We start from the raw sequence: 114,470 nt of genomic DNA on the forward strand, positions 1-114,470 counted from the left end.
GGCTCGATAATCGCGCGGGCGACGGCGAGCATCTGCTTTTGCCCGCCCGACAGGCTCCAAGCCTGTTTGGTCCAGAATTTCTCCAGTGCCGGAAACAAAGCATAGATGTTTTTCAGCCGCGCAGGATCAAACTTGCCCTTGGCGGTGGCGAGCACGAGGTTTTCCTCAACGGTCAGTCTGCCAAATATCCCCATATTCTCGGGCACATAGGCGATGCCACGCCGCGCAATATCTGCCGTGTGAAGCCCCGTAATATCCTCCCCCTGAAACCGAACCGAGCCTGGTGTCGGCTGCCACAGTTTCATGATGGAGCGCAGCGTCGTGGTCTTGCCGGCACCGTTGCGGCCAAGCAGGACAAAGACGCCGCCCTCGGGCACTTCGAACGTAATGTCATGCAACACCGCATATTTGCCGATGTCGGTTTTCATCGCCGTGACGGTCAACACGCTCATGCGGTTTCCTCCGTCGCGCCGCCAAGATAGACATCGCGCACCACGTCGCTGGCCATCACCGTACCCGGCGCGCCATCGGCAAGCAGTTCGCCGTTATGCAGCACGATGATCCGGTCGGCCAGGGCGCGGACGACCTCCATCTTGTGCTCGACCAGCAGCACGGTTTTGCTGCGGTCCGCCTTGATGCCGGCGATTAACTCCAGCACATCGGGCGCGTGGTCCAGCGACATGCCTGCGGTAGGTTCATCGAACATATAGATGTCAGGCTCCATCGCCATCAGCAGCGCCACCTCCAGCTTGCGTTGGTCGCCGTGCGGCAGGGCCGAGGCGAGTTGGTGCGCCAGCTTGGTGAGGCGGGTTTTCTCCAGATAATATTCGGCTTTCGCCGTCAGCGCGGTGAAGGAAGCAGCGGGGCGGAAGATCCGCCAGCTATCAGCCGAGCGGGCCTGCACGGCGAGCCGGATATTCTCCAGCACTGTGAGTTGCGGGAAGAGGTTGGTCAGCTGAAACGCCCGCCCTACCCCGTGATGCACACGGGTCGAGGGCGACATGCGGGTGATGTCGGTGGCACCCTTAGAGACGCTGCCGGAGGTCGGCATCAACTGGCCGGAAATCAGATTGAAGTAAGTCGTCTTGCCTGCCCCGTTCGGGCCAACGATCACCGTCAACTCTCCGGGATGAAAGGCGCAAGACACCTGATTGACGGCGACATGACCCCCGAAGCGGATGGTCAGGTCCCGCGTGACGAGCGAGGGTTCAGACATGGGAAATACGGGTCCTGAAAGGTCGGGCCAGCGCAACGATGCGCGCTGGCCGTCTGCCGGAGGGCGGCTTACTTGCTGTTGTCACGACCGATAGGGATATCCATCTCGTCGGCTTCGATGATGCGCACCAGTTCAGGGATCGCCCAGTCGACATTGTCATCGACCTTGATCTTGAAGTGTACCATGGATTGCAGCGCCTGATGGTCCTCGGGGCGGAAGGTCATCGTGCCTTTGGGGGTCTCCCAGGACATGCCTTCCATCGCGGTGATCAGCGATTCAGTATCAAGGGTTTCGGCTGTTTCCAACGCCTTGACCACGGCCAATGCGGCAGACATGCCACCAGCCGTGAAGAAGTCAGGCGGGCCGTCGAAACGCTCCTGATGGGTCTTCACCAGCCAGTCGTTCACCGGATTGTCGTAGGCCTCATAGTAGTAATACATAGCACCTTCCATTCCGGGGAAACGCTTGTAGGTGGGCAGCACCGGCAGGATATGCCCGCCCATCGAGATTTCGATACCAAAGCGGCTGGGGTCCAGTGCTTGGATTTTGCCCGGCGCATCGCCGCCACCCGCGATATAGACCAGGATAACCTTGCGGCCTTCTTTGTCCTTGAGTGCGTTGAACATCCGTTCGGCGGCAGCGGTGAAATCTGCGGTGCCTTGGGGGACGTATTCTTCGGTCACGACGGTCGCACCGGTGCCGTCCAGCGCGGATTTGAACGCGGCGATACCGTCTTTGCCAAAGGCGTAATCTTCGGCAATCGTGGCGACGAAGAGGTTCTCGTCAGGTTGCAAGGCAATGGCCTGCGCCTGCATGTCCATCGACGAGTTGCGCGAGGTTTTAAACACATAGCGGTTGCTGTCCGGCCCGGTCAGGCTGTCGGCCACCGCGGGTTCGATCATCAGAATTTTCTCATATTCCTCAGCAATCGGCAGCATGCTCAGCGCCACACCCGAAGACGTTGGCCCCACGGCCAGAAGCACATCATCGTCGCCATAGGCTTCGGCCAATACCGCGCGGGCCACGTCGGGCTTGAACTGCGTATCCTTGATGATCAGCTCGATCTGGCGGCCCTTGACGGTGTTGCTGCCACCCGTCGCATATTCGATGCCAAGCTCGAAACCGGTCTGCGCCTGTTTTGAGAAGGCTTCAAAGCTGCTGCCGGACAGGCCGTGCACCAGCGCGATCTTGATGGGGTCTTCGGCAAACGCGGCGGAAGCGAGTGTCATAGCACCGGCTATCGCGCCCGCGAGGCGGATCAATGTCTTCATGGTGTCCTCCCAGACCGGGGTTCCACTGCGAGTTGCACAGCACGTCCCCTACGTTTAATCAGTAGCTCAATGATCGCGAATTCGAGGATTCAAACAAGATCGTGGAAATACGTACTCAAGACAGCTTTCGCGACGGCGCTTTTGCAGAGCTTGCCTTTATGCATGCGCCGGTCGGGCTGGTGGTCACTGAAAGCCGCTTGATCCGCGAATGCAATAACGCCTTTGCGCGGATGTTCGGCTATACCCCTGACGCCCTTCGGAGCCAAATGTTTTCAGTGCTTTACCCCTCGGACGAGGAGTTTGTGAACATCCGCGATCGGGGCGTCAAACAGTTGCGCGAAACCAATACCTATTGGGACGAGCGCATCATGGCGCGCAAGGATGGCAAGCTGTTCTGGTGCCGTGTGCGGGGTCACTCCTTCACCCCGGAGAGTCCGCTGGACCGCGCGGTCTGGAGCTTTGCCGACTTGTCGGACACCCGCCCCTACCTGCCGCTGACCCGCCGCGAGCGCGAAATCCTCAGCCATCTGTCAGACGGGCTGACCAGCAAGGAAATCGCGCTGCAGCTTGATCTGTCGCATCGCACGGTCGAGGTGTACCGCGCCAAGCTTTTGAAGAAATTCAACGTCGCCAATACCAGCGGGTTGTTTCACGCCCTGGGCGGCATAGACAGCAGCCATGTCGCCTCTAACAGTAGCAACAAAAGTTAGCGACATCGCCAAAGGGCGGAACGGACCTACCGCCGCCGCGCGACCCGCGCTTGAGGCTCTACCTCGAGCGGCGTTGCAACCTTTGCCGCGTCGCCGCCCAAAGTATCAAGGATTGGACAATCTGGGCGCGCGTCACCCGAACAGTCATGCATCAGCCGCGAAAGCGTGTCGCGCATCGCCTCAAGGTCAGCAATCTTGGCCTCGATCTTGACCAGTTGTTCCCCCGCCACCGCACGGACATCGGCGCTGGCACGTTCCTGATCGCCCCAAAGTTCAAGCAGGCTGCGGCACTGTTTTATGGTGAACCCCAAGGCCCGCGCCCGCGCCACAAACGACAGCCGGTGCATATCGCTTTCGCCAAATACGCGGTAGCCATTAGTGTCACGGGCGGGCGTCACCAACCCTATGTCTTCGTAATAGCGGATGGTCTTGGCTGGCAGGCCGGACCGGTCGGCAACATCTCCGATTTGCATATCAGTTCTCCTATTCTGCTGGTGTCGGCTGTGGGGCCGGCATCGCGCCGGTGCGGGGGGCCGCACCGGATTTTGGCGTTACGGGGGCCGCGACACGGCGCAGCCGCAGCGCGTTGGTCAGCACGAATACGCTCGAAAGCGCCATCGCGCCTGCCGCCAGCATCGGCGACAGCATCACCCCAAAGAACGGATAGAGCGCGCCCGCCGCGACGGGGATCAGCAGCACGTTATAGCCAAAGGCCCATACGAGGTTCTGGCGGATGTTCCCCATGGTGCGGCGGCTGATTTCAAAGGCGGCAACCACGCCGCTGGTCGCACCCGACATCAGCACCACATCGGCCGCCTCAATTGCCACGTCAGTGCCGGTGCCAATCGCGATCCCGACATCGGCAGTCGCCAAAGCGGGCGCGTCATTGATGCCGTCACCGACAAAGGCCAGCATCTTGCCGCCTGCTTTGAGACTGTTGACCGCAGCGACTTTGCCCTCGGGCAATACTTCGGCAACCACATGGTCGATGCCCAGCTCGGCGGCGATGGTTTCGGCGGTGGCTTTGGTATCGCCGGTAATCATCGCGACCTTTACGCCCATCTTGTGCAATGCCGCGACCGCCTCTGCGGCCTCGGCACGCACCGGATCAGCGACCGACATCACCCCGGCCATCTGGCCATCAACGGCAATGAACAGCGGCGTTTGCCCCGCCTTGCCAAAGCTGGTGTGGCGTTCGGCAAAGGCACCCATATCGATACCATCGCGGGTCATTAGCCGCGCTGCACCGATCAGTACCTCGCGCCCGTCGACCTTTGCGCGCAGCCCGTAGCCGGTGATCGTGTCAAAGTCAGTTACCTCTGCCAAGGTCAGCCCGTCCCGCTCCGCACGGTTCAGCACTGCTTGGGCAATAGGATGCTCTGATTGCGCCTCGACCGATGCTGCCAGCCGCAGCAACTCAGCCGCGTCAAAGCCACTGGCGACTTCGATCTGGTTGAGCACGGGGCGACCTTCGGTCAGGGTGCCGGTCTTGTCGAAGGCAACCACATCAACGCCCTGCAACGACTGCAAAGCATCACCTTGGCGGAACAGAACGCCCAGCTCGGCGGCCCGCCCCGTACCCACCATGATCGAGGTCGGTGTGGCCAACCCCATCGCACAGGGGCAGGCGATGATCAGCACGGCAACACCGGCCACCAATGCATTGCCCAAGGCCGGATCAGGCCCGAAAATCAGCCAGACCACCACGGCCATGACCGCCACTGCAATCACTGCAGGGACAAACCACAGGGTCACGCGGTTCACCACGTCCGAGATTGGCAGCTTGGTGCCTTGCGCGGTTTCAACCATGCGGATGATCTGCGCCAGCATTGTGTCCTCGCCGACATGGGTGGCGCGGTATTGCAACGCGCCAGTACCATTGACCGTGCTGCCCACAACGCGGTCGCCGGCCTGCTTTTGCACAGGCATCGGCTCGCCAGTGATCATGCTTTCGTCGATCCATGTATCGCCAGTCACGACCTCGCCATCGACCGCGACCTTTTCACCGGGACGCAAGTGGATGACATCGCCTGCGACGATTTCCTCCACCGGAAGTTCCACGATCTCCCCCCCACGCACGACACGCGCAGTTTTGGCCCGCAGGCCCACCAAACGGGCGATGGCCTGACCGGTGCGGCCTTTTGCCCGCGCCTCCAACCAGCGGCCCAGCAAGATCAGCGTGACGATCACCGCTGCGGCCTCAAAATACACATCCGCCGCGCCTGCGGGGAGCAGACTTGGCGCAAATAGCGCCACCACGGAAAATAGCCATGCCGCCGAGGTGCCGATTGCCACTAACGCGTTCATATCCGGCGCGCCTTTCAGCAGCGCCGGGACGCCAAGCATGAAAAACTGTCGGCCCGGCCCCGCAAGCACCACGGTGGTCAGCACAAACTGGATCATCCAGTTGGCCTGCATCCCGATGGTCTGGCTGATCCAGTGATGGAAGGCGGGGATCAGGTGACCGCCCATTGCCAGAACGACCACAGGCGCGGTCAGCACCGCCGCAAGCAAGGTCGCACGGCGCAGGCGCTGGCGCTCTTCTTCCTTGCGGTCGGCGCGGGTGTCTGTGGCTGTGGCCGAACTTTCTTGCACAGTCAGCGGATATCCTGCGGCCTCAGCAGCACGGGTCACATCGGCGACCGATGCAACACCAGACAGCACCTCCACCATGACAGATTCGCTGGGCAGGTTCACGTTGACATCGACCACACCCGGTACGGCGCGCAGAGCTTTCTCGACCCGCCCGACACAGGAGCCGCAGCTCATGTTCGCCACTGTAAAACGCAGCTCGCGGGTCACAACGTGATACCCTGTCTGCGTGATCGCCGCCACCGCCGCGCCAAGCTGGGCAGGGTCATCAAGCGCGACCTGCGCGGTTTCATTGGCGAGGTTCACACTAGCCTCGCGCACACCATCAACGGCCGTGAGCGCACGCTCGACCCGTCCGACGCACGACGCGCAGCTCATGCCTTCGACATCTAATTGATAGCTTGATTGATCGCTCATGATACCACCTCCGGTCATGTCATTGGTTACAACATGGGGTGTCCAGTCACTGGAAGGTCAAGAGGTTAGTTGAAAAATCTTTCTGCGCCTCCGGAAGGCGCTTTGAAAGCAGACGAAATAAAGTGCTGGAAGCAAAGGGCCGCGCGTTTTAGGCGCGTTCCCGTTCCGTGCCAGCATGGGGTTGGACAGGCCCGCTTCTGCAAAACGGTGCTTCAAAACACCTACAGGTCCTCCAGAAAGCTCAACATCCGCCCCTCGGTGGCCAGCAGCCCAGATGGTGCGGTATTGTCGATGTCCAGCTCCTCGGTGCCTGCGAGCCCGATCACCTCAGGGTGAATATAGCTGTTACGCGCAATGGTAGGCGTATTGCCCAGACGTTCGGCAGCGGCCTCGGACATCGCCTTGATCGTCGATGCACCCTTCTCCGCGACCCCAAAGGCAGCCAGCGTACCGGTCCATGTCCTGAAGGTCTTGGCGGTGATGCCCTCCTGTCCCGCCGCATCGACGATATAGGCGTTAAGCGCGTTGGAACTTAGCGTGCAGGGGGTGCCGTCCTCGCCGGTCCAACTCAAGACCTCGGCGCCGGGAAGGTCTGCAATGCGGTGCAAAATGCGCGCCAGTGTCTTGTCGTTCATCTGTCGCCGCACCATCTTTCCGGCCTTGGCTTTGTATTTCAGGCGGATCGTATCCCCCTCCAGCCGCACATGTCGGTTCCGCAGGGTCAGGGCACCATAGCTGCAATTCTCACGCGCGTAGCCGACATTGCCAACGCGCATCGCGGTCCGGTCAATCAAAGCCACGGCGCTGGCCAGCGCAAAGTCACGCTCGCCGACCTCGCCCTTGAGATCGCGCTGCACCCGTCGCCGGATGCGCGGCAGGGCATGGCCGAAATCAACCAGTCCGGCAAACTTGGTTTCCGCCTGCGCAGCGGCCCATTCGGGGTGATAGCGGTATTGCTTACGCGCCCGCGCATCGCGACCCGTGGCTTGCAGATGGCCGTTATCGACCGGACACATCCAGACATCTTCATAGGCCGGTGGGACTGCCAGCGCCTCCAACCGCGCACGTTCAGCACCGCGTGCGATGGTGGTACCGTCGGGCGCTATATAGCTGAACCCGCGCCCGCGGCGTTGGCGCAGGATGCCCGGACGGTCATCGGTAAAATAGATCAGATCGGCGGGCATCATCGCGGCTCAAGCCTCGCGCACTTCAGAGGACAGCTTGAGCACACCGGCCCCGTCCTCCTGTTCGATATAAAGCGCCGGATTGTCGGCCGATCCGTTGCGGGTGATCTCGCTGCCTTTCAGGGTGCGGGTTACCTTGTGGTCATAGGTATTTTGCACCCTGCCGGTTCCGGTGCCCTTGCCCCAGTCCCATTCGACCCTGTCGCCTTCGGAATATGCCATCGCGCCGGACCTTGCGTTGTTCAATCAATCGAACAACCCGACAAGGGGCGCGACGGTTCCATTTACGGTTACGGCGTGCTCGTCCCTACGCGGCTTAAACCCGCCAGCGCAGCACCCGACGCTCGACCGCCGCAATCGCGGCAGAGACGAGGACGCCCATCACCGACAGGATCACCACACCCGCGAACAACCGCTCTAGGTCATAAAGGCTGCCCGCCTGCAAAATATACGCCCCAATGCCATATTCCGCGCCCAACATCTCGGCGGCGACTAGCAGGATAATCGCGATGGTCAACGAAATCCGCAGCCCCGACAGGATGCCCGGCATCGCGCCGGGCAAGACGATCTTCCACACGATCGAGCGCCATTTCAGACCAAAGCTTTGCCCCATGCGGATCAGCGTCCGGTCCACATTATCCACCGCCGCATAGGTCGCCACCACGGTCGGGGTAAAAGTACCAAAAGCGATCAGGGCATATTTGCTCATCTCGTCGATGCCAAACCAGATCACGAACAGCGGCAGTAGCGCGATCTTTGGGATCGGGAACAGCGCCGCGACCAAGGGTACAAGCCCCGCCCGCGCGAGGCTGAAAAGCCCGATCAGCAGGCCCACCGCGATGCCCGCGAGCGCGCCCATCGTCGCACCGACAGCCAGCCGCGAGAGCGAAGGCAGCAAATGCTTGAACAACAACCCCGACTCGTAAAGCTCCTTGAAGGTCAGCGCCACATCACTGGGCCGTGGCAGGGTCAGCGCCGAGATGACCCCCGTGCGCGTGCCCCATTCGGCCAGCAACACCAGCACAATAAACACCGTGATGCCGACACCGCGCTTGCGCCGTGCCACGAAACCACCGCCGCGAAAGCGGACTTCCAGTGCTGGCTCAGACATTCAAAAGCTCCGCATCTGCTGCTGCCGCCTCGTCGCGCATCAAGGCCCAGAGGTGTTGCTGCTGGGCTTCAAGCTCCGCATCACCATAAGCCCGCTCGGCCAGCGGGGTATTCAGCGTCACGATATCACGCACTTGTCCGGGACGGCGTGACAGCACCACGATCTTATGACCCAGCCGCACCGCTTCGGCGAGGTTGTGGGTCACGTAAACTGCCGTAAAGGGCTGGCGCGTCCATAGCCCGATCAGATCATCCATCAGCAACTCGCGTGTCTGGCTGTCGAGCGCGGAGAGCGGCTCGTCCATCAGCATTACAGCAGGGTTTACCGCCAAGGCGCGCGCGATCGCCACGCGCTGTTTCATCCCGCCAGAAAGCTGTTTGGGCAAGGCATCGGCAAATTCGCTCAGCTTGGTGCGGGCTAAAACGTCGGTGATGATCGCGTCGCGCGCAGCAGCACTCAGCCCGTGATCCTCCAGCACCAGCGCCAGATTGCCGCGCACCGTGCGCCATGGCAGCAAGGCGAAATCCTGAAAGATATAGGTCAGCGGGTTCAGGCAATCAGCGGGCGGCGTACCGATCTGCAAGACCTTGCCCGCAGTAGGTTGCTCCAACCCGCCCAGCATCCGCAGCAAGGTGGATTTGCCGCAGCCCGACGGCCCGACGATGCAGACAATCTGCCCCGAGGGGAAATCGAGCGTGATGTCGCGCAGCACTTCGGTAGCACCGTAGTGATGGCTGACGTGGTCAAGTTTCAGGTCCATGGCTGGCCTTTTGTCACGAGGTTTGGCGAGAAGCCAAAGTGCAAAACGCCCCCCTGATCAAAGGAGGGCGCCCGCCCAGCCCAAGCTGAGCTAGACATTCGAAAAACGAAAGTTGGTCAGACGCCCATGGTTTTGACGTAGGAGGTATCGACCAGCGTTTCCATTGTGATATCCGCGTCGACCAAACCTTCGGACTGGAACCAGCTCAGTTGATCGGCGACCGAGGCCACGTTCAACGCGGCCCCTTCGTTCAAACGCATGGTGCCGTTGATAATCGACTTGGCCGCCTTCTCGCGCGGCTGGTCGGCATAGACGTATTTGTGGATCAGATCGACCATCTCGGCTTCGGCCTCATCGCCGCCGGTCCGCTCGATCATCGCGGCATTATAATCCGCCACACCTTTGGAGAAACCGGCGATGAAATTCTGGGTCATCTCCTTTTCATCACTGGCGTTCTTGGCCGAGGTAAACACTGTCGTGACCTGATAGTCCGGCAGATATGTCGCCACGTCGCCAATGATGTGCACCGCACCCGACCCCGCCAGCGGTTTGGCGATATGCGGCACGATGGCCCAAGCGTCGATCTGTCCCGACTTCAGCGCGCCGATCACGGCACCAACCTTCTGCAACGGCTTGAAGCTCATCTCGATGCCTTCTGCCTGCGCCATTTTCGACCCCATGTAATGGAACGAAGAGCCCGCCTGCGTCATGCCAAAGCTTTTGCCGTCCAGCATCGACGGCGCGGTGACGCCTGCCTGAAATGCCGCATCGGAGACGAGAATTTTCTGCCCGTCGATGCCCGGTTCTTCCTGCAATCCGCCGCCGATTACCTTGACTGCGCCCTTTTGTGCCAAGGACACCAAGCCTCCCGAAATCGAAGTCACGGCATAGTCCACGTCGCCGCTAGCCACGGCGACGGCCATCGGCTGGGCGGCCTCGAAAAAGCGCAACTCGACGTCCAGCCCGGCATCGGCGAAATAGCCGCGTTCAACGGCGACAAAGCTGGCTGAGTGGCTGGTGAAGCGCAGTGCGCCAACGGTGATTTTGCGGTTCTGCGCCAGCGCGGGCGTGGCAAGGCCGACAGCCGTGGCTGCGCCGAGGGTCGCAATCGCCTGACGGCGGTTAAAAGTGGTCATTGGTTCTCTCCCCTGAAGTCGCGGCAAGAATGGTCGCCGCGCTGCCGCAAAGTCAAGCCGTTGAGCGCGGTGAAAGGGCCGGAGCCGAATCCCGCCAACACGGCAAACGATCTCGCAGCGCTGCTTGTCAGTCGGGGAAATCCGCCCGTGCGATCAGACCGGTGTCTTGCCAGTCGAACTCTATCGTGCCGCCCATTGCCGTCGCCAATTCGCTGATCATCCGCGAGCCACTGCGCCGCGACGAGCGTACCACCCGTGGCCCGCCCGCCTCTTCCCAGCGAAACGAGAAACCCGCCCCGCCGGTCGCTGTCCGGTTCTCCCAGTTCAAGGCGACGCGGCCCGTCGCACTGCTGAGCGCGCCGTGTTTCACCGAATTTGTCGCCAGCTCGTGCAGCCCCAAGGCCACAAAGGAGTTCAGCTTTCGCGGAATCATCGCTTCAGGGCCGGTCAAAGTAAATTGGTCCTGCCCTAGTGGCGCATAGGCCAGCAAAGTGGTTCGCGCCAACTCCCTCAGCCCCATTGCCTGACCTTCAGGCCGGTTGATGGTCTGCAAATGCGCATCACTCAAGGCCCGCAGACGACCTGCGACCTTAGTGCCAAAAGTGTAGGTGTCTTCCTCCTCGCGGGCGGTCAGCCGGATGATCACGGTCATCACATTGACAACATTACCAAGCCGGTGGATCAACTCGTCACTGGCCAGCTTGTGCGCCCGGTCTTCGGCATCGCGCGTTTCGGTCACATCAAGCTGCGAGCCAAAGCAATAGGTCATCTCTCCGGCGTCATCCAGAATGGGCCCGATCTGCAACGCGTTCACAAAGCGCGAGCCGTCCTTGCGGTAGTTGATGATTTCGACGGTTTCGACGCGCTGATCCTCGATCGCCTTACGCACCCGAAAGATGCTTTTTGGCGTCGTATCTGGCCCTTGCAGAAAGCGGCAGTTTTTACCGATCACCTCGGCTTCGCTATAGCCGGTCAGGTCGAGGAAAGCCGTATTTGCAAAGATAATCGGGTTGTCGGGCTGGTTGGGGTCGGTGATGCACAGCGGAATCCGCGCCATCCGGACCGCTTGCGCCATCGATCTGTCGCTCGTCAGGTCCCACCGTGCGGCACTGCTCTCTTCGTACAACGAGATCTCCTAGATCGCTCGACAATCCGCGGCTTGGGCCGCATGGGCCTTCGCCAGACGCTTCAACCTACAGCCCCCGTTCACGATTTGCAAAGCCCGCGGATTGTGGGCGCTGATCCGCATAGACGCGGGCGCTTGCCGCTACTGAAACACAGGCGTTTCTTTCTGGAACACCCCGCATAGTTGTGCCACCAATCGCCTATGAAAATATTCTCCGCCCGCACCCGCCCGGTCCACCTCGGCTCCTACCCGCTAGAGCGGCTCCGCCGTTTGGAAACCGCCGGTGCAACGGCCGATCTGTCGACCCTGCCCCTGCCGGAAATCAGCTTTGCCCGCCCCGAAGATCCGCAGAGCATCGTCAATGCGATGGGACCGTTTCAGGCGATGATGGATGTGTTGCGCGGTGGTAAATGCAACGCCGCTGGCGCCGATATTCCCGACGACCTTTCGGCCCGCGCCGATCACCTTAAGGCGTTCGGCTATTACAACGACGCCTCAATGATGGGAGTCTGTGCCCTGCCTGATGCGGCGCGTCTTGCCAGCCCACGGCGCAACCCCGATACCGACGCCCTGGCCCGCGATCTGCGCGAACGCCAGACCAAGACGCTGGCCGCTGGCGTTGACGTGATCATGGCCAACCTGCGCGAAGCGGCTAGCACGCCCGATGCCCCGCTTGGCGCCCATAGCCACGCCGTCGTGATCCTCACGGCCTACCCCCGCGACCCGCGCCGCGACGAGGCTGGAACCGATTGGATCAAGGACGCACAGGCCCAACGCGCCTGCCTGCGCGGTACAGAAAACGCGACTGTGCTGGCTGAATATATCCGTCAGCTTGGCTTTGATGCCCGCGCCCACAGCCTCACCACCACGGATATGCATCTGGGCCATCTGGCGGTGGCCGCAGGGCTGGCGGTTTGGGAAGACGGCGGATTGACGTCGCCTTGGATTGGCACGCGATTTGGCCTTGCCGTGGTCACCACGGATCTGCCGCTGGCCTCCGACCTGCCGCTGGCGCCCATGGCAGAGCAACCGTGGTCGGTGTTGAAAGGCCCGCATTGGCAGCTTGGCACCCACGGCGGTGTTTCGGCCCGGACCCACGACCCCTATGCCAACCGCGATTTTGCCGATGGCCCGCACCCGTTCGAGACCCTCAAGCGGGTCGACAATCCAACCACATATATCGATGCGCCCAATGTCCCCCGCGTGCCGAAACGCGCGGATATGTTCGCGCGTGCACAGTTCGGCGACATGGGCCCCAAGGTTCAGGACGCGATGAAAGGCGGACACCACATCATCAAATCCGCCCCCTCCGCCGCGCAACGCCGCCTGCTCGGCGCGCTGATCCTGCTGCAAGACGGCGAGATCGCCGAAGAAAAGCGCGAAAACCTCCCCGAAGCGAACGCTGCCAACCTCAAAGGGGCCTCCTACTTTCTCGGCTCGGATGCCTCCGGTATCTCGGCCTGCCCCGACTGGACGTGGTACAGCCACGACCCGACCGGCACCCCGATCACGCCACCGCACAACCAAGCGCTGAGCCTGATCATCGACCAAGGCTTTGACACGATGGAGGGGGCCTCGGGCGATGACTGGATCAGCGTCGCTCAATCGATGCGCGCCTATCTGCGCTTTGCCATCATCGGCGGGGTTCTGGCGCAGCATCTGCGCAACCTCGGCTACAGCGCTAAAGCCCACACAGTGATGGACGGCGACGTGCTGCAACCGCCACTTCTGCTGCTCAGCGGTTTGGGCGAGGTCAGCCGCATCGGCGAGGTGATCCTGAACCCTTTCCTCGGCCCGCGCCTCAAATCCGGCGTCGTGACGACGACCCTGCCCGTATTCCACGACAAGCCCATCGACTTCGGTCTGCAAAAATTCTGCGAAAGCTGCAACAAATGCGCGCGTGAATGCCCGTCCGGCGCAATCACCGCTGGCCCGAAAACCATGTTCAACGGCTATGAGATCTGGAAATCCGACAGCCAGAAATGCGCCACCTACCGGATCACCAACCAAGGCGGTGCCATGTGTGGCCGCTGCATGAAGACCTGCCCGTGGAACCTTGAAGGTCTGTTCGCCGAAGCGCCGTTCCGTTGGGCCGCGACTCATATCCCCGCTGCCGCACCGCTGCTGGCCAAGCTCGACGACAAACTCGGCAAGGGCGGCCTCAATCCGGTTAAGAAATGGTGGTGGGACCTTGAGATGAAGCGCGAGACCGGGCGGTTCACCCTGCCCGCCGCCCCCGTCAACGCGCGGGACCTGCAGCCCGAGCTTGACCTGCAATTCAAAGATCAGACCCTCGCGGTTTACCCCGCGCCGCTGGCACCGCACCCTTGGCCCTACCCCGACCCGATGAACCGCGAAGCAGGGATCAAGGCCCACGCCGCCCTGCTCAGCGCCGATGAGCACCGCCGCCGCACTGCCGCGGGCGAAACCGCACATTTGCACCTTTATGCCACGGGCGATGATACCCCCGTGCTCGACCTGCGCATTACCGGTGCGGAGAAGCTAAGCGATGGCGTCACCTCATATGATTTCGCCCATCCACAAGGCCATGACCTGCCCGCATGGACCGCAGGCGCGCACCTTGATCTGGTGGTGGCGCCGGAATACCTGCGCCCCTATTCGCTGCTTGGTGACCCCGCCGACCGCAGCCGCTACCGTATTGCTGTGCTGCGCGAGGACACAGGGCGCGGCGGCTCCGCCATGCTGCACCGTATTTTCACCACGGGCCGCCGCGTGTTTGTCTCCAAACCCGTCAACCATTTCGAGCTGGTCGAGGATGCAGCCCATACCCTGCTGATGGGTGGCGGCATCGGCATCACCCCGATGATCGCCTTCGCCCACCGCCTGCACCACTTGGGCAAACGCTTCGACCTGCACTATTCCGCGCCGCGCCGCGACACCGCCGCCTTTGCCGATATTCTTGGCCAAATGACATGGGCATCCCGAGTCCACCTACATATCTCCGCCGAGGACACCCGCATCGATCTGCCCCGCGTCATGGCAAATGCCCCCGAAGGCGCCCACGTCTATACCTGCGGACCAGACGCCTATATGCAAGCCGCGATCACCACCGCGACCGAGGCTGGCATCCCCGAAGATCGACGGCATCTGGAGTATTTCTCCACCCCCGAGGTACCGGATTACATCAACCACCGCTTCACCCTGCGCCTCGCCTCTGGCCGCGAGATCGCGGTGCCCGCAGATCAGTCAGCCGCCGACGCCTTGATCGCGGCGGGTATCGCGGTCGACCTCAAATGTAGCGATGGTATCTGTGGCGTCTGTAAATGCGGGCTGCGCAGCGGCGAAGTCGAACACCGCGACTTCGTCCTCTCCGCCAAACAACGCGAAACCGCGCTGATCCTGTGCCAGTCCCGCGCCGCCGCTCCGGGTGGCCTGTTGGAGATCGACCTTTAGGCCACTCCGCCGAGGCTTTGTTTGGCCGTAAAAAATTCCCGCGGCGCGTCCCGCTCTTTCAACCCGCGTCGCGGCTCGCTATATCGCGCTCAAACAACCCATGAGGCCCGCCATGCCATTTGACCGCTCCATCAAAATCGCCCCGTCGATACTCGCCGCCGATTTTGCCAACTTCGGTGCCGAATGCGCCGCTATTGAGGCCCAAGGCGCCGATTGGGTGCATGTAGATGTGATGGACGGCCACTTCGTCCCGAACCTCAGCTTTGGCCCTGCCACCTGTGCCGCGATCCGCCCGCACATCAAAGGTGTGATGGACGTGCACCTGATGATCTCGCCAGTAGATCCCTATATCGATGCCTTCGCGGCTGCCGGTGCGGATATCCTGACCGCCCATGTCGAGGCTGGCCCTCACATCCACCGCACCTTGCAAGCGATCCGCGCGGCGGGCTGCAAGGCCGGTGTCGCGCTGAACCCCGGCACGCCAGCCGAGGCAGTGGCCCATCTGCTCGATCTGACAGACCTGATCTGTGTGATGACCGTGAACCCCGGCTTCGGCGGCCAGAAGTTCATCGACATGTCCGACAAAATCAAAGCCCTGCGCGCGATGATCGGCGACCGTCCAGTGCATATCGAAATTGACGGCGGCGTTGATGCAAACACCGCGCCCTCGGTTGCTGCCGCAGGCGCCGATGTGCTGGTCGCAGGCTCTGCCGTATTCAAAGGCGGCTCGGTCAGCGACCCCGCACCTTACGGCGAAAACATCCGCGCGATTCGCGCTGCTGCCGAAGGCACATGGACCTAACATAAACCCGCCCCGTTTTCACAACGGGGCGGGTTTTTTCTTCGCGATGCCGAAGGCGCGGTGAGCCGCTAGTCCAGTTGATCGGCAAAAGCCGAAAGTAACCGGTGCTTTAAAATCTTCCCGGTCGGCGCGGCGGGCAATTCGGTCGCCAGAACGATCCGCGCGGGCCGCTTATATCCCGCAAGCCGCTCCGCCACAAAAGCCCGCAACTCCTCAACAGAAACAGTATCACCTTTGGCGATCTGCACAAAAGCCAGCACCTGTTCGTCGCCGCCATGCATCCGGCCAATTACCGCGGACTGGATCACCTGCGGATGATCGTTCAACGCCGCCTCGACTTCGGGCGGATAGACGTTGAAACCGCCGTGGATAATCAACTCCTTCGAGCGGCCCAGAATGTGCAGATTGCCCTGCGCATCAATCCGGCCCAGATCGCCGGTGCGCAGCCAGCCGTCGGCGTCCACAGCACGGGCGGTTTCTTCGGGGTTGCGATAATAGCCGCGCATGATGTGGCCGCCACGGGTCAGTACCTCGCCTGACCCCTCGCTGCCCCCCGGCACGCTGTCGTCAATCTTGATCTCCACACCCGGCAAGGCCGGGCCGGTCGAGGTATCCTCGGTGCCCAAAGGATTGCGCGTCGCACAGACACCGGCGGTGGTTTCGGTCATGCCATACCCGTTTTGCAATCCGACCCCGTAAAAAGCCTCAGCCTTGCGTTTCCACGCGGGGTCCAGCGGCGCCGCCCCCGAAGAAACATAGCGCAGCCTTGCGGAGCCCAGCGAGACCAGCCCCTGCTCTTTGGTATATTGCATTAGCAGTGCGTGCATCTGCGGCACCGCTGAAAGCAGCGTCACCCCGTCCTGCAAGGCGGTGAAAAGCCCCGCCGCCGAGAAGCGCGCCTCCAGCCGCACGGCCGCACCCGCATAGCAAGCTGCCGTCACCACCGAGGCCAATCCGAAGACATGGGTAATCGGCAACACGCCATAGATCAGGTCATCCGGCGTCATGCTGCGCAGATTGGCCGAGGCCATACCGCCAAAGCGCACGTTGTCGTGGGTCAGCATCACACCTTTGGGATCGCCTGTGGTGCCTGTTGTGTAAAGCAGCACCGCCACACCGGCGAGGTCCGGGTCTGGCGCGCTTTCGAACTGTGCGACATGTACCGCACCAAACGCGCCCGAAACCACCTCGGCGCCCATCCGGCCGGCGTGATTTGCCGCATCACTGCTGACAGCAGTGGTAAAGATCATCACCGCAGGTTTCGCGTGATCGACGATCCGTTGTACCTCACTCGCGGTCTGGCGCGCGTTGACCGGCAAGACCACCGCGTCCATCTTCCAGCAGGCAAACAGCATCGCCACCGCGCTTGCGCAATTCTCCGACAGCATCATCACCCGATCGCCGCGCCGCACGCCTGCCTCGGTGAGCATCCTTGCTGCATCTTCGGCAGCGAGGTTCAACTCGGCATAGCTCCACGCTGTGCCGATGCTGTCGCTAAGGGCGGGCGCATAGGGGCGTGTGGCCACCTGCGTGTTCAGAAATTCTTCGACCCGTGCCACTATTCCGCTGCCTCCCGCATTTGCGTCATATTCCCCAATCGGCCCTGCGCCGTTGCGGCCTTCAATTCAATCCGCGCGGCCGCATTGGCCCGATCATTCGGCACCAGCCCTGGTCGCGTCAGGACGTGAGCCCCGAAAGGCAGCCCGCCCCACATCTGCTGCGCCTTGCCGATCCCGGTGCCCGAATGCATCAGCGGTACTCGGCCTTGCGCTTTTCAAGGAAGGCAGCGATGCCTTCGGCGGCCTCGTCCGCGCCTGCGGCATGAGCCATCGCGTCCCGCTCGGCGTCAAGCTGTTCAAGCTCGGTCGCCTCATAGGCATTTGCCACCAGCGTCCGGATGGCGCCTTGTGCGGCTCGCGGACCAGACGCCAAAGTATCGGCCAGAACCAGTGCTTCCTCCAGCGCCTTGCCCACGCGGGTGACACGGTTGATCGCGCCCAGTTCGGCGAAGCGTTTCGCCATGACCGGACGGCCCAGCAGGCACATCTCCATCGACAAGGGGCGTGGCAACAGCCGTGACAGCGCCGAGGTCAGCCCCGCGTCAGGCACCAGCCCCGCCTTGACGTAGGCGGCGGTAAACTGTGCTTCTTCGGACGCCACAACCATGTCACAGGCCAAGGCCAGCGACAGCCCTGCGCCAGCCGCTCCGCCTTCGACGGCAGCAATTACCGGCACCGGGCAGGCGCGGATCGACCGCACCAGATCATGCAGGCCATCAACCTTGGCACGGCGCTCCGGCTCGCTCAGATTGCGCCGTTCGATCAGCACGTTCAAGTCTCCACCGGCGCAGAAAAACTTGCCTTCGGAGGTGATGATCACCGCCCGAATGCGGGTCTCGCTGGCTTTTGCCATCGCCTCGGAAATTGCCTCATAAAGCTCGGGCGTCAACGCGCCGCGCTTTTCGGCATTGCCGTTCCAGATGATCAGCCGATCTCCGCAATCTTCAACCCGTGCGCTCATGTCGCGTTCCTTTTGAAAACGCCCTGCGCGGTGGATAGGATGCGGCCCTCTGCATCCACCATCTGCGCCTCGGCATAGACAATCTTGTAACCGCCGCCCGTCACGCGACCCGTGACCGTCACGCGGCCCTCCGAAGCCGAGGCGACAAAATTAGTGGCCAGAGAAAGCGTCATAACCTGCACGATTTCCCCTTCTCCCGCCAGTTTGCGGGAGGCCGCGAAACCGCCAGCGGCGTCCAGCATCATCGCATGGATGCCGCCGTGCAAAGTGCCGTTGCGGTTCAAATGCTTCGGAGCGATCTCGAGCGATACGGCAGAGGTGCCTGCCGGATCGCTCAGATCGATACTATAACCTACAAGCTTTTCCGCCCCGCTCTGGGGGGCTTCATGCGGCGGATAGGGCAATGAAACGCTCCAGATGGTGGTCGGTATCGCCAAAGCGGTGGTCGGCCATGACAATACGTTTGGCGATATGGGCCAGTTCGTATTCCTGCGTCATGGCAATGCCGCCGTGCATCTGGATCGCGTCTTCGGCAACCATACGGCCCGCACGGCCCAGCAGGTTTTTCGCCGCCGCAACATGCAGATCGCGCTGTCTGTCGTCGCCTTCCAGATGCCCCGCCGCGTTGATCACGGCAGAGCGTGCCTGCTCCAGCTCGATCAGCAGGTCGGACATGCGGTGCGCCAGCGCCTGAAAGGTGCCGATGGGACGCCCGAACTGCTTGCGCGTCATCAGGTATTCCTTGGTCAGCGCCGTGGCGGTTTCCATGGCACCCAAAGTCTCGGCGCACAGAGCGACATTGGCGATGGCGACCCGCGCTTCGATGGCGCTGGCCGCTTTGCCTGCAGCGCCCAATCGGGCAGAGGCCAGAATGCTGACGTCATCAAGCGTGACCTCAGCCGCACGACCACCCGCCAGCAGCGCATAGCCCTGAATGGTCAGGCCCTTGGCATCGGCAGGCACGAGGAACAGCGAAATCCCCTCCGCATCACCTGCGTCACCGCTTTCGCGGGCCGAGACGACGAGCATATCGGCGGCTTCGGCATTGACGACGACAGCCTTGCGCCCGTTGAGCACGATATTGTCGCCATCGGCTTTGGCCGAGGTTTGAACGCGGTTCAGGTCATAGCGACTGGTGGGTTCGCCATGGGCGAAAGCCATTTGCAGGGTGCCAGCGATGATCTCTTCGACATGCGCCTGCTGTGCCTCGGTGCCCAGGTCAGCGATCAAGCCGCCTGCTAGAACGGCGGTATCGAGGAAGGGTTCGACCACGCCAGCGCGGCCTAACTCTTCGAACACGGTGGTGAGGTCGAAACCTGCGCCACCAAAGCCACCCTGATCTTCGGTGAACAGCGCGCCGATCACCCCAAGCTCTGCCAGACCCTGCCAGATTTCGGTGGAAAGACCGGAATCGCTTTCAAGGATCTTGTTGCGAGTCGCGGTGTCGTATTTGTCGCGCAGAAAGCGCCGCAGGCTGTCCTGCAACATCTGGCGTTCTTCTGTCAGGTCAAAATTCATTTGCCACCTCCCATCGTCACTTTGGCGATGATGCCGCGCTGGATTTCATTGGACCCGCCAAAGATCGACAGCTTGCGATTGTTAAAATACTGCGCCGCCACTGGACCGGCAGAATGCGGATCAGGCAGGGCTTCGTTGCTACCCTCGACCGCCTCGGAGGCGAAGGGCATCGCGTAGACACCTGCCGCACGCCGCGCCAGATCGTTGATTTCCTGACGGATAATCGTGCCTTTGACCTTGATCATCGAGGACTCGACCCCCGGTGCAGCACCGGCCGCCGCCTTGGAGATGATCCGCAGGTTGGTGGTCGACATTGCCATCAAGTCAATCTCGGCCTTGGCCACCCGTGCCGCGAAATGCGGGTTCTCGATCAACGGACGACCGCCCGACATTTCGGCCCGCGCAATGCGCTTCACCGCAGTCAGACCAGCCCGCGAGAAACCGACGCCCGCGATATTGGTGCGCTCGTGGGTCAGCAGATATTTGGCGTAGGTCCAGCCTTTGTTCTCTTCGCCCACAAGGTTCTCGACCGGCACTTTGACGTCCGTGAACCAGACCTCGTTGACCTCGGCTCCGCCATCGAGCAGCACGATCGGGCGTACTTCGATGCCCGGTGTGTCCATGTCGATCAGCAGGAAAGAGATGCCTTCTTGTTGCTTCACGTCCTTGTCTGTCCGCACGAGGCAGAAAATCATATTGGCGTGTTGGCCCAGTGTCGTCCATGTCTTCTGACCGTTGACGATGTAGTGGTCGCCCTCGCGCACAGCCATGGTTTTGAGCGAGGCAAGATCGGATCCGGCCCCCGGCTCGGAGTAGCCCTGACACCACCAGTCCTCACCCGACAGGATGCGCGGCAACCAGTAATCCTGCTGCGATTTCGAGCCGAATTTCTGCAACACTGGTGCCAGCATCGACAGGCCAAACGGCACGGTACGCGGCGCGTAATGGGCGGCGGCCTCTTCTTCAAAGATATGGCGCTGAACGGCATTCCACTCGGCACCGCCAAACTGCTTGGGCCAGTTCGGCGCCAACCAGCCTTGGGCGTTCAGGATCGCATGCCAGCGTTCCTGACCTTCTTTGCCCAGCTCTTCGCCCTTGCGGATGGTCTCGGCCATCTCCTTGGGCAGTTTCTCATCCAGAAAAGCGCGGACTTCCTCGCGGAAGGCCTTTTCTTCGTCACTATAGCTCAGGTCCATCAGATGATCCCCTTTAGTAAATTTCAAACAGGCCAGCAGCACCCATGCCGCCGCCGATGCACATGCTGACCACGCCCAGCTTCGCGCCGCGCCGCTTGCCTTCAAGCAGCAGGTGGCCGGTCATCCGTGCGCCGGTCATACCGAACGGGTGACCAATGGCGATGGAGCCGCCGTTGACGTTGTATTTCTCGGGATCGATGCCCAGCGTATCGCGCGAATAGAGGCACTGTGAGGCAAAGGCTTCGTTCAATTCCCACAGGTCGATGTCATCGACCGTCAGCCCGTGGCGTTTAAGCAAACGTGGCACCGCATAGATCGGGCCGATGCCCATCTCGTCTGGCTCGCAACCCGCGACGGCAAAGCCTTTGAAGGCGCCCAGCGGCGTCAGGCCTGCTTTCTCGGCTTCCTTACTGTCCATCACCACTACGGCTGCGGCGCCGTCCGACAACTGGCTGGCATTACCTGCGGTGACAAAGTTGCCCTCGCCGCGCACCGGCTGCAGGCCCGCGAGCCCCTCCATTGTGGTGGTCGGGCGGTTGCATTCATCGCGGGTGACGGTGACCTCATGGGTGGAGATTTCCTTGGTCTCCTTGTCCTGCACGCCCATTACCGTTTGCATCGGCACGATTTCATTGTCGAACTTGCCGCTTTCTTGGGCGGCGGCGATCAGCTGCTGGCTGCGCAGGGAATATTCGTCCTGATACTCGCGGCTGAGGTTGTAGCGTTTGGCCACCACATCGGCGGTTTCGATCATCGACATATAGATGTCGGGCATATGCTCTTCGAGCCACGGATCACGGACCGCTTTAGCGTGGGGCTGCACCATCGAGATGCTCTCAACGCCACCTGCGACCATCGGGCCTGCGCCCTCCATGCAGATCGCGTTGGCGGCCATGGCGATGGTTTGCAGACCGGAGGAGCAGAAACGGTTGACGGTGACACCCGAGGCCGTGACCGGCAGGCCCGCACGCAGGGCGATCTGGCGCGCGATGTTCTGGCCGGTAGCGCCTTCGGGGGTGGCGCAACCCATGATCACGTCTTCGATCAGCGCGGGGTCAATGCCAGCGCGCTCAACAGCGTGTTTCACCGCATGGCCACCCATTGAGGCGCCATGGGTCATGTTGAAAGAGCCCCGAAAGCTTTTGGCCAGTCCGGTGCGGGCGGTGGAGACAATAACAGCTTGTTTCATTTCGCGGCTTCCTTGTTCAGATCATCAAAGGTGCGGCCTTCGGCCACCAGTTTCGTCAGCAGGGGGGCGGGTTGCCAGAACCATGCATCCTCCTGCGCGTAGGTTTCGATATCGGAGAGCACGGCACCAAGGCCCTGCAGATCGGCCCATTTCATCGGCCCGCCCCAATAGCGCGGAAAGCCGTAGCCAAAGACCAGCGTCATATCGACGTCGAGCGGGCGTTTGGCGATGCCCTCGCCCACCACTTTGGCGGCTTCGTTGACCATCGCAGACATATAGCGGCGCACGATTTCTGCGTCGGTGAAGGCACGCGGCGTAATGCCGAGCGCTGTCTGCTCCTCTTCGATCAGGCGGGTGATCGCGGGGTTTGGCACACCGCCGCGCTTGCCTTTTTCGTAAATGTAATAGCCCTGTCCGGTCTTCTGGCCGAAATGGCCCTGTTCGCACAGACGATCAATATAGGTCGGCACCCGCTCATCCGCGTGGCGTGTCGGCGCTTTGCGCTTGCGGGTCATCCAGCCGATGTCGAGACCGGCCAGATCGGCCACAGCAAAGGGGCCCATGGCAAAGCCGAATTTCTCCAGCGCGGCATCAATTTGATAGGGTGTCGCCCCGTCCAGCACCATGTGATCCGCCGCTGTACGATAGGTCGCGAGGATACGGTTGCCGATGAACCCGTCGCAAACACCCGCACGGACCGAGGTTTTGCCCAGAGCTTTGCCCAAGGCAAAACCGGTCGCGACCACATCAGCGGCGGTTTTATCGGCCACGACAACTTCGAGCAATTTCATCACATGCGCGGGCGAGAAGAAGTGCAGCCCGATCACATCCGCAGGGCGCGAGGTGCTGTCGGCGATTTCATTCACGTCGAGGTAGGAGGTATTGGTCGCCAACACACAGCCCGGTTTGCAGACTGCATCGAGCTTGCCAAAGACGTCTTTCTTAACGTCCATATCCTCGAACACCGCTTCGACGACCAGATCAACCGATGCAAGGCTGTCGTAGTTGGTCGACACGGTCAGCGCGACGGTGGTGAGCGCGTCGAACTTCTGCTGGGTGATCTTGCCACGCTTCACCGCGCCAGAGAGATTCCCCGCGATCCGCTCATGCGCAGCGGCAGCAGCCTCGTCCTTCATCTCGATCAACACGACTTCGAAGCCCGCCAGCACGGCGGCAGTGGCGATGCCCGCACCCATGGTGCCGCCACCAATGACGCCGATGGATTGCAAGGCGCGCGGCTCTACCCCCTTAAGCTCCGGCAAGTTGCCCACTGCGCGTTCGGAGAAGAACGCATGAATCATGCCTTCGCGCTGGTCGGTCTTCATCAGGTCCATGAACATCTGGCGCTCGGTCTTCATGCCCTCCTCGAAGGACTGTTCGACACTGGCCTGCACAGCGCGCACCGCTTGGGCGGGGCTGATCTGGCCACGGCCCTTTTTCAGCGTGGCGTCATAAGCCGCGTGCCAGTCAATTGCTTGCGGGCTTGGCATTTCGCTGACTGCACGGCGGCTGGCACCCTCGTCGAGCAAGCTGCGTGTATAGGCCAGACCGACGGCTTCGGGATCGCCCTCTTCAACCTTGTCGATAATGCCCATCTCAAGCGCTTCTGGCGCTTTGATATGGCGGCCCGTGGTGATTGCGTCGAGTGCTTTTTCCACCCCGATGAGGCGTGGCAGACGCTGGGTCGCCCCGGCACCGGGGATCAGGCCAAGGTGCACTTCGGGCAGGCCAACGCGCGACGACGGCTGGGCGATGCGGTAATGCGCCGCCAGCGCCACCTCAAGCCCGCCCCCGAGCGAGACACCATGCATGGAGCCAACAACGAGCAGTGGCGAGGCTTCAATGCGGTTACAAACGTCGGGCAACCACGGCGCTTGCGGGGTCTTGCCAAATTCGGTGATATCAGCGCCTGCGATAAAGGCGCGGCCTTCGCCGACGATCAGAACGGCCCGCACGCCGCTATCGGCTTCGGCCTGATCCATGCCCGCCATCAGCCCCTGACGTACCGCAAGGCTCAGCGCATTGACGGGCGGGTTCTGGATGGTCAGCACGGCGATATCGTCGTGACGGGAATAGGCTACGTTGCTCATATCGGTCTCCTCGACTGTCTTATCCTCGGCGGCTGAGCGAAGGTGCCCTGCCCAGCCGGTGTTCGATTGTATTCACCACAGTGCGCAGCGCCGGTCCAACCTCGGAGAGGATGCGGCTGTCTGGCAGGTCATCAGGCAATGCGCCGCAGGTAAAAGCAACGGCTTCGCCAAATTCCCCTGCGTAATAAGGCACGCTGACGGCGTTTATGGTCCGCGCATAGCGGGTTTTTGCCGGTGCAATGACAAAGCCCTGCCCCAGCAATTGATCATAGCCATCGCGGCGGTAGTTTCGCATCTCTGTGTCGGGCTGCAATGCATCGAACTTTTCGTCGTCAAAGCTCGCCATCACGGCCAGCCCCGAAGACGATCCCATCACCGGAATACGGTGCCCGGGCTCCAGCCAGATCGTCGAGGCATGGGCAGGCCGCCATGTGCGCACCAGCATCATCCGGTCGCCATCGCGCACTGCGATCAACGCCAAAGTTGCGGTTTCATCGGCCAGTTGCTGCATCGCCTCCGATGCCGCATCAACGAAGCTGACCGCGACCGAGGCAACCGACCCCAACGCAATCGCCGCAGGGCCAAGACGGAAGCGGTCATTGCGCCCGCCATGGCTGAGATAGCCCAGTTCGCAAAGAGTATAGGTCAGCCGCGAAACGGTGGGTTTTGGCAACCCCGTCCGCTCGGCGATCTGGGCATGGGTCAGCCCGTTGTCACTGGCCCGAAACGCCCGCAACACCCCCAAACCGCGTGCCAGCGTGCTGGCAAACTTGCGGTCTGTCGCCTCGCCGGAGGCAGGAGGGGTGTTGGCTTTTGTCATTGAGCGCCCATCGGGATCAGCAGCGATATCATCGGGAAGGACATGATGAGGATCAAAACGATAATGTCCACCGACAAGAACCGCGTGATGCCCGCGAAAATCTTGTCGATCGGCGCGTCGCGGCCCACCACATTGGCAATGACGAAAACGTTGAGCCCCACTGGCGGCGTAATCAGCCCGATCTCCAGCAGTTTGATCACGACAACGCCGAACCAGATCAGGTTCAGGTCATAGCTTTCAACCAGCGGGATCATCAGTGGCAAGGTCAACACCATGATACCAATCGGATCAAGGAACATGCCCAACAGCAGATAGATCGCCGCGATGCAGACCATTAGCAGCAGCAACGAAAGCTCGGCATCGGTCACCACGCCCACGATCACGCCAGCCACGCCGGTCAGCGCCACAAAGGCCACGAAAATCTTGGCCGCTGCGGCAATCAGGAAGATCGCAGAGGTCTGGATACAAGTCTCTTTCACCGCATCCCACAGCCCCTGCAGGGTCAACTTGCGCTGCGCAAAACCGATCAACGTCGCGGCCACCACGCAGACAGCAGCGGCTTCGGTGGCAGTAAAGATGCCGCCATAGATACCGCCGATGATGACCACGAACAGCAGAACCGCAGGCCAGCTGTCCAGAGCCGCGCGCATCCGCTCCGCCGTGCTATAGCGTTGGTCGGTCTTTGGCGCGATCTCGGGCGACCACCAGACCCAGACCGCGATCACGAGAATGAACCCTGCAAGCGTCAAAAGCCCTGGTAGGACACCTGCCAGAAACAGCGAGGAGATCGAGGTTTCGGTGAAAATACCGTAGATGATGAACAGAACCGACGGCGGGATCAGTGATCCCAGCGTGCCGCCTGCCGCCACACTGGCGGTGGCAAGGCGCGGGTCATAGCCCATGCGCAGCATCTCGGGTGTGCATATTTTGCCCATCGTCGAGGCGCAGGCGATCGACGATCCGGTGATCGCGGAGAACCCGCCGCAACCCATAACAGATGCCATCGCCACCCCGCCCGGCAGTCGCGTCAGCCAGACCTTGGCGGCATGATAGATTTTGGTGGTGATATCGGCGCGGTAGGCAATATGCCCCAGCGCGACAAACAGCGGGATCATCGACAGATCGTAGGAGTGGATCAGGTCGAAGGAATTGGAAAACACCATCGAGGTGGTGGCGCGGATCGCACGTTCCGGCATGAAGGTGCCCGTGCGGAACGCAAAGATGAAAAACGTGCCCACAGTCGCAATCGCCGCGAGGGTAAAGGCAATCGGCACGCGAAGCGCCAGCAGGATTAGAACGGCGGCAAATGCAATCATGCCGATTGTTGACGCATCCATTAGCGTACCTCGCCTTCGGTCAAAAGATCACCTGCGTGTTGTTGTTCGTCCGACACCGTGCCGCCAGCGCGGATCGTGCCAATATCGCGCCAGACCAGTTCGGCCAACCGCAAGAAAGTCGCCCCGATCCCGACCACGAAGATCGCTCGCCCGGGCCATTTCGGCAGGTTCAGATCACCATAGAAATAGCTGCCCTTTTCCCAAACGCTCAGGAAATCGCGCCCACCTGCATAGATCAGCGGCGCCAGTGCAATCAGACCGACGACCGATCCGGCCACGATCAGGCAAGACCGGAACCGCGATCCGAACCGATCAGAAATAAAGGCCACCGACACATGCGCCCGCGCCGCAGTCGCCGCAGCAATCGGCAGAGTAATCGCCGCCACCATCAACTCTCGCACCATGGTGACCGAGTCAGGCACCGCCGTGCTGAACACTGCGCGCGCCACCACATTGGAGGCAATCAGCACCCCCAAAAGGATGACCGCAAGCGCGCCCAACCCTAGCAAGATTTTCTCAAGATTGATCAGCATGTCGGCCCCCTCAAGCTGCGGCTGTCGTCCCGGTCAGCGACCGGAACGACGATAAGTCTTCAGATAGAAAGGCTCAGTTGGTCTTTGGCGCCCAAGGGTAACCTTTGGCATCACGCTCTTCGGTGTACTTGGCAATCAGGCCTTTGTACTCTTCGAGCAGATCGGCACCGGGCAGGCCTGCCGCATCGGCTGTTTGCACCCATTCATCAAGGAATTTGGCACCGGCATCGACCAGCTTGGTGCGCTCTTCGGTGGGCAGTTCGATGATCTCGACGCCGGCTTCTTTCATCGAAGCAATGGCGTCATCGTTGGCTTTGGTAATCATGCGACCAAACTCGTCAGCCATGTCCTTGCCGGTGGTCAGCACAACGTCCTGCTGTTCGGCAGAAAGCGTGTCGAAGGTGTCTTTGTTCATAAAGATACCAAGACCGCCGACCTGACCCCAATCCAGCATGGTATAGCTGGTCATGACTTCGGCCTGTTTCAGCGCGGCCACGGCATAGGAATAGCCTTGGCTGCAGTCGATCAACCCAGTGTCGAGGCCCTGATAGGCTTCATAGATGTCCATATTGACCATATTCGCGCCTTGGTCGCCAAAGACCTTGCCATAGGCACCAACGCCGCGCACCTTAAGGCCCGCAATATCGGCGACCGAGCGGATCGCGGCATCTTTACAGCCGATGTTGACCTGACTTGTGGTCCAAGTGCCGATGTAGACGAGGTTCTTGTCGGCAAGGCTGTCCTGAATGGGCTGGCTTGAGCGCATCAGCTCGTCAGTGGCGCGCATCCCGACCCAAGCGTCAGGGTTGTTCACCGGCAAATCGGCGATGCCGTAGCCCGGCATTTCCTGCGGGTAATAAACAGCAATAACCGACCCCATGTCGGCCACACCATCCGCGATGGACTGCATCGCCGCATTGGCTTTGAACAGCGCGCCGCCCCACTGGATATCAACCTTGATGTCGCCAGCCGAACGCTCGGTGAGCTGGTCGGCAAACCACTGCAACGCATCAGCGCGTGCGCCACGGTTGGGGCCTGCTTCGCCGTGGATCAGCGTGGTCTCTGCCGTAGCAGCGCCGCCCGCAACAGCCAGAGCCGCCGCCATGGTGAATGATTTGAGAAATGTCATGGTATCCCCTCCCAAGGGTAAAGTTTCACTATGCGAAACTGTGTTTCATTTATTTCAGATCGCACGCTAGTGTCGAGTCTCGCTTCGTGCAAGCGAAAGTTTAGGTCACGCTCCGGCACGGCCCCAACGCACCCCCGATAACGCAAAAAGGGCCGCGTGTTTCGACGCGGCCCCTCGGAAATTTATGAACACTCGTAATGGCTTGCGCCGCATCAAACCGCGTTGACCTGCTTAACCAGCTTGGTAAATAAAACACCTGCCCGACACGGCATCGGCAGGCAAAGAGACCTCTTTCAAGCCCTCGAAATACATCCGGTCGCTGGCAACCATCATCCCACCGGAGGCAAGCAAGGGCTCGACCAGCGGGGAGATCGCCCGCGCAAAGGCGTCGTTCTTATCCAGATTATGCCCGCCGAGATCGGCATGGATCAACGAAGCTGCCGGCCCGAACCGTGCCAACGCGGCAGGCAGGGTCTCATGCACATCCCCCAAAATCAGCCTGTCATCCGGCGGCGTGCTGTCAGGATGGGATGCAACCGCGCGTTCAAACACATAGATATCCCGCCGCGCTATTATTTCGCGCAGATGGTGATAGGTCCGCCCGTTGCCCAGACCCAGTTCAAACACCGGCCCCGCAATGCTGGCGGTGGCTTCGGCGGCAAAGTTCAAACAGGCACGCTGCGACACCATGCGGGCGATAAAAACATCCAGACGACTCATAGATCCACTCCTTTACACGACAGTTGCCCCTTACATGGGCCTAGGCCACCCCCTTGTGTACCCCCCATCGCCCCACCAGCCGCCGCATCTCCTTCATTTGGCAAAGTAAACTCCACGGAGGGCTGTGGGGGTGTGAAACCCCCGCCCTATCCCGACATACTCAGTCGGGCACCGCTTACAAACACCTACCGCCACTGGACGCTGGGGCGCAAATAGGCTTCACTCCGGCGACGCCCCTGAACCGCCGCCGACAGGACCCCGATGACCCCATTGCTTGAAATCGACACGCTGACCATCGGGTTTGGCGCTGCACCACCGGTGGTGGATGGCGTCAGCTTTTCGGTGATGCCCGGCAAGACGTTGGCCTTGGTCGGGGAAAGCGGGTCTGGCAAAACCCTGACCTGCCGATCGGTGCTGCGCATCCTGCCCGAAGCCGCGCAACTGCGCAGCGGTTCGGTGCACTTTGCCGGAACCGCCGCGCCGGTTAATCTTCTCGGCCTCAGCGAGCGCGAAATGCGCCGCATCCGTGGCGACCGGATTTCGATGATTTTTCAGGAGCCAATGCGCTCGCTCTCGCCGCTGCACCGTTTGGGCAATCAGGTCGCCGAAGTGCTGCGACTGCACCGCGACATGGGCCGCGCCGAAGCCAAGCGCACTGTACTGGAGAAATTCGAGCGGGTCGGTTTTGCTGATCCCGAGCGTGCGTGGCGCAGCTATCCGTTCGAGATGTCGGGCGGCATGCGGCAACGTGCGATGATCGCGATGGCCATGGTCGCCAAACCCGAACTGCTGATCGCGGATGAACCGACAACCGCGCTGGATGTCACGACCCAAGCGCAGGTTCTGGGGTTGATCAACACGCTAAGATCCGAAACCGGCATGGCAGTCATTCTGGTCACCCATGATCTGGGCGTGGTTGCGAATATGGCCGATGACGTGGTGGTGATGAACAAAGGCCGCGTGGTCGAAAGCGGCAGTGCCGCCGAAGTTCTGAGCGCACCCGCGCACGGCTACACCGCCAAACTTTTCGCCGCCGCTCCGATGATCCCCGAAGTCGCAAAGCCGTCCCGCGCCCTGCCCCACGACGATGTTATCCTTGATCTGAAAAACGTGACCAAGACCTTTACCATGCGAGCGGGCGGATGGCGCAAGCCAACGCTGGTGACCGCCTGCCGAGACGTGAACCTGCAAGTTTCGCGCGGCAAGACCCTCGCCGTGGTCGGGGAGAGCGGGTCGGGTAAAACCACCTGCGCACGGGTCGCCTTGGGGGCCGAACGCCCCGATCCCGGCGGCGAGGTGTTGTTTTACGCGGATACCGGCGATGCCCCCCTGCCCGTGCACGGGATGAGCGCGGCAGAGCGCAGCCGTTTCCAACGCCAGGCGCAGATGGTGTTTCAAGACCCCTATTCCTCGCTCTCGCCACGGATGCGGGTGCAGGACGCGCTGACCGAACCAATGGAAATTCACGGCATCGGTACCCGCGCCGACCGCCGCGACAAGGCCGCGGAAATGCTGCGCTGGGTCGGGCTTAACCCCGATATGATGGCGCGTTTTCCGCATGCCTTTTCCGGTGGCCAGCGCCAGCGCCTGTCGATTGCCCGCGCCCTAACGCTGGACCCGAAACTGCTGATCTGTGACGAACCGACAAGCGCGCTGGATGTTTCGGTGCAAGACCAGATCTTGAACCTGCTCGAAGAAATCCGCGACCGCGCGGCGCTAAGCTATCTGTTCATCAGCCACGATCTGGCGGTGGTGGCGCGGATTGCCGACGAGGTCGCAGTGATGCGGGCGGGGGTGATTGTAGAACAAGCACCTCCTAGAACCTTGTTCTACAACCCCCAGCATCCCTATACCAAGGCGCTAATTGCCGCCCAGCCCGAGCCGGACATCAACCGCCCCATAGATCTTGAACTGGTGGCGCGCGGTGCGGGTGCCCCGACAGGATGGCCCGAGATGTTCCGATTTGACGGCATCACCGCCCCGATGTTGCGAGAGATCGAGCCCGGCCATCTGGTGCGCTGTCATGCGTAACCTGCTTGTAGCCTTCGCGCTATTTTGCACTCCTGCCTTTGCGGCGCCGGTGCTGCAGGAAAGTCCCTATTGGGCCGCAGACGTCGAAGCCGGAAAGCTGCCCGCCATCGCAACGCGCATTCCGCAAGAGCCGCTTATCGTCGATCTTTCAACCAAGGGCCGCAGTTTTGGCACCCAAGGCGGCACTTTGCGCACCTTGGTGTCGCGCTCCAAGGACGTACGGCAAATGGCCGTTTACGGCTATGCGCGGCTGGTCGGATACGCGCCGGATTATTCGCTCTACCCCGATATCCTGCGCGCCGTTGACGTGGAGGATGATCGCAAGTTCACCCTGCATTTGCGGCGCGGGCATAAATGGTCAGATGGCGCGCCATTCACCTCGGCGGATGTGGAATACTGGTGGAAACATGTGGTCAACAACGCCGAGATCACCCCAAGCGGGCCGCCAGAGTTCATGTTCGTCAACGGCAAGTTGGGGGAAGTCAGCTTTCCCGACCCCTTGAGCGTGGTGTTTGAATGGGACGCTCCCAACGCCGGTTTCCTGCCCCTGCTGGCACAGGCCACGCCGCCTTTCATCTACCGCCCCGCGCATTACCTCAAAAACTTCCACGAGGAATTTGCCAGTACTGAAAGTCTGGCCATCGAGGTCCGCAAAGCGCGGGTCAAGGGCTGGGCCGCGCTCCACAACAAGCGCGACAGCATGAACAAGTTCGACAATCCAGACCTGCCGACCCTGCAACCTTGGGTCAATGTCACCGACAACAGCGCTTCGCGGCAATGGTTCATCCGCAACCCCTATTATCACCGGATCGATGCGCATGGTGTCCAGCTTCCCTATATCGACAAGGTCGAAATGACCGTGGTCGGCGGCGGGCTGGTGGCGGCAAAGGCCAACGCGGGCGAAGTTGATCTGCAGGCACGGGGCCTCGATTTCCCTGATATTTCGATCCTCAAGAAGGGCGAGATTGATGGCGGCAATTATCGCACCCTGCTCTGGGCCAATGGCGCGGCTAGCCAGATCGCGATCTATCCCAACCTCAACTTTGCCGATCCGGTCTGGCGCGCGGTGATCCGCGATGTGCGCTTCCGCCGTGCGCTGAGCCTCGGGATTGACCGCCGGATGATCAACCGCGCGCTCTATTTCGGATTGGCGAATGAGGGCGGAATGACCGCGCTTTCCTCCAGCCCCTTGTTCGACATGGGCAATCTGTATGCAACGTCGGTCTATTACCCCCCCAAGGCAAACCTGCTGCTGGACGATATGGGGCTGACCAAGCGCAATGCCTCTGGCATCCGGTTGCTGCCAGACGGGCGCCCGATGGAGTTTGTTGTGGAGACGGCCGGCGAGCGGCAAGAGGTCGAAAATGCGCTGGCGATCATCACCGACACATGGCGCGAAATCGGCATCAAAATGGTCATGCGCCCGCTTGACCGCGATATTCTGCGCAACCGTGTCTATGCGGGGCTGTCGATGTCTGCAGTCTGGTTCGGCTGGGACAACGGGCTGCCCACAGCCGACACCTCGCCGATGTATGTGGCACCCACCAATCAAGAGTTCTTTTCTTGGCCAATGTGGGGCCAGTATTACCAAACCTCCGGCGCTGCAGGCGAGGCGCCCGATATGCCTTCTGCCATCCGACTGATGGAACTGGCCGAGCGCTGGAACGAGATCAGGGATGCCAAATCCCGCCGTGAAATCTGGGCCGAGATGCTGCATATCCACGCCCACGAACAGTTTGCCATCGGCATTCTGTCTGAAGCACCGCAGCCGATTGTGGTGTCAAAGCGTTTGCGCAACGTGCCGGAAAAGGCGATCTGGGCCTATGACCCCGGCGCGCATTTCGGCATCCACCGCATCGACGAGTTCTACTATGGCGATCCGCCGAAAAAGGAAGCGCCATGAACTTTGTCAAATATGCGGTGTACCGTTTCGGGACCATGCTGCTGACGCTAGTGGTGGTCTCGGCCTTGGTGTTTTTCATTATCAACCTGCCGCCCGGCGATTACCTGAGCAACCAGATTGCCGAGTTGCGCGCCACCGGACAGGCCGAAGGCGTCGCCAAGGCCGAGTTCCTGCGGCAAGAATACGCGCTCGACCGTCCGTTGTGGGAGCAATATCTGATCTGGGTCGGCTTTGCCCCCGGCCCCAACGGGTTTTCAGGGATGATACAGGGCGATTTCGGCTGGTCGTTCGAGTTTGATCGCCCGGTCGCCGTCATCGTTGGCGATGCGCTTTGGCTCACGGTATTGGTCAACCTCGCGGCGGTTTTATTTGTATATGTGGTGGCCCTGCCGCTCGGCGTGCTGGCGGCAGCGAAATCCGAGACTTGGGTGGATTATACCGCCGGTTTTCTGGGTTATCTGGGTCTGGCCACGCCGAACTTCCTGCTGGCGCTGATCCTGTTTTACTACGGGCATAAATACTTCAACCTGCCGATTGGCGGGCTGATGGATCCGTCATTCGAGGGGCAGCCGATGTCAGCGGGCAAAGTGCAATCGATCCTGTTGCATCTGATTGTGCCGACTTTTGTAATCGGCACCTCGGGAGCGGCGGCTATGATGCAGCGTTTGCGGGCCAATATGCTCGACGAGCTAAGCAAACCCTACGTTGAGACCGCCAGGGCCAAGGGGCTGGCACCGGCGCGGTTGCTGGCGAAATACCCGCTGCGCATGGCTTTTAACCCCTTTGTTGCAGACATTGGCAACCTGCTGCCCGCGATGGTGTCTGGTTCGGTGTTGGTATCAGTGGTCTTGGGGCTGCAAACCATCGGGCCCTATCTGCTGGCCGCCTTGAAATCGCAAGACCAGTTTCTAGCCGGGTTTGTACTCATGTTCGTAGCACTGCTGACGCTCATCGGCACGATGGTGTCGGACATGCTGTTGGTGCTGCTTGATCCGCGCATCCGTTACGGGAACCGCGAGACATGAGCACGCAACCCTCCAACCGCTATGTCGATACGACCCCTTGGGTCGATGACGTGGACATCAGCGCGCTGGAACGCGCCGATATGGATGCGCCTGCGTGGCTGCTGACGTGGCGCAAGTTCCGGCGGCACCGGATCGCGCTGATTTCCGCGATTTTCCTTGGCATCTGCTATCTGATCCTGCCGGTTGCGGGGTTCATCGCTCCTTATACGCCGAATGAACGCAGCGCCGACTACCTTTATGCCCCGCCACAGGGGATGCACCTGTGGCACGAGGGCGAATTTGTTGGCCCGTTCGTCTATCCGATCACTGCCGAGGCGGATCTGAGCAGTTTTCAATGGACCTATACGACCGACACGACCACCCCCGCGCCGCTGGAATTCTTCTGCAAAGGCGAGGAATACCGCCTGTTCGGGTTGATCGCGAGCGACACCCATCTGTTCTGCGCACCGGCCTCGGCTTCGGTGTTTTTGTGGGGGTCCGACAGGCTGGGCCGCGATGTGTTCAGCCGCATCCTTTACGGCGCGCAACTGTCGCTGACCGTGGGGCTTATCGGGATAACTGTGTCGTTCGTGTTGGGCATCACCTTTGGCGCGATAGCGGGGTATTTCGGCGGCAAGACCGACTGGATCATAAATCGCGTCATCGAGATTTTGCGCAGCTTGCCCGAACTGCCGCTCTGGCTGGCACTATCCGCAGCGGTGCCGTCGAACTGGGGTCCGGTGGCGGTATTCTTCATCATCTCGATCATTCTGGGGCTGCTTGACTGGCCCGGCCTCGCCCGCGCAGTGCGCTCGAAATTCCTGTCCCTGCGCGAAGAGGAATACGTGAAGGCTGCCGAGATGATGGGCGCTAAACCCGCCCGCGTGATCCGGCGGCATCTGCTGCCAAACTTCATGTCGCATCTGATCGCCAGTGCCACATTGTCGATCCCTGCGATGATCTTGGGGGAAACCGCGCTCTCGTTTCTCGGCCTCGGCCTGCGCGCCCCTGCGGTCAGCTGGGGCGTCATGCTGAATGACGCGCAAAACCTCGCGAGCATCGAAATCTACTGGTGGACCGCCATTCCGATGCTGCCGATCATCGTGGTGGTACTGGCATTCAATTTTCTTGGAGACGGTTTGCGCGCCTCGCTGGACCCCTACAAGGGTTGAGGAGGCATGGAGCCGCGCCGCCCGAAGGGCGGCGCGGCCTGTCGGGTGCCAAAGGCACCCGATCCGAACTTAGCTGTACCAGTCGCCCATTTTGACTTCGGTATCGGTGCCGACCCGCATGGCAAAGGCCTCGGGATCTTGGGTGCCGCCGTCCTTGCCACGGTAGTGGTACGGATAGACATAGGTCGGCTTGAACTCGGCCACAGCTGAGGCGGCCGCATTGATGTCCATGGTGAACGGCAGGTTCATGCAGACGAACGCCAGATCGATATTCTGAAGCGCACGCATCTCAGGCGTGTCTTCGGTATCGCCCGAAATATAGACGCGGAAACCCTCGAAGTTCAGCACATAGCCGTTGTCACGGCCAAGTGGATGAAAATTCTTACGCTCTTCGGTGATGTTATAGGCCGGGATCGCCTCGATCGACAGATCGTTGAACGTGGCATTGGCACCATTGGCAACTTCGCTCGCCTTGGCTTTGACGTCCTCCGCCAGCATAGCGAAAACTGCGGGGTTGGTGATGATCTGGGTGCCGTCCTTGGTCAAGGCGGCCAGCGTCTCGGCATTATAATGATCGCCATGCTCATGGGTGATCAGGATAAGGTCGGCTGCGGGGAAGTCGTCGTAAAGGGACGGATCGCCAACCGGATCGACATAGATTGTGCCTGCAGGTGTCTCAAGCACGATCGAGGCATGCTCGACCGGATGCACAACGATATCGCCGCTGTTAGTCTCAAATGTATCCGAGCTATGCGCTGCGGCACGCGCAGCATAGGGCAGCAAGGTGACCGCACCCGCCGCCGCAGCGGAGGTCGCCAGAAAGTGTCGACGTGTCTGTCTCATGGTCTTGTCCTTTATATGCTATGGCAGGCGAGATAGCCCATAGGGCTGCGGTTTCAATATACCGCTATCTGTCATCCGCGCCTGTATCTTCTGCAAGATCGGGATCAATATCCGGTGAAGCCTGCGCCGCTGCCATAACGGCCTTGCGCTGTTCGTCGGTCAGATCTTCGACCTTGCCATCGGCCAGCCTGACCGTGACTTCGCGGTGGGCAAACTTGATGCCCTCACGCTCGAACAGGCTGCGGATTTCCTCATAGACCCGCTTGCGGACCAGCCATTGATCGCCCGGTTTGGTCATGAACTTGACGCGAATAATCATCGCGCTGTCCTGCATTTCAATAACGCCTTGGGACTTCAGCGGCTGTAGGAAGTTATCACCGATTACCGGATCATCAAGCAGGTCGACGCCGAGCTTTTTCACCAGTTTGCGGACTTGCTCCACATCGGTGTCATAGGTCACCCGCAGCGGCAGTTTCATCATCACCCAATCGCGCGAAAAGTTGGTCATCACCTGCAACTCGCCAAACGGGATGGTGTGCAGATAGCCAAGGTGGTGGCGCAGCTGGAACGACCGGACCGAGATTTTCTCGACCGTGCCCTTCACCCCGCCCACATCGAGGTATTCACCCTTGCGAAACGCGTCATCGAACAGAAAGAACGCCCCCGCAAAGATATCGCGCACCAAAGCCTGAGAGCCAAAGCCGATGGCCACGCCGACGATCCCCGCACCGGCAAAGAGCGGGCCCACGTTCACGCCGATCTCCATCAGCACGATCAGCAAAATAGTTACCACCACCACTATCAGCACCGCATTGCGAAACAGCGGCAACAGTGTCGCCAGACGGCTGGCAGACGATCCGCCGCCCTCGTCGCCAAGCTCGACTTCTACATCATCGGGGGTTTCATCAGCGATCTTGTTGTCGATCCAGATGCGAAAAGCGTGATAGGCGATATAGCCCAGAAACACGATTACCATGATGTCGAGCGTTTGGTCGGCATAGCTTTCGACCATCTGGGCGCCTTCATTGTCCCAGATATAGAAAAACGCATAGGCGCCAGCCACAAAGGCCAGAATGCCCGCAACCCGCTGGGCCAAGGCTTCAAAGGAATTCAGGGTCGGGCGCAGGTCCTGCATTGGCTCGACCTCTGCCCGCGCGGCGATAATTTCGTCCTGAACAGCGCTGATTTCTTGCGGCGACAGGGCGGCGGGCGCGGCCCTCTCGGTGAGCATCTCAACGGCGTCGAGGTCTTCGTCCGGTCCATCCTCCTGCTGCTGCCGTTTGACCATCGCTTCGGCCTCGGCGCGGGCCTCTTCCAGCATCTCGCGCTCCAGCCGTTGCTGCTTGAGCAGGCGGATCGTGCGGGCGCGGGCAAAGCTGCGTTCGATAACATAGTTGATTAACCCGTAGACCACGATGATCGACACCAGAATGCCGTAGGCTCCGGCAATTAGCGGGATCGAACTGGGATTGCCGAGCACCAGATCATAGGTCAGCTCGAACCACGCAAAGATCACATAGACAAATACCGCAGGCGCCCAGACGCGGCAGATAAACCGCGTCACGACGCTGCATTTTTCATAGGGTTTGCCGTGGCGCAGCGCGTGGTTGATGGCGCGACGGTTCACCACCACCAGCAGCATATTGGCCAGCACCAGCACCAGTGACAGGGTCGACGCGACCAGCGCGTAGATCTCGTAGTTCAGCCCCAGCTCGCCGATCCACAGCCCGAAGATAATCGCGCAGATGTCAAAGCAGCCCATCATCCACAGCCAGCGGTGCAGGCGCTTGGCGTCGCGGTCGCTCAGCGTCGGAATCCGGTACTGCGGCATGAATGGCGACAGGATCATCCGCCAGACGCCTGCCACGAAACGGCAACTGAAATAGCCGATGTTGATCAACGTCACAGTCAGCTGGACCGCCGTATCCTCAATGCCGCCAAACAGCGCAAAACCCAGAATATAGGCCACCGTCATCGACACCAGAATGCCGATAACCCCCATGAAGAAGCGGAACAGCAAGAACGGCATCTTCTCGGCATAGCCTTGCGGATTGTCCTGAACCCGCGCCACCACCCAGCGTCTTGCCACGCGTTTGCCGTAAATCTGGCGCTCCACCACCACCCCTGCCGCGAGCATCAAGAGACTGAGGAGCAGAATTTTGACGAAGGCCATGATGGTTCCGTCAGGGCTGGTGGCGCGCAGGATAAAGACCACCTCGTTAAAGGCTGAGGGCAAAAGGGAAATGCGGTCAACCAGCGCGTTACGAAACGCATCGGCGCGCTCCTGTGTGCGCATAAGGCTGGCGGGTTCTTTGCCTTCTGCCGGATCAAGCGCCTCTTGCTCGTCGGGCGCGGCACCCAGGTCCTCAACATTTGTGGCAAGCACCTTGCCTGCGCTGTCCACCACGATGACTTGAATACCGGCCTTTTCGGAGGCGCGCGCAGTCTCGGTCGCGTTGGTTTGCGGATCGGGTGCCACCTTCAAAGCACCGGGCAGCCTGTCGGCCAGCAGCGAGCTTATCGCCTGCGCACCCGATGGGCCTGCGCCCAACATGGCGACTAAAAAGAAGAGGACCAAGCCCGAGAGCAAACGCCGCATAATTCGATCCACTTTGAAAAATAACCTTTATTTGACGCTAAGCGGTCCGGCCTGCCATTGCAATTGGCACAGGGGTGACCATCTGGCCCTGATACCCGCCGCACGCGGCACCAAATTCGGGCCTGTCGGTCTGCTCTATGCCATCGCGGCAAACTTTGATAACACAGGCTCATACCTGAGGCGAAAGCCGCATCCGGAACGGAAAGAATTTATGGCACAGTCCGGATCACGGCATTACCGTGCAAGCACCGCCTCGCGGCGGATCATGTTTTACAGCCACGATACTTTTGGGCTGGGCCACCTGCGCCGCTCGCGGGCCTTGGCGACCGCGCTCACGGGGGGCGATGATCAGGCCAGCGCCATTATTCTCACCGGATCGCCGGTCGCGGGGCGCTTTACCTTCCCCGAACGGGTTGACCATATCCGCCTGCCGGGCGTCACCAAGCTCTATGATGGCAGCTATGTCAGCCAGACCTTGGGGCTTGATATCGATGATACCACCTCGTTGCGCGCCGGACTGATCCAGACCGCGATCGAGCAGTACGAACCTGATCTGTTGATCGTCGACAAAGAGCCGACCGGCTTTCGCGGGGAACTGCTGCCGACGCTGGAATGGCTGCGGTTGCGTGGCAAGACCCGCACCGTGCTGGGGCTGCGCGATGTGCTGGATGAACCTGCCGTGCTCGCCGCTGAATGGGCCCGCAAGGGTGCGGTGCAGGCGACCGAGAACCTGTATGATGATATCTGGGTCTACGGTGCGCGTGATGTCTATGATCCGACCGAGGGGCTGCCGCTGTCGGACGATGTGCGGTCGCGGATGCATTACACCGGCTATCTGCGCCGCGAGGTGACAGATGCCTCCGATGCACCCCAGGGGCCCTATATTCTGGTCACGCCGGGCGGTGGTGGCGACGGGGCGGCGATGGTGTCGCTGGTGCTTGACGCCTATGAGCAAGACCCTGACCTGTCGCCTCGTGCGGTGTTGATCTACGGGCCGTTCCTGTCAGGCGAGGTACGCGATGTGTTTGACGCACGGGTCGCCAAGCTGGGCGGGCGCGTGACGGCTGTGGGTTTTGAAAGCCGGATTGAAGCGCTTTATGCCGGAGCCGAAGGCGTGGTCTGCATGGGCGGATACAACACTTTTTGCGAAGTTCTGTCGTTTGACAAACGCGCCCTGATTGTGCCGCGCACTGTGCCACGGCTTGAGCAATGGATCAGGGCCAGCCGCGCCGAGCAATTGGGGCTCGTGCGGATGCTCGACGAAAACCGCGACGGCATGACCCCGCAAGCGATGATCAAGGCGATCCGCAATTTGCCACATCAGGGCAAACCCTCCGAAGCCGGTGCGGACGGGTTGCTCGACGGGCTGGATGTGGTCGTGGCCCGCGCCCGCGTCTTGATGGGACTGGAGTCCAAAGAATGAGCGCACCAAGGCTTGCCGTGGTGGTCAAAGGCTGGCCGCGCCTCTCCGAGACCTTCATCGCGCAGGAATTGGTCGCGCTGGAGGAGGCGGGCTTGGATTTCGACATCTGGTCGTTGCGCCATCCGACCGACACCAAGACCCATCCACTGCATGACCGCTTGCGGGCAGACGTCCGGTATCTGCCAGAGTACCTGCGGGACGAACCGCGCCGCGTGGCCCGCGCCATGGGCGCTGCCGCCGACCTGCCCGGATTTGACGCAGCCGCCGCCGCTTACGCCGCAGATCTGGCCCGCGACGACACTGCAAACCGCCGCCGCCGTTGGGGGCAGGCCTGTGTCATGGCCACCGAAATGGGCTCCGAGGTCGCGGGCATCTACGCGCATTTTCTGCATACGCCGTCTTCTGTCGCCCGCTATGCGGCGATCCTGCGCGGTCAGCCCTGGAGCTTTTCTGCCCATGCCAAGGACATTTGGACCTCCCAGGAATGGGAGTTGCGCGAAAAGCTGACGCCTGCCACTCACGGTGCGGCCTTTGGTGCGACCTGCACGGCGATCGGGGCCGACTTTCTGCGCGGTTTGGCAGATGACCCTGCCCGCGTTGATCTGGTCTATCACGGGCTTGATCTGGCGCGGTTTCCCGCTCCGCCAGAACGTGCACTGCGCACCCCCGAGGCACCGCTTCGGATGATGTCAGTAGGACGCCTGGTTGAGAAAAAGGGTTTTGACAGGTTGATCGAGGCACTGGCCCTGCTGCCGGCCGAGCTGAATTGGCACTGGACCCACATCGGCGGTGGGACCCTTGCCGTCGCACTTGCCGCCCGCGCGGACGAGCTTGGCGTCGCGGACCGGATCACATGGCGCGGCGCCTGCGACCAGCCCGAAGTGATCGCCGCGATGCGCGATGCTGACCTATTCGTACTGCCCTCCCGCGTGGCCGACGATGGCGACCGCGACGGTTTGCCCAATGTGTTGATGGAGGCTGCGAGCCAGACCCTGCCGATGCTCACAACGCCCATCTCCGCGATACCTGAATTCATCACCAATGGCGTGCATGGCATCCTCAGCGACGATGCGCCAAATGCGCTGGCCACGGCGATGACCCGTTTCGCCGCTGACCCCGCCCTTGGCCCCGCGATGGCCGCCCAAGCCCACAAGCGGCTGCACGCCGAGTTCACCATGGCCCCCGGCATTGCGCATCTGCAGGGGCGGTTAACGCAGATGCTGACGCGGCAAGGCTGATGCGGCTGGCCTTCTACGCCCCTTTAAAATCTCCGGCGCATCCGGTGCCATCAGGGGACCGCAACATCGCCCGCGCGTTGATTGCCGCGCTCGCAGGCTTGGGCGCAGAGATTGATTTGGCCAGCACCCTGAACAGCCGCGAGGGCACGGGCGACGCCGAAAAACAGCAGCAAATCCATGCCGCCGCGCAAGTGGAGATCGCGCGTCTGGTCAGAACAGGACGCCAGCAGGATTGGGCCGCCTGGATCACCTATCACAACTATTACAAAGCCCCTGATCTGCTCGGCCCTGCGGTCGCCCGCGCCCTGCGCATCCCCTATCTGCAAATCGAATCCACCCGCGCCCACAGCAGGCTTGAAGGCCAGTGGGCGGCGCACGCCGCCGCTGCCGAAGCTGCCAGCGATGCAGCGGATGTGATCTTTTATGTGACCGAGCGTGACGCCGAAACACTGCGCCGCGATGCCCCTGCACAACAACGATTAGTACATTTGCCACCCTTCCTTGACCGCGACACTTTGCCTGCAGCAAGCCCGCTGACAGCGCCAATGCTCTGTGTCGGTATGATGCGCGACGGTGACAAACTCGCCTCCTATGCCCTGCTTGCCCAGACGCTGGCGCTGCTGCCAGCCGACACTTGGACATTACAGATCGCAGGCGATGGCCCTGCCCGCGCGCGGGTGGCCGCGTTGATGGCGGGCCTGCGCGGCGAGGTGCAATTCTTGGGCGCATTGGACAGCAACACATTGGCAGACATTTATGCGCAGGCGTCGTTGCTCATCTGGCCCGGTGTGAACGAAGCCTTTGGCATGGTCTATCTGGAGGCGCAGGCCGCTGGCCTTCCGGTTGTCGCTCAAAACCGCCCCGGTGTACGTGAAGTCTTGGCCCCCGCGCCCTATCCATCTGTGGAGGACGGTCCGCAAGGACTTGCAGAAATGGCGCAGGGATTGCGCGCGTCCCCTGCCAAACGGGCAGAGGCCGGTGCAGCTGCGCGCGCGTGGATCCAGGCGCATCATCTGCGCCCGCAAGCCGCCCGCACTTTGCAAGCAGGTCTGGCTGCCGTGGGGGTAACGCTCTGATCCACCTCGCACTCATGCGGCACGGCCATACGGCTTGGAACCGCGATCACAAGATACAAGGCCGCACCGATATCCCGCTGGATGCCGAAGCCCGCAGCCAACTGGCCACGCTTTGCCTGCCGCCGCCGTGGGACAGAGCGGCGCTGTGGTCCAGCCCGCTGTCGCGTGCCGTCGAGACGGCGCATCTGGTTGCGGGCCGCGCGCCACATATCACTCCGGCGTTGATGGAGATGAACTGGGGCCGGTGGGAAGGCCAGCACGGCACGGCGCTGAAGGCTGATCCCGCCTCCGGCTTTCGTGATATTGAAGACTGGGGTTGGGGTTTCACCCCCCCTCAAGGCGAATGCCCCGCCGATCTGCGCGCCCGCTTGGTGCCTTGGGCGGAAGGCCTGACCGAAGACAGCGTGGCGATCTGCCATATCGGCGTGATGCGGGTGCTTTTGGCCCATGCAATGGGCTGGAATTTTGACGGCCCTGCGCCGTTCCGGATCAAGCGCAACCGGCTCTATGTGCTTCGTGTTGACGCCACAGGATGGCACAGCAGCGGCATCGGTGAGCCCCTGACGGAGCATCTGATATGAAGGTTCTGATTGCAGTCACGCATCTGCTTGGCTCGGGTCATCTGGCACGGGCGCTAACCCTCGCGCGGGCCTTCAAAGGCAGCGGGCACAGCGTTATCGTCGTCTCGGGTGGGATGCCGGTACCCCAACTCGACAGCGGAGATATCGCGCTGTGGCAATTGCCCCCCCTGCGCTCTGACGGTGTTGATTTTACCACCTTGCTGGACGCCGAAGGTCGCGTCGCTGATGCCACAGTGACGGCCGCGCGCCAAACCGCTTTGCTAGAGGCCTTGCACAGTACGCAGCCCGATGTGGTGATCACGGAGCTGTTCCCCTTTGGTCGCCGCATCTTGCAAGCCGAGTTCACTGCTTTGCTGGAAGCAGCCCAAGCCCTGCCGCGCCGCCCGATCATCGCCGCCTCGATCCGCGATATCCTTGCGCCTCCGTCAAAGCCTGCCAAAGCGGCCTTGGCCGACCGGCTTGTGGATCAATTCTATGATATGGTGTTGGTCCATGCCGACTGCGACGTAACCCCGCTCGAACTTAGCTGGCCAGTTTCACCAATGCTGGCGGACAAGCTGCGCTATACCGGATTTGTCGCCCCACCCGCGCCGGTGCCGCATCCTCAGGCGATAGGCACGGGCGAAGTGATCGTGAGTGCGGGCGGCGGCAACGTCGGGGAGAATCTCTTTGTCAGCGCCCTCGCCGCAGCCCGCGCTATGCCCGAGCAACCTTGGCGCATTCTGATCGGTGGGTCGGACGCCGCTGCGCGGTCAGCCGCACTCAGCAAAGATGCCCCCGCAAATGCCACCGTTGAACCTGCACGGCCCGATTTCCGGCAGATGCTGCACAACGCTGCCGCGTCGGTCTCGATGTGCGGTTACAACACGGCGCTGGATCTCTTGCAAACCGGATGCCCCGCCGTGCTGGTCCCCTTTGATGCCGGGCAGGAGGTTGAGCAAGGCCTACGCGCCGATGCTCTGGCAAAGCTCTACGGGATCACCGTGCTGCGCAATGCCGATCTGGGGACTCAAAGCCTGATTGCCGCCCTGCGTGATATCCGGCGAGCGCCTAGGCGCGCCGCGCTGCGCGACGGTTTTGACGGTGCAGCAAGGACCGTCGCGGTTGTGACTGAACTCAGCTTGGCCCGCCCATGAGATTTGACTTTACCCCTCTCACTGCCGAGTTGTCCCAATGGCGCAGTGAAAACTGCCCCCTGCCGATCTGGTGGCGCGATGATGACGCGACCGAGGACACCGCCGCGCTCCAACAGCTTTTGGCGCTCGCCGAGCGGACGGCCCTGCCTGTTCATCTTGCGGTGATTCCGCAAGGCGCGACCCAAGGATTGTCGAGGGTCTGTACCGAAAACCCCCATGTGGTGCCTGTGGTCCATGGCTGGGCCCATAAAAACAACGCGCCCGAGGGTGAAAAGAAGGCCGAGTTTGGCCATCTGCGCGAGGATGCAGAACTTGAAGCCCGCTCGGCGCTTACGCACCTAAAAAGCCTGTTTGGCCCAAGCCTGCTGGCGATGTTCGTGCCGCCGTGGAACCGCATTCATCCCAGCGTTACCGCAGATCTGGCCCCGCAAGGATACATCGCGGTTTCGACCTACACGCCCAGAAGCAGCCGGATGGCCGCGCCCGACCTTGTCCAGATCAACACCCATCTCGACCCGATTTTTTGGAAAGGCGGCGGCGGTTTGGTCGATCCAGACGCCCAGATTACCGCGCTAGTGACGCAATTGAAGGATCGCCGTGCAGGGCGCATTGACGCGACCGAACCACTGGGGCTTTTGACCCATCATCTGGTGCATGATGCTGCAATCTGGGCATTCAGCGAGGCGTTGGTCAAAACCCTGCTTGATGGAGGGGCTGTGCCATGCAACCTGCGCGATTTGGCGCCAAACCTGCCTTGAAGCGTTAGCCGCTGGCGATACCGAAGCTGCCGTAGGGGATGTACCGCACCAGATCACCGGGCGCGATCACAGTGGCCTCCTCCGGCAACTCGACCAAGCCTTCCGCCCAGCTGAGCCCGCTGATCCGACCCGACCCTTCGGAGGCGAAAACCTCGACCTGCCCCGCCCTGATCCGCGCGCGCAGATACTCCCTCCGGCCCGGTTTTTTGTTCTTCGAGAATCCGGCTGGCACATCAAAACCCTGCGACTCCGGCCACTGCGCGCCCGCAAGCTGCGCCAACGCGGGGCGCGCAAACACCAGCGTACAGACCAGCGCGGCCACCGGATTGCCCGGCAGGCCGAAGACCGGCACGCCCTGCCACATTCCCAAAGCTAGCGGCCTGCCCGGCTTGATCGCAATGCGCCACAATGTCATCGCGCCCGCTTCGCTGAGCAATGCCGACATGTGATCCTCATCGCCCGCAGAGGCGCCGCCGCTGGTAATGATTGCGTCAACTTGCGCGGCCCCTGTGTCGAGAAATCCGCGCAGGGCAGCGCGGTCATCGGGCGCACGGCCAAGGTCAACGGGGGTATGGCCGAACTGCCGGATCAGCCCCTGCAACATCGGGCGGTTGGCATCATAAATCTGTCCATCTTTTGCGGTCTGCCCGGCCTCAACAAGCTCGTTGCCCGTCGATAAAATCCCGACCTTAAGCGGCATATGCACCGAGACTTTTGCCGAGCCAGTGGCCGCCAGCAACGCAAGATCGGGCGCGGTGATCCGCCGCCCTTTGGCCAGAACCTGATCGCCCGCAGCCACATCTTCGCCCGCGCGGCGGGTGTTGGCACCTGCCTTTACCGGACCCGAAAAGCGGATTGCGCCCGCCTCGACGACCACGTCTTCTTGTAGGATCACCGTATCGACACCTTGCGGCAGCGCGGCACCGGTCAGCACCCGAATGGCATGACCCGCAGGCACCACGCCGGGGGCATCGCCCGCGGCGGCGCGGGCAGCGACCAACGGCATTTCATGCACGCCCGTCCCGCGCACGCCCGCAAATCCATAGCCGTCAACTGCCGTGTTGGGCAGTGGCGGGTTTGCCCGTTTGGCCATGACGTCATCTGCGGCAATGCATCCAAGTGCTTGATCCAGCGGCAGGGATTGCGTGGCAACGACGCAGATCAGACTGTCCCGCAGCAGCGCCAAGGCCTCCTGCACCGGCGTCCAATGCACACCTGCCGGCAGGGCAAAACAGTCATTGCGCAACGGCGGGGGAACTGTCCGCCCAAGGGCGGCATCGCGCAGCGCCTGTTCATCACCGACGCCTAAGATCCAGCCTTCAACCGGATCACCTTTTTCAAGCATCGCTTGCAGCACTGGCGGGGCAAGTTGTGCCAAGGCACCCGCGAGTATCCGCACCTGAGCGCGGTCGTTGATTTCCTCCGGCTCGGCAAGCTTCGCGATCAGATCGGCGATGAGCGAGGGGAAAAGTTCGACCAGAACCAGCGGCTTGCCCGATGCTTCAAAGGGTGCCACGGCCAGTTGATCGCCATAGCGCTCCCGCAGGGCCTGCAAACGCGGCAAACCCAGCAGCGCCTGCGAACCGACCGATCCGGATGTGTAGAGCTTCCAACACGGCTGCGCGCGACCAAGGCCGGGCTGTTTTTCGACGCCGCGGTGTTCGGGTAGCCCGTGACCGTGGCGCAGGGTGCCTTTAGCAGGTAAAACTGCATCGCTGACCGTTTCGGGGCAGCCCCAGAACGGGCCGATACCGCCGAATAGTCCGTTGAGGTGACGTGCAACCTCGAACCGGTTGTTCGCATTCTCGGCATCGTCCTCGACCATCTCGGCCAAAACCGGCCAAAGCGCCAATGGATCATCGGTACCGGTCACAGCGCGGGCAAATCCGGCGGGATAGGCGAAGGGAAAATCAAACCCCGCCACGACCCGCCGACCTGCTGCCAGTTCCGCGTCAAACAGAGCTTCCAAAGCGGCCATCGCGGCGGTGCGGGTGCGGTGATAGTGGCAGGTTACAGCGCCGCCGCGCGCAACCCCGATCCAGATTGCGTCCTTGCTTGGTTTGCGTGGCGAGGGGCTGGCGCGGGCCGACCAATCGACCACAACAAAGGTGTCAAATCCGCTCACAACCCAACCTCGGCCAAGATGAAGTCGGCAATCGCAACCGTGTCATCAAGGTCAAAAACCGGACGGTCCAGCGTCAACGGCGTCGCACTGGCCACCGCGCGGATGGTCGGATCATCGGGCGCAATTAGCGGGTTGCCGGTGACCGCACGGTGCGCCTCGACCTTGGGATGGGCATCGCGCTTGTAGCCTTCGATGAGCACCAGATCGACAGGGCTGAGCCGCCCCAATAGCGCAGAGAGCGGTGGCTCTTCCGCGCCGCGCAACTCCTGCATCAAGGCAATGCGGTTGCGCGAGGCGAGCAGTACCTCGGACGCGCCTGCATTTCGGTGGCGAAAGCTGTCTTTACCGGGGTGATCCACGTCAAAGCTGTGATGCGCATGCTTAACCGTCGAGACCGTGAAACCACGGCCCGTAATCTCGGTAACCAAGCGTTCCATCAGGCCGGTTTTGCCCGCATTCTTCCAGCCGACAACGCCATAAAGCCTCATTGCATTGCCTCCGCACGGGCCAAATCTTCGGGGGTGTTAACGTTGAAAAACGCCGCCTCGTCGGGGAACATCGCTGTGCGCCCGCCGTGCTGGTCGGTCCATAGCACAACCTTGCGCAGCCCGCCCGCCAGTGCTGCACGCAGATCATCGCGAAGCGCAACGGGCCAGATACCGAAAGTCGGGTGCCGTGCCTTGCCGCGCTCGGCGTCGGGGGTCGCGGCCAAGGCCAGCGGATGGTCCATGCCTTCGCTGGCCAGCAGGAGTTGCGGCACCAGATCACAGGGAAAAAACGGCGTGTCGGCGGCGGCGGTCACGATGGTATCAGCCCCCTGCGCGGCGGCCCAGTCGAGGCCCGCGAGCACACCGGCCAAGGGCCCGACAAAGCCTTCGATGCTATCAGGCAAAACCGGTAGATCCAGATGCGCAAAGCGTACTGGATCGCCATTTGCGTTCAGCGCAACAGTAGCAACCTGCGGCGCAAGCCGTGCGATGACCGAGGAAAGCAACGTGCCGCCTTTCAAGGGCAGCAACCCCTTGTCGCCGCCGCCCATGCGGGTGGCTTGCCCGCCGGCAAGGATCACGCCCAATGGTTGTTTCATGCGGCCCCCTGCGCGGTCTTGATACGGTCGGATATTCGGCTCATGCCTCGGCCCCTTTGCGACCCGATTTACGCGGCTCCTCGGCGACGCTGGCGGGATCGGCGTCGCGGATCAGCCGCTCCTCCCCGCTCAGGCAGACAAAGCGTTGCCCGCGCATCCGCCCGATCAGGGTCAAGCCGACCTGTTGGGCGATCTCGACCCCCCATGCGGTAAACCCGGAGCGCGAGGCCAGCACCGGAATGCCCATCATCGCGGTTTTGATCACCATCTCGGAGGTCAGCCGCCCCGTTGTGTAGAGCATCTTATCGCCCGCTTCGACCCGTTCTGACAGCATCCAGCCTGCGATTTTATCGACAGCGTTATGGCGGCCGACGTCCTCCATATAGACAAGCGGACGGTCCTGCTGGCACAGCACTGTGCCGTGGATCGCGCCTGCTTCAAGATAGAGGCTCGGCGTGCGGTTGATCTTGGCAGCCAAGGCATAAAGCCATGAGGTCCGCATAGGGGTGGCAGGCAGGCTCACGCCCTCCAGCCCCTCCATCATATCGCCGAAAACGGTGCCGACGGCGCAACCGCTGGTGCGGGTTTTGCGCTGCATCTTGTCTTCGTAATCAGTCGCCCGTGCGGTGCGCACAACGACGGTTTCAAGCTCCTCGTCGTAGTCCACACCGGTTATATCTTCGTCAGGGCGCAACATGCCCTGGTTGCGCAAAAACCCGAGGGCCAGATACTGCGGATAGTCCCCGATGGTCATCGCTGTCACGATTTCCTGACGGTTGAGGAATATCGTCAACGGGCGCTCTTCGACGACGTTCAGCTCGGTCTGTTCGCCGTTGTGGTCGACGCCGCGCACTGCGCGGGTCAGCCGCACCGCCGCCGGATCGGGCGCGATCAAATAGTCGGTGAGATCGGTGTCTCGGGCCAATTGTATCCTCCTCGCGATGACGCTAAGTCTGCCTGTGCAATCTAGGGAAAACCCATGGTCATCACCACAGTGAAATCCGCCTATTTGAAAGGCGTAGCCGACGGCGCGCCGTTTATCCTCGTGATTATCCCCTTTGCGTCGCTCTTCGGGCTGCTGGCCACCGAAGCCGGGTTGAACGTATTTGAATCGCTTGCTTTTTCGGTTGTGGTGATCGCAGGCGCCGCGCAGTTCACTGCGCTGCAACTGATGCAAGAGGAAGCCCCTACCCTCATCGTTTTAATCTCGGCGCTGGCGGTCAATCTGCGGATGGCGATGTATTCAGCCTCGCTTACCCCCTACATCGGGGCCGCACCTCTGTGGCAGCGGGCGCTGGCGGCCTATCTGACAGTGGACCAATCCTATGTCGTGTCGATTGCCCAATATGAGCGTGCACCGGAAATGACTGTGCCGCAGCGTATGGCGTATTTCTTTGGCACGGTGACGCCGATTGTGCCGTTTTGGTATCTCTTCACGCTGATCGGCGCGGTTCTGGGCGCGCAGGTGCCCGAAAGCTGGGCGCTCGATTTTGCGATTCCGATCACCTTTCTGGCGATGATCGCGCCGATGTTTCGTACGTTGGCCCATGTGGTTGCGGCCTTTGTTGCGGTGGTCGTCAGCCTGCTGGTGACGCAGGTGCCTTACTCGCTCGGGCTGATCGTGGCGGGGCTGGCTGGCATGATGGCCGGTGCACAGGCCGAGCTTTGGCTTGAGCGTAAAAAAGGAACCGCGCCATGATTGACAAATCATTCCTGTGGATCGTGATCATCGGGCTGGGGCTAGGCAGCTTTTTCTTGCGGTTTGTGTTCACCGGATTGGTGGGTAACCGCGCCATGCCGCCATGGCTGCTGCGGCATCTGCGCTATACGGCAGTAGCGATTTTGCCCGCGCTGGTAGCGCCGCAAGTGCTCTGGCCTGCCGCGACCGGCGGCGAGACCGATATCGCGCGTCTGGCAGCAGCAGCGGCAACGTTAGGGATCGGGTTGGTGACCAAGAATGTGATCGCCGCGATCCTTGGCGGCGGTGTCACACTTTACGGTCTGCTGTACCTGCTCTGAGCGCGATTACAGCGTTTTGGCAAGTTGTGCCGCGCGCAGGGCGTCGATCACATCGCCTTCGTCATTCTCGTAGTATCGCGTGGTGGTGACACCGGGCATTGCTTCAAGCTGTTCCATGAATTTGACCGGGTAGAAGGTGGTCTTGATACCCTCAAAGCCCGGCACTTGGCGCAGCAGATTGGTGGTCGAGTTGGCGCAGAAAGCACCCGCAACAGGGCCATTGGCACGGACCAGTTGCATGGCGCGTTCGGCCTGCGCTTGGGTCACGACAATTTCCTGACTGACCACATGAAACGAGGCACGGGCATGGGCAGACTTATAGGCCTGCAACCAGCCGGGCGTGACGCCGTAAAGCACATCGGCACGCTCGGCCATGCGCGGGTCGCGGAACGACCCGGCGGGGTCAAAGATTACCCGTTGCGAACCGTTAACCATCAGCGAGGTATGCCCTCCCGCACCTGTGCGGTTGTTCACCATGGTAAAGATGGTGAGCGTGTTCGGACCGGGGGCCTGATAGGCCGCTGCAGCCACCCGCTCGACCGAGGCATCATCGCCGGCATTGGGCGCACAGGCCGCAAGCAGCCCGACGACTGCCAAACTCGTGACGAAACGGATCACACGCAATACTCCGGAAAACACAGTCGCTGGTCCAAGAACAGCTCGATCAGCTGATGAAAATCGCCATCAACACCAGCAACACGATGATTGCGATTGATGTTTTGGTCACAAATGACATGAAACCGTCAAAAGTCTTTCGCTGCACGTCGTAGTTCATGCTGCCATGTTCATGTTCGGCCATAGTGGTGCCCTCGTTGGTTTGCGGTTGCGGCTGAGTATCCTATTGGCACAGCCCTGTCACGGCGTCAAAGCCCTGTTGGTGAAATGTCACGATGTCGCAGTGTCGGCGGCCTGCTCCAGATCCTCGACCAGACGGAAGCCGATGCGGTTTGGGGCGGCGTCAGGCTCCTGCTTTGGCAAGGCGCGCAGCAGCACGTTAAGCTGGCTGACATGCTGGATCAACTGCACCCGCACGCCTGAAGGGTCCGAGCCATAGAAGGTTACGATATCAGGATCGAAATAGCCCATGCCTTCGATGCGCAGCACGCCCGCCTCTGCACCGGTAAAGCCGATGGCGGCCTCGTGGTCGGCATCAAGTTGTTCCTCAAAATTCTTGAGGTACAGCACCACCCGCTCATAGGCCCATTGCGCCGGTGATTTCTGCGCCGCAGGCGTGTCCGTCATGCTGTGCGGCACATTTTGGGCGCTGGTCTTTTTGTGCTTGGGGTTGCGGTGGACCTCATAGACGCGCGGCAGGGCATCGGCCTCATAGGCTTCAGCTGCTGTTCTGATTGCCTCGTCCATATCGCTTACCCCTTGCGTTGATACACAAGCGCCCCGTCGCTTTCCCGCAAGGTGCGCGTTGCCAGACCCGTCTGATATAGATGGCTCAGGTGGGCGACCGCTTCAACCAGTGCCAGACCATATTCGCCCTCGCCGATGCTACGTTTGAACAGAGGCGGGAAACATTCACCTGCCGATTTGGGGGATTCGATATAGTCCAACAACCGCCGCAGAGCGCCGTGGTGGTTGTTGATCAATTGCTCCATCCGCTTGGGCAACCCGGTGAACGGCACCTTATGGCCGCCCAGTACCAGATGATCGGGTCGCGCCAGTGGGGCCAACCGCTCACAGGCTTCCAGCCACTCGCCAATCGGATCAGCCATCGGCTCGGTCGGATAGACACCGACGTTGGGGCTGATCGAGGGCAGGATTTGATCGCCGGCGATTACCAGATTGTCGTCACGGCTCCAGAACGTCGCATGCTCCGGCGCGTGGCCGTTGCCGATGTGGATATCCCAGACGCGGCCACCCATGGTGATTGGGTCACCCTGTCGAATCCGGCCATAGCCAAGCGGCAGCGGGGCCACGACATCGGAAAAGTTGAACGGCCTGTCACGGCGGCGCTTTTCAAATGTATAGGTGTCCATGCCGGACTGACGATAAAAGCTCAGCGTCTCGGCGGGGGCGACTTCCTGTTGGTCCAGCGTCAGCATCCGCGCGGTCAGCCAAGCCGTGCGGGTGGTGACCAGTTCGGCGCCGTGTTCAGTCTGGAACCAGCCTGCCAGCCCGATGTGATCGGGGTGATGGTGGGTAACAACAACGCGTTTGACCGGACGCCCGCCCAGCGGCCCGGCCATCGCCTCGGCCCAGATCGCCTTGGTTTTCTTGGAGGCAAAGCCGGTGTCGATGATTGTCCAGCCGTCGCCGTCATCCAGCGCATAGACGTTCACGTGGTCCAGCTTCATCGGCAGAGGAAAGCGCAGCCAAAGCACGCCGGGGGCAACTTCGATCGCACCGGAGCCATGCTCGGGCGGGGTTTCCCACGGGTAACGTAGCCCTTCGGGGGCCACGTTCTTAGGCGGTGCGTCTTTCACGGTATCGGTCATCAGGCAGCTAAATCCTCGGCACTCAGGGCAAACAAATCCGTATCGCCCGCCTGCGCATGGGTCAACAGCCCCGCATGTTCGGGCAAAAGCCGAAGGATATAGAACCGGGCCAACCGCTCGCGCGCGCCGCCCCGATCCGCCATCGCCGCCTTGAGGTGCAGATGTGCGCCCAACACGCGGGCAAAGCCACGCAGGAACGGCACCGCACCGGCAAAGCGTGCGTTCATATCAGTCTGGTGGGTCATCCATTCGGTGGCTTCGCGCAACGTCTCGGTCGCCTGCCAGACCGCATCGGCCATATTGGGGAAGGTCGCGCGGGCAGCTTCTGCATCGGTTTCAATTTCGTCGAGCAGGCGCATCGCGGCCTCGCCACCATCCATCATCTTGCGCCCGACAAGGTCCATCGCCTGAATGCCGTTGGTGCCTTCGTAGATCGCTGTCACGCGCACATCGCGGGTGAACTGGGCCGCACCGGTTTCCTCGATGAACCCCATACCGCCATGCACCTGCACGCCGGTCTCAGACACGGCAATGCCGGTGTCGGTGCCGAATGCCTTGGCAATCGGGGTCAGCAGTGCGGCGCGGGTGGACCAGCTTTTCTCGCCGGTGGCGCGGGCCATATCCGTGGCAAACGCACAGGACAGCGCAATGGCACGGGCCGCAAAGATATCGGCCTTCATCCCGGCCAGCATCCGGCGCACATCGGCGTGATCAACGATGGTGCCAGTGCCACTCTCTCCGGCGCGGCCCTGCTTACGCTCCATCGCGTAGCCGAGCGCGAGTTGATACGCGCCCTCGGCCGCGCCAACCCCCTGCCCGCCAACGCCAAGCCGCGCGTTATTCATCATCGTGAACATTGCCGCCATGCCGCCCTGTTCGGGACCAACCAGCCAGCCAATCGCGTTGTCATACTGCATCACGGCGGTGGGCGATCCGTGCAGGCCCATCTTATGCTCAAGGCTGACCACGTTCAGGCTGTTACGCTTGCCCGGTTCGCCGTTTTCATCGGGAATGAACTTCGGCACGAGAAACAGGCTGATGCCTTTGGTTCCCGCAGGCGCATCGGGCAGACGTGCCAGCACGAGGTGGCAGATATTGCCCGCAAAGTCATTATCGCCCCAAGAGATGTAAATCTTCTGCCCCGAGATGTTATAGGTGCCATCGCCGTTATGGGTCGCCTTGGAGGCCAGCGCCCCTACATCCGATCCGGCCTGCGGCTCAGTGAGGTTCATCGTGCCGGTCCACTCGCCCGAGATCAGCTTGGGCAGGTACAAATCCTTGATCGCATCGCTGGCGTGATGCTCCAGCGCCTCGATCTGGCCTTGGCTCATCAGCGGGGCAAGCTGCAAGGACAGGCAGGCGCCCGACATCATCTCGTTCACTGCACTGGTCAGGGTCATCGGCAGGCCCATGCCACCATATTCAGGGTCCGCTGACATGCCAATCCAGCCGCCCTCGGCGATGGCCTGAAATCCCTCGGCATAGCCCGGCGAGGTGCGCACAACACCGTTTTCGAGCTTGGCAGGGTGCAAATCACCATTCCGTTGCAACGGGGCGAGCTTTTCATCGCAGAGCTTGCCTGCTTCGGTCAGAATGGCCCGCGTCACATCATCTGTGGCTTCGGCAAACAATTCGGTGTCGCGCAGGGCGGCAAAATCGACCATGTGGTCGAACAGAAAAGTAAAATCATCCACGGCGGCGCGGTAAGGCATTGGGAAACTCCTGAAATGCTTGTCCTTGGCAAGCCCGCCATCGCCCTGCTAAGGGCTATGCGGCGCAGGCTTCAGCATGAAACGGCTGGCCCGCCCCCGCAAGCCGAAACGCGGCGTCACAAGGCAGCAATGATGCAAGAGACCCAAGTTCTGACCCCGACAGATGCAGGTATCGCGACAGCCGCCGCGCTTTTGCAGGCGGGTGCATTGGTCGCGATCCCGACCGAAACGGTATATGGTCTGGGCGCCGATGCCCGCAATGGCACCGCTGTGGCGCAGATCTATGCCGCCAAGGGCCGCCCCAGCTTTAACCCGCTGATCATTCATCTGGCCTCTGCCGAAGACGCGCGACGCTACGTGCAGTGGTCCGACACCGCCGAGGTACTGGCCAGCGCCTTCTGGCCCGGCCCGTTGACGTTGGTGCTGCCACTGGCGCAGGGGCACGGCCTGTCGTCACTGGTCACCGCAGGGCTTGATACTGTCGCGATCCGCATCCCCGCCCATCCTGCGGCACAGCGCGTGCTGGCGCGGTTTGGCGGTCCGGTTGCGGCCCCTTCGGCCAATCCATCGGGCCGCATCAGCCCGACCACGGCGGCGCATGTGCTGGCAGGGCTCGGCGGTAAGATTGCAGCGGTGCTGGATGATGGCCCCTGTAGCGTTGGCGTGGAAAGTACCATTGTCGGTCTTGCGGGGCCTGCGCCCGTGTTGCTGCGGGCTGGCGGGTTGCCACAAGAAGCGATCGAGGCGGCCTTGGGCGCGCCGCTGTCCGCAGACGACGGCACCGCTATCTCTGCCCCCGGTCAATTGGCCTCGCACTACGCGCCACAAGCGATGGTGCGTCTGAACGCCACTGCCGCGCAGGCGGGTGAGCTGTTGCTGGGCTTTGGCGCAATGGAATGTGACCTGAACCTGTCCGCGACTGCGGATTTGGTGGAAGCGGCGGCAAATCTGTTTGACCATCTGCACAAGCTCGATGCCACAGGCCAACCGATTGCGGTTGCGTCAATCCCCGATTACGGCCTTGGTCGCGCCATCAACGACCGTTTGCGACGCGCCGCTGCCCCGCGCTGATTTGCGCCGCTAGGCCCGCCCTGCTGCCGACGACAAGCCCAGAGGGTCAATCCCGATGGAATTTAGCGCCGCCCCCCATTTGCCCGCGTCATCCTTGCCATAGACCAGATCAGCCTGCGCGTCACAGGTGAGCCAGCCGTTGTGGCCAATCTCGGCCTCAAGCTGGCCCGGCCCCCACCCGGCGTAGCCCAAGGTCAACAGCGCCTTGCGCGGTCCACGCCCTGCTGCGATGTCTTCGAGAATGTCCAAGGTCGAGGTTAGCGAAAACTCTGGCGCAATTTTCAGGGTACCAATGTCGGAGACATAATCGCTGGAATGCAGTACAAAGCCGCGCCCCGTTTCGACCGGGCCGCCCATATGCACGCCCAAGGTCGCATCCGTTAGCCCTGCCCCCTCAAGAATGTGATCCAACACATCCGACAGGCGTAATTCCGGCGCGGGCTTGTTGACCATTAATCCCATCGCGCCTTTGTCGCTGTGGGAGGTCATATACACCACAGCATGGGCAAAGCGCGGATCGGCCATGCCCGGCATTGCCAGCAACAGCTTTCCCGTCAAATCCATCTGCTCGGTACCCATGTGCGGACTGCTCTTTCCTGGTGATGCCCACCCAAGCATGACCCCGCGCGACCAAGCTGGCAAGACCGCGAGGTAACAACAATGAAGCAAACGTGACTTGGCAGTTGGCATCGCTTGGCCCATCTATGACCTATGATACACCCAGCCAGCACCGCCATTGCGTTTATTATCGCCGCCGCTTTGCCCGTTTCCGCGCAGTCTCCTGTGCAAAAACCGGTGCTGGCAGAAATCCTGACCGGGTGGCAACAGGCCGACGGAACCCTTATTGCCGCGCTCAAACTGACGCTGGCGCCGGGCTGGAAGACCTATTGGCGCAGTCCGGGCGATGCCGGTATCCCGCCGCAGTTCGATTGGTCCGGCTCGACGAATATCAAAGACGTAAGCGTCACATGGCCCGCGCCCCAGGTTTACGACCAAAACGGCATGCGCAGCATCGTCTATTCGGATGTGGTGATCTTGCCGCTGACCATCACGCCGCAGACCGTTGGCACTGCAGTTTCGCTTTCGGCCGAATTGGACATTGGCGTTTGCCGCGATATCTGCATGCCCGAATTGCTCCGCCTGAACGCGACGTTGCACAGCGATGATACAGCCCCCACGCCCGCCATCGCGGCGGCGCTGGCCTCGCGGCCATACAGTGCTGCCGAGGCGGGTGTAACATCGGCAATCTGCGTGACGCAGCCAACCGAGAAGGGCGTGCAGCTTGAGACGCGACTGACCATGCCACCGTCGGGCGGGGAGGAGGTCGTCGTCATCGAAGCAGGCCAGCCCAACATCTGGAGCAGCGAAACCACCACCACCCGCACCGGCAAAGAGCTCGTTGCCGTGGGTGATCTGGTCAGCATGGATGGCAGCGCTTTGGCTATTGACCGCTCCGCGATCCGGATCACTGTGTTGGGTAAAAACCACGCCGTAGATGTGATCGGCTGCACGGCAGGTTAATCGTGTTACTGGGTATGTGCGCGTCGCGTCCCCAGCCCGTAGGTCAGTGCACCAAGCGCGTATCCGGCCAGCGCCAGTACCGTGACCCCCGCCAGAAACAGCAACAGCGCCGCCGCCATCGGCGCGCTTTGCGCCAGTGCCGGAGCCATACGCGCAAACAGCGGATGCAAGCCACCTTGCAGTGCCGCCCAGCCCAAGGTCGCGCCGCACCAGACCAGCACCAAACCCCAAAGCGCCAGCAGACCATAGCGCATGGATGGCACACGCGCCCGCAGACCGCGCCGCATCGCCGCGATCTGCCGCGCCACATCATGCTGAACTGCGATCAGCGCAGGCACAACGAGCAGCACCAGAATCATGCCAAACCCCAAGCCGTAGACGAGCGTCACCACCGTCGGTTTGAGAAATTGTGCCTGCTGGCTTTTCTCATAGAGCAGCGGCGACATGCCCAGCACAGTGGTCGCGGTGGTCAGAAACACGGGCCGCAAACGGTCCGCCGCTCCGTCGATGATCGATGGCACCAAGCCACGGGTTTGGGCGTATTCGTCGATCGTGGTGACCAAAACAATGGAGTCGTTGATGATAATTCCCGTCATCCCCAACAGCCCGACGACGGTGAACATACTCAGCGGAATTTCCCACAGGGCATGGCCATAGATGGTACCAACCAAGCCGAAGGGAATAATCGCCATCACCACGAGAGGTCGCGTCCACGAGCCAAAAATCCACGCCAGCACCAGAAAGATACCTGTCAGGCACAATATCAGCCCCGTGAGCGCGTCGCTTAGAAATTCGTTCTCCTGTTCGCTCAGCCCCGCAATTTTAAACTCGACCTGCCGCTCCGATGCGATGCGCGGCAGAATGTCGTCCTGCAAAAACTGACTGATCTCGCTGGCCCGCGCGGGATCATCCTCTGAGATATCGCCGGTGACCGAGATGAGACGGATGCCGTTTTCGCGCCGCACGGTGCCAAAGCCCGACTGCCGCGCGACGCTGACAATATCGCCAAGTGGCACATAGGCGCCCTCGGGCGTGCGCAACTGGGTGCGTTCGAGGAAATCTGCGGTTAGCTCGCCCTCGGGCAGCTCCACCCGGATGGTGGCCGAGCGCGGCCCGTCCGGATAGGTCGCGGCCTCGATCCCGCCCAGACGGTTGCGCAGATCGCGGCCCAGCGCGTCAATGGTAAAGCCCAGCGCCCGCCCTTGCGGCGTCAGATCGAGGATCAGCTCTTCCTTGTCATAGGCGAGGTTGTCCTGCACGGCGCTAACTTCGCTATATTGGGCCAGTGCCGCTTGCAAATCCTCCGATGCGGCCTTGAGCGTGGCAGTTTCCGCGCCGTAAAACTGTACATTCAGCGCGTCGCCCCCCGGACCGGACCGCCCGCCACGAAAGCTGACGGTTTCGGCCAGCGGATGGTTGATGACGCGGTCCTGTAGATCAGCGACAAAGGCAAAGCTGGAATAGGGCCGCAGATCGGCGTCGATCAATTCGATGGAGATACCGCCGAGCAGGTCCGCGTCTTTTGCATCTGATCCGGGCAAGCCGCGCCCTGCATTGCTGCCGATCTGTGCGACCACATAATCAAGCGGGTTAGTGCCGTATTTCTCGGCGTATTCGGCCCCGATCTCTTCGGTGGCGCGCTGCATCTCGCGCATCATCGCAAGGCTGTCGGCGCGGGTGGCACCTTCGGTCATGGCGAAATTGCCGCTGACCGATCCCTGTTCAGGCGCGTTAAAAAACCGCCACTGCACGTCGCCCCGAATGAACAAGGCGGCCTGACTGGCCAAGATCGCCATGGCACCGGCCAGCACCACATAGCGCGCGATGATCACCCCCGCCATGAACGGGCGGAACAAACGATCCCTGAGCCAGACAAACCCACGGTTCACCACGCGGCTGGGCAGATCATACCAATGCTCGCGCCGCGCGGCACGCATGGCATGGGCCATATGGTTGGGCAGGATCAGGAAACACTCGATCAACGACGCACAGAGTACGGCGATTACCGTCAGCGGAATATCCTTGATCAGATCGCCAAACCGCCCCCCTACGGCGACCAGCCCGAAAAACGCAATGACGGTGGTAAGCGTGGCGGCGAAGACCGGCATCGCCATGCGCTTGGCAGCATTTTCAGCGGCCTCAACCGCGCTTTCGCCAAGGTTTTTGAAGCGGTAATCGGCGTGTTCGCCCACCACAATGGCGTCATCGACCACGATACCCAAGGTGATGATCAGACCGAAAAGCGAGATCATGTTGATGGTGATGCCAGCCGCATACATGAAGGCCAGCGCCGCTGCCATTGACGCAGGGATACCTGCCGCCACCCAGAATGCCGTGCGCGCGTTGAGGAACAAAAACAGCAGCACCACGACCAGCACGAGCCCCATCAGACCGTTATCAATCAGCAGATCAAGCCGCCCCGTGATCGCCTCCGCACGGGTGCGGATGAGGTCGACCCTGACCGAGGCAGGCAGGCTCGCCTGTAGGTCCGCAGCAGCGGCCTCGACCTGTTTCTGAATGGCAATGGCATCGCCACGGTCTGACCGGTCGACCTGCACCGTCACCGCCGGATTGGGGCCGACGAAATAGCCCTCGTTGCGATCCAACCCCTCTTGGGTGACCACAGCAACATCGCCGATGGTCAGGCTCGACCCATCGGGGTTCGAGCGTAGGACAATCTGTGCGATCTCTTGCGCGGTGCGTTTCGCGGTGCCGGTTCGCACCCGCGCATTGGCGCCCGCCACATCCCCCGCGGGGGCGGCATCCGCCTCCGCGGCAATGGCGCTGGCGATTTCGGCCATGGAGATATCATAGGCGACCAGCTTGGCCGATGGCGCCTCGACCAAAGTTTGCGGCGCGGCGACCCCTTGAACGGAGGTGCGCGTCACCCCCAGCGCAAAGAGCCGGATCACTAACTCGTCGGCAAAACGCGCCAGTTGATCGGTGCCAACAGGTCCGGTGATCACCACATCGGTCACACGGTCACGCCATGCGCCGCGCCGCACGACCGGATCTTCGGCATCTTCAGGCAGTGTGGTGATCGCATCAACGGCGGTTTGCACATCCGCCGTTGCGCGAGCCATGTCCCATCCGGCTTCGAATTCGAGCACAACAGTGCCGCGCCCCTCGCGCGAGGTACTGCTCGCACTCTCCACCCCTTCGATGCCGAGCAGGGCAGGCTCCAGAACTTGGACAATTCCGGTATCTACGTCATCGGCCCCCGCGCCGGACCAGACGGTAGCAATTGTCACGTTATCCAGCACAACATCGGGGAAAAACTGCGCCCGCATCCGGGGGGCCGCAGCCGCACCAAGCACCAGTAGCAAAACCAGCAGCAAGTTCGCAGCAGTGCGGTGCCGCGTGAAATACGACAAGATACCCCGCCCCGGCGCCAGTTGTTTCGGTGCCATAGTCTAGCCCCCCATCCGGCTTTCCAGACGGTCAACCATCTGCGCCGGAACTTGGCGGTTCTCCAACACCGACAGCACCCGCGCCTTGGCGTCCTGCGGCATCTGGCGGTTCGCTTCGACAAAAGCGATCAAGCGGGCGCGGCGCTCATCGGTCAGTTCCACCATCTCGGGCTCTGCGGGCTTTTGCGCCGGCTCTTGTTGCGGACGCAGTGGCTTGACGGCAATGCCAGCCCCCAACAGCGGCGATAGTGCCTGAACCACCTCGCGCCCCGCCAGATCGCCCCGCACCAATACATCATCGCCCTGCCTGCGCAGTAATGTCACTTCGACCGCTTGCAGACGGTCCTCGGCGTCCAACACAAGCACGGTGCCATCGGTCCCATAGGCGCTCGTAGGCAGCCGCACCACATCTTCAAGTGTCGGCTCAACCACATGCACGGTAACGAAATCGCCGGGCTTAAAGCCAACGGGTGCGGTGAGCGTTGCAAAGATCAGGCGGCCGGACGCACCCTCGCCCGCCGCCGCGCTGGTACGGGTGATGACACCTGCAGCGCTCAGATCAATGCCCGCGACATCCAGCCGTGCAGTGACTTGCGCGGGGACAAGACGGCCTTCGGCGTCAAGCAACCGCGCATATTGTGCCGTGGAAATGCGAAAGGATACTTCGAGATTATCGGGATCGAGCAGCTCTGCCAGCCGCTCGTTGGCAGTGACCAAACGCCCGACCACGACGTTGGTTTCCGAGAGGGTGCCGTTAAAGGGGGCGGTCAACGTTCTGTCGGCCAAGGCGCGCTCGGCCTCGGTACGGGCAATCTGGGCGCGGGCCAGTGAGGTCGTCGCCTGATCGACCCGCGCTTCAGCCTGCGCCAAAGCCTGCCGCCGCGATACCACTGCCTGCCGCGAGGCGGAGGCGGCCAGTTCAGCGGTCTCGGTCGCCGCTGCTGTGCCAACACCGCGATCTGCAAGGTCGCGCTGCCGCTCGAAAGCCCGCGCGCGCACTTCGGCCTGATCTTGCGTTGCTGTCAACTCGTCGCGGGCCAGTTCCAGCCCCCGCGCGGCATTGTCGACCTCGGCCTTGGCGTCCGCCACATCGCTCAACGCACGGTCCACGGCGGCCTGCGCCTCAGCAGGATCAAGCTCGATCAGGACCTGACCGGCACGCACCGCGCCGCCATCTTCGAAATCGTCTGACAACAAAGTTACCCGCCCCGCCTGCGCGGCACGAAGCTCAAGCTTGCGGCGGCTTTGCACCTCCCCAAAGGTCTCCAACACCGGATCGATATTTTCGATTTCGGCCTGCACCACATTGACCGAAAACACCCGCTCGCGTGCGGGCGGCGCTTTGGGCGCGTCGGCCAACCGGTCGCGCACCGCGCCCTGCACAATGACCACAGCAAAGACCAGACACCCCAAGGTGGCAGCCGCCAAAAAAAGACCAATCATGCTTTGACGCAGAAACCGCATCGTCCCTCAATTCCTTGTCAAAACGCCGGATCGGGGACGCGTGCACGCACCGCCCTCAACTGGCCATATCAAGTCATACGCACCGCTCTGCCGGTTCCGTCGCATTTATCTAGCGCGGCCTGCACTTTTATCCTGCGCACTGCTCCGTCGCGGTCACTTGCGGCGCTGGTGTTCGTCCAGCCGTGGCATGATCTCGACAAAGTTGCAGGGCCTGTGGCGGTAGTCGAGTTGCTTCACAAGAATTTCGTCCCATGCGTCCTTACAGGCCCCCGGACTGCCCGGCAGAGCGAACAGATAGGTGCCATTGGCCACGCCCCCCGTAGCGCGACTTTGCACGGCCGAGGTGCCGATCTTGTTCATAGAGACAATGGTAAAAACTGTGCCGAAGGCGTCGATCTCTTTCTCGTAGACATCGCGGTGCGCCTCAACGGTGACATCGCGTCCGGTCAGCCCCGTGCCCCCGGTGCTGATGATCACGTCGATTTCGCCATCCGCACACCAGCTGCGCAACTGGTCCGCGATCAGCGCCCGCTCGTCGCGCAGGATATTGCGCTCAGCCAGTACATGCCCCGCTGCCGCGATCCGCGCGACCAGCACGTCGCCCGACCGGTCATCGGCCAGATCGCGGGTGTCCGACACGGTCAGAACCGCGATACGTACCGGAATAAACTCTTTCGTTTCGTCAATCGTGCTCATGTCCGCTCCAACAAAGCCAGCCGCGCGGCCAAGGCAAAAAATATCCCGCTGGTGATCCAGCCCAGCGCCCGCCCACCACGCACCAGCCGCCGCCCGATGCCACTGGCAAAAACGCCCACCGCGCCGTTGATGATAAAGCCGCCAAGGGCCAGCACCGCGCCAAAAACCAGAAACTGCGCCAAAACGCTGCCCGCTTCAGGCCGGACGAACTGCGGCACAAAGGCCAGCACGAACAGGATAACCTTCGGGTTGGTGAGGTTTACCACAAATCCGGTGGCAAAGGCGCGGCCCACGCTCAAGCCGGGTGCCCCGTCCCGCTGCGTCTGCGCTTGCCGCAATACCTGCACCGCCAAGAACAACAGATAGGCAACGCCGCCCCAGCGGATCACCTCGAAGGCCCACGGTACCGCCCCCACCAGCGCCCCGAGCCCAAGACCCGCCAGCGTCACATGCACCAAACCGCCTGCGGAAATCCCAGCACTGGCCGCTACCGCCGCCCGAGGGCCGGAACGCAGCCCTTGCCCGAGGCAAAACATCATATCCGCCCCCGGTGTCAGATTAAGCGCTAGTGCAGCCGGTGCGAACGCCAGAAGGGTCAGCGGATCAACCATTGCGCAGCCTTTGTTTGAGCGACAACAGATCAGCCCAAGTATCGCGCTTGGCTTCAGGATTGCGCAAAAGATAGCCGGGGTGAAACATCGGCAAGACCGGAACGCCAGAGACCTTGGCCCATTCGCCGCGCAACCGCGTGATGCCCCGCCGCCCCAGCACCATCTGGCAGGCACCATTGCCCATCACGACAATCGCCTGTGGCTTGACCAAGGCAATCTGGCGCAACAAAAACGGTCGCAGCATCGCGATTTCCTCGGGCGTCGGGTCGCGGTCCTGCGGCGGGCGCCACGGCAGACAATTGGTGACGTACACCGGCGTATCGGCATGGTTGCGGCCCATGTCGACGGCCGCCAGCATCCGGTCGAGCAGTTGCCCCGCAGCCCCGACAAAAGGTTTGCCCGCGCGGTCTTCGTCGCGGTTGGGGGCCTCGCCAATGACCATAACACGGGCATCAGGCCCGCCCTCGGCCGCCACGAAATTGCGCGCCCCTTTTTGCAATTCGCAATGCGGGAACGCCGTGATCGCCGCGCGCAGCGCCTCCAGTGAGGGGGCGGCAGCAGCGCTGCGGGTCGCCTCGCCCACCACATCGGCCTCTTGTAGGGCCACAGGGCCTTTGCCCACCGCCGCAGCAACGCCCACCGGTTTTTCGGGGGTGGCGGGCAAGTCATAGCGGTTGACCGGCGCGTCACAGATGGTTTCGGTCACGCCGAGTTCGATCTGCCAGTGCAGCAGGGCCAAGTCTTGATGATAGTGCGCTGATTCCATGCCCCAAGCTTACGCGCAGAGCCCGCCAAGCTAAATCCCCTTCGCGTGCTTGCCGCACGGGGCTCGACGCGCCTATAAGGGCCGGACTCTCAGAACAGGTATCGCCCATGTCTTTTCGCCACCGTCACCTGCTTGGCATCGAACAACTCTCGCCCGCCGATATCACCGCGATCCTTGAGCTGGCCGACACCTATGCCGATCTGAATCGCCAGCCCCACAAACACGGCGACGCGCTCAAAGGGCTGACCCAGATCAATATGTTCTTCGAAAACTCGACCCGCACGCAGGCGTCCTTCGAGATTGCTGGCAAACGGTTGGGCGCGGATGTGATGAACATGGCGATGCAGGCGTCCTCGATCAAAAAGGGCGAGACCCTGATTGATACAGCAATGACCCTGAACGCCATGCACCCCGATCTGCTGGTGGTGCGGCATCCGCAATCAGGGGCAGTCGATCTGCTGGCGCAAAAGGTCAATTGCGCGGTGCTTAACGCCGGTGATGGACGCCACGAACACCCAACCCAAGCCTTGCTTGATGCGCTGACAATCCGCCGCGCCAAGGGCCGCTTGCATCGTCTGTCCATCGCCATTTGCGGCGATATTGCGCACAGCCGCGTGGCACGCTCCAACATCATGCTGCTGGGCAAGATGGAAAATCGCATTCGCCTGATTGGCCCGCCAACCTTGATGCCCGCTGGCATTGCCGAGTTCGGCTGCGAGGTTTTTGATAATATGGAAGAAGGTTTGAAGGACGTTGATGTGGTGATGATGCTGCGCCTTCAAAAGGAGCGGATGGACGGCGGTTTTATCCCCAGCGAGCGCGAATATTACCACCGTTTCGGGCTGGATGCCGAAAAGCTCTCGCATGCCAAACCTGATGCCATCGTCATGCACCCCGGACCGATGAACCGCGGCGTCGAAATTGACGGCACGCTGGCGGATGACATCAACCGCAGTGTCATTCAGGATCAGGTCGAGATGGGCGTCGCTGTGCGAATGGCCGCGATGGACCTTCTGGCCCGCAATCTGCGCGAAACCCGCGCGGCCTGACAGCAAATGCGGGAACTCGTAGCGGGTTGATCGGTTGAGCCGCTGTGCACCCGCAGCAACCCCGAAAGGACCCGCAATGGCCGCCATCGACATCCCTGCCAACGAGCAGGGGAAAATCCGCGTATTTTCGCTTTCGCTAGACGAAAATGCTGCCAGAGCCCTGAGTGACAGCCGCAAGGCCGGATCGGAGGCCGAGGTTGCTGCGATGCTTGGCACCGACAGGATCGACCCGACATTTGTGGATGTGATCCGTACCGATGATCTGGATGAAATCGGGCTGGCCGGATACCTGACTGAAGGTAATGGTGCCGTACCCGCGCAGATCGAGCGGGATCGCGGCAAGCTGAGCGCTTTGGGTGGCTGGGCGCTGATTGTTTACTCAAGTGCGTTTCGAGGCAAAGCGCGGACCCTGCATCCCGCCAAAGAACTGACCTTGATTGGCACCTATGACGAGGAGCGGCTAGAGCGCAAGATCAGCCCGATCCCCAGCGAAGCAGCCAAGCCCTATACCGGCTCGCCGCAGATGAGCCCCGTCACCCCGCCACGGGGAAAGCCTGCCAATACAATGGTGATCGTGGGGCTTGCTGTTTTGCTCGGGCTGCTGCTGTTCTGGGCTTTTGCCTAAGGTTTGGGCTTTTGCGCAGGATATGCGCCACCACCCTGAAATACCATTTCATCCAGTGGACCGATTAGAGTAGCATCCCGTCATGCAAGAACCAAAACCCGATCCGAAAATGTCAGGCCGCATCGCGATGATCGCGCTGCTGGTCGCTTTTGCTGTCGTCGGCCTGATGCTCTGGGTCGGCTGAGATGGGCCCGGTTTTAAGCTGGGCCCCGAAACGCGATGTATTTCTGCGCCGCAGCTTGATGCTCGGGATGGCGACATTTGCCATTCTGGCAGGGGTCGGGCTGATCGCTTCCTCATTGCTGGAGTTACCGCTTGCTTGGGTTCTGCCTGTTGGTGCGCTACTGACGCTTGGGTTTCTCGTCGACGATATTCTACGCTGGCGCACCTATAAATTTGACCGCTGGCAGATTTCCGATGGCCATTTGCTGCATGAGGACCGGGACGGTTCGGTCAGCATCCCGCTTGGCGATATCCGCAAGGTCATGACGCGCATCGGCAATCGGGTGGTGGTGGAATTGGCATCGGGCCAGCGCATCACCCTGCGCTATCTGCCATTTCCCACCGAGACAGCCGAGCAAATCCGCGACAGGCTGCCGCGGCCCGTCTAAGCCCGCAAACGGGGTTGGCAGAAGCAACGGGGCGCAACATCCGCAATTCGCTCTTGGTTCAGCGGGCATTTTAGGGCAAGACACCGCGAACGGCACGCCCCTGCGATAAAGGCCCTGAATGACCCTTCATTTCACCAATGCCCGCCTCATTGACCCCGAAGCCGGCAGCGTCACCATCGGCTCTGTCCTTGTTGAGAGTGGCAAAATTACCCAAGTCGGCGCGAATATTACAGCGCCTGCGGAGGCCACGGTGATCGATTGTCGCGGCAAATACCTTGCCCCCGGCATTGTCGATCTGGGCGTTAAGGTCTGCGAACCGGGTGAGCGGCACAAGGAAAGCTATCGTTCCGCCGGATTGGCCGCCGCTGCAGGCGGGGTCACTACGATGATCACCCGCCCCGATACCGACCCTACCATCGACAGCCCCGAAGTGCTCGAATTCGTCACCCGCCGCGCCAATGAGGCAGCACCTGTCAATGTCGTCCCGATGGCGGCGCTGACCAAAGGCCGCGCCGGTCGCGAGATGACCGAGATCGGGTTTCTGATGGATGCGGGTGCGGCGGCCTTTACCGATTGCGACCGTGTGATCACCGATACCAAAGTATTTTCTCGCGCGCTGACCTACGCCCGCTCGCTGGGTGCGCTTGTCATTGCCCACCCGCAGGACCCGGGGCTCAGCAAGGGTGCTGCCGCAACCTCCGGCAAGTTCGCTTCGCTGCGCGGCTTGCCCGCCGTGTCGCCAATGGCCGAACGGATGGGGCTGGACCGTGACATTGCGCTGATCGAGATGACCGGCGCACGCTATCATGCCGACCAGATCACCACCGCCCGCGCCCTGCCCGCGCTGGAACGCGCCAAGCGCAACGGGCTCGACATCACCGCAGGTGTCGGCATTCATCACCTCACGCTCAACGCGCTGGACGTGGCCGACTACCGGACCTTCTTCAAGCTCAAGCCACCGCTGCGCGACGAAGAAGACCGCCTTGCCGTGGCCGAAGCCGTGGCCTCCGGTTTGATCGACATCATTTGCAGTATGCACACGCCGCAAGACGAGGAATCCAAACGCTTGCCGTTCGAGGAAGCGGCCTCCGGTGCTGTCGGGCTCGAGACATTGCTGCCCGCCGCGATGCGGTTGGTGCATGCTGAACTGATGGACATGGCGACCCTATGGCGGGCGCTGTCGTTGAACCCTGCCAAGCGGCTTGGCCTGCCCGGTGGGCGGTTGTCGGCGGGCGCACCTGCCGATCTGGTGCTTTTCGATGCCGATGCGCCCTTTGTGATGGACCGCGCCACCCTCCGCTCCAAATCCCGCAACACCCCGTTTGACGGCACGCGCATGCAGGGTAAGGTGCTGGCAACATACGTTGCCGGAACCTGTGTATATGAGGCCGCCTGATGCCGATAGTTGATAGCTCTGTCACGATTCTAACGCTTTGGGCGGTGGTCGGTTACCTCTTGGGGTCGATCCCCTTTGGCATGGTGCTGGCGAAGTTCATGGGGCTGGGCAACCTGCGCGAGATCGGGTCCGGCAACATCGGTGCCACCAATGTACTGCGCACCGGCAACAAGACGGCGGCTGCGCTGACACTGGTTCTGGACGCGGCCAAAGGGGCGGTGGCAGTGCTGATCGCGCGGATGTTCGCGGGCGAGGATGCCGCACAGATCGCGGCGCTGGCGGCGATGTTGGGCCATTGCTATCCGGTCTGGCTGGGCTTTCGCGGTGGCAAGGGCGTGGCGACGTTTCTGGGGATTATGCTGGCACTATCCTGGCAGGTTGGTCTGGCATGCTGTCTGGCTTGGGCGATTGCGGTTGCCGTGTCGCGCACATCCTCCATCGGAGCGATTGCCGCAGCGGCGGCATCGACCTTTCTGCTGATACTGTTGGGCTACGGTCAGGGGTTCGTCCTTGGCGTCGTGCTGACATTGCTGATCTTCTGGCGGCACCGGGCGAATATCTCCCGCATCCGCGCGGGCTCCGAGCCCAAGATCGGCCAGAAAACGTGACACCCCCTGCGGACCTGCCCGCCCTCTTGGCGGCGGTTCCGGCAGGCACCAGCACTGGCCGCGCTTGCGACAAACGCTATATCGTCACCCGCAACCAGTTTAACGCCGGACGGTCGACCAAACTGGTGGCAGAAGAACTGGGCGGCGGGGATTACATCAGCATGAACTTTTACAATCTGGCCAGCGGCCCAAGGCTCTATCCCTGCGAAATGCCCGCCGAGAAGGTGATCGCCTTTTTGCGCGCCTATGTTGCTGATCCCGTGCCAACCCCTTGCGCAGACTGAACCGGAGCGTTCTCATGTCCATTCTACCCGCCCTGAAATATCTGGCTTGTGCTGCATTTATGGGCGTCACTGCGCTGCCTGCCACGGGCGAGACTTTCGCGGTTAAACTTGGCGCCACCACGCTGGGCACTCTGGAGTATGCCAGCGATGGCGGCTCAGCGCGGCTGGTTTCGCAATTGAACAACACGCCGCTGGGGGTGTTTAACGGCAGCTTCACCGGCACCTCGAAGACCATTTCGGGTGCGCGTGAATTCGTCGGGGTCAGCAAATCGTCGCGCAAAGATCGCACGGTCACGGTCCAGATTGCAGATGGCCGCGCCATGATGACCAAGGTCATGCCCGAGGATGAACTCACGGCCCTGTCCAATCCCGCGAAAGTGCCTGCGGGTGTCGTCGATCCTGTGGTCGGTGTAGGGTTGCTCGCTTCTGCGCGGTCGGGCTGCCCTGATACCGTCACGATCTATGACGGGCGGCGCGTCATTGCGCTCTCGCCAGCGGGCAGCGCATTGGAGGGTCAGGTGCTGACGTGCGAGTTCGCCTACCGCGTGATTGCAGGCCCCGGCCACCTGTCGCCGCTCAAGATATCCTCGGCCAAGATGCAGCTTGTCTATGCCACGGGCGCGGGCCCGCAGGATCTGCGCCGGATCAGCCTGAAGTCGGGTATTTTTGCTGTGGTGCTGGACCGGACGGACTAAACCGCGCGACCCACCAGAGCGAACACCGCCACGGGTTCGCAGCGGTGCATCTTGCCCATCAGTAGGAATAATCGGCGTAGATCCGGCTCAGATCGCCGTTCCACTTGCCGTGGTAATCCTCAAGCATCTCGTCGGCGGGGACCTTGCCCGTCTCGAGGCTGTCTTTCAGCGCGTTCAGGAAATGCGTCTCGTCAGGCACCATGCCGCCCGCGCCCTCACGGGCCCGCGCTTTCAAGCCTGCCTCGGACAGAGCAACTGCCTCCCGCGCGATTTCGTGCATGTTAATGCCGGTGACCTTGGCCTGTAGCCCGTCGATGGAGGCTGCGACCCGCAGCGCGTCGCGCTGTGCCTCGGTCCAGCCCTTGACCAGATCCCAAGCGCCATCCAGTGCCGTCTGGTCATACATCAGGCCGACCCAGAAGGCGGGCAGCGCACAAAGGCGACGCCAAGGGCCGCCATCCGCGCCGCGCATTTCTATGTATTTTTTTATCCGCGCTTCGGGGAAGGCGGTGGTCAGGTGGTCGGCCCAATCGCTCAAGGTCGGTGTCTGGCCCGGAAGCGCAGGCAGCTTGCCTTCAAGAAACGCGCGGAAAGACTGGCCCAGAGCGTCGATATATTTGCCATCGCGGTAGACAAAATACATCGGCACATCGAGCGCATACTCGACCCAACGCTCGAAACCGAAGCCCTCTTCGAACACGAAAGGCAACATGCCGGTGCGCGAGGAATCAAGGTCGCGCCAGACACGGCTGCGCAGCGACTTGTATCCGTTAGGCTTGCCCTCAAAGAACGGCGAGTTGGCAAACAGCGCGGTGGCGACGGGCTGCAACGCCAGCGCGACGCGCATCTTCTGCACCATATCGGCCTCGGAGCCGAAATCGAGGTTTACCTGCACGGTGCAGGTGCGGCGCATCATCACGCGCCCCATGGTGCCGACGCGGCCCATGTATTCGTTCATTAGCTTATAGCGGCCCTTGGGCATCAGATCCATCTGCTCGTGGGTCCAGACAGGTGCCGCGCCCAGTCCGATAAAGCCTGCGCCGATCTCGTCCGCCACGTCCTGCACTTCGCGCAGGTGTGTGTTCACCTCATCGCAAGTCTCGTGGATTGTCTCAAGCGGTGCGCCGGAAAGCTCAAGCTGGCCGCCGGGTTCAAGCGAGATATTCGCGCCGTCTTTTTCCAAGCCGATCAGCTTGTCGCCTTCACGGACCTCGGCCCAGTTGTGGCGGTCGCGCAGCCCTTCGAGCATGACGCGGATCGAGCGTTCGCCCTCATAGGGCAGCGGCAGCAGGCTGTCTTTGCAATAGCCGAACTTCTCGTGCTCGGTGCCGATGCGCCAATCTTCTTTGGGCTTGCAGCCGTCCGCGAGAAACTCGGCCAGTTGTTCGTGCCGTTCGATCGGGCCACCGCCGGACTGGGGAATAGACATGGGGGAGGCTCCGATAATTGGTTTCAACGCCGCAAAGGGATGCGGGGAATTTGGGGGGGTGTCAATGCAGCAAGGCAGGCTTTGTCGGTTCTGTGACCCGCTGCCAGATCACCACGGTTTGGTGGCGGTCGCTGCGCAGCTCGGCCAGCATGCGGCTGGTGCGCAGGCCCGGCAAGACGGCGAAGGCATCAAACAGCGCCTCTGATCCGGCTGCGTTCACGGGGATGAGCAGCGCAGTTTCACCGTATTGCTCCAGCTTCCAATGGGCCGGAAAGAGCGTGCCATCAAGGCTGAGGCGATCCAGTTCGGCCAAAGCGACAGTGCCGCCGGTCAGCGGACCGAAATAGCTCACCCGCCCCTCGTCGACCTGCACAGCACCTGGGCCCTGTCCGTCTTTGCGAAAACGCGCCCGCTGCACCCCGAGCCACGTCAGGATGCCTCCGCCCGCGATAAGTGCGTAGCCCGGATAGGCCAAAAGCCAGCCCGGCGCCGCGGCGAGATAGGCCCCCAGCACCGCCAAAGCCACACCGACGCCGACTTCGCGCCAGCGCCAAAGCTCGGCGCTCGCCTCGGGGCGCAGAAAGCTCATGCTGTCACCGGCGCATTTTTCGTTTTGCGTCTCATCCGTTCGCTCCCCAGTCGCCAAAGGCCTGCTGCCAAACCGTCATCGCCGCTACTGCTGCCGTATCGGCCCGCAGGATGCGCGGCCCGAGCGAGATCGCATGCGCATACTCAAGCCGGTGCAACCGCTCCCGCTCCCGCTCCGAAAAGCCGCCCTCGGGGCCGATCAGGATCGCCCACGGCCCTTGCGGATTCTCGACGCCAATCAAGCCAGCAGCACCGCCGACCAGCCCTTCGTCACAAAACATGATTCGCCGCGTCGGGTCCCAATTGGCCAGCAACCGGTCCAGTCGCTGCGCCTCGGTGACCTCGGGCACATAGGTGCCACCGCACTGCTCTGCGGCTTCAACGGCATGGGCCTGCAAGCGGTCGCGCTGCACCCGTCCGGAATTGGTGAACTCGGTCATCACCGGCACAATCCGCGCGGCCCCCATTTCGGCGGCCTTTTCGACAATAAAGTCGGTGCGGGTCTTTTTGATCGGGGCGAAGAGCAACCATAGGTCCGGCGGCATCTTGAGCGGGGCCGATTGCGTGACACAGACAAGTGCCCCGCCGCGCTTGCCCGCTTCGACCACCTGCGTTTGCCATTCGCCATCACACCCGTTGAACAGGGCGACAGCATCGCCCAAGCCCTGCCGCATCACCCCAAAGAGATAATGCGCCTGTCCTTTGTCCAAAGGAACCGTTTGCCCCTCACCCAAGGGGTGATCTACATAAAGTCTGATTTTAGCACTCATAGGCCTGATATATGCAAGAGCAGCCTCCTTCGCCAGATGCACCGGTCGCAGATGCGCGTGCCGATAACTGGGTCGACCGTTATGCCCCTGCATTTGCGCGGCCCTATTTGCGGCTCAGTCGGGCGGACCGGCCTATTGGGACATGGCTGTTATTGCTGCCTTGCTGGTGGGGGCTGGCGCTGGCGATGCTCTATGATCAGTCACCGCGCTGGTTTGATTTGTGGATTTTCGTGGCTTGCGGTTTGGGCGCATTTTTAATGCGCGGTGCCGGATGCACATGGAACGACATCACCGACCGGCACATCGACGATAGGGTCGCGCGCACCCGGTCGCGGCCCATTCCATCGGGCCAAGTCAGCGTCAAAGGCGCTGTGGCATGGATGGCGATCCAGTGTTTGCTGGCTTTGTGCATTCTGCTGACCTTCAACCGTGCGGCGATCTCGCTGGGGGTGCTGTCACTCCTGCTGGTAACAATCTATCCCTTCGCCAAGCGCTTTACTTGGTGGCCACAGGTGTTTCTCGGCCTCGCTTTCAACTGGGGCGCCTTGCTGGTTTGGACCGCACATACCGGCAGTCTCGCCTCTCCCGCAGTGCTGCTTTACGGCGCGGGAATTGCATGGACGTTATTTTATGACACCATTTATGCCCACCAAGACACCGAAGACGACGCGCTGATCGGGGTTAAATCCACTGCGCGGTTGTTTGGCGAAAATACCGCCCACTGGCTGCGACGGTTCTTGATGATCTCGGTCGGGTTGATGGGGCTGGCAGTCATTTTTGCCGCAATGCCGAATGCCTCGATCCTTGCGCTGGTCATTGCGCTCGGCGGGCCATGGGCGATGGGTTGGCACATGGCATGGCAGTTGCGCGGTCTCGACATCCACGATCCCGCGAAATGCCACCACCTGTTTCTCGTTAATCGCGATACCGGCATGATCCCGCTGTTGTTTTTCGCAGCCAGTTTGCTGGTATGATTGCACCCCCTGCCCGTGCGGCGTATCAAAGCGACAACAGACAACAACTAAAAGACACCGCATGCGCCTTTCCGCCCTCCTGACAATCGCCCTGACCTTTTCGGCTGCGGCAGTCGTTTCCTTGGTGGCGGCGAACTTTTCCGTGAAACTGATCGAGGAAAATTCCGAGATCGGCGTGCGCGATGCGCTGGACGATCAAGGCATGACATGGGCCGAAGTGCAGGCAGACGGGCTTCAAGTCACGCTCGCGGGCATCGCCCCCTCCGAAGCCGTACGCTTTCGCGCGCTGACGACTGCCGGTTCGATTGTCGATGCAGCGCGGGTCATCGACGAGATGGAAGTCACTGCCCAAGCCGCCATCGCACCGCCGCGTTTTTCTATCGAAGTGCTGCGGAATGATTCGGGTATTTCGATCATCGGGTTGATTCCCGCCAGCACCGACCGCGAAGATACGATTGCCCGGTTCATGAAAATGGCCGGCGACGACAATGTCGCAGACCTACTGGAATCTGCTGACTACCCCGCCCCTCCCGGTTGGGAGCAGGCATTATCCTTTGCCATCACCGCAATGGCAGGGCTGCCCCGCGCTAAGGCCTCGGTCGACGCAGGCCGCGTTGAAATTACTGCGATCGCCGACAGCGCCGAGGCCAAGGCCCGCATGGAAGCGAAGCTCAAGAAATCCGCGCCGGCAAGCCTCAGACTATCGCTGAATATTGCCGCGCCGCGACCGGTGATCACCCCCTTCACCCTACGGTTCCAGATCGACGAAGAAGGCGCACGTTTTGACGCCTGCTCGGCTGATACTGTCGCCGCCCGCGTCCGCATCCTCGCCGCTGGCACCCGCGCCGGTGTGACGGATCCGGCGCGCTGCACAGTTGGTCTTGGCGTGCCGACGCCAAACTGGTCCGAAGCCGTGTTGCAGGGTATCGACGCCGTACATCGCCTTGAAGGGGGATCGGTCACCTTCGCCGACGCTGATATTACACTCGAAGCCCTGCCCGGCAGCGACCAAGCCACTTTCGACCGCGTCGTCGGCGAGCTTGAAGCCAGCCTGCCCGAAGTCTTCGCCCTGCGCGCCAAACTGCCCAGCGTCGTCGATCCTGATGCAGGCCCGCCCGAATTCACCGCCACGCTCAGCCCCGAAGGTCAGGTGCAATTACGCGGCCGCCTGAGCGACGAAGAACAGCGCGTGCTCGCCGACAGCTATGCCAAGGCACGATTCGGGTCGGCCAAGGTCTATACCGCCGCGCGGCTCGCGGAAAACCTGCCCGCCGACTGGACCCCGCGTATCCTCAGCGGCCTAGAGGCTTTGGCCGCCCTCAGCAGCGGCACCGTTGTGGTGACCCCCGACACCCTGACCGTAACGGGCAATACCGGAAATCCTGATGCCAGTACTGAAATTGCCTCGTTGCTCGCAGGCAAGCTGGGGGATGGTGCCGCCTATGACATCGATGTCGATTATCTCGAAAAGCTCGACCCGGTGCTGGGCCTGCCGACCCCCGATGAATGCGAAGCCGAAATCAGCGAAATCCTGAAAGTTGGCAAAATTAATTTCGAACCCGGAAGTGCGACAATCGACGCCTCCGCCTTGGGCACGATGGACGACATCGCCGAAATTCTGAAGCGCTGCGGCGACTTGCCGTTGATCATTCAAGGCTTCACCGACAGTCAGGGCCGCGAAGAGATGAACCTCGCCCTATCGCAAAGCCGCGCGGAATCAGTGCTGAACGAACTGCGCGCCCGCCGCGTCCTCACCGGCTCCTTTGAGGCGAAAGGCTACGGCGAAGAGAACCCGATCGCCGACAACAAGTCCGAAGAGGGCCGCGAGGCCAACCGCCGGATCGAGTTTCGACTGAAGCGCACCGAAACGGGTGCACAAGAAGAACAAACAACACTGGAATCCGCTGCCGAAACCAGCGATACAGCAGATACCGGTGATACACCGGACAGCGACAACAACGCCGAATCCGGCTCCGAAGACACGACAGAAGGCAGCGGCGATGAGTAGAACCGAATTTGTTCTGGCAACGGCGATCATCCTGTTCGTGGCATTCTGCCTCGGCTGGTTCGCAAACTGGCTCCTGCACCGCTTTACCCGTGTGGCCGCCGATGATGTCGCCCAGCTGGACCGGATGAGCCAGGAACTTCATGAGGCTGAAGAAACTCGTGATCAGGCGATCACCTATCTGCAGCAGCGCGAAGCCGAATTGACCAACCAACTGGCTCAGACCGAAGCGGAATTGCGTGCAGCGATGGACGGTTTGCGCGATGCACGCCACGAAGCCGAAGAGATGCGCGCTCACATCGATCGCCAGCAAGCGAGCTAGAGCGCCGATCTACATTTCACTTTGTGACTAAAAAAATCCTGCCGGCGGCCTAAAAGCTTAGAAGCTCCGGCGACGCCTAGCGCGTATAATGCCGCAGATCACCAGCGCTTTAACGCATCCTCGTCCGCGTCTTTTGACGCCACCCAAGTCGCCCCGCCGTCAGTAATCTCGCGCTTCCAGAATGGCGCACGAGACTTCAGGTAATCCATCAGAAAATCTGCCGCCTCGAATGCGGCTTTACGGTGTGGGGCGGCGGTGGCGACCATCATGATCACCTCGTCCGGCGCCAAACGGCCATAGCGGTGTATAACCAGCACATCGCCCAACGCAAATCGCGCCATCGCCTTCTGCGCCATCTCGCGCAGCGATGCCTCGGTCATGCCAGGATAGTGCTCAATTTCCATCGCCTGCAAATCACCTTCGGGAGAATTGCGCACAATGCCGGTAAAGGTCACCACGGCCCCCTGCGAGGTAAGCCCCGTGGAAAACGCGGTGAGTTCCGCACCTGCGTCAAAGGCCGCTTCTTGAACAGAGATCCGCATGCTCAGCCGCCCGTCATCGGCGGGAAAAACGCAACCTCGCGGACACCGGCCAATGGCGCGTCAAAGTCGCGCAACTCCTGATCTACTGCGACCCGCAAGGCCGCAAGGTCACTAAAGGCCACGGCATAGCGCTCCTCACGGGCCACCAATTCGGCAACCAGCTCGCGCACCGTCGCGGCTGTGGTTTCAATCCGCTCGCGCGGCAGCCCGATGCGTTCACGTACCCAAGCGAAATACAAAACATCCATCAGCGGTTCTCCCTCAGATGGGGCAGCGCCTTGATCAGATAATCCGCGCCCGTTATCGCTGTCAGTGCCGCCGCGATCCACAACAGGATCACCCCGATCTGTCCGGCCCACTGCATGCCCGCCAGTTTCCAGCCCAGCCCCAGAACATCGGCCTCATTGCCGTCCAGAATGGCCTCGATCATTTCCTCATCCATGCCGAATACCGACATGCCAAGATAGTGCTCGAACACGCCTTGGCTGAACAGCACCGCAATCGCGATCATCTGCAGCGTGGTTTTCCACTTGGCCAGTTTGGTCACCTTCAAGGTGCCCGACACATCCCCCAGAAACTCCCGCAGGCCTGATACAAAAACTTCGCGAAACAGGATCAGCGTCGCGGGCAGGACCAAAGACGGCGACCAGCTTGAGAAGGCAACGATCACCATCAGCGCGATCACCACCATCGCCTTATCGGCAATCGGGTCCAGCATCGCGCCGAGTTTTGTCTCCTGCTTCCACGCCCGCGCAAGATACCCGTCAAACCAATCTGTCGCCGCCGCCGAAACAAACAGGATCAGCGCAAACCAGTCAGCGTAAGGGCGCGTGAAATAAAGAAACATCACCGCAACACCCGGTGCGGCAAGCAACCGCAGAACGGTCAGGATATTCGGGAGGTTCCACTTCATATTCTCACCCTACAACGCTCTGCAAAGAGGTAAAAGCGCGAAGACAGCTGCGCGCTCTGGCGCTAGATACCCATGAAATAGTCGGCAATACCAGTAGGCGGATGAACCTGCTTGGCCTGCGCTTAGCCGCGTTCATGAAAATACGCGTAAATTGTCTCTGCCAAAGCGCCCGAGACCCCTTCAACCGCTTTAAGATCGCTCAAATTGGCCCGCCCCACAGCCTTGGCCGAGCCGAAATGCGCCAACAACGCGCGTTTGCGCGCCGCCCCGACACCGGGCACATCGTCCAAGGGCGTAGCACCAACCGCCTTGGCCCGCTTGGCGCGGTGGGTGCCAATCGCAAAGCGGTGGGATTCGTCGCGCAAACGCTGGACGAAATACAGCACCGGATCATTGTGCCGCAGCGCCATCACCGGCTTGCCGACGCGGTAAAACTCTTCTTTGCCTGCATCACGGTCCACGCCCTTGGCCACCCCCACCATAGGAATGTCCTCCACGCCAAATTCGCGCATGATCGACGCCACCGCCGAAACCTGCCCCGCACCACCGTCAATCAGCAACAGGTCCGGCCAGGTGCCACTTTTGCGGTCGGGGTCTTCCTTGATCAGCCGCTTAAAGCGCCGCGTCAGCACCTCTTTCATCATGCCAAAGTCATCGCCCGGCGTCAGGCTGTCACCGCGAATATTGAACTTGCGGTACTGGTTTTTCAACAGCCCCTCCTGCCCCGCCACGATCATCGCGCCAACTTCATTGGTGCCCTGAATATGCGAATTGTCGTAAACCTCGATGCGCGTCGGCGGCGCGGGCAGGTCAAAGGCATCTGCCAGCCCTTGCAGCAGCCGCGTTTGCGTAGCGGATTCGGCCATTTTACGGGCAAGACTTTCACGTGCATTGCGCAGCGCTCCATCGACTAGCTCGGCCTTCTCGCCACGTTGGGGGACCAAAATCTCGACTTTACGGCCCAGTTTGCCAGAAAGCGCGTCGGCCATCAGATCGGGGTTATCGATCTCGTTCGATAGGATCAGCTGCGGCGGCGGTTCGCGGGTGTCGTAGAACTGACCGATAAAGGCTTCCAGCACCTCGGGCGGTTCCACGTCATCGCCCACGCGGGGGTAATAGTCGTGATTGCCCCAGTTTTGATTGGCGCGAATGAAGAACACCTGCACGCAGGCCTGCCCATTCTCAAGATGCAGCGCGATGACATCGGCCTCGGCCACGCCTTTGGGATTGATGCCCTGCGCGGTCTGCACCTGTGTCAGCGCCTTGATCCGGTCGCGCAGGGCCGCTGCCCGCTCGAACTCCATTGCCTCGGACGCGGCCGCCATTTCGGAAGCCAGCCGCGACTGAATGCCCGTGGTCTTACCGCACAAGAACTTCTCAGCGTCCTGAACGGTTTGCAGATAGTCTTCGGGCGTGATCCGGCCCACGCAAGGCGCGCTGCAACGTTTGATCTGGTGCTGCAAACACGGGCGGGTCCGGCTTTCAAACATCGAATCCGAACAATCGCGGAGCAAGAAGACCCGCTGTAGCTGGTTGAGCGTCCGGTTCACCGCGCCTGCGCTGGCGAAGGGGCCGTAGTAATTGCCCTTTTCCTTCTTTGCGCCACGATGTTTTTTAATCTGCGGATACGTCGCGCTGGCAGTGACGAGAATATTCGGAAAGCTCTTATCATCACGCAACAGCACGTTGTATTTGGGCTTGAGCTGCTTGATCAGATTCTGCTCAAGCAGCAACGCCTCGGTCTCGGTTTTCGTCGTCAGAAACATCATCGCTTCGGTCGCGGCGATCATCCGCGCGATTCGGCCCGAGTGCCCCGTCGGGCGCGCATAGCTGCTGACCCTTGCCCGCAAATTCCGCGCCTTGCCGACGTAAAGCACCCGACTTTCGCCATCCAACATCCGGTAAACCCCCGGCGAGGAGTCAAGGGTCTTCAGGTAGTTCTGGATTACCTTGTGACCCCGGAGTGGTTTATCGGGCGCAGTCGTCATATCGGGCGTGATTCTTTCATTGAGCTGTACCATGGCGCAGTCTGCCGCAAGGGTTAACCTTTCCACCGAACCTGTGGATAAACTTGATGATAACTTCTGGGTTGCGCGATTTTATTGTTGCATCTAACGGGGTTCGTCGGTTTGCCTAATTTTTAGGCAGTTACCCAAGCCTTTGATACTAAATTATATTTTTTGGTCAAAAATTCAAACCACTGATATTAAAGAGCTTTTTGTAACGCTTTTGTGAAGACGGCTGCGCCAGTGCAAAACTTACACCGCCGCCCTGTCAATCAATGCCCATCTCATCCGGCGTTTGCCATCCGAGGTGTTGACCTGCATCTACACACAGCAGTTGCCCCGTCACCGCAGGCGCGTCCAGAAAGTACCCCAGAGCGGCGATAATGTCCTCAGGGTTCGACCCCCGCTCAAGCAGCATTTTAGCCCGCTGATGCTCGAAATGGCGCTGCCGCTGGCGGTGACCTTTCAGGGTCGGGCCGGGTCCGATGGCATTGACGCGAATGGCGGGCGCCAAGGCCTGCGCCGTGGTTTGTGTCATCGCCCAAAGCCCCATCTTGGCAATTGTGTAGGTCATGAAATCGGGCGTCAGCTTCCGCACCTTTTGATCGACCATATTCAGGATCAACCCGACCGAGCGCGGCTCGCCACTGCTATCAGTCTGCGCCTCCAACCATTGCGCCGCCATGGCCTGAGTCAGCAAGAAAGGCGCGCGCAGGTTGCTGTTGATATGACGTTCCCAACTCTCGGAGGTGGCGCTTGTGACGGTGTCATATTCAAAGATGGAGGCGTTATTAACGAGACAGGTAATCGGCCCGCCCAAAGCCTCGGCCGCGCGGGGCAGCAAGGTCTTTGCCGCAGCCTCGTCGAGCAGATCAGCCCCCAATGCTACGGCACGGCGGCCCATCGCCTCGATCTCGCGCACAACTTCATTGGCGCCGTCTTGCGAGCTGGCATAATGAACGGCGACGTCGTAGCCGCGCCCTGCGAGATAAATCGCCATGGCCCGCCCCAGCCGCTGGCCCGCTCCGGTTACCAATGCACGGTTCATGCGATGCTCCTTCAGATAAGCACAACCACCAGATACAGCACGTAAAGCGCCGACAGCACCACGCCCCAGATCCGCGTGATGTCGCGCCCCAGATAGACAAAGGGGATCAGCAGCAGCGACGCGCCCAACATGACCCAAAGATCAAACCTTAAGAACTCGGGATCAACCTTGATCGGCCCGACAAGGCTGGCAATGCCGATGATGGCAAGCAGGTTGAACAGGTTCGACCCGATCACGTTGCCCAACGCCACATCGGCCTGCCGCCGCAGCGCCGCCATAACCGTGGTCGCAAGCTCGGGCAGTGATGTGCCGATCGCGATCAACGTCAGCCCGATCACGGTATCGCTGATGCCGTAAGCCTGCGCAATAATCGTCGCGTTATCAACCAACAGCCCCGCGCCCAGCGGCAGGCCGATCAGGCCCAGCACCAAAAATACCGCGATCTGCCAGCCCGCCATATCAGGGTCGGCGCCTTCGGGATCATCTTCAGGATAGGCTTTGCAAGCATTGCGATGCGCCTTGGCCTGACGGAACTGCCCGAAAAGCACATAGGCCAGCGCCGACAGCAAGATCAGACCGGAAATCCAGTCAAACACACCACGGAAGGCCAGCGCGATAAACAAAACCGAAGCCGCAATCATCAGATTGAACGAACTGCGCGTGCTGCACTCAGAAGTATGCATCACCGCCAGCAAGGCAGGTATGCCCAAAACCAGCAGTATATTTGCAGTGTTCGAGCCAACGACATTGCCCAAGGCCAGACCGGGCGAATTGTCCAAAATCGCCCGGATCGAGATCAAAAGCTCAGGCGCAGAGGTGCCAAACGCCACAATCGTCAAACTGACGAGCAGCGCCGGAACCCCCATACGCAGCGACAGGTTTACGGCACCTTTTACCAGCGCATCCCCCGCCAGAAGCAGGATCACCAGACCCAGCCCGCTTAGCAACCATGGCATCAGCATCAGCCGGTCCCTCCGCAGCTACAGGGACCTTTACCAATCCGGTAGCGGCCGCAGGATTTGCATTTGGTCTGTTTCAAATGTTTGGATCCCAACCAGTGCATCTTGCCGAACCATGCCAGCAGACCCATGAAAACAAGAAAAAGTAGTACAATTTTAAAAACCATAGGGTTAGAGGCCAAACCGCGCAAAGGCGGCCCACTCTTCAATGCCATGCGCCGCGTCTTGCACCATCTGAACGCCAAAGCGTGACAGCATCCCACGCCGTACGCCAAAGCGCCGGAACTTCACCTTGTCGCCAAAGCGGTCCTTCATCATCGGGCGCAGATGGCCGACCCCGTCGATCAGCCCAAGCTCAACTGCGCGTCGGGCCAGCCAGATTTCACCAGTGAACAGGTCTGCCTCGGGGTCGATCTTGCCGGCGCGCCGCGCTTTGACGTGATCAATGAAATTGGCATGGATATCTTCAAGCAGCGTCTTGAGCCGCGCCACGTCCTCGGGCTGTTCGGGGCGAAACGGGTCGAGCATGGATTTGGATTTTCCCGCCGTATGCACGCGCCGTTCAACCCCATGTTCCTTAATGAATTCATGCACGCCGAAAGACGCCGCAATCACACCGATGGAGCCCACGATCGAGCTGGGATCGGCATAAATCTCGTCTGCCGCTGCCGCCAGCCAATAGCCGCCCGAAGCCGCTACATCTTCGACAAACGCGATGACGGGAATGTCTTTCTCCTCCGCCAGACGCCGGATGCGCGCGCCAATCAACGACGACTGCACGGGGCTACCGCCGGGTGAGTTGATCTCCAGCACCACCGCGTCGGGTTTGCCTTTGGAGAATGCCTTTTCGATCACCGGACCCAGCGAGGCGTCATTCAACGCCGCGCGGCCTTGTGCACCGATGGTGCCAGACATGCGGATAACCGCGACCGTCGGGCCGGATTTAATAAACGGGAGCCATTGTTTCATGTCTTCCCATGTAGAGCGGCGGCGAAGGGCAAACAAGGCGACGCCCCCAGATTACTGCCGGATGCGCCAACCTGTGCGGAATATCCACCAGATCACCGCCAAACAGGTGCTTGTAAACAGCCCGATTGCCATGAGGCTGGTCAGGATTGGCACATCAGCCGTGCCAAAGAACGCCCAGCGGAATCCCGAGATCAGATAGACCACCGGGTTGAAGTGCGAAATCGTCTGCCAGACCGGCGGTAACATCGAGATCGAATAGAACGAACCGCCGAGGAAAACCAAGGGTGTGACGATCAACAAAGGCACCAGCTGCAACTGTTCAAAATTGCCCGCCCAAATGCCGATGATGAAGCCCATCAGCGCAAAACTGATACAGGTCAGCACCAAGAACGCCACCATCGCAAAGGGATGTGCGATTGAAATGTCTACGAAGAAAAACGCGGTGATCAGGATAATGACCCCGATGAACAGCGCCTTCAACGCCGCCGCCCCGACATAGCCGATGACGATCTCGATAAAGCTGATCGGTGCCGAGAGAAGCTCGAATATCGTGCCGATGAACTTGGGAAAATAGATCCCGAAAGAGGCGTTGGAGATCGACTGTGTGATAACGCTCAGCATGATCAGGCCCGGCACGATGAACGCACCATAGCTCACACCTTCAACTTCTTGGATGCGGCTGCCGATCGCGGCCCCAAAGACCACGAAATAAAGCGAGGTGCTGAGCACCGGTGACAGGATGCTTTGCGCGATAGTGCGGAAAAACCGCGCCATCTCAAACGAAAAGATCGAATAGATTGCTGTCCAGTTCATGCCACGCCCTCGCCGCCCAATTTGGTGTCGGATTTGTTATCGTCGTGCACCAGATCAACAAAAATATCTTCGAGACTGCTTTGCCGTGTCACCAGATCCGCCAGCACCAAACCCGCTGCAGCAACATCTGCGAGCAGCTTGGTGATGCCCGTGCGCTCGCCGCGCGTATCATAGCTGTAAATCAGCGCACTGCCGTCTTTCGACAAGGTTAGCGCGTCCGATTGCAACGCCGCCGGAATGGCCTCAATCGGCTGGGTCAGTTGTACTTCCAACTGCTTCTTGCCCATCCGCGCCATCAACTTGGCCTTATCCTCCACCAGCAGCAATTCACCCTTGGCGATCACGCCGATGCGGTCGGCAATGGCTTCGGCCTCTTCGATGTAATGGGTGGTCAGGATGATCGTTACGCCATCGGCTTTCAGCCCGGCAACAATCTCCCACATATCCTTGCGCAATTCGACATCAACGCCCGCAGTGGGTTCATCCAAGAACAGCACGCGGGGGTCATGCGCCAAGGCCTTGGCGATCAGAACCCGCCGTTTCATGCCGCCCGAAAGCGCTCGGATCTGGCTGTCTTTCTTGTCCCAAAGCGAAAGTTGGCGCAGCACCTTCTCCAGCGCCGCGTCATCGGGCTTGCGACCAAATAACCCGCGCGAAAAGCGCACAGTATTGATCACCTTTTCAAAGGGTTCGAGGTTAATTTCTTGCGGCACCAACCCGATCATCGCGCGCGCGGCGCGGTAGTCGGTGACCGTGTCATGCCCACCAACCGTCACCGTGCCATCTGTCGGCATCGTGATGCCGCAAACCGTCGAAATCAGCGTGGTTTTCCCCGCGCCGTTCGGACCCAAAAGTGCGAGGATTTCGCCCTCGCGTATCTCTAGAGTTACGCCCTTGAGCGCCTCGAACCCGCCATCATAGGCTTTGCGCAGGTTCTTGATGTCCACGATGGTCGGCATGGGGTTCTCCCGAGTGATCCTGCGCAGGAACCTAGTGCAGCCAGCCCCGAGTGAACAGACCCGTTCAGCCCTTGGAGCGCCCGAACCAGCCCTTCTTCTCCTCAGGTGCCGCAACGTCGGCCTCGCCTTCGGCACCGCCGCCTTCCAAAGTCGCCTGAAAGTTGTCGAAAAACTGGTCGGCCATCTTCTTGGCAAACCCGTCAATGATCCGGCTGCCCAACTGCGCCAGCTTGCCGCCAACTTTGGCTTCCACATCATAGCTCAGCTCGGTGCCGCCGTCTTTTGCGGCCAGCCGCACCTCGGCACCGCCCTTGGCAAAGCCCGCAGCCCCGCCCTTGCCCGCGCCGTCGATCTTGAGCGAGGTATTCTCGACCAGATCGCTCAGCATCACCTCACCCTTGAAGGTCGCCTTGACCGGCCCGACTTTTTGCACAACCGTCGCCTGAAAGCCCTCTTCAACCGAGCCTGTCACTTCCTGCGCGCCCGGTACGCATTTCTGCAACATACCGGGGTCCAGCAAAGCCGCATAAACTTCGGCGGGGCTGGCGGCGATCTGGCGGGTATCTGACATTTGCATGGTGGCGCTCCTCGGTCACTGTTGCGCCGCAGCCTATCAGGTTCCCCCCCGCCGCCAAGCGCAAAGAAGCACCCGAATGGCCTCTCGTTTACCCGTTCACCTGCACAACCACTTTGCCGGTCGCCTTGCGCGTCCGCAAAAGGTCCAGCGCCTCATTGGCCTGATCCAGCGGCAAGACATGGCTCACATGGGGCGTCAATTTGCCCTCGACGTACCAGTCGAACAGCGTCTTGAAACTGTCGGTCAGCACCGAAGGATTTAGCTTGGCATAGCCACCCCAATAGAACCCCAGCACCGTCAGGTTCTTCACCAAAATAATATTCGCCGGAATTTGCGGAATATCGCCACTGGCAAAACCCAACGGGATCAGCCGTGCTTCGGGATTACAGGCGCGCATCGCTGCCTTGAACTGGTCACCGCCGACCGGATCATAGACCACATCGGCCCCGCCCAGTGCCTTGACCACCTCGCGGATATCGTCAGTCTCGGAGTTGATCAGATGGTCCGCCCCTGCCGCGCGGCAAACCTCCAGCTTGTCGGCACCGCGGGCACAGGCGATCACCTCTGCGCCCATCAGCTTGCCCAACTCGACCGCCGTCAGCCCGACCCCGCCAGACGCACCCAGCACCAGCAACCGCTCGCCTTTTTTGAGGTTGGCCTTGTAGCCCAGACCAACATGGCTGGTGCCATAGGCGATCAGAAACGCGGCGGCGTCCTTGGCGCCCATCCCGTCGGGGATTGGCACGCAAACCTCGGCAGGCACGGTGGCAAATTCGGCCAACCCGTCAAATCCGGTATAGGCCGCGACCCGCTGGCCGACCCTCAAACCCGTTACACCCTCGCCCAAGCCGGCAATCTTGCCCGCCATCTCCATGCCCAGCGTAAAGGGCAGCGGCGGCTTTTCCTGATAGGTGCCTTTGATAATCAGCAAATCGCCAAAGTTAAGCCCGCAGGTCTCGACCTCCACCAGCACCTCGCCCTTGCCGGGCACGGGCATTTCAAGCTCCTGCATTTTCAGGGGTTCGTCATAGGCGGTGACCTGCATCGCGCGCATCGGGGGCTTCCTTTCGATCATTTGCGGTCAAATGGGCAGAGCCCGCCGCAATTGGCAAGAGCCGAAGCGTGTGACGTCAGGTGCCATGCCTAGCCCGAGAAAATCATCGCCCTGATGCCATATGCCACCACCCCCAGCGCCGCGACGCTGGCAATCCAGATCACCACAAACCACCCGAAACGACCCAGCCAGCGTGACATCAGTGATAGCCTTCGTCAGGGTCGATCTTGCCGCGAAACACCCAGTAGGCATAGGCGGTGTAGCCAAGGATCATCGGCAACAGCACCAGCGTGCCGACCAGCGTAAAGGCAAGGCTTTCATCCGGTGCCGCGGCCTCGACAATCGTCAGGCTGGAGGGCACGATATAGGGGTAAAAGCTGATTCCGATGCCGATGAACCCCAGCACAAACAGGGCCAGTGCCGACAGAAATGGCGTCACATCCCACTGTCGCGAAAGCCCGACGAACAGCCCGAAAACCGCCAGCGCCACCAATGCAGGCACCAGCACGCTGAAGATCGCTGTAGGCCACGCAAACCAGCGCCCGAAATACGCGTCATTCTGGAACGGCGTCCACAGGCTGACCACAGCCATAAATGCAATCGTAGCTACAGCGAGCGGCCATGCCAACCTGCGCATATGCGACTGAATACGGCCCTCCAGCTTCATGTTCAGCCATGTCGCGCCGAGCATCGCATAGCCCACGGTCACCGCCACGCCTGTCAGGATCGAGAATGGCGTTAGCCAGTCCCACCAGCCGCCGCCATAGGCGCGTCCTTCAACCTCGATGCCCTGCACCAAAGCGCCCAGCGCGATGCCCTGACACAGGCTCGCAGTCAGCGACCCACCAAAGAACGCGGCATCCCACATCGGTTTCCACCGCTTGGTGCGCCAGCGGTATTCAAACGCCACGCCGCGAAACACCAGCCCCAGCAGCATCAGGATGATCGGCATATAAAGCGCGGGCATGACCACAGCATAGGCCAGCGGAAACACCGCAAAAAGGCCGCCGCCGCCCAGTACCAGCCAAGTCTCGTTTCCGTCCCAGATCGGCGCGACCGAATTCATCATGACATTGCGCTCGCCCTCGTCCTTGGTCAGCGGAAACAGCAGCCCCACCCCAAGGTCGAACCCGTCGAGGATGACATAAATCAACACTGAGAGCGCGATGATGCCGGCCCAGATGAAGGACAGTTCAAATCCGTACATATCAGCTCTCCCTGCCTTCGCCTTTGCCCAGATGCTGCTCCGCTGCGGGGGTGGTTCCGGCGGCGCGGGTCGGTGCATCGCGCAGATCGTCCTGCACATGGGCCTCGGCCTTAAAGCTCATCATCCGTAAGATATAAAAAGTCCCCGCCCCAAAGACGAAGAAATACACCACGATAAACGCGATCAGCGAGGCCGCCACTGCCGGTGCCGCAATTGGCGCAAGGCTGTCAGAGGTGCGCAGCAAGCCGTAAACGGTAAAGGGCTGCCGCCCGACTTCGGTAGTGATCCACCCCGCCAGCACCGCGACAAAGCCCATTGGCCCCATCACCATTGCGGCGCGGTGCAGCCAGTTCGCCTCATAAAGCCGCCCGCGCAGCCGCGCCAGCAAGGCCCAAAGGCCCAAGCCGAGCATTGCAAACCCCAGCGCGATCATCACCCGGAACGAAAAGAACACGATCATCACAGGCGGCTCGTCTTCGTCAGGAATTGTATCCAACCCCGCGAGCGGCGCGTTCAGATCGTGCTTTAGGATTAGCGACGACAATTTGGGAATTTCCACCGCATAATCGATGCGCTTTTCCTCCGCGTTCGGGATGCCGAACAGGATCAGTGGAGCGCCATGTTTGTGGCTGTCGTAATGCCCCTCCATTGCCATCACCTTGGCGGGCTGATGTTCCAGCGTGTTAAGCCCATGGGCATCGCCTGCCGCGATCTGCAATGGCGTCACCACCACCAGCATCCACATCGCCATGGAGAACATCTTGCGCGCGGGTGCATCATCGCGGTGGCGCAACAGATGGCGGGCGCCCACGGCCCCGACGACCAGCGCCGTTGTCAGATAGGCGGCCAGCACCATATGGGTCAGCCGGTAGGGAAATGACGGGTTGAATACAATCTGCCACCAGTCCTCGGGCACGAACTGCCCGACCTCGTTGATGCCAAAGCCAGCAGGCGTGTGCATCCACGAGTTGACCGACAGGATCCAAGTGGCCGACATCAGCGTGCCAAAGGCCACCATACCCGTGGCAAACATATGCAACCCGTCGCCGACACGGCGACGGCCAAACAGCATGATCCCCAGAAATCCGGCCTCAAGGAAAAACGCTGAAAGTACCTCATAGGCCATCAGTGGCCCTACCACCGGCCCCGCCTTGTCAGAGAATACCGACCAGTTGGTGCCGAACTGATAGGACATCACGATCCCCGAGACGACGCCCATGCCAAAGGCCACGGCAAATATCTTTTTCCAGTAGTTGAAGAGGATGTGATAGGTCTCGTTGCGCGTCCAGAGCCACAACCCGTTAAGCACGGCCAGAAAGCTCGCCAAGCCGATCGAGAAGGCTGGAAAGATGATGTGAAACGACACGGTGAACGCGAATTGCACCCGCGCCAGCACCTCGGCAGTAAAGCCATCCAACATCTTGCAGTCTCCAAATGTCTTCGCCCCCCTAACTTAGGGCAACTGCGCCATTCGTACACTGAAACAAATTACCGCAGGGCGCCCGCGTCAGGATGGGCGCGCTAGCGGCGCCTGTTCGCGGTCAAATTCCACAACGACCCGCAGCCCCGGCCCCGCATCTTCCAACGTCAATCCAGCGCTATGCAGTTTGGCGACCGCCTCCACCAAGCTGAGGCCCAGCCCATTGCCCGCCGTGTGACGGCTACGGTCGAGACGGTAAAGCCGCTGCAATACGGCGGCGCGTTCGTGCGATGGGATACCAACACCATTGTCCGTCACGCTCAGGCGCGGGGAGCCGTCGATTTGCTCCAGCGCCACACGCACGGTGCTACCCGCTGGCGTGTGGCGCAGGGCGTTTTCGATCAGGTTCGACAGCAACTGCCCGAGCAAGGCGCCATCTCCCAAAACTGTCATGCGGGCGTCACGTGCGTCATATACCAATGTGTGCCCGCCCTCTGCCGCCGAAGGCTCGAACACTTCGACCATGGTGCGACACAGCGCATCCAGATCGACAGGCACAAACCGCGCCTTGGGGCTGCCCGCTTCAACTTGTGCCAGTTGCAACAGCGACTGGAATACCGAAGCGATCCCGTCGAGCTCGGCTTGCGCTTTTGTGACCAACTGGCCCGCGTCCGAGGCTTCATCAACCTGCTGGGCAAGATCGTCCAGATGCACCGCCACCCGCTGGATCGGGGTTTTTAGATCATGGGCGATGTCACTCGAAACCTGCCGCAGCGCCGCGACTGAACGTTCCTGCGCGCCTGCCATCTGGTTGAGCTTGCCACCGATCTGCCGCAGGTCGTCCGACCAGCGCGGCCCGATCTGCACCCGTGCGCCCAAATCACCAGTGGTCATCGCGTCCAAAGCGCGGCCCACCACTTCGACGTGCCTTTTGGAGCGTCGTGCCAGGATCAGCCCGCCGCCCAGCGCCACCAACACAGTGGGCAGCAGACTGACCAGAAGGATGTTCAGGAACACATCGCCAAGCGCGGTAATCTCGGCGCGGCTACGGGCGATAGTGAGCAGCCCGCCATAAAGCGTGTCGGTGAGCGATAGATACGCGCCGCTGTATTCTGCCCGGACAGCATCCAGCGATACGATGTGCCAGCCCTCGTCGTCCCGCGCGATGGCACCGTTGCCATAGATGCGGCCATTGGGCGCGACATAGCTGAGGATTAAACGGTTGGGATCAGTCTCGCGCGATTCCGCCTCGACCAACAGGGCCACGGCCTGCGCATTTGGCGCGGCGCGAAAGCCTGCCATGTCCTGCGTCAGATCGGCCCTGATCGCCGCCTCGAAGGAGGATTGCGTTACCGCATAGCTCGCTGCAAGGCTCAGCAGGCTGACGGCGGTGAAAAGCAGTACCAGCAGCATCGCGAGCCGCAGGGGCATCGAGCGCCATAGCCCGCGCAGCCGCGCCCTCATGGCTTGATCCGGTAGCCAGCGCCGCGCACGGTCTCGATCAACGCCTCGTCAAAGGGGCGGTCGATCTTGGCGCGCAGGCGGCTGATGTGGGTCTCAACGACATTGGTCATCGGGTCAAAGCTGATGTCCCACACCGCTTCGAGCAACATCGTGCGGGTTTGCACCCGCCCCTTGCGGCGCAGCAAGTGCTCCAGCAGTGCAAATTCACGCGGTAAAAGGTCGATTTCGACCCCCGCGCGGGTGACCTGGCGGGTGATCAGGTTCACCTCCAAATCCTGAGTGCGCAACACGGTTTCAGCCTCCAACGCCTGCGGGCGTCGGGCCAGCGCGGCGACACGCGCCGACAATTCGCCAAAGATAAAGGGTTTCACCAGATAGTCATCCGCTCCGGCGTTCAGGCCCGCGATGCGGTCCTCGACATCGCCCAGCGCGGTTAGAAACAGGGTTGGCGTGGTATTGCCCGCAGCGCGCAGCGTCTTGATCAGGGTCAGCCCGTCAACCTGGGGCAGCATCCGGTCCACGATCAGCACATCATAGCTGTTGGAGGTGGCCGCGATCAGCCCGTCCCGACCATCCGCGACCAGATCGACGCTATGCCCCTCCTCACGCAGACCGCGCGCGACATAGGCACCCGTGGTGGCGTCATCCTCGACGACCAGCAATTTCATCTCTTCGGTTCCTCCGGTCGGGTGCCGTGTCTCTCGCTATATAGACGCAATTGACCGAGATGGGGCAAACCTAACAAATTTGTATAGCACGGCAGAGCCGCCTGTAAGCCGTGCGCTCCATATTCCCCTCAGACACAGAAACCCGAGGAGCCTTCCGTTGAAAACCTTTCTGACAAATTCCCCCCGCGCCGCTGCCATCGCGCTGAGCGCCGCACTGCTGTCGACATCCGCCTTGAGCGTTGCGCCAACACAAGCCTTTGCCGTGCCTGCGGGCGGCTACGCCGATCTGGTTGAGGCCGTGTCACCCGCCGTGGTCTTTATCGAAGTCACAGCCAAGGCCCAGCCTGTGCAGATGAACGGCACTCTGCCCCAAGGCATGCCCGAGGAACTGCGCCGCCAATTCGAAGATATGATGCCGGGCCAGCACGGTTCCCAAGCACCGATGCAGGGGCTGGGCTCGGGCTTTATCATTTCGGGTGATGGACAGATCGTGACCAACAACCACGTGGTTGCCGGCGCGGAAACCGTGACCGTGAAGCTTGCCGATGGCCGCAGCTTTGATGCCAAGGTCGTGGGTACTGATCCGTTGACCGACCTTGCGCTGATCAAGATCGAAGCCGATGTAGACCTGCCTTTCGTTGAATTCGGCACTTCCAAGTCGCTGCGGGTTGGCGACGAGGTCGTCGCAGTTGGCAATCCCTTCGGCCTTGGCGGTACTGTCACGTCAGGCATCGTTTCGGCACTGTCGCGGGATATCCAGTCCGGTCCGTTTGATGATTTCATCCAGACTGATGCTGCGATCAACCGTGGCAACTCCGGCGGTCCACTCTTTAACAACGACGGTCAGGTTGTCGGCGTGAACACCGCGATCCTGTCGCCGGGTGGCGGGTCTGTTGGCATCGGCTTTGCCGTGCCTTCCGATCTGGTGCAGACTGTGGTGGCGGATCTGGCCGATGATGGCACCATTGCACGCGGTTGGCTGGGCGTGCAGATTCGCCCGATGACCGACGAGATCGCCAATGTGCTGGGCTATGACACCCCCAAAGGCGCTGTCATCGAAGCGGTGAGCGCCGAGAGCCCCGCCGCCGCCGCAGGTCTCAAGCAAGGCGATATTATCCTGTCGTTTGACGGGCAGGAAATCACGGATATCCGCGATCTGACCCGCGCCGTGGCCACCACCACACCCGATGCTGCCGCCAAAATGATCGTGCTGCGCAAGGGTGCCGAGCAGACGCTCGACGTGACCGTGGGGACGCTGAAGCCTCAGGCGACCTAAACCCCACGCGCCGGCAGGGGCTGCCACCCTTGCCGGACCCCGCCCTTCGGCCCCCTCGTCCGAAGGGCCTCTGGCTGCTGCGTTGGGAAGGCGCGGCGACCAAACAATGACGGCCCTGTGGTTGCGCCCTGCACCACGGGGCCGTTTTTGGTTTGTGTCGGGAGTAGAATCTCTCGGGCGCCAGTTTCCAAAACGCTTAAATTTGCGGCACCACCCAACGCATGTTTTTTCCAACCCCTTATTCTTACGCGAAAATCTTTTGCTTGGCACCGCCGCGCAAATCTGATGGTATGCGCTATGTGCGCCACCTATCCGTTATTGCGGTTAAGCGGGGCAAAACTAAAACTAAGGCACGGGCGCCTGCTCACTCTGCGCATGTCGCAGGAATTCAGGCATCTGAACGATAACAATAAACTGCCGGGGCAAGGCAGAGAAAAAACGATCAAAATAACCACCAGGAGAGAATGAATGTCATTCAAACACAAACTCGCCACGGCGATTACGCTGGCGACGCTGGGCGCATCTGCCGCTTCAGCCCAGTCGCTGGTCTATTGCTCGGAAGGCTCGCCCGAGGGCTTTGACCCCGCGCTCTACACCTCTGGCACTACCTTTGATGCTTCCAGCCATCCGATCTATAACCGTCTGGCGGAATTCAAAGTCGGCACCACCGAAACCCAGCCCGGTCTGGCCGAAAGCTGGGACGTGTCCGAAGACGGCATGACCGTCACCTTCAAACTGCGCCAGGGTGTGAAATTCCACTCCAACGACCAGTTCACGCCGACACGCGATTTCAATGCCGACGATGTGATCTTTAGCTTTGACCGTCAGGGCAATACCGAGAACGCCTACAATCAGGTTTCTGGCGGCACTTGGGAATACTACAGCTCGATGTCGATGCCCGATCTCATCAAGAGCATTGAAAAAGTCGACGATTACACTGTTGTGTTCAGCCTGACCCGCCCCGAAGCGCCAATCATCGCCAATATGGCAATGGATTTCGCCTCGATCGTGTCGAAAGAATACGCCGACGCGATGATGGAAGCTGGCACACCTGAAATGGTCAACCAAGCGCCGATCGGCACTGGCCCGTTCACGTTCCAAGCCTACCAGAAAGACGCGGTCATCCGCTATCTGCGTAACGAAGACTACTGGGGTGACAAGGCCAAGGTCGAAGCGCTGATTTTTGCGATCACGCCGGATGCCTCGGTCCGTTACCAAAAAGTGCAGGCGGGCGAATGTCACGTGATGGCCTATCCAAACCCTGCCGATGTGCAGGCGATGAAGGATGCCGAAGACATCACCGTGATGGAGCAAGAGGGCCTGAACGTCGGCTATCTGGCCTACAACACCAAGGTCGCGCCCTATGATAACGCCAATGTTCGCAAAGCGTTGAACATGGCGATCGACAAGCAGGGCATCATTGACGTGGTATTCCAGGGCTCCGGCGAAATCGCCAAGAACCCGATCCCGCCGACCATGTGGTCCTACCGCGAGGGCACAGTTGACGACAAGCACGACCCTGAAGCGGCAAAAGCGATGCTTGAGGCCGAAGGCGTCAGCGATCTGAAGCTGAAAATCTGGGCAATGCCGGTTCAGCGTCCCTACAACCCCAACGCCCGCCGCATGGCCGAGCTGATGCAGGAGGATTTCTCCAAGATCGGTGTGGAGGTGGAAATCGTCTCCTACGAATGGGGTGAATACCTTGAGCGTTCAAAGGCCGAGGACCGCGACGGTGCTGTGCTGCTGGGTTGGACAGGTGACAACGGCGATCCAGACAACTTCCTCGCCGTTCTTCTGGGCTGCGACGCCGTGGGCGGATCAAACCGCGCACAGTGGTGCAACGAAGAGTTCGACGAGCTGACCAAGAAAGCCAAGGTTCTGCCAACGCAGGCCGAGCGTGCGCCGCTTTATGAGCAAGCGCAGGCGATCTTCAAGGATCAGGCCCCTTGGGCGACCATCGCGCATTCGGTTGTTTATATGACCATGCGTCCCGAGGTCGAAGGCTATGTGGTACACCCGCTGGGCGGCCATATCTTCAATCAGGTCGGTATCACGCAATAAGCGTTTCTTGACCTAAACGGGGCGGTGCATTATGCGCCGCCCCTTCTTATTTCTGCTGGAATTTCATCGTGACCGCATCCCTCTCTGACCGTCTGAGCGCCTATGCCGCTGTAGCTGCCGACCATGGCCTTGATGCCATCGCTCTGGTGCCCGGCCCGAACTTTACCCGCGCGCTTGGCCATTCCTTCATGAGCCACGAGCGCCCCTTTGTGCTGGTGATCCCTGCCCGTGGCCCTGCTGCCGCGCTGGTGCCCAATCTGGAACTGCAAAGCTGGGATCTGGTCGGGTTTGACGGCGCAATCTTCGACTGGCGCGATCAGGATGGCTATGACGCCGCCTTTGCGCAGTTGCTGGCGCATCTGAACATCACCTCTCTGGGTGTCGAAGGTCAGGTCATGCGGGTGTTTGTCCACCATGCTTTGCTGCGCGCCCAAGCCGACCTGCGGATCGAGGACGCCGAGCGCGCCATCTCCGCCCTGCGGATGATCAAAACGCCGCAAGATATCGCCGCGATGCTGGAGGCGATTGCCATCTCGGAACGCGCGCTTACCCATACGCTGGAACGTGTCCGCCTTGGCCAGACCGAAAAAGAGATCGAGCAGATGTTGATCCAGTCGCTCTTTGCCGAAGGGGCTGACGATCTCGCGTTTCCACCGATTGTGGCGGCAGGCGACGGCTCGGCCCGTCCCCATGCGCACGCGCGGCATGACTACCGCGTTAAAGCAGGCGACGCCTTGCTGCTGGATTTCGGGGCGCGCAAGAATGGTTTTGCCGCTGACATCACCCGTACTGTCTTTCTTGATCACGTCACCGACGAAGGTCGGGCCGTTTATGAAACCGTGCTTGCCGCCAATATGCGCGGGCTCGAAATCACCCGCGCTGGTGTCACCGCCCATGAGATTGATGATGCCGTCACAGGCGTGCTCGAAGCTTCGCCCTTTGCTGTCCGCATCCGCACCAAAACCGGCCACGGGCTGGGCCGCGAGGTGCACGAAGCGCCCTATATCATGCGCGGCAATCACATGAGCCTGCCTGCGGGCACGGTTTATACAAACGAGCCCGGCCTTTATCAGATCGACAACTTCGGTGTGCGCATCGAAGACGATGTGCTGATCACCGAAGAGGGCTATACGACGCTCACAAGTTTTCCCAAGGAACTGACGGTGCTGAAATGCTGAATTATGTCCTAAGCCGCCTGCTGACCTTTATCCCGACCTTCCTCGGGGTGACGCTGATTTCCTTCGCGTTCATCCGCGTGTTGCCGGGCGATCCGATCATGGTGATGGCGGGCGAGCGCGGTATGAGCGACGAACGCTATGCCGAATTGAGCGCGCAACTGGGCTATGACCGTCCGATGTATGCGCAGTTTTGGGAGTACCTGACTGGTGTTTTGCAGGGTGATCTGGGGAACTCCTTTGTCACCAAACGCCCGGTCTGGGACGAGTTCTTTTCGCTCTTCCCCGCCACGCTGGAACTGTCGCTTTGTGCGATGATCTTTGCCATGGCCTTGGGCCTGCCCGCCGGCGTGATTGCCGCCGTGAACCGTGGCAAATTCTTTGACCGAGCGCTGATGTCGACCGCCCTTGTGGGCTATTCGATGCCGATTTTCTGGTGGGCGCTGCTGCTGATCATCGTGTTTTCGGGCAATCTTGGCTGGACACCAGTCTCGGGCCGGATTGATCTGCTCTATTACTTCCCCGACCCCACAGGATTTATGCTGATCGACAGCATCGCGTCGGGTCAAAAAGGTGCGCTGGTATCTGCGTTGCGGCATCTGCTGCTGCCGACCATCGTGCTCGGAACCATCCCGCTGGCAGTAATCGCGCGGCAAACCCGCTCAGCAATGCTGGAGGTTCTGGGCGAGGATTACATTCGCACCGCCCGCGCCAAGGGCATGTCTCCGGGCCGGATCAACGGCATTCACGCGCTGCGCAATGCGCTGATCCCCGTGATTACCGTGATCGGCCTCAGCGTTGGCACCCTGCTTGCAGGCGCGATCCTGACCGAGACGATCTTTAGCTGGCCGGGCATCGGCAAGTGGATGGTCGATAGCATTTTCCGCCGCGACTATCCTGTTGTGCAAGGCGGGCTGCTGCTCATCGCGGTCATGGTCATGGTCGTGAACCTCACAGTCGACATGCTCTATGGCATCATCAACCCAAAGATCAGGAAACGCTGATGGACGACGCACTCTCAACCGAAGCCGAGATGGTTCACGCCCGCCCTGGTCGCTTGCGCGAGTTCTGGTTCTACTTCCGCGAAAACCGGGGCGCGGTGATCGGGCTGTGGATCTTTGCCGCCTTTGCGTTTCTGGCCCTGTTTGGCCCGTGGATCGCCCCGCATGATGCCACCGCACAGTTCCGCGCCGATACGCTGGTGCCGCCTTTCTGGCAGGAGGGTGGTTCGTGGAAGTACATTCTCGGCACCGATCCTCTGGGCCGCGATATGCTGTCACGTCTGATCGTCGGCGCACGCTATTCGTTCTTTGTCGGCGTTGTGGTTGTCAGCATCGCGGCGTCGGGCGGCATTCTGATCGGCCTGATCGCGGGTTTTGCGCCACAATGGCTCGACAGTATCATCATGCGGATCATGGATATCATCCTCGCCTTCCCGTCGCTGTTGCTGGCGCTGGTGCTGGTCGCGATCCTCGGGCCCAGCCTGACCAATGCGATGATCGCCATCGCCATCGTCTTGCAACCGCATTACGTCCGCCTGACCCGCGCCAGCGTGCTGTCGGAAAAGCAGAAGGACTATGTCACCTCGGCGCGTGTCGTGGGCGCGGGCTATCTGCGGCTGATGTTTATCACTGTGCTGCCAAACTGCCTTGCGCCGATCATTGTGCAGGGGGCGCTGTCCTTTTCCACCGCAATCCTTGATGCGGCGGCGCTGGGGTTTCTGGGGATGGGTGCACAGCCGCCCACACCTGAATGGGGCACCATGCTGGCCGAAGCGCGCGAATTCATTCTGCGGGCCTGGTGGGTCGTCACCTTCCCCGGCATTGCCATTCTGGTCACCGTGCTGGCGATCAACCTGATGGGCGACGGGCTGCGCGACGCGCTTGACCCCAAGCTGAAAAGGAGCTGAACGATGCCTCTTTTGCGTATCCGAAACCTGAGCGTTGATTTCGCCACCGCCTCCGGTGCGTTTCGCGCTGTGGACGCGGTTGATCAAGACATGGAGACTGGCGAGATCCTTGCCATCGTCGGTGAAAGCGGCTCGGGCAAATCCGTGTCAATGCTGGCGCTGATGGGGTTGCTGCCGTGGACTGCGACCGTCACCGCCGACGAGCTTAGCTTTGACGGCCATGACCTATTAAACATCGCCCCGCGCGCACGGCGCAAGATTGTGGGCAATGATCTGGCGATGATCTTTCAAGAGCCGATGTCCTCGCTCAACCCCTGTTTCACCGTCGGTTGGCAGATCAAGGAAGCCCTGCGTTCTCACCTCGGCCTTAACCGCAAGGAACGCCATGCGCGGGCCGTGGAGCTTTTCGAACAGGTCGGCATCCCCGACCCCGAAAAACGCCTCTCGGCTTTTCCGCACCAGTTGTCGGGCGGAATGAACCAGCGCGTAATGATCGCTATGGCCATCGCCTGTAAGCCCAAGCTGCTGATCGCGGATGAGCCTACAACCGCGCTCGACGTGACCATTCAGGCGCAGATCCTTGATCTGCTCGCTGACCTGCGCCGCGATACCGGCATGGGGCTGGTGCTGATCACCCACGACATGGGCGTGGTTGCCGAAACCGCCGAGCGGGTGAGCGTGCAATACGCGGGCCAAAAGGTTGAAGAGCAGCCGGTTGGCGCGTTGTTCGCCACCCCGCACCACCCCTATACGGGCGCGCTGCTCGACGCGCTGCCCGAACGCGCAACGGAAAAGAAACTGCCGACAATTCCCGGCGTAGTGCCCGGCCAGTTCGACCGCCCTGCGGGGTGTCTATTCTCGCCGCGCTGCAAGTTCGCCAATGACAAATGCCGCAGCACCCCGCCGCCGCCCTTGGGTGCCGATATGGGCTATGCGCGCTGCTTTTATCCACTTAACGCCAACGAGAGGATCGCATCATGAGTGACGCTCCGGTGATGCAGGCCACGGGTCTGCAACGGCACTACAACGTCGGCGGCGGGCTGTTTCAGAAATCCCGTGTGCTCAAGGCTGTCGCGGGACTGGATTTCGAGGTCCATGCCGGCAAGACGCTGGCCGTAGTTGGCGAAAGCGGCTGTGGTAAATCCACCCTCGCCCGCATGGTCGCGATGATCGAAACCCCGACCGAAGGTAGCCTGACGCTGGATGGCAAACCTGTTCGCGCCGAGGATTGGGCCGACCTGCGCCAGTCGGTGCAGATTGTGTTCCAAGACCCCTACGGATCGCTGAACCCGCGCCAGCGTATCGGCACGATCCTGATGGAACCACTGATGATCAACACCAAGCTGAGCCGCGCCGACCGCGAGGCCAAGGCACGCGAAATGCTGAAACTTGTCGGGTTGCGCCCCGAGCATTTCGACCGCTATCCGCATATGTTCTCCGGCGGGCAACGCCAGCGGATCGCGATTGCGCGGGCTTTGATGCTGGACCCCAAAGTGCTGGTGCTGGACGAGCCTGTCTCGGCGCTCGATCTGTCGATCCAGAGTGCCATTCTGAACCTGCTGCTGGACCTTCAGGAACGGCTGCAGCTGGCCTATCTCTTCATCAGCCATGACCTCAGCGTGGTGCGCCATGTGGCTGACGATGTGATCGTGATGTACCTTGGCCGTGCGGTGGAAAAAGGCCCGAAAGCGGAAGTCTTTGACGCGCCACGCCATCCTTACACCAAGGCCCTGCTCTCGGCGACGCCGCGTGCCGAACCGGGGGCAGAGAAAGAGCGCATCAAGCTCAAGGGCGAATTGCCCTCGCCGCTGTCGATCCCCGATGGCTGCCCCTTTGCGCCCCGCTGCTGGAAGGTTCAGCCCAAGTGCCGTGCAGAATTGCCGCGCTTGCGCGGCCAGCCACACGGCGCGGCGTGTTTCTTTCCCGAGAATGGCACTTATCCCGAGTAGTCCTGCGTTCTAGGCCGGACCAATTCGGCTCGTTTGCGACGGGCGCGATCTCTCGCGCCCGTTGTCGTATCAAGCCCTAGGGGCGCTTTTGCCCGTCGCCGTGCACAAAGTATTTAAAGCTGGTCAACTGCTCGGCCCCCACGGGGCCACGCGCGTGCATCTTGCCTGTCGCGATGCCGATCTCGGCGCCCATGCCAAACTCTCCCCCGTCCGAAAACTGGGTCGAAGCGTTGTGCATCACCACAGCGGAGTCGATCGCGGTCATAAAGGCGCGGGCCGCCTGCATATCTTCGGCCAAGATTGCGTCAGTGTGGCCAGACGAATGGGCCTGCACAAATTCGATACCGCTTTGCAGCCCGTCGACCACTTTGACCGAGATTACGTTGCTGAGGTATTCGGTGTCCCAATCCTCATCTGTCGCGAGCGCGATGTCGGGCAAGATATCGCGCGCCTCGGCATCGCCGCGCAAAGTGCAATCATGCAGCGCCTTCGCGACACGGGGCAGAAATTCCGCCGCGATGGCACGGTCAACGACCACGCATTCAGTCGCGCCACAAATACCTGTGCGCCGCATCTTGGCATTTTGCACCACGCCAACGGCTTTTTCGATATCAGCACTCTCGTGGACATAGCTGTGATTGTTGCCGTCCAAATGCAGCAACGTCGGCACCCGCGCCTCACGCTGCACCAGCGACACCAGACCGCGCCCGCCACGCGGGATCGCCAGATCAACGGTCTCGGTGCTTTGCAGCAGCAGTTTGACAGCCTCGCGGTCGCGGGTATCGACCAGTTGCACGGCATCCTCAGGCAAACCCGCCGCGCGCAAGCCTTCCGCCAGACAGCCTACAATCACCCGCGACGAATGCAGGCTTTCCGACCCGCCGCGCAAGATTACCGCGTTGCCAGACTTGATGCACAGCGCGCCGGCGTCCGAACCGACATTCGGACGCGATTCATAGATCATCGCGATTACCCCGATTGGCACCGCGACACGTTCGATCTTGAGGCCATTGGGCCGGTCAAACGTCGCCAAGACGCGGCCCAGCGGGTCCTCTTGCCCCGCGATAGCGTCAAGCGCATCGGCCATACCGTCAATACGATCATCGGTCAGGGTCAAACGGTCTATAAAGGCTGCGTCTTTGCCCTTGTCGCTAATCGCGTCAAGGTCGCGACGGTTGGCATCCAGCAACTCCTGCGTCTTTGATCGCAGCGCTTCCGCCGCCTCGGTCAGCGCCTGGTTGCGCTGGTCACTCGTTGCGGTGGCCAACATGCGTGCGGCGGCTTTGGCCCGACGGCCAAGGTCCGCGACGACAGTAGCGACGTCATGTTCGCCGGTCGTAGATGTGGTGTCCGGTGTGCTCATCTCGTTCATCTTGTCTTCTCCTCAAATTCGGGGGGCGGCTTAGCGCAGTTCGACGGCGCGGGCATAGGCTGCCTGCACGGTATCATGGAAAAGGCCTTCCAATTGCCCGTCGCGCATCAACTGGCTTAATCCTGCCTGTGTGGTGCCGTTCTTGCTGGTCACAGAGTTGCGCAGGTCCTCCAGTGTCTCGTCCGACTGCCGCGCCGTTTCAACGGTGCCGCTGATCGTATCAAACACCAATTTGCGCGCGGTTTCGTCATCAAATCCGACAGATTTTGCCGCCGCGACATAGCTGCGCATCAGCTCGAAGACATAGCCCGGGCCGCTGCCGCTGATCGCGGTCAGACGGTCGATCTGGTCTTCGTCGGCCAACTCAACGCAGGTGCCGGTTTGTGCGACCAATTCGGTGACGCGGGCTTTCAGGTCGTCGCTGCACAGAGCGTTGGCAACAAGACCCGACACACCCTGACCGACCATCGCGGCCAAGTTCGGCATCACGCGGATAATCGCGCGGTCACCGACCACTTTTGCGATGCTGGCGATCGAACAGCCTGCGGCGATCGACACAAAGCAGCCCTCGGGTTTGAGCGCGAAAGCGTAGTCGGGCAGTACGCCGGCGATCATTTGCGGTTTGATCGCGATGATCACAACGTCGAATTCTGCCGCTTCCAGTTCTGTCGTTTTTGTTACATGGCGCACGCCGTCAGGGAGGGCCGTTGCTGCGGGGTCCGCCACCGTAAATGTGTTATCCGGCACCTCGGCCCATTGGCGCAGCATTGCGCCGCCCATTTTGCCGCAACCGATCAAGAGAATATTCATTTTTGCCTCCTTTGCCCTGCGTTTTTCTGCACCGAAACGCGTGTCGCCGCGCCTCAAGGCTACCAGATCATCAGGTTTGTCATTTTACGTCGCCGATACATGGCAACTTGATGCCGCATTGCAGCAATTCAAGTCGGTCCATTTGCAATCACGTGTCGGGTCCGTGTTATACATCGGCGAATCATTCGCGGCCCTAGTGCTACCGCGCAGCATTGCCTTTAGCAAACTGTTGCCGCATTAAAGTTGAAAAACAATAAGTTACCGGAGTAACCCATGACCAAGAAGAAAAAAATCGTCGTCAAGATCGGGTCCAGTCTGCTGGCAAACAGCGACAATCTGACCCTGCGCTATGCCTTTATGAACGGATTGATGAGCGATCTCGCCTATCTCCAGAAGCAAGGTCACGACATCATTCTGACCTCTTCCGGCTCTGTCGCTTTGGGCCTGAACATGATCGACCGCAAACCCGAAGATGCAGGCATTCTGGACAAGCAGGCCGCTGCCGCCTGTGGTCAGCCGCTGTTGATGAATGCTTACCGTCAGGTCGCGTCCGAGTATGATATGGACGTGGCGCAGATGCTCGTCACGGTTGAGGATATGGAGGATCGCCGCCGCTTTTTGAACATCAAAAATACGATGCTCAGATTGTTCGAAAACGACATCCTGCCGATCATCAACGAGAACGATTCTGTCGCAACCCGTGACCTGCGCGTGGGTGATAACGACCGTCTGTCCGCCAAAGTCGCCCAGATGATCGACGCGGATTTGCTGATCATTCTAACCAGTGTCGAAGGCCTTTATGACCGCGACCCGTCGGACCCGGACGCCAAGTTCATCGCCGAGGTGAAGGACGTGACCGAGCATCTGGAATCCACGACCGGCATCAGCACCTTGGGCAGCGGCGGGATGCTGACCAAGATGCAGGCCGCCAATATGGCGCAGAACGCAGGCTGCGAAACCATCATCGCCGAAGGCATCATCGAACGCCCTTTGTCCTCGGTATTGAACGAAGAGCGCCGTTACACCCGCATTCTGGTGTCGGGTGTCACCCAGTCGCCGCTGAACATCTGGCTCAGCAACCGCTTGCATGTGTCGGGCACGCTGGTTGTGGCCAATGACCGCGTCAAAGCGCTGGTAGAGGGCGGTCTGGGTATCCGCCGTGAGGATGTGATCTCGCTGCAGGGGGATTTCACCAAAGGCGACGTGCTGCACGTCTATAACGAAGATGGCGAGGAGATTGCCCGAGGGCTGACCAACTTCTCTTCAGAGGAAACGATGCTGTTGGCGCGTAATCTGGACATGCCCGTCGAGGATGTGATCGGCTACAAAACCAAGAGCGATGTGATCGGCGCCGAGAACATTCTGATCCTGCAAGAGAACCATCTGCTGCTGGATGCGCCCGAGCATGACCAGAAGTTTGTAGTGCCTGTCTAAGGGGCTCAGCCGCTAAAATGACACCTGCGGGGCCGCGCACTTGGCCCCGCAGACACCCTAGCCTCGGCAGGTAACACCTAAGGTATCTAAATCTTGACACGGATGGCTGGCAAAATTTCCGCGCGTCAAATAAGCTACTTTCTGATGGCAAGTTTGAAACCCATGGGCTGTGATGGCCCGGTGTTCAGCGAGGCCCCCAATGGAGTGCCCCGCGATGAGCGACCCCAAGATCAGAACCATGGAAGATTTCGCCTCGGCGAGCGGCATTTCGCGACCGACAATTTCAAAATATTTCAACGACCCAAGTAGCGTGCGTCAATCGACGCGCGTGAAGATTGAACAAGCGTTGGAGCAATTCGAGTACCGCCCGAACGTCTATGCGATCAACCAAAACCGGCGACAAACCAAGAATATCGGCATTGTCGTGCCCTATCTCGCCGATCCGTTCTTTGCCGAAATCGCCCGCACCATCGAGGCTCAGGTCATTCAGGCAGGCTATCGCCCTGTGCTGCTGGGCTCACATGGCGACCCTGAGCAGGAGATCGAAAACCTCGACAATCTGCGGCTGATCAAGCCTGCGGGCGTGCTGCTCGCCCCGCTTGGGCGCGCTTCCGATCCGGCGCGGCTCGACGCCTTCTGCCGCGATGTTCCCACGGTCCTGTTCGACGCAAATGTCGATGGCATTGGCGCGGCCTTCGTCGGCTCTGATAATAACCAGAGCATTGGCCTGATCGTCGAATACCTGTGTCGCACCGGCCAACCGCCCGCATTTTTCGAGATGAAGACCCCCGCCAACCCCAACGCGCTGAAACGCCGGACCGCTTACCTGAACGCGATGAAGCGATTGGGGCACGCACCGGTACTGGTGCAGGCTTCTGGCGGCGGGTGGGATTTTGAAGCGATCGGCTTTCGCGAAGGCTCACGCGTGCTGACCGACCGCAAGCTGCCGACCAATACGGTGCTGTGCAGCAACGACCGCTTGGCCATCGGACTGCTGTCAGCCGCCTATCAAATGGGCATCCGTGTCGGGATCGAGGAAGGCTGCACCCTGCGGGTTGCGGGCCATGACGACCACCCGTTCTCCCGCTACACCAGCCCGACCCTTACAACCGTTTCGCAAAACTACGTCGCCATCGCCGAGCGCAGCGCCGAGACGCTTTTCAAGCTGATTAACGACGAATCGCCCCCGACGGCCCGCGAAATCACATTATTCGAGGGCAACCTGGTTATGCGCGCCTCTGCATAACTAACTGGCAATTCAGAACTTCCCGCCTTAATTTTACGCGCATAAAGAATTAAATTGACGGATGCGTAGAATTGCGCGTACGATTTTGGGACTACATCCAACCATAGGGAGGAGACGGATGTCCTTGTTAAACGCATTTCGTGCGGCGACCGCTTTGACGGTTCTCGTATCGACCAGCGCCTTTGCTGAAACCCTCACCATTGCTACTGTGAACAACGGCGACATGATCCGTATGCAGGGCTTTACCGAGGATTTCACCGCGAAAACCGGCCATGAAGTCGAGTGGGTCACTCTGGAGGAAAACGTTCTTCGCCAGCGTGTGACGACCGACATTTCCGCCAAGGGCGGTCAGTTCGACATCATGACCATCGGCATGTACGAAACCCCGATCTGGGCCAAGAACGAGTGGCTCGTACCGCTTGATGATCTCGGTGACGAATATGACGCCGGTGACATTCTGCCCGCGATGGCAGGGGGCCTCTCCTATGAAGGCACGCTTTATGCGGCACCTTTCTACGGCGAAAGCTCGATGATCATGTATCGCACCGATCTGATGGAAGCCGCAGGCATGGAAATGCCCGACGCGCCGACATGGGATTTTGTGGCCGAAGCGGCCCGCGCGATGACCAACAAAGACAAGGAAATCTATGGCATCTGTCTGCGCGGTAAAGCAGGCTGGGGCGAGAACATGGCCTTCCTCACCGCAACCGGCAACGCCTTTGGCGCCCGCTGGTTTGACGAAGACTGGAAGCCGCAGTTCGACAGCGAAGCTTGGGCCAACACGCTCAACTTCTACATCGAATTGCTGAATGACGCGGGCCCTCCCGGTGCCTCCAACAACGGTTTCAACGAAAACCTGTCGTTGTTCCAGCAGGGCAAGTGCGGCATGTGGATCGACGCAACTGTTGCTGCGTCTTTCGTGACCAACCCTGACGATTCCACCGTGGCTGACAAAGTCGGTTTCGCGCTGGCACCCGACACTGGTCTGGGCCGTCGCAGCAACTGGCTCTGGGCTTGGGCCCTGGCAATTCCTGCCGGCACCCAAAAAGAAGATGCCGCGAAAGAGTTCGTCAAATGGGCGACTTCTAAAGAGTACATCGAGCTTGTAGCCGCGAAAGACGGTTGGGCGAACGTGCCTCCTGGCGCGCGTAAATCTCTCTACGAAAACGAGAACTACAAAGAAGTTCCGTTTGCCAAGATGACACTCGAGAGCATCCTGTCCGCTGATCCGACCAATCCAACGATTGATCCGGTGCCTTATGTTGGTGTGCAGTTTGCGGCGATCCCCGAGTTTGCCGGTATTGCCACACAGGTCGGTCAGGAATTCTCTGCCGCCCTTGCAGGTCAACAGACCGCCGAAGAAGCGCTGGCCAAGGCACAAGCCTTGACCGCAGACGAGATGGAAGCCGCAGGCTACTGAGGCCTTCCACCCAGAACCAGAGGGCGGCCCCCGGCCTGCCCTCTGGCCCTACCCCCAAAACCCAGCCAATATTTACTCAGGCGGCATTAGCCCGCCCACGATGGAGGTGTGACATGGCGACCCAGCAATCCCGATCCGCTGCACGCATCATGATGGCCCCGGCGGTAATTCTTCTGCTTGGCTGGATGCTTGTACCCCTGACGATGACCGTGTGGTTCTCGTTCAAGAAATATTTGCCCCTGCGTGGCGGCGATCTAGGCTGGACAGGTTTCGACAACTACGTCCGCTTCTTTACCTCCAGCGCGTTCTGGCCCAGCGTTCAGGCCACGCTTGTGATTGTCGGCGGTGTGCTGGCTATCACGATCGTTTTTGGCGTCCTGCTGGCCGCTCTGCTGAACCAGCCGATGTGGGGCCGCGGCATTGTTCGCATCCTTGTAATTGCGCCGTTCTTTGTCATGCCAACCGTTTCCGCGTTGGTCTGGAAGAACATGTTCATGGATCCGGTCAACGGCCTGTTCGCCCACCTGTGGAAGCTTTTTGGTGCCGAGCCGGTGTCATGGCTTTCCGAAGCCTCGCTGGAATCGATCATCCTGATCGTCAGCTGGCAGTGGCTGCCCTTTGCGACGCTGATCCTGCTCACCGCGATCCAGTCGCTGGATAGCGAACAGCTTGAAGCCGCCGAGATGGATGGCGCGCCGCCGCTGAAGCGTTTTGGCTTCATCACCCTGCCGCACCTGTCGCGCGCCATCACCGTGGTTGTGCTGATCCAGACAATCTTTCTGCTGTCGATCTTCGCCGAGATTTTCGTGACCACCCAAGGCGCGTTCGGCACCAAAACCCTGACCTATCTGATCTACCAGCGCGTGCTGGAAAGCCAGAACGTCGGGCTCGGCTCCGCCGGTGGCGTCTATGCCATCATCCTCGCCAATATCGTTGCCATCTTCCTGATGCGCATCGTCGGCAAAAATCTGGATACGTAAGGGAGGTTACGATGGCACGTTCTGTCACCACACGACGCAAAACCCTGAACACACTGTTTGCTTGGGCTGTCGGATTGCTGATCTTCTTTCCGATCCTCTGGACCATACTGACCAGCTTCAAAACCGAAGCACAGGCGATCAGCGACCCACCGGTCTTTCTGTTCTTCGACTGGACGCTGGAGAATTACGCCGCCGTGCAGGAACGCTCCAACTATATGCGGTTCTTGTGGAATTCGGTCATCATCGCCGGTGGCTCGACGCTGCTGGGGTTGATCATCGCGATCCCTGCGGCGTGGTCGATGGCCTTTGTGCCCTCCAGGCACACCAAGGACATCCTGCTCTGGATGCTCTCCACCAAGATGTTGCCAGCGGTTGGGGTGCTTTACCCGATTTACCTGATTTTCATTCGCATGGGGCTGCTCGATACCAAAACCGGCCTTGTGGTTGTGCTGATGCTGATCAACCTGCCGATCATCGTCTGGATGCTGTACACGTACTTCAAGGAAATTCCCGGTGAAATTCTCGAAGCCGCACGGATGGACGGGGCCACACTGAAGGAAGAAATCCTCTATGTGCTGACGCCAATGGCCATTCCGGGCATCGCCTCGACCCTGCTGCTGAATGTCATTCTGGCATGGAACGAAGCCTTCTGGACCCTGAACCTGACAGCGGCCAAAGCCGCGCCGCTCACCGCCTTCATCGCAAGTTACTCAAGCCCCGAAGGGCTGTTTTACGCCAAGCTCAGCGCTGCCTCGACCATGGCCATCGCGCCAATCCTCATTCTGGGATGGTTCAGCCAAAAGCAACTCGTAAGCGGCCTCACCTTCGGCGCTGTGAAATAAGGAAGAGATCCATGGGACGTATTGTACTCGATAAAATCAGCAAGTCTTTCGGCGATGTAGAGGTTATTCCGCCGCTGGATCTGGCAATCAACGACGGTGAGTTCACTGTTTTCGTCGGCCCCTCGGGCTGCGGCAAATCCACCCTGCTGCGTCTGATAGCTGGGCTGGAGGACAGCAGCGGCGGCCATATCCGCATCGACCACGAAGATGCCACCCACGTGCCCCCCGCCAAGCGCGGTCTGGCGATGGTGTTCCAGTCCTATGCGCTTTATCCGCATATGTCGGTGCGCAAAAACATCGCCTTCCCGCTGAAGATGGCGAAGATGGACAAGGCCGAGATCGACCGCCGGGTTGAGGGTGCAGCTTCGGTGCTGAACCTCACCGATTACCTTGATCGCCGCCCCGGCCAGCTTTCGGGCGGTCAGCGCCAGCGGGTTGCGATTGGCCGCGCCATCGTGCGTGAACCGTCGGCCTTCCTGTTTGACGAGCCGCTGTCAAACCTTGATGCCGCCCTGCGTGTCGGCATGCGGTTGGAGATTTCGGAACTGCACAAGCGTCTGAAAACCACGATGATTTACGTGACCCACGATCAGGTCGAAGCGATGACCATGGCCGATAAAATCGTGGTTTTGCAGGCAGGTGTGATCGAACAGGTTGGCAGCCCGCTGGAGCTTTACCGTGCGCCGCGCAACGTCTTTGTCGCCGGCTTTATCGGCTCGCCCAAAATGAACCTGCTCTCCGGCCCCGAGATCGCGGATTATAACGCGCACACAATCGGGACGCGGCCCGAACACATCGCGATCTCGCAGACCGAAGGCGTTTGGGAAGGCACCGTCGGCGTGTCAGAGCACCTCGGCTCGGATACTTTCGTGCACGTCAAATGCGCGGCCTTTCCCGAACCGCTGACCGTGCGTGTCCGTGGCGAGTTGGACCTTTCTTACGGCTCGACAGTGTTTCTGACCCCCGATCCTGAACACCTGCACCGCTTCGACGCGCAAGGCCTGCGCTTCGCGTGAACCCATCTATGATCTCTCCATTCTGCGGGGCTTGTAACTCATGAAACTTTCGAACCAGACACTGCCGGACCTGCCCGCCGCCGTGGCTCGCCCCACCTACGACCGCGGCGCGCTGACGCCGGGGATCGTGCATGTCGGCTTGGGCAATTTCCACCGCGCCCATCAAGCGTGGTATCTGCACCGTCTCATGCAAGACGGATTGGCGCAGGATTGGGCGATCATCGGCGCCGGAGTACGTGCCGCAGATGCCCGAATGCGCGAGGTATTGTTGGCGCAGGATTGCCTGACCACCTTGATCGAGCTTGCCCCCGCCGCCATGCGCGCCGAAGTCGTCGGCTCGATGATCGACTATCTGCCCGTCACAGAAGGCAACGCGCCACTGATCGCCACACTGGCGCGGCCTGAAATCCGTATTGTTGCGCTGACCATTACCGAAGGCGGCTATTATGTTGATCCGGTCTCCGGCGGGCTGAACGAAACCCACCCTGACATTCAGCATGATGTTGCGACCCCCGACGCACCGACCACTGTTTTCGGGGCTATTGTTGCGGCGCTCAAAGCGCGTAAGGCGGCGGGCCTTGGCCCCTTCACCGTGCAAAGCTGTGACAATCTGGCGGGCAACGGTGACATCACCCGCAACACGGTCGTGTCACTGGCACGGCTGACCGACCCCGCACTGGCGGACTGGATCGACGGCGCCTGTAGTTTCCCAAATTCGATGGTGGATTGCATCGTGCCCGCGACAGGCCCCAAGGAGATCGGGCTGGCCCGCGATCTTGGCATTGATGACGCCGCACCCGTCACCCACGAAAACTATCGCCAATGGGTGATCGAGGATGATTTCTGCGCCGGACGTCCCGCATGGGAGAAGACCGGCGCGATCCTGACCGATGACGTGCATAGCTATGAGACGATGAAAATCCGCATCCTCAACGCGGGCCATCAGGTCATTGCCAATGTGGGCGAGCTGTTGTCGGTCGAAACCATCTCCGGCTGCATGACCCATCCCGCGGTCTTGCCGTTCTTTCGCAAGGTCGAGCGGGAGGAGATCGCCCCCTATGTTGCCCCCGTCCCCGGCATGACCCCCGCCGCTTATGTCGACTTGATCGCGGCGCGGTTTGGCAATCCGCAAATACACGACACCACGCGGCGCGTTGCCTTTGACGGCGCCTCCCGCCACCCCGGTTTCGTGCTGCCGATCTTGCGCGATGCGCTGGCATCTGGCGGCTCGGTTTCCGGTCTGGCCCTGGTCGAAGCACTCTGGGCGCGGATGTGTGCAGGCACCCGTGAGGATGGCAGCACAATAGAGCCGAACGATCCGCAATGGCCCGCGCTTATGGCCACGAGCCTTGCCGCCCGCGACACCCCGCAGATCTGGCTGGAACAGCGTCACCTTTACGGTGATCTCGCAGATGATCCGACCTTTGCCGAGGCGTTTGCCGATTGGCTGCGCCGACTTTGGAACGACGGCTGCGCAGCAACCATCAGCGCCTATGCGAAAGACCCCGAAATCTCAAAAACTGCCTGAGCGGGCGGCGATGTGACATCCACCCGAGTGTGAGTACCTAACTATGATCCTGTGTTGCGGCGAAGCGTTGATTGATATGGTGCCTGCGGTAACAGCCGACGGCACGCCGGGCTTTGTGCCCCATACGGGGGGGGCGATTTTCAATACCGCCATCGCATTGGGTCGGCTGGATACGCAATCCGGGATGCTGACCGGCCTTTCCACCGACAAATTCGGCCAGCAGTTGGGCGCGGCGCTAAAGGCCAGCCACGTCGATACAGCGCTGGTGATGATCTCGGCCCGCCCGACGACGCTGGCCTTTGTGCATCTGGTCGACGGGCAGGCCACCTATGACTTTTTCGATGAGAACAGTGCCGGACGAATGGTGCAGTCGACCGATCTGCCGACCATTCCCCGCAATGTGACGGCGCTTTATTTTGGCGGTATCAGCCTTGCCTGCGAGCCGAGTGCGGATACTTACGCCGACCTGCTGGTGGCGCAATCGGGCCGCAAGGTCGTCATTATCGACCCCAATATCCGCCCCGCTTTCATTCAGGATGAAGCCCGTTACCGCGCAAGGCTGGCCCGCATGTTTTCCAATGCCGATATCGTAAAAGTATCGGACGAAGACCTGCACTGGCTCGTCGATGGCCCGCTGACGCTGGGGGAGAAGGCCGAGCACATTCTGCAAAGCGGTCCGGCGGTGGTGATTGTGACACGCGGGTCAGTGGGCGCGATGGCGATCACGTCAGATGGCAACCGGGTCGAGGTGCCTGCGCCGCACGTGGAGGTCGTCGATACCGTAGGCGCAGGCGATACTTTCAATGCAGGTTTCATTGCGAAACTGTCGGAGCAAGGCGTTCTGACCAAGCAGGCTTTGCACAGCCTGGAAGCTGAGACCCTCGTGGCGGCGCTGCACCACGGTGCGAAGGTAGCGGCTGTGACAGTCTCGCGCAGCGGCGCAAATCCGCCTTGGGCCAATGAAATCTAACGCTTCTTAACGGCATCTTTTTCGGTTCTGGCTTGACCTCCCCCTACTGGAAGCTCCCATATCGACGGGATGAGCCGCATATTGCATGTCCTTCTCTTGGTTGTTCTCAGCTTGGGTGCCCTTTCGGACCCCAACGCCTCTGCCGCGCGTGATACGACGATGACCCAAATGATGGCGGGAGCGGGAGCGGACGCCTGTGGTGACTGCTTGCCTCAAGATGCGGTGTTCTTGGCTGCCTGCGAAGAGGGCTGCACCCTGCCTTGTGACGTGAACGCCTCAACCTCTGGGGTGATTTCAGCAGTGGCGCTACTCGCATTTGCCCCACCCTTCGACAGCATCACACCGAGGCTGGTTTCTGATATCGCCACGACCCTCGCTCTGGCGTGTGAGCCGTTTCCACCAAAACCGTTTGCCTGATCCGTCATTTTCCGCGCCCTGCGGAACCCAAGGCCTGCGCTATCGGATGAGTTGCAGGTGAAGACATCCCAGATTTAAGGCAATACCCATGACACACGCGACACCCCTCTCCCGCCGAAGCTTGTTGAAAGCCGGTGCGGCATTCGCGGCCGCACCGATACTGGCACCGCTCGCCGCTGCTGCGCAGACCTCCGCGCCGCTTACTCTGCGTGCAGGCAAAAGCAGCACCGCGCTGCGCCCTGCGCCCTACGGGCTCACCGACGTCTGGAGCTACAACGGCAGTACGCCGGGGCCAGAAATACGGGTGAAACAGGGCGAGCGGGTCCGGATTATGGCGTCGAACGCGTTGGACGAACCGACGACGATCCATTGGCACGGGATCCGCACGCCCAATGCGATGGATGGTGTTGGGGGTTTGACGCAGGCGCCGATCGAAAAGGGCGGTGAGTTCCTTTACGAGTTTGACGCCCTAGATGCGGGGACGTTCTGGTATCATCCGCATCAGCGTAGCTTTGAGCAGGTCGGTCGCGGGCTTTATGGCCCGCTGATCGTTGAAGAGGCCGATCCGGTGCAGGTGGACCGCGAGGTGACATGGATGCTGGATGACTGGCGGATGACCAATGAAGGCCAGTTGGACGACAGTTTTGGCAGTCGCCATGATGCCGCGCATGGCGGTCGGATCGGCAATACGGTCACGATCAATGGCGAAATACCCGACCGCATCGCCGTACAATCGGGCGAGCGGATCAGGCTGCGGCTGATCAATGCCGCGAATGCGCGTATTTTCGGATTGCAGTTTGGCGGACTGTCTCCGGTTGTCATTGCGATGGACGGCCAGCCCGTTACTCCGCACACCCCGCCCGACGAGGTCGTGGTGCTTGGTCCCGCCATGCGGGTCGATCTGATCTTGGATATGTCCGGCAAGGCGGGTGACACTACCATAGTGTCGGATATTTTCTACGAGGAGCTTGAGTACGAGTTGGTAAAGCTCGCCTACGGTCCGACCGCGCTGCGCGATGCGGCCCCTGACTGGCCGATGACGCTGACGCCGAACCCGCTTTCAGAGCCGGACATTGCTGCTGCGACGCGCCACCAGATAGTCTTTAACGGGGGGATGATGGGGCAGATGATGATGGGCGCGGATCGGGGCGCGATGATGGAGCAGATACGGCAAGGCAGCATGTGGTTCATCAACGGTAAAGCCGCGATGGATCATCTTGCCGCGCCGCTTCTGAGCCTGCCACTGGGGTCGTCGCATATCTTTGAAATGGAGAACAGCACGGGCTGGCCGCATCCGATCCACTTCCATGGCCACAGCTTTCGCGTGATTGCGCGCAATGGGCGCCCGACGCCGCATCAGGAATGGCAAGACACGGTGATGATGGCGCCGGAAGAACGGGTCGAGATTGCCTTTGTCGCCGATAATCCGGGCGACTGGATGTTCCATTGTCACATTCTGGAGCATCAGGCGGCAGGAATGATGGGCTTTGTGCGCGTGGAGGTTTAGGGGTCGGGAGCTTGGAGCGCTGGATAGGCGATTGATCCTCCTGTTGCGATGAGAGGGCTTTGCCCCCTCAAACTCCCCCGAGTTATTCTGGTCGAAAAGTGATCAGAAGGTCGCTGACGGGAGGTGCTCTGAGGAGCAAGCACAGCTTGTCGCAGCGCCCAGCGCGGCGACAAGCTGCAACAGATGGGGCGCTATGCGCCGGTCGTTTGTTCGATCAGTTCTTTGTACAAAGCGCGCAGCTTGCGGGTGATCGGATGGCTGCCATCGCCGATCGGCTTGCCATCTATGCTCGCTACGGGGGTTTGTGCGCCGAAGGTGCCGGTCAAAAACGCCTCGTTCGCACCGTAGGCTTCATAGAGCGAATAGTTCTTTTCAAATACCGGAATATCATTGGCGCGGCATAGGTCGATGACCTTCTGGCGCGTCACACCGTTCATGCAGTAATCGCCCGTCGAGGTCCAAACCTCGCCACGGCGCACGATGAAGAAGTTGCAGGCATTGGTGGTATTCACAAAGCCATGCGGATCGAGCATCAGCGCTTCATCCGCACCTGCGGCTTCGGCTTGCAGGCAAGCAATGATACAGTTGAGTTTGGAGTGGCTGTTAAGCTTGGCATCCTGGCTCATCGGCAGACCGCGGACTTGAGGCACAGTCGCAAGGCGGATGCCTTGACTGCTGAGGCTGTCAACGGGTTTGGAATGTTCGAGGATCATCACCAATGTCGGACCGGAGCGGCTGAGGCTCGGGTGTTGGAACGGCTTGTCCTTGATGCCACGGGTCAGCATCAGGCGGCAGTGCACATCGTTGGTCATACCGTTGGCGGCAGCGGTCCGGTTCAGCGCGTCCAACATCTCCGCTTTGGTCAGCCCCACGTCGAGCGAGACAGTTTTGCAGGAGTTGTAGAACCGGTCCATGTGTTCGTCGAGAAACGCCCATGTGCCGTTATAAAGCCGCAAGCCTTCCCACATACCGTCGCCCAGCATGAAACCGGAATCGTAAACCGACACTTTGGCGTCATCACGGTGGACGATGCCGCCGTTGACGTAGATCTTGATGTCGAGGTTGCGGGCGTCCTGCTCGGCATCGTGGGTGGTGTGGCTGGTTTCATTGGCGGTCATAGGTTGGCCTTTATCTGCTAAAAGGGAGAACCGCGCCGGCGGACCGGCGCGGAGAACGGGGTGGCGTTACACCCAGCCACGCTCTTTGTAATAGCGCACAGCCCCTTCGTGCAGCGGAGCGATGGTGCCGTTCGAGATCATGTCCTCTTCCTTCAGGTCGGTGAAGGCAGGGTGCAGTTTCTTGAAGCGGTCGAAATTTTCGAACAGTGCTTTCACTACCGCGTAAACCGCATCGTCGCTTGTGGCTGTCGAGGAGACGAGCGTGGCGAGCGGGCCGTAGCTGTTAATCGTGTCAGGCTGGCCTTTATAGAGGCCTGCTGCGATGGCGGCTTGTGAATAATACACAGTATCGGCGACCAGATTTTCAACTTCCGGCCCGTCCACCTGCACAAATACCGTATCGCAAGACACGGTCGCTTCGGTGATATTGCCCACAGGGTGGCCCGCCGAGAACATGATCGCATCGACCTTGTTGTCGCATAGCGCGGCGGATTGCTCGGCCGATTTCAACTCTGACGCCAGTGCAAATTCGCTGACCTCGATGCCGATGGCGTCCAGCAGTACTTCTGCTGTGGCGCGTGAACCTGATCCGGGGTTGCCGATGTTGACCCGCTTGCCGCGCAGGTCTTGCATGGTGGTGATCCCGGCATCAGCGCGGGCCAGAATGGTCACCACGTCGGCGTGGGCCGACAGCACAGAGCGCAGGTTTTCGTCAGGCCCGTTCTCGGCGAAGGAGCTGGTGCCGTTCATCGCGTGGAACTGCCAGTCCGACTGGACGACGCCAAAGTTCAGGTCCCCTGCCCGAATGCCGTTCAGGTTGGCGATCGAGCCGCCTGTCGCGGGGGCGGTGCACTTGAGGCTGCCATCTTCAGAGGCGCGGTTAACCAACTGGCACAGCGACTGGCCGACCACGTAATAGACGCCGGTCTGACCGGCCGTGCCGATGGTGATAAATTCCTCGGCCATGCTGGCGGTGGGCGCACCCATCCCCAATATGCCAAAACCGACAACGGCCGCTGCGTTACGTGTGAATTTCATGACTTCCCTCCAGTCGGAATATTACGTGCAAGCGGTCGGCGATTTGGCGAGGCCAAGGCCGTTCGCTGCAATTTAGACGCTAGAGCGAGACTGTAGGATTGTCAACAATCGGACAGGGAGTTTACATTTTGCATAGGATTACGTCTAAAAAGGCAGATCGCTTGGAAGGATTTGAACAGTGGCGCAGGTTTCGGACAATACATTGCATCCGCTGGATGAGGGCACGATTCGCCAACGCGTCGTGGCGCAACTCAAGGCCCATATCGTCAAAGGTAATTTTGTGCCCGGCCAACGTCTGACCGAGCAGCAACTCGCCAGCGCCCTTAATGTCAGCCGTGGTCCATTGCGCGAGGCCGTGCGCGATCTGTGCGATATGGGGCTGCTGGTCAGCCTCCCCTACAAAGGCCTCTATGTTCGCTCGGTCACGCCCGAAGATCTGGAGGAGCTCTACTCGCTGCGTACCACGCTTGAGACATTCGCCTTTGAGCGGTGCTGGGATAAACGCACGCCAGAGGCCATTGCCGATCTGCACAGCCGCAGCGAAGCTCTGAAAGAGGCCATTGATCTTAACGTCGACGGGCTGCGCGCGATCGAGTTGGAACTGGCTCTGCACAGTTGGAGCTTTGAGCTCAGCGGGCACAAGCTGCTGCAAAAAAGTTGGGAGTCGATGCAGTCCAACGTCTATTTCTATTTTTCCCTGCACCAACGTGCCCACGCTCGCAAAGGGCCGCTGCGCCAATCCCATGATCTTTATGTAGAGCTTGCCTGTGGCGATAGCCTCGACGCCATGAAGGCACATTTAGACGATCATATGCGACAGGGGTTTGAGCGCACGCGCGACGCGCTCTCGACCTCGCTATTCTCCTAAACCGCCTTGTGCTGCGCCACGCACACATCACCTGACGCAAGGGAACCCGAGCAAAGAGCAGAAACGCACCTGTGCTATGGAACTAGCACCTGCCG

The 114,470-nt window shown here is 60.8% G+C and carries 109 protein-coding genes (1 of these 109 cut by a window edge); 45 read left to right on the top strand and 64 right to left on the bottom strand.

What is annotated here, in order from left to right:
• From BM174_RS01425 to BM174_RS01435, 3 genes are all read right to left on the bottom strand, one after another.
• Positions 1-452: the 5' portion of an ABC transporter ATP-binding protein gene (locus tag BM174_RS01425; protein WP_093922033.1), read on the bottom strand. 253 nt of this gene lie to the left of the window's left edge; only the first 452 of its 705 coding nucleotides appear in the window; it begins with the start codon at positions 450-452; its stop codon lies off the left edge, out of view.
• On the bottom strand, positions 449-1,216 hold the full coding sequence (locus BM174_RS01430) for an ABC transporter ATP-binding protein (protein WP_093922034.1): 768 nt from the start codon (positions 1,214-1,216) through the stop codon (positions 449-451). The genes BM174_RS01425 and BM174_RS01430 overlap by 4 nt, the downstream gene beginning before the upstream one ends.
• A gap of 68 nt (positions 1,217-1,284) precedes the next feature.
• Positions 1,285-2,487: a substrate-binding domain-containing protein gene (locus tag BM174_RS01435; RefSeq protein WP_093922035.1), complete on the bottom strand. Its 1,203-nt coding sequence runs from the start codon at positions 2,485-2,487 to the stop codon at positions 1,285-1,287.
• 98 nt (positions 2,488-2,585) lie between these two features.
• On the opposite strand from BM174_RS01435, the gene BM174_RS01440 reads away from it, so the two are divergent.
• Positions 2,586-3,197 carry a LuxR C-terminal-related transcriptional regulator gene (locus tag BM174_RS01440; RefSeq protein ID WP_425442308.1) on the top strand — a complete coding sequence of 204 codons (612 nt, stop codon included), beginning with the start codon at positions 2,586-2,588 and terminating at the stop codon, positions 3,195-3,197.
• Positions 3,198-3,223: 26 nt separating this feature from the next.
• Here BM174_RS01440 and cueR read toward each other — a convergent pair whose 3' ends face one another.
• From cueR to BM174_RS01480, 8 genes are all read right to left on the bottom strand, one after another.
• On the bottom strand, positions 3,224-3,670 hold the full coding sequence (gene cueR, locus BM174_RS01445; RefSeq protein WP_093922036.1) for a Cu(I)-responsive transcriptional regulator: 447 nt from the start codon (positions 3,668-3,670) through the stop codon (positions 3,224-3,226).
• A gap of 10 nt (positions 3,671-3,680) precedes the next feature.
• The gene (locus BM174_RS01450) at positions 3,681-6,206 is read right to left on the bottom strand and encodes a heavy metal translocating P-type ATPase (protein ID WP_093922037.1); all 2,526 of its coding nucleotides are present in this window, start codon (positions 6,204-6,206) and stop codon (positions 3,681-3,683) included.
• Between the two features lie 221 nt (positions 6,207-6,427).
• Positions 6,428-7,393 carry a DNA topoisomerase IB gene (locus BM174_RS01455; RefSeq protein ID WP_093922038.1) on the bottom strand — a complete coding sequence of 322 codons (966 nt, stop codon included), beginning with the start codon at positions 7,391-7,393 and terminating at the stop codon, positions 6,428-6,430.
• 6 nt (positions 7,394-7,399) lie between these two features.
• Positions 7,400-7,612: a hypervirulence associated TUDOR domain-containing protein gene (locus tag BM174_RS01460; RefSeq protein ID WP_093922039.1), complete on the bottom strand. Its 213-nt coding sequence runs from the start codon at positions 7,610-7,612 to the stop codon at positions 7,400-7,402.
• 94 nt (positions 7,613-7,706) lie between these two features.
• On the bottom strand, positions 7,707-8,501 hold the full coding sequence (locus BM174_RS01465; protein WP_093922040.1) for an ABC transporter permease: 795 nt from the start codon (positions 8,499-8,501) through the stop codon (positions 7,707-7,709).
• Positions 8,494-9,261, bottom strand: a complete 768-nt coding sequence (locus tag BM174_RS01470) for an ABC transporter ATP-binding protein (protein ID WP_093922041.1) — start codon at positions 9,259-9,261, stop codon at positions 8,494-8,496. Before BM174_RS01470 ends, BM174_RS01465 begins: the two co-directional genes overlap by 8 nt.
• A gap of 116 nt (positions 9,262-9,377) precedes the next feature.
• Entirely contained in the window at positions 9,378-10,397 is a 1,020-nt protein-coding gene (locus tag BM174_RS01475; protein WP_093922042.1) for an ABC transporter substrate-binding protein, read from the bottom strand.
• Positions 10,398-10,524: 127 nt separating this feature from the next.
• The gene (locus tag BM174_RS01480) at positions 10,525-11,523 is read right to left on the bottom strand and encodes a PAS domain-containing protein (RefSeq protein ID WP_245766232.1); all 999 of its coding nucleotides are present in this window, start codon (positions 11,521-11,523) and stop codon (positions 10,525-10,527) included.
• Between the two features lie 201 nt (positions 11,524-11,724).
• Between BM174_RS01480 and BM174_RS01485 the strand changes: the two genes are divergently transcribed.
• Positions 11,725-14,937 carry a 2Fe-2S iron-sulfur cluster-binding protein gene (locus BM174_RS01485; RefSeq protein WP_093922043.1) on the top strand — a complete coding sequence of 1,071 codons (3,213 nt, stop codon included), beginning with the start codon at positions 11,725-11,727 and terminating at the stop codon, positions 14,935-14,937.
• Positions 14,938-15,049: 112 nt separating this feature from the next.
• A complete protein-coding gene (rpe, locus tag BM174_RS01490) occupies positions 15,050-15,739 on the top strand; it encodes a ribulose-phosphate 3-epimerase (RefSeq protein ID WP_093922044.1) in 690 nt (229 codons plus the stop codon).
• Positions 15,740-15,807: 68 nt separating this feature from the next.
• Here rpe and BM174_RS01495 read toward each other — a convergent pair whose 3' ends face one another.
• The 13 genes from BM174_RS01495 to BM174_RS01555 form a co-directional block, all read right to left on the bottom strand.
• Positions 15,808-17,298 (bottom strand): class I adenylate-forming enzyme family protein, encoded by a 1,491-nt coding sequence (locus BM174_RS01495; RefSeq protein ID WP_093922045.1) that lies wholly within the window; start codon positions 17,296-17,298, stop codon positions 15,808-15,810.
• Positions 17,298-17,489: a hypothetical protein gene (locus BM174_RS01500; RefSeq protein WP_093922046.1), complete on the bottom strand. Its 192-nt coding sequence runs from the start codon at positions 17,487-17,489 to the stop codon at positions 17,298-17,300. Before BM174_RS01500 ends, BM174_RS01495 begins: the two co-directional genes overlap by 1 nt.
• Positions 17,489-18,259: an oxepin-CoA hydrolase, alternative type gene (locus tag BM174_RS01505; protein ID WP_093922047.1), complete on the bottom strand. Its 771-nt coding sequence runs from the start codon at positions 18,257-18,259 to the stop codon at positions 17,489-17,491. The genes BM174_RS01500 and BM174_RS01505 overlap by 1 nt, the downstream gene beginning before the upstream one ends.
• On the bottom strand, positions 18,256-18,663 hold the full coding sequence (locus BM174_RS01510; RefSeq protein ID WP_177209385.1) for a PaaI family thioesterase: 408 nt from the start codon (positions 18,661-18,663) through the stop codon (positions 18,256-18,258). The genes BM174_RS01505 and BM174_RS01510 overlap by 4 nt, the downstream gene beginning before the upstream one ends.
• Complete coding sequence (locus tag BM174_RS01515) at positions 18,644-19,777, bottom strand: acyl-CoA dehydrogenase family protein (protein WP_093922049.1); 1,134 nt, start codon at positions 19,775-19,777, stop codon at positions 18,644-18,646. Before BM174_RS01515 ends, BM174_RS01510 begins: the two co-directional genes overlap by 20 nt.
• Positions 19,774-20,973, bottom strand: a complete 1,200-nt coding sequence (locus BM174_RS01520; RefSeq protein WP_093922050.1) for an acyl-CoA dehydrogenase family protein — start codon at positions 20,971-20,973, stop codon at positions 19,774-19,776. The genes BM174_RS01515 and BM174_RS01520 overlap by 4 nt, the downstream gene beginning before the upstream one ends.
• A 13-nt stretch (positions 20,974-20,986) precedes the next feature.
• On the bottom strand, positions 20,987-22,162 hold the full coding sequence (locus BM174_RS01525) for an acetyl-CoA C-acyltransferase (protein ID WP_093922051.1): 1,176 nt from the start codon (positions 22,160-22,162) through the stop codon (positions 20,987-20,989).
• Positions 22,159-24,252 carry a 3-hydroxyacyl-CoA dehydrogenase NAD-binding domain-containing protein gene (locus BM174_RS01530; RefSeq protein ID WP_093922052.1) on the bottom strand — a complete coding sequence of 698 codons (2,094 nt, stop codon included), beginning with the start codon at positions 24,250-24,252 and terminating at the stop codon, positions 22,159-22,161. The genes BM174_RS01525 and BM174_RS01530 overlap by 4 nt, the downstream gene beginning before the upstream one ends.
• Before the next feature lie 19 nt (positions 24,253-24,271).
• On the bottom strand, positions 24,272-25,072 hold the full coding sequence (locus BM174_RS01535) for an IclR family transcriptional regulator (protein WP_093922053.1): 801 nt from the start codon (positions 25,070-25,072) through the stop codon (positions 24,272-24,274).
• Entirely contained in the window at positions 25,069-26,409 is a 1,341-nt protein-coding gene (locus tag BM174_RS01540) for a TRAP transporter large permease (protein WP_093922054.1), read from the bottom strand. The genes BM174_RS01535 and BM174_RS01540 overlap by 4 nt, the downstream gene beginning before the upstream one ends.
• Positions 26,409-26,942, bottom strand: coding sequence for a TRAP transporter small permease (locus BM174_RS01545; RefSeq protein WP_093922055.1), 534 nt, complete (start codon positions 26,940-26,942; stop codon positions 26,409-26,411). Before BM174_RS01545 ends, BM174_RS01540 begins: the two co-directional genes overlap by 1 nt.
• Positions 26,943-27,015: 73 nt before the next feature.
• Positions 27,016-28,071 carry a C4-dicarboxylate TRAP transporter substrate-binding protein gene (locus tag BM174_RS01550; RefSeq protein WP_093922056.1) on the bottom strand — a complete coding sequence of 352 codons (1,056 nt, stop codon included), beginning with the start codon at positions 28,069-28,071 and terminating at the stop codon, positions 27,016-27,018.
• Positions 28,072-28,302: 231 nt separating this feature from the next.
• On the bottom strand, positions 28,303-28,791 hold the full coding sequence (locus BM174_RS01555) for a class I SAM-dependent methyltransferase (protein ID WP_093922057.1): 489 nt from the start codon (positions 28,789-28,791) through the stop codon (positions 28,303-28,305).
• Positions 28,792-29,052: 261 nt separating this feature from the next.
• On the opposite strand from BM174_RS01555, the gene BM174_RS01560 reads away from it, so the two are divergent.
• The 4 genes from BM174_RS01560 to BM174_RS01575 are packed head-to-tail and all read left to right on the top strand — an operon-like array spanning position 29,053 to position 34,901.
• Positions 29,053-30,822 (top strand): ABC transporter ATP-binding protein, encoded by a 1,770-nt coding sequence (locus BM174_RS01560; RefSeq protein WP_093922058.1) that lies wholly within the window; start codon positions 29,053-29,055, stop codon positions 30,820-30,822.
• Positions 30,815-32,725, top strand: a complete 1,911-nt coding sequence (locus BM174_RS01565) for an ABC transporter substrate-binding protein (RefSeq protein ID WP_093922059.1) — start codon at positions 30,815-30,817, stop codon at positions 32,723-32,725. The genes BM174_RS01560 and BM174_RS01565 overlap by 8 nt, the downstream gene beginning before the upstream one ends.
• Positions 32,722-33,750 carry an ABC transporter permease gene (locus BM174_RS01570; RefSeq protein ID WP_093922060.1) on the top strand — a complete coding sequence of 343 codons (1,029 nt, stop codon included), beginning with the start codon at positions 32,722-32,724 and terminating at the stop codon, positions 33,748-33,750. Before BM174_RS01565 ends, BM174_RS01570 begins: the two co-directional genes overlap by 4 nt.
• Positions 33,747-34,901 (top strand): ABC transporter permease, encoded by a 1,155-nt coding sequence (locus BM174_RS01575; protein WP_093922061.1) that lies wholly within the window; start codon positions 33,747-33,749, stop codon positions 34,899-34,901. Before BM174_RS01570 ends, BM174_RS01575 begins: the two co-directional genes overlap by 4 nt.
• A gap of 69 nt (positions 34,902-34,970) precedes the next feature.
• Here the strand turns inward: BM174_RS01575 and BM174_RS01580 are convergent, their stop codons facing one another.
• Positions 34,971-35,744 (bottom strand): MBL fold metallo-hydrolase, encoded by a 774-nt coding sequence (locus tag BM174_RS01580; RefSeq protein ID WP_093922062.1) that lies wholly within the window; start codon positions 35,742-35,744, stop codon positions 34,971-34,973.
• Positions 35,745-35,808: 64 nt separating this feature from the next.
• A complete protein-coding gene (locus BM174_RS01585) occupies positions 35,809-38,343 on the bottom strand; it encodes a mechanosensitive ion channel family protein (RefSeq protein WP_177209386.1) in 2,535 nt (844 codons plus the stop codon).
• 211 nt (positions 38,344-38,554) lie between these two features.
• Between BM174_RS01585 and BM174_RS01590 the strand changes: the two genes are divergently transcribed.
• From BM174_RS01590 to BM174_RS01615, 6 genes are read left to right on the top strand one after another with little or no spacing between them, the layout of a single operon-like run.
• A complete protein-coding gene (locus BM174_RS01590) occupies positions 38,555-39,766 on the top strand; it encodes a glycosyltransferase family protein (protein ID WP_093922063.1) in 1,212 nt (403 codons plus the stop codon).
• Entirely contained in the window at positions 39,763-41,004 is a 1,242-nt protein-coding gene (locus tag BM174_RS01595) for a glycosyltransferase family 4 protein (RefSeq protein WP_093922064.1), read from the top strand. The genes BM174_RS01590 and BM174_RS01595 overlap by 4 nt, the downstream gene beginning before the upstream one ends.
• Positions 41,004-42,080: a glycosyltransferase family 4 protein gene (locus BM174_RS01600; protein WP_177209387.1), complete on the top strand. Its 1,077-nt coding sequence runs from the start codon at positions 41,004-41,006 to the stop codon at positions 42,078-42,080. The genes BM174_RS01595 and BM174_RS01600 overlap by 1 nt, the downstream gene beginning before the upstream one ends.
• Positions 42,077-42,661 (top strand): histidine phosphatase family protein, encoded by a 585-nt coding sequence (locus tag BM174_RS01605; protein WP_093922250.1) that lies wholly within the window; start codon positions 42,077-42,079, stop codon positions 42,659-42,661. The genes BM174_RS01600 and BM174_RS01605 overlap by 4 nt, the downstream gene beginning before the upstream one ends.
• Positions 42,658-43,797, top strand: coding sequence for a glycosyltransferase family protein (locus BM174_RS01610; RefSeq protein WP_093922065.1), 1,140 nt, complete (start codon positions 42,658-42,660; stop codon positions 43,795-43,797). The genes BM174_RS01605 and BM174_RS01610 overlap by 4 nt, the downstream gene beginning before the upstream one ends.
• Complete coding sequence (locus tag BM174_RS01615) at positions 43,794-44,555, top strand: polysaccharide deacetylase family protein (RefSeq protein ID WP_093922066.1); 762 nt, start codon at positions 43,794-43,796, stop codon at positions 44,553-44,555. The genes BM174_RS01610 and BM174_RS01615 overlap by 4 nt, the downstream gene beginning before the upstream one ends.
• Before the next feature lie 4 nt (positions 44,556-44,559).
• On the opposite strand, the gene BM174_RS01620 is transcribed toward BM174_RS01615, so the two are convergent.
• The 4 genes from BM174_RS01620 to BM174_RS01635 are packed head-to-tail and all read right to left on the bottom strand — an operon-like array spanning position 44,560 to position 48,698.
• Entirely contained in the window at positions 44,560-46,680 is a 2,121-nt protein-coding gene (locus BM174_RS01620; RefSeq protein ID WP_093922067.1) for a molybdenum cofactor synthesis domain-containing protein, read from the bottom strand.
• Positions 46,677-47,168: a molybdopterin-guanine dinucleotide biosynthesis protein B gene (mobB, locus tag BM174_RS01625; RefSeq protein ID WP_093922068.1), complete on the bottom strand. Its 492-nt coding sequence runs from the start codon at positions 47,166-47,168 to the stop codon at positions 46,677-46,679. The genes BM174_RS01620 and mobB overlap by 4 nt, the downstream gene beginning before the upstream one ends.
• Entirely contained in the window at positions 47,165-47,767 is a 603-nt protein-coding gene (gene mobA / locus BM174_RS01630) for a molybdenum cofactor guanylyltransferase MobA (RefSeq protein ID WP_093922069.1), read from the bottom strand. The genes mobB and mobA overlap by 4 nt, the downstream gene beginning before the upstream one ends.
• A 40-nt stretch (positions 47,768-47,807) precedes the next feature.
• A complete protein-coding gene (locus BM174_RS01635) occupies positions 47,808-48,698 on the bottom strand; it encodes a formate dehydrogenase accessory sulfurtransferase FdhD (protein WP_093922251.1) in 891 nt (296 codons plus the stop codon).
• A gap of 48 nt (positions 48,699-48,746) precedes the next feature.
• On the opposite strand from BM174_RS01635, the gene BM174_RS01640 reads away from it, so the two are divergent.
• Together BM174_RS01640 and BM174_RS01645 are read left to right on the top strand one after the other, a co-directional pair.
• The gene (locus BM174_RS01640; RefSeq protein WP_093922252.1) at positions 48,747-49,466 is read left to right on the top strand and encodes an AzlC family ABC transporter permease; all 720 of its coding nucleotides are present in this window, start codon (positions 48,747-48,749) and stop codon (positions 49,464-49,466) included.
• The gene (locus tag BM174_RS01645) at positions 49,463-49,786 is read left to right on the top strand and encodes an AzlD domain-containing protein (RefSeq protein ID WP_093922070.1); all 324 of its coding nucleotides are present in this window, start codon (positions 49,463-49,465) and stop codon (positions 49,784-49,786) included. Before BM174_RS01640 ends, BM174_RS01645 begins: the two co-directional genes overlap by 4 nt.
• Positions 49,787-49,792: 6 nt before the next feature.
• Here the strand turns inward: BM174_RS01645 and BM174_RS01650 are convergent, their stop codons facing one another.
• The 5 genes from BM174_RS01650 to BM174_RS01670 all read right to left on the bottom strand — a co-directional run bounded on the left by BM174_RS01650 (position 49,793) and on the right by BM174_RS01670 (position 53,945).
• A complete protein-coding gene (locus BM174_RS01650; RefSeq protein WP_425442302.1) occupies positions 49,793-50,404 on the bottom strand; it encodes a hypothetical protein in 612 nt (203 codons plus the stop codon).
• A 46-nt stretch (positions 50,405-50,450) separates the two neighbouring features.
• Positions 50,451-50,585: an aa3-type cytochrome c oxidase subunit IV gene (locus BM174_RS01655; RefSeq protein WP_093922072.1), complete on the bottom strand. Its 135-nt coding sequence runs from the start codon at positions 50,583-50,585 to the stop codon at positions 50,451-50,453.
• Between the two features lie 86 nt (positions 50,586-50,671).
• The gene (locus tag BM174_RS01660) at positions 50,672-51,148 is read right to left on the bottom strand and encodes a DUF6173 family protein (RefSeq protein WP_093922073.1); all 477 of its coding nucleotides are present in this window, start codon (positions 51,146-51,148) and stop codon (positions 50,672-50,674) included.
• Between the two features lie 5 nt (positions 51,149-51,153).
• Positions 51,154-52,233, bottom strand: a complete 1,080-nt coding sequence (locus tag BM174_RS01665) for an MBL fold metallo-hydrolase (protein ID WP_093922074.1) — start codon at positions 52,231-52,233, stop codon at positions 51,154-51,156.
• The gene (locus BM174_RS01670; RefSeq protein WP_093922075.1) at positions 52,233-53,945 is read right to left on the bottom strand and encodes an acyl-CoA dehydrogenase family protein; all 1,713 of its coding nucleotides are present in this window, start codon (positions 53,943-53,945) and stop codon (positions 52,233-52,235) included. The genes BM174_RS01665 and BM174_RS01670 overlap by 1 nt, the downstream gene beginning before the upstream one ends.
• Positions 53,946-54,074: 129 nt before the next feature.
• On the opposite strand from BM174_RS01670, the gene BM174_RS01675 reads away from it, so the two are divergent.
• Positions 54,075-55,016 carry an L-threonylcarbamoyladenylate synthase gene (locus BM174_RS01675; protein WP_425442309.1) on the top strand — a complete coding sequence of 314 codons (942 nt, stop codon included), beginning with the start codon at positions 54,075-54,077 and terminating at the stop codon, positions 55,014-55,016.
• Between the two features lie 9 nt (positions 55,017-55,025).
• Here BM174_RS01675 and BM174_RS01680 read toward each other — a convergent pair whose 3' ends face one another.
• Positions 55,026-55,595, bottom strand: coding sequence for a YqgE/AlgH family protein (locus BM174_RS01680; protein ID WP_245766233.1), 570 nt, complete (start codon positions 55,593-55,595; stop codon positions 55,026-55,028).
• A gap of 132 nt (positions 55,596-55,727) precedes the next feature.
• On the opposite strand from BM174_RS01680, the gene BM174_RS01685 reads away from it, so the two are divergent.
• On the top strand, positions 55,728-56,537 hold the full coding sequence (locus BM174_RS01685) for a protein-disulfide reductase DsbD domain-containing protein (protein WP_093922076.1): 810 nt from the start codon (positions 55,728-55,730) through the stop codon (positions 56,535-56,537).
• 5 nt (positions 56,538-56,542) lie between these two features.
• Here the strand turns inward: BM174_RS01685 and BM174_RS01690 are convergent, their stop codons facing one another.
• From BM174_RS01690 to BM174_RS01710, 5 genes are all read right to left on the bottom strand, one after another.
• Complete coding sequence (locus BM174_RS01690; protein WP_093922077.1) at positions 56,543-59,947, bottom strand: efflux RND transporter permease subunit; 3,405 nt, start codon at positions 59,945-59,947, stop codon at positions 56,543-56,545.
• Between the two features lie 3 nt (positions 59,948-59,950).
• Positions 59,951-61,411, bottom strand: a complete 1,461-nt coding sequence (locus tag BM174_RS01695) for an efflux RND transporter periplasmic adaptor subunit (RefSeq protein WP_093922078.1) — start codon at positions 61,409-61,411, stop codon at positions 59,951-59,953.
• Positions 61,412-61,564: 153 nt separating this feature from the next.
• Positions 61,565-62,107: a molybdenum cofactor biosynthesis protein B gene (moaB, locus tag BM174_RS01700; protein WP_093922079.1), complete on the bottom strand. Its 543-nt coding sequence runs from the start codon at positions 62,105-62,107 to the stop codon at positions 61,565-61,567.
• Positions 62,104-62,718, bottom strand: coding sequence for a LysE family translocator (locus BM174_RS01705; protein WP_093922080.1), 615 nt, complete (start codon positions 62,716-62,718; stop codon positions 62,104-62,106). Before BM174_RS01705 ends, moaB begins: the two co-directional genes overlap by 4 nt.
• A complete protein-coding gene (locus tag BM174_RS01710) occupies positions 62,711-63,484 on the bottom strand; it encodes a uracil-DNA glycosylase (protein WP_093922081.1) in 774 nt (257 codons plus the stop codon). Before BM174_RS01710 ends, BM174_RS01705 begins: the two co-directional genes overlap by 8 nt.
• A 107-nt stretch (positions 63,485-63,591) precedes the next feature.
• Between BM174_RS01710 and BM174_RS01715 the strand changes: the two genes are divergently transcribed.
• The 7 genes from BM174_RS01715 (at position 63,592) to BM174_RS01745 (ending at position 68,752) form a co-directional block, all read left to right on the top strand.
• Positions 63,592-64,533 (top strand): aspartate carbamoyltransferase catalytic subunit, encoded by a 942-nt coding sequence (locus BM174_RS01715; protein WP_093922082.1) that lies wholly within the window; start codon positions 63,592-63,594, stop codon positions 64,531-64,533.
• Positions 64,534-64,609: 76 nt separating this feature from the next.
• On the top strand, positions 64,610-65,158 hold the full coding sequence (locus tag BM174_RS01720) for a hypothetical protein (RefSeq protein WP_093922083.1): 549 nt from the start codon (positions 64,610-64,612) through the stop codon (positions 65,156-65,158).
• A gap of 185 nt (positions 65,159-65,343) precedes the next feature.
• Positions 65,344-65,769: a hypothetical protein gene (locus BM174_RS01725; RefSeq protein WP_093922084.1), complete on the top strand. Its 426-nt coding sequence runs from the start codon at positions 65,344-65,346 to the stop codon at positions 65,767-65,769.
• A gap of 118 nt (positions 65,770-65,887) precedes the next feature.
• Complete coding sequence (gene pyrC / locus BM174_RS01730) at positions 65,888-67,165, top strand: dihydroorotase (protein WP_093922085.1); 1,278 nt, start codon at positions 65,888-65,890, stop codon at positions 67,163-67,165.
• Positions 67,165-67,773: a glycerol-3-phosphate 1-O-acyltransferase PlsY gene (plsY, locus tag BM174_RS01735; RefSeq protein WP_093922086.1), complete on the top strand. Its 609-nt coding sequence runs from the start codon at positions 67,165-67,167 to the stop codon at positions 67,771-67,773. Before pyrC ends, plsY begins: the two co-directional genes overlap by 1 nt.
• Positions 67,770-68,057 carry a hypothetical protein gene (locus BM174_RS01740; RefSeq protein ID WP_245766234.1) on the top strand — a complete coding sequence of 96 codons (288 nt, stop codon included), beginning with the start codon at positions 67,770-67,772 and terminating at the stop codon, positions 68,055-68,057. The genes plsY and BM174_RS01740 overlap by 4 nt, the downstream gene beginning before the upstream one ends.
• 14 nt (positions 68,058-68,071) lie before the next feature.
• Positions 68,072-68,752 (top strand): hypothetical protein, encoded by a 681-nt coding sequence (locus BM174_RS01745; protein ID WP_093922087.1) that lies wholly within the window; start codon positions 68,072-68,074, stop codon positions 68,750-68,752.
• Positions 68,753-68,810: 58 nt separating this feature from the next.
• Here the strand turns inward: BM174_RS01745 and BM174_RS01750 are convergent, their stop codons facing one another.
• The 3 genes from BM174_RS01750 to BM174_RS01760 all read right to left on the bottom strand — a co-directional run bounded on the left by BM174_RS01750 (position 68,811) and on the right by BM174_RS01760 (position 71,539).
• Positions 68,811-70,181: a glutamate--cysteine ligase gene (locus BM174_RS01750; protein WP_093922088.1), complete on the bottom strand. Its 1,371-nt coding sequence runs from the start codon at positions 70,179-70,181 to the stop codon at positions 68,811-68,813.
• Positions 70,182-70,242: 61 nt separating this feature from the next.
• Entirely contained in the window at positions 70,243-70,770 is a 528-nt protein-coding gene (locus BM174_RS01755; RefSeq protein ID WP_093922089.1) for a hypothetical protein, read from the bottom strand.
• 31 nt (positions 70,771-70,801) lie between these two features.
• On the bottom strand, positions 70,802-71,539 hold the full coding sequence (locus tag BM174_RS01760) for a 16S rRNA (uracil(1498)-N(3))-methyltransferase (RefSeq protein WP_093922090.1): 738 nt from the start codon (positions 71,537-71,539) through the stop codon (positions 70,802-70,804).
• A gap of 11 nt (positions 71,540-71,550) precedes the next feature.
• Between BM174_RS01760 and ubiA the strand changes: the two genes are divergently transcribed.
• From ubiA to BM174_RS01775, 3 genes are all read left to right on the top strand, one after another.
• Positions 71,551-72,513, top strand: a complete 963-nt coding sequence (ubiA, locus tag BM174_RS01765) for a 4-hydroxybenzoate octaprenyltransferase (RefSeq protein WP_093922091.1) — start codon at positions 71,551-71,553, stop codon at positions 72,511-72,513.
• Between the two features lie 61 nt (positions 72,514-72,574).
• The gene (locus tag BM174_RS01770; RefSeq protein WP_093922092.1) at positions 72,575-74,521 is read left to right on the top strand and encodes an OmpA family protein; all 1,947 of its coding nucleotides are present in this window, start codon (positions 72,575-72,577) and stop codon (positions 74,519-74,521) included.
• Positions 74,514-74,840, top strand: a complete 327-nt coding sequence (locus BM174_RS01775) for a hypothetical protein (protein ID WP_093922093.1) — start codon at positions 74,514-74,516, stop codon at positions 74,838-74,840. The genes BM174_RS01770 and BM174_RS01775 overlap by 8 nt, the downstream gene beginning before the upstream one ends.
• A gap of 98 nt (positions 74,841-74,938) precedes the next feature.
• Here the strand turns inward: BM174_RS01775 and BM174_RS01780 are convergent, their stop codons facing one another.
• From BM174_RS01780 to BM174_RS01860, 16 genes are all read right to left on the bottom strand, one after another.
• Complete coding sequence (locus tag BM174_RS01780; protein ID WP_093922094.1) at positions 74,939-75,382, bottom strand: molybdenum cofactor biosynthesis protein MoaE; 444 nt, start codon at positions 75,380-75,382, stop codon at positions 74,939-74,941.
• Between the two features lie 2 nt (positions 75,383-75,384).
• Entirely contained in the window at positions 75,385-75,630 is a 246-nt protein-coding gene (moaD, locus tag BM174_RS01785; RefSeq protein ID WP_093922095.1) for a molybdopterin converting factor subunit 1, read from the bottom strand.
• Positions 75,630-76,295, bottom strand: a complete 666-nt coding sequence (pgsA, locus tag BM174_RS01790; RefSeq protein WP_093922096.1) for a CDP-diacylglycerol--glycerol-3-phosphate 3-phosphatidyltransferase — start codon at positions 76,293-76,295, stop codon at positions 75,630-75,632. Before pgsA ends, moaD begins: the two co-directional genes overlap by 1 nt.
• A 122-nt stretch (positions 76,296-76,417) precedes the next feature.
• On the bottom strand, positions 76,418-78,283 hold the full coding sequence (gene uvrC, locus BM174_RS01795; RefSeq protein WP_093922256.1) for an excinuclease ABC subunit UvrC: 1,866 nt from the start codon (positions 78,281-78,283) through the stop codon (positions 76,418-76,420).
• A 286-nt stretch (positions 78,284-78,569) separates the two neighbouring features.
• A complete protein-coding gene (locus BM174_RS01800; protein WP_093922097.1) occupies positions 78,570-79,349 on the bottom strand; it encodes an SDR family oxidoreductase in 780 nt (259 codons plus the stop codon).
• Between the two features lie 11 nt (positions 79,350-79,360).
• On the bottom strand, positions 79,361-80,311 hold the full coding sequence (locus BM174_RS01805) for a calcium/sodium antiporter (protein ID WP_245766235.1): 951 nt from the start codon (positions 80,309-80,311) through the stop codon (positions 79,361-79,363).
• Between the two features lie 168 nt (positions 80,312-80,479).
• Complete coding sequence (locus BM174_RS01815; RefSeq protein WP_093922099.1) at positions 80,480-81,277, bottom strand: S49 family peptidase; 798 nt, start codon at positions 81,275-81,277, stop codon at positions 80,480-80,482.
• 51 nt (positions 81,278-81,328) lie between these two features.
• Entirely contained in the window at positions 81,329-82,090 is a 762-nt protein-coding gene (locus tag BM174_RS01820; RefSeq protein ID WP_093922100.1) for an ABC transporter permease, read from the bottom strand.
• Positions 82,087-83,049: an ABC transporter ATP-binding protein gene (locus BM174_RS01825; RefSeq protein ID WP_093922101.1), complete on the bottom strand. Its 963-nt coding sequence runs from the start codon at positions 83,047-83,049 to the stop codon at positions 82,087-82,089. The genes BM174_RS01820 and BM174_RS01825 overlap by 4 nt, the downstream gene beginning before the upstream one ends.
• 64 nt (positions 83,050-83,113) lie before the next feature.
• The gene (locus BM174_RS01830; protein ID WP_093922102.1) at positions 83,114-83,626 is read right to left on the bottom strand and encodes an SRPBCC family protein; all 513 of its coding nucleotides are present in this window, start codon (positions 83,624-83,626) and stop codon (positions 83,114-83,116) included.
• A gap of 88 nt (positions 83,627-83,714) precedes the next feature.
• Entirely contained in the window at positions 83,715-84,680 is a 966-nt protein-coding gene (locus BM174_RS01835; protein ID WP_093922103.1) for an NADPH:quinone oxidoreductase family protein, read from the bottom strand.
• Between the two features lie 89 nt (positions 84,681-84,769).
• Positions 84,770-84,880 (bottom strand): DUF2474 family protein, encoded by a 111-nt coding sequence (locus BM174_RS01840; RefSeq protein WP_143092407.1) that lies wholly within the window; start codon positions 84,878-84,880, stop codon positions 84,770-84,772.
• Entirely contained in the window at positions 84,880-85,887 is a 1,008-nt protein-coding gene (gene cydB / locus BM174_RS01845; protein WP_093922105.1) for a cytochrome d ubiquinol oxidase subunit II, read from the bottom strand. Before cydB ends, BM174_RS01840 begins: the two co-directional genes overlap by 1 nt.
• A gap of 1 nt (position 85,888) precedes the next feature.
• On the bottom strand, positions 85,889-87,307 hold the full coding sequence (locus tag BM174_RS01850; protein ID WP_093922106.1) for a cytochrome ubiquinol oxidase subunit I: 1,419 nt from the start codon (positions 87,305-87,307) through the stop codon (positions 85,889-85,891).
• 87 nt (positions 87,308-87,394) lie between these two features.
• Positions 87,395-88,771 carry a sensor histidine kinase gene (locus BM174_RS01855; protein WP_093922107.1) on the bottom strand — a complete coding sequence of 459 codons (1,377 nt, stop codon included), beginning with the start codon at positions 88,769-88,771 and terminating at the stop codon, positions 87,395-87,397.
• On the bottom strand, positions 88,768-89,439 hold the full coding sequence (locus tag BM174_RS01860; RefSeq protein ID WP_093922108.1) for a winged helix-turn-helix domain-containing protein: 672 nt from the start codon (positions 89,437-89,439) through the stop codon (positions 88,768-88,770). The genes BM174_RS01855 and BM174_RS01860 overlap by 4 nt, the downstream gene beginning before the upstream one ends.
• A gap of 157 nt (positions 89,440-89,596) precedes the next feature.
• Between BM174_RS01860 and BM174_RS01865 the strand changes: the two genes are divergently transcribed.
• The 7 genes from BM174_RS01865 to BM174_RS01895 all read left to right on the top strand — a co-directional run bounded on the left by BM174_RS01865 (position 89,597) and on the right by BM174_RS01895 (position 97,809).
• A complete protein-coding gene (locus tag BM174_RS01865; protein WP_093922109.1) occupies positions 89,597-90,715 on the top strand; it encodes a Do family serine endopeptidase in 1,119 nt (372 codons plus the stop codon).
• A gap of 468 nt (positions 90,716-91,183) precedes the next feature.
• The gene (locus tag BM174_RS01870) at positions 91,184-92,776 is read left to right on the top strand and encodes an ABC transporter substrate-binding protein (protein ID WP_093922110.1); all 1,593 of its coding nucleotides are present in this window, start codon (positions 91,184-91,186) and stop codon (positions 92,774-92,776) included.
• Between the two features lie 68 nt (positions 92,777-92,844).
• The gene (locus tag BM174_RS01875; RefSeq protein ID WP_093922111.1) at positions 92,845-93,954 is read left to right on the top strand and encodes a M24 family metallopeptidase; all 1,110 of its coding nucleotides are present in this window, start codon (positions 92,845-92,847) and stop codon (positions 93,952-93,954) included.
• Entirely contained in the window at positions 93,948-94,955 is a 1,008-nt protein-coding gene (locus BM174_RS01880) for an ABC transporter permease subunit (protein ID WP_093922112.1), read from the top strand. Before BM174_RS01875 ends, BM174_RS01880 begins: the two co-directional genes overlap by 7 nt.
• Complete coding sequence (locus BM174_RS01885) at positions 94,955-95,860, top strand: ABC transporter permease subunit (protein WP_093922113.1); 906 nt, start codon at positions 94,955-94,957, stop codon at positions 95,858-95,860. Before BM174_RS01880 ends, BM174_RS01885 begins: the two co-directional genes overlap by 1 nt.
• Before the next feature lie 3 nt (positions 95,861-95,863).
• Positions 95,864-96,841 carry an ABC transporter ATP-binding protein gene (locus BM174_RS01890; RefSeq protein ID WP_093922114.1) on the top strand — a complete coding sequence of 326 codons (978 nt, stop codon included), beginning with the start codon at positions 95,864-95,866 and terminating at the stop codon, positions 96,839-96,841.
• Positions 96,838-97,809, top strand: a complete 972-nt coding sequence (locus BM174_RS01895; RefSeq protein ID WP_093922115.1) for an ABC transporter ATP-binding protein — start codon at positions 96,838-96,840, stop codon at positions 97,807-97,809. Before BM174_RS01890 ends, BM174_RS01895 begins: the two co-directional genes overlap by 4 nt.
• Positions 97,810-97,885: 76 nt before the next feature.
• On the opposite strand, the gene BM174_RS01900 is transcribed toward BM174_RS01895, so the two are convergent.
• Together BM174_RS01900 and proC are read right to left on the bottom strand one after the other, a co-directional pair.
• Positions 97,886-99,181, bottom strand: coding sequence for a glutamate-5-semialdehyde dehydrogenase (locus tag BM174_RS01900; protein WP_093922116.1), 1,296 nt, complete (start codon positions 99,179-99,181; stop codon positions 97,886-97,888).
• Positions 99,182-99,211: 30 nt separating this feature from the next.
• Positions 99,212-99,991: a pyrroline-5-carboxylate reductase gene (gene proC / locus BM174_RS01905; RefSeq protein ID WP_093922117.1), complete on the bottom strand. Its 780-nt coding sequence runs from the start codon at positions 99,989-99,991 to the stop codon at positions 99,212-99,214.
• A 273-nt stretch (positions 99,992-100,264) separates the two neighbouring features.
• Here proC and proB point away from each other — a divergent pair, with 273 nt between their 5' ends.
• The 10 genes from proB (at position 100,265) to BM174_RS01955 (ending at position 111,351) form a co-directional block, all read left to right on the top strand.
• The gene (gene proB / locus BM174_RS01910; RefSeq protein ID WP_093922118.1) at positions 100,265-101,425 is read left to right on the top strand and encodes a glutamate 5-kinase; all 1,161 of its coding nucleotides are present in this window, start codon (positions 100,265-100,267) and stop codon (positions 101,423-101,425) included.
• A 214-nt stretch (positions 101,426-101,639) separates the two neighbouring features.
• A complete protein-coding gene (locus tag BM174_RS01915; protein WP_093922119.1) occupies positions 101,640-102,671 on the top strand; it encodes a LacI family DNA-binding transcriptional regulator in 1,032 nt (343 codons plus the stop codon).
• A 118-nt stretch (positions 102,672-102,789) separates the two neighbouring features.
• A complete protein-coding gene (locus tag BM174_RS01920; RefSeq protein WP_093922120.1) occupies positions 102,790-104,091 on the top strand; it encodes an ABC transporter substrate-binding protein in 1,302 nt (433 codons plus the stop codon).
• A gap of 113 nt (positions 104,092-104,204) precedes the next feature.
• The gene (locus BM174_RS01925; RefSeq protein WP_093922121.1) at positions 104,205-105,071 is read left to right on the top strand and encodes a carbohydrate ABC transporter permease; all 867 of its coding nucleotides are present in this window, start codon (positions 104,205-104,207) and stop codon (positions 105,069-105,071) included.
• Between the two features lie 11 nt (positions 105,072-105,082).
• On the top strand, positions 105,083-105,913 hold the full coding sequence (locus BM174_RS01930) for a carbohydrate ABC transporter permease (RefSeq protein WP_093922122.1): 831 nt from the start codon (positions 105,083-105,085) through the stop codon (positions 105,911-105,913).
• An 11-nt stretch (positions 105,914-105,924) separates the two neighbouring features.
• Positions 105,925-106,929 (top strand): ABC transporter ATP-binding protein, encoded by a 1,005-nt coding sequence (locus tag BM174_RS01935; RefSeq protein WP_093922123.1) that lies wholly within the window; start codon positions 105,925-105,927, stop codon positions 106,927-106,929.
• A gap of 40 nt (positions 106,930-106,969) precedes the next feature.
• Positions 106,970-108,457 (top strand): mannitol dehydrogenase family protein, encoded by a 1,488-nt coding sequence (locus BM174_RS01940; RefSeq protein ID WP_093922124.1) that lies wholly within the window; start codon positions 106,970-106,972, stop codon positions 108,455-108,457.
• A 43-nt stretch (positions 108,458-108,500) separates the two neighbouring features.
• Entirely contained in the window at positions 108,501-109,427 is a 927-nt protein-coding gene (locus BM174_RS01945; protein WP_093922125.1) for a carbohydrate kinase family protein, read from the top strand.
• A gap of 81 nt (positions 109,428-109,508) precedes the next feature.
• Complete coding sequence (locus tag BM174_RS01950) at positions 109,509-109,844, top strand: hypothetical protein (protein ID WP_143092408.1); 336 nt, start codon at positions 109,509-109,511, stop codon at positions 109,842-109,844.
• 88 nt (positions 109,845-109,932) lie between these two features.
• Complete coding sequence (locus BM174_RS01955; RefSeq protein ID WP_093922127.1) at positions 109,933-111,351, top strand: multicopper oxidase family protein; 1,419 nt, start codon at positions 109,933-109,935, stop codon at positions 111,349-111,351.
• Between the two features lie 191 nt (positions 111,352-111,542).
• Here the strand turns inward: BM174_RS01955 and BM174_RS01960 are convergent, their stop codons facing one another.
• Positions 111,543-112,469 carry an aminotransferase class IV gene (locus BM174_RS01960; protein ID WP_093922128.1) on the bottom strand — a complete coding sequence of 309 codons (927 nt, stop codon included), beginning with the start codon at positions 112,467-112,469 and terminating at the stop codon, positions 111,543-111,545.
• Positions 112,470-112,535: 66 nt separating this feature from the next.
• Entirely contained in the window at positions 112,536-113,507 is a 972-nt protein-coding gene (locus BM174_RS01965; RefSeq protein WP_093922129.1) for a TAXI family TRAP transporter solute-binding subunit, read from the bottom strand.
• Positions 113,508-113,685: 178 nt separating this feature from the next.
• On the opposite strand from BM174_RS01965, the gene BM174_RS01970 reads away from it, so the two are divergent.
• Entirely contained in the window at positions 113,686-114,375 is a 690-nt protein-coding gene (locus BM174_RS01970; protein ID WP_093922130.1) for a GntR family transcriptional regulator, read from the top strand.
• Positions 114,376-114,470: the final 95 nt, after the last annotated feature.

Source organism: Sulfitobacter brevis (genome assembly GCF_900112755.1).
Classification (GTDB): domain Bacteria; phylum Pseudomonadota; class Alphaproteobacteria; order Rhodobacterales; family Rhodobacteraceae; genus Sulfitobacter; species Sulfitobacter brevis.

Excerpts from the sequence above, each read along its gene's own strand:
- BM174_RS01430 (WP_093922034.1), bottom strand. The coding sequence starts at position 1,216 with ATGTCTGAACCCTCGCTCGTCACGCGGGACCTGACCATCCGCTTCGGG.
- BM174_RS01435 (WP_093922035.1), bottom strand. The coding sequence starts at position 2,487 with ATGAAGACATTGATCCGCCTCGCGGGCGCGATAGCCGGTGCTATGACA.
- cueR (WP_093922036.1), bottom strand. The coding sequence starts at position 3,670 with ATGCAAATCGGAGATGTTGCCGACCGGTCCGGCCTGCCAGCCAAGACC.
- BM174_RS01450 (WP_093922037.1), bottom strand. The coding sequence starts at position 6,206 with ATGAGCGATCAATCAAGCTATCAATTAGATGTCGAAGGCATGAGCTGC.
- BM174_RS01455 (WP_093922038.1), bottom strand. The coding sequence starts at position 7,393 with ATGATGCCCGCCGATCTGATCTATTTTACCGATGACCGTCCGGGCATC.
- BM174_RS01460 (WP_093922039.1), bottom strand. The coding sequence starts at position 7,612 with ATGGCATATTCCGAAGGCGACAGGGTCGAATGGGACTGGGGCAAGGGC.
- BM174_RS01465 (WP_093922040.1), bottom strand. The coding sequence starts at position 8,501 with ATGTCTGAGCCAGCACTGGAAGTCCGCTTTCGCGGCGGTGGTTTCGTG.
- BM174_RS01470 (WP_093922041.1), bottom strand. The coding sequence starts at position 9,261 with ATGGACCTGAAACTTGACCACGTCAGCCATCACTACGGTGCTACCGAA.
- BM174_RS01475 (WP_093922042.1), bottom strand. The coding sequence starts at position 10,397 with ATGACCACTTTTAACCGCCGTCAGGCGATTGCGACCCTCGGCGCAGCC.
- BM174_RS01485 (WP_093922043.1), top strand. The coding sequence starts at position 11,725 with ATGAAAATATTCTCCGCCCGCACCCGCCCGGTCCACCTCGGCTCCTAC.
- rpe (WP_093922044.1), top strand. The coding sequence starts at position 15,050 with ATGCCATTTGACCGCTCCATCAAAATCGCCCCGTCGATACTCGCCGCC.
- BM174_RS01500 (WP_093922046.1), bottom strand. The coding sequence starts at position 17,489 with ATGCATTCGGGCACCGGGATCGGCAAGGCGCAGCAGATGTGGGGCGGG.
- BM174_RS01505 (WP_093922047.1), bottom strand. The coding sequence starts at position 18,259 with ATGAGCGCACGGGTTGAAGATTGCGGAGATCGGCTGATCATCTGGAAC.
- BM174_RS01515 (WP_093922049.1), bottom strand. The coding sequence starts at position 19,777 with ATGAATTTTGACCTGACAGAAGAACGCCAGATGTTGCAGGACAGCCTG.
- BM174_RS01520 (WP_093922050.1), bottom strand. The coding sequence starts at position 20,973 with ATGGACCTGAGCTATAGTGACGAAGAAAAGGCCTTCCGCGAGGAAGTC.
- BM174_RS01525 (WP_093922051.1), bottom strand. The coding sequence starts at position 22,162 with ATGAAACAAGCTGTTATTGTCTCCACCGCCCGCACCGGACTGGCCAAA.
- BM174_RS01530 (WP_093922052.1), bottom strand. The coding sequence starts at position 24,252 with ATGAGCAACGTAGCCTATTCCCGTCACGACGATATCGCCGTGCTGACC.
- BM174_RS01535 (WP_093922053.1), bottom strand. The coding sequence starts at position 25,072 with ATGACAAAAGCCAACACCCCTCCTGCCTCCGGCGAGGCGACAGACCGC.
- BM174_RS01540 (WP_093922054.1), bottom strand. The coding sequence starts at position 26,409 with ATGGATGCGTCAACAATCGGCATGATTGCATTTGCCGCCGTTCTAATC.
- BM174_RS01545 (WP_093922055.1), bottom strand. The coding sequence starts at position 26,942 with ATGCTGATCAATCTTGAGAAAATCTTGCTAGGGTTGGGCGCGCTTGCG.
- BM174_RS01550 (WP_093922056.1), bottom strand. The coding sequence starts at position 28,071 with ATGACATTTCTCAAATCATTCACCATGGCGGCGGCTCTGGCTGTTGCG.
- BM174_RS01555 (WP_093922057.1), bottom strand. The coding sequence starts at position 28,791 with ATGAGTCGTCTGGATGTTTTTATCGCCCGCATGGTGTCGCAGCGTGCC.
- BM174_RS01560 (WP_093922058.1), top strand. The coding sequence starts at position 29,053 with ATGACCCCATTGCTTGAAATCGACACGCTGACCATCGGGTTTGGCGCT.
- BM174_RS01565 (WP_093922059.1), top strand. The coding sequence starts at position 30,815 with ATGCGTAACCTGCTTGTAGCCTTCGCGCTATTTTGCACTCCTGCCTTT.
- BM174_RS01570 (WP_093922060.1), top strand. The coding sequence starts at position 32,722 with ATGAACTTTGTCAAATATGCGGTGTACCGTTTCGGGACCATGCTGCTG.
- BM174_RS01575 (WP_093922061.1), top strand. The coding sequence starts at position 33,747 with ATGAGCACGCAACCCTCCAACCGCTATGTCGATACGACCCCTTGGGTC.
- BM174_RS01580 (WP_093922062.1), bottom strand. The coding sequence starts at position 35,744 with ATGAGACAGACACGTCGACACTTTCTGGCGACCTCCGCTGCGGCGGCG.
- BM174_RS01585 (WP_177209386.1), bottom strand. The coding sequence starts at position 38,343 with ATGCGGCGTTTGCTCTCGGGCTTGGTCCTCTTCTTTTTAGTCGCCATG.
- BM174_RS01590 (WP_093922063.1), top strand. The coding sequence starts at position 38,555 with ATGGCACAGTCCGGATCACGGCATTACCGTGCAAGCACCGCCTCGCGG.
- BM174_RS01595 (WP_093922064.1), top strand. The coding sequence starts at position 39,763 with ATGAGCGCACCAAGGCTTGCCGTGGTGGTCAAAGGCTGGCCGCGCCTC.
- BM174_RS01600 (WP_177209387.1), top strand. The coding sequence starts at position 41,004 with ATGCGGCTGGCCTTCTACGCCCCTTTAAAATCTCCGGCGCATCCGGTG.
- BM174_RS01610 (WP_093922065.1), top strand. The coding sequence starts at position 42,658 with ATGAAGGTTCTGATTGCAGTCACGCATCTGCTTGGCTCGGGTCATCTG.
- BM174_RS01615 (WP_093922066.1), top strand. The coding sequence starts at position 43,794 with ATGAGATTTGACTTTACCCCTCTCACTGCCGAGTTGTCCCAATGGCGC.
- mobB (WP_093922068.1), bottom strand. The coding sequence starts at position 47,168 with ATGAGGCTTTATGGCGTTGTCGGCTGGAAGAATGCGGGCAAAACCGGC.
- mobA (WP_093922069.1), bottom strand. The coding sequence starts at position 47,767 with ATGAAACAACCATTGGGCGTGATCCTTGCCGGCGGGCAAGCCACCCGC.
- BM174_RS01640 (WP_093922252.1), top strand. The coding sequence starts at position 48,747 with ATGGTCATCACCACAGTGAAATCCGCCTATTTGAAAGGCGTAGCCGAC.
- BM174_RS01645 (WP_093922070.1), top strand. The coding sequence starts at position 49,463 with ATGATTGACAAATCATTCCTGTGGATCGTGATCATCGGGCTGGGGCTA.
- BM174_RS01655 (WP_093922072.1), bottom strand. The coding sequence starts at position 50,585 with ATGGCCGAACATGAACATGGCAGCATGAACTACGACGTGCAGCGAAAG.
- BM174_RS01660 (WP_093922073.1), bottom strand. The coding sequence starts at position 51,148 with ATGGACGAGGCAATCAGAACAGCAGCTGAAGCCTATGAGGCCGATGCC.
- BM174_RS01665 (WP_093922074.1), bottom strand. The coding sequence starts at position 52,233 with ATGACCGATACCGTGAAAGACGCACCGCCTAAGAACGTGGCCCCCGAA.
- BM174_RS01670 (WP_093922075.1), bottom strand. The coding sequence starts at position 53,945 with ATGCCTTACCGCGCCGCCGTGGATGATTTTACTTTTCTGTTCGACCAC.
- BM174_RS01675 (WP_425442309.1), top strand. The coding sequence starts at position 54,075 with ATGATGCAAGAGACCCAAGTTCTGACCCCGACAGATGCAGGTATCGCG.
- BM174_RS01680 (WP_245766233.1), bottom strand. The coding sequence starts at position 55,595 with ATGGGTACCGAGCAGATGGATTTGACGGGAAAGCTGTTGCTGGCAATG.
- BM174_RS01685 (WP_093922076.1), top strand. The coding sequence starts at position 55,728 with ATGATACACCCAGCCAGCACCGCCATTGCGTTTATTATCGCCGCCGCT.
- BM174_RS01690 (WP_093922077.1), bottom strand. The coding sequence starts at position 59,947 with ATGGCACCGAAACAACTGGCGCCGGGGCGGGGTATCTTGTCGTATTTC.
- BM174_RS01695 (WP_093922078.1), bottom strand. The coding sequence starts at position 61,411 with ATGCGGTTTCTGCGTCAAAGCATGATTGGTCTTTTTTTGGCGGCTGCC.
- moaB (WP_093922079.1), bottom strand. The coding sequence starts at position 62,107 with ATGAGCACGATTGACGAAACGAAAGAGTTTATTCCGGTACGTATCGCG.
- BM174_RS01705 (WP_093922080.1), bottom strand. The coding sequence starts at position 62,718 with ATGGTTGATCCGCTGACCCTTCTGGCGTTCGCACCGGCTGCACTAGCG.
- BM174_RS01710 (WP_093922081.1), bottom strand. The coding sequence starts at position 63,484 with ATGGAATCAGCGCACTATCATCAAGACTTGGCCCTGCTGCACTGGCAG.
- BM174_RS01715 (WP_093922082.1), top strand. The coding sequence starts at position 63,592 with ATGTCTTTTCGCCACCGTCACCTGCTTGGCATCGAACAACTCTCGCCC.
- BM174_RS01720 (WP_093922083.1), top strand. The coding sequence starts at position 64,610 with ATGGCCGCCATCGACATCCCTGCCAACGAGCAGGGGAAAATCCGCGTA.
- BM174_RS01725 (WP_093922084.1), top strand. The coding sequence starts at position 65,344 with ATGGGCCCGGTTTTAAGCTGGGCCCCGAAACGCGATGTATTTCTGCGC.
- pyrC (WP_093922085.1), top strand. The coding sequence starts at position 65,888 with ATGACCCTTCATTTCACCAATGCCCGCCTCATTGACCCCGAAGCCGGC.
- plsY (WP_093922086.1), top strand. The coding sequence starts at position 67,165 with ATGCCGATAGTTGATAGCTCTGTCACGATTCTAACGCTTTGGGCGGTG.
- BM174_RS01745 (WP_093922087.1), top strand. The coding sequence starts at position 68,072 with ATGTCCATTCTACCCGCCCTGAAATATCTGGCTTGTGCTGCATTTATG.
- BM174_RS01750 (WP_093922088.1), bottom strand. The coding sequence starts at position 70,181 with ATGTCTATTCCCCAGTCCGGCGGTGGCCCGATCGAACGGCACGAACAA.
- BM174_RS01755 (WP_093922089.1), bottom strand. The coding sequence starts at position 70,770 with ATGAGCTTTCTGCGCCCCGAGGCGAGCGCCGAGCTTTGGCGCTGGCGC.
- BM174_RS01760 (WP_093922090.1), bottom strand. The coding sequence starts at position 71,539 with ATGAGTGCTAAAATCAGACTTTATGTAGATCACCCCTTGGGTGAGGGG.
- ubiA (WP_093922091.1), top strand. The coding sequence starts at position 71,551 with ATGCAAGAGCAGCCTCCTTCGCCAGATGCACCGGTCGCAGATGCGCGT.
- BM174_RS01770 (WP_093922092.1), top strand. The coding sequence starts at position 72,575 with ATGCGCCTTTCCGCCCTCCTGACAATCGCCCTGACCTTTTCGGCTGCG.
- BM174_RS01775 (WP_093922093.1), top strand. The coding sequence starts at position 74,514 with ATGAGTAGAACCGAATTTGTTCTGGCAACGGCGATCATCCTGTTCGTG.
- BM174_RS01780 (WP_093922094.1), bottom strand. The coding sequence starts at position 75,382 with ATGCGGATCTCTGTTCAAGAAGCGGCCTTTGACGCAGGTGCGGAACTC.
- moaD (WP_093922095.1), bottom strand. The coding sequence starts at position 75,630 with ATGGATGTTTTGTATTTCGCTTGGGTACGTGAACGCATCGGGCTGCCG.
- pgsA (WP_093922096.1), bottom strand. The coding sequence starts at position 76,295 with ATGAAGTGGAACCTCCCGAATATCCTGACCGTTCTGCGGTTGCTTGCC.
- uvrC (WP_093922256.1), bottom strand. The coding sequence starts at position 78,283 with ATGACGACTGCGCCCGATAAACCACTCCGGGGTCACAAGGTAATCCAG.
- BM174_RS01800 (WP_093922097.1), bottom strand. The coding sequence starts at position 79,349 with ATGAACCGTGCATTGGTAACCGGAGCGGGCCAGCGGCTGGGGCGGGCC.
- BM174_RS01805 (WP_245766235.1), bottom strand. The coding sequence starts at position 80,311 with ATGCTGATGCCATGGTTGCTAAGCGGGCTGGGTCTGGTGATCCTGCTT.
- BM174_RS01815 (WP_093922099.1), bottom strand. The coding sequence starts at position 81,277 with ATGAAACAATGGCTCCCGTTTATTAAATCCGGCCCGACGGTCGCGGTT.
- BM174_RS01820 (WP_093922100.1), bottom strand. The coding sequence starts at position 82,090 with ATGAACTGGACAGCAATCTATTCGATCTTTTCGTTTGAGATGGCGCGG.
- BM174_RS01825 (WP_093922101.1), bottom strand. The coding sequence starts at position 83,049 with ATGCCGACCATCGTGGACATCAAGAACCTGCGCAAAGCCTATGATGGC.
- BM174_RS01830 (WP_093922102.1), bottom strand. The coding sequence starts at position 83,626 with ATGCAAATGTCAGATACCCGCCAGATCGCCGCCAGCCCCGCCGAAGTT.
- BM174_RS01835 (WP_093922103.1), bottom strand. The coding sequence starts at position 84,680 with ATGCGCGCGATGCAGGTCACCGCCTATGACGAACCCCTGAAAATGCAG.
- BM174_RS01840 (WP_143092407.1), bottom strand. The coding sequence starts at position 84,880 with ATGTCACGCTGGCTGGGTCGTTTCGGGTGGTTTGTGGTGATCTGGATT.
- cydB (WP_093922105.1), bottom strand. The coding sequence starts at position 85,887 with ATGTACGGATTTGAACTGTCCTTCATCTGGGCCGGCATCATCGCGCTC.
- BM174_RS01850 (WP_093922106.1), bottom strand. The coding sequence starts at position 87,307 with ATGTTGGATGGCTTTACTGCCGAGGTGCTGGCGCGGGTGCAATTCGCG.
- BM174_RS01855 (WP_093922107.1), bottom strand. The coding sequence starts at position 88,771 with ATGAGGGCGCGGCTGCGCGGGCTATGGCGCTCGATGCCCCTGCGGCTC.
- BM174_RS01860 (WP_093922108.1), bottom strand. The coding sequence starts at position 89,439 with ATGAAATTGCTGGTCGTCGAGGATGACGCCACCACGGGTGCCTATGTC.
- BM174_RS01870 (WP_093922110.1), top strand. The coding sequence starts at position 91,184 with ATGTCATTCAAACACAAACTCGCCACGGCGATTACGCTGGCGACGCTG.
- BM174_RS01880 (WP_093922112.1), top strand. The coding sequence starts at position 93,948 with ATGCTGAATTATGTCCTAAGCCGCCTGCTGACCTTTATCCCGACCTTC.
- BM174_RS01885 (WP_093922113.1), top strand. The coding sequence starts at position 94,955 with ATGGACGACGCACTCTCAACCGAAGCCGAGATGGTTCACGCCCGCCCT.
- BM174_RS01890 (WP_093922114.1), top strand. The coding sequence starts at position 95,864 with ATGCCTCTTTTGCGTATCCGAAACCTGAGCGTTGATTTCGCCACCGCC.
- BM174_RS01895 (WP_093922115.1), top strand. The coding sequence starts at position 96,838 with ATGAGTGACGCTCCGGTGATGCAGGCCACGGGTCTGCAACGGCACTAC.
- BM174_RS01900 (WP_093922116.1), bottom strand. The coding sequence starts at position 99,181 with ATGAACGAGATGAGCACACCGGACACCACATCTACGACCGGCGAACAT.
- proC (WP_093922117.1), bottom strand. The coding sequence starts at position 99,991 with ATGAATATTCTCTTGATCGGTTGCGGCAAAATGGGCGGCGCAATGCTG.
- proB (WP_093922118.1), top strand. The coding sequence starts at position 100,265 with ATGACCAAGAAGAAAAAAATCGTCGTCAAGATCGGGTCCAGTCTGCTG.
- BM174_RS01915 (WP_093922119.1), top strand. The coding sequence starts at position 101,640 with ATGAGCGACCCCAAGATCAGAACCATGGAAGATTTCGCCTCGGCGAGC.
- BM174_RS01920 (WP_093922120.1), top strand. The coding sequence starts at position 102,790 with ATGTCCTTGTTAAACGCATTTCGTGCGGCGACCGCTTTGACGGTTCTC.
- BM174_RS01925 (WP_093922121.1), top strand. The coding sequence starts at position 104,205 with ATGGCGACCCAGCAATCCCGATCCGCTGCACGCATCATGATGGCCCCG.
- BM174_RS01930 (WP_093922122.1), top strand. The coding sequence starts at position 105,083 with ATGGCACGTTCTGTCACCACACGACGCAAAACCCTGAACACACTGTTT.
- BM174_RS01935 (WP_093922123.1), top strand. The coding sequence starts at position 105,925 with ATGGGACGTATTGTACTCGATAAAATCAGCAAGTCTTTCGGCGATGTA.
- BM174_RS01940 (WP_093922124.1), top strand. The coding sequence starts at position 106,970 with ATGAAACTTTCGAACCAGACACTGCCGGACCTGCCCGCCGCCGTGGCT.
- BM174_RS01945 (WP_093922125.1), top strand. The coding sequence starts at position 108,501 with ATGATCCTGTGTTGCGGCGAAGCGTTGATTGATATGGTGCCTGCGGTA.
- BM174_RS01955 (WP_093922127.1), top strand. The coding sequence starts at position 109,933 with ATGACACACGCGACACCCCTCTCCCGCCGAAGCTTGTTGAAAGCCGGT.
- BM174_RS01960 (WP_093922128.1), bottom strand. The coding sequence starts at position 112,469 with ATGACCGCCAATGAAACCAGCCACACCACCCACGATGCCGAGCAGGAC.
- BM174_RS01965 (WP_093922129.1), bottom strand. The coding sequence starts at position 113,507 with ATGAAATTCACACGTAACGCAGCGGCCGTTGTCGGTTTTGGCATATTG.